The following is a 109,744-nucleotide window of genomic DNA, read 5'->3' as shown; positions in this document are numbered from 1 at the left end:
TTGCGATAATGCTGCATGGGACATTTTAGCAGGATACGATAGGATGGATTCAACAGCCCCTAAGCTTACAGCAAATACAGGTAGTTTTATTTTAGATAAAAATTGGCGCAATGCGTCTTCTGATTGTAATGAAAAGGATAAAACAGCTCCGCCAGATTTTGCTTGTGAACGTTGTATTTCATAACCGGAGTGAGATTCTAATCCCGGGTAATAGACATGTTGTATTTTGCTATGATTTTGGAAATAATGGGCGATTTTACTTGCGTTTATTGCTGAATGTTCAAGGCGTACATGCAATGTTTTCAGTCCGCGAAGTACAAGAGAGCAATCTTGAGGACTTAATATAGCCCCAAAAGCGTTTTGTAAAAAGCTAAGTTTTTGGGCGAGATTATTATCTTTTACAACAGCTAATCCAGCTGTTACATCACTATGCCCTGCGATAAATTTTGTTGCACTATGCAATACAACATCAGCTCCAAGATCCAGCGGTTTTTGAAATAGTGGTGTTAAAAATGTATTATCTATGAAAGTAAGTGCCCCAACAGATTTCGCTAACTTACAAACAGCGCGAATATCTGTTACTTTTAATAACGGATTAGATGGCGTTTCAATATAAAAAACTTTTGTATTTGCTTGTATATTTCGCTTTACGTCATCTACATTTGTCATATCGACAAATGTATGGGATATCCCATAACGTGATAGAACTTCTGTTACAATTCGGTAAGTGCCACCATATACATCTTCTGAGATGAGAACATGGTCTCCTTGTGAGAGAAGAAGAAAGGCAGTAGAAATGGCTGCAATGCCAGATGCAAAAGCAAATCCTTTTGTTCCCCCTTCAAGAAGAGCAATTATATCTTCAAGCGCTTCACGTGTAGGATTACCTGAGCGACTATAGTCGTATTTTCCAAAGGAATCTACATCAAACTGATGAAAAGTTGATGTATTGTAAATCGGAACGTTAACAGCACCGGTTTGTGCGTCATGTTTATACTTGTTATGCAGTAACAGTGTGTCTAAAGAGTAACTCATATTTTTACACCTTCTTTTGCATATTGAATTGCTTGCTGTAAGTCCTGAATTAAGTCGTCGCTATGTTCAATGCCAACGGAAAAACGAAGTAGACGATTGCATACACCTCGTGCAATTCGTATATCTGCTGGAATATCAGCATGTGTTTGTGTAGCTGGATATGTCATTAAACTTTCAACGCCACCTAAGCTTTCAGCAAATGTAATAATAGATAAAGATTGTAAGAAGGGATTTATCCATTTCTCATCGCGAAGACGAAAGGAAATCATGCCCCCTCTACCTGGATAAAATACGTCTGTTACACCGTCTTCTTCTTTTAAATAGGTCACAATTTTATTTGCATTTTCTTCATGTTGCTTCATCCGAAGTGCTAAAGTTTTCATTCCTCGTATTAATAACCATGAATCAAAAGGGCTAAGTACAGCGCCAGAAGCGTTATGGTAATGGGCAAGCTCCGCACAAAGTACATTTCCTTTTGCAACAACAAGACCGCTTAATACGTCGTTATGTCCGCCTAAATATTTTGTTGCGCTATGTAGAACGATATCAGCTCCATCAGTTAAAGGTTGCTGTATATACGGTGTATAGAAAGTATTGTCTACAATGAGCAGTAAATCATGACGCTTTGCAACAGTTGCAACAGCTTGAATATCAGTTACTTGCATTAAAGGATTGGTAGGTGTTTCGATGAAAATTGCTTTTGTTTTAGAAGTAATTGCGTGTTCAATTTGCTCAATCGATTGTGTATCTACGTATCTACATCGAATATTCCACTTTTTCTCATGTTCAGAAAATAAACGATACGTTCCTCCGTATAAGTCTTCAGATACAATAAGTTCATCATCGGAGCGAAATAGAGAAAGAACAAGCAGAACAGCCGCCATTCCAGAACTACAGGCATAGCCTTGATCGCCTTTTTCTAAATCAGCAATTGCGCGTTCTACAAGACCGCGTGTAGGGTTGCCAGTTCGAGAATAATCAAAGCCAGTTGATTTTCCGATTCCTTCATGGCGATAGGCTGTTGAAAAGTAAACGGGGGGATTTACCGTACCTGTACCCGCTTCACTGCGGTTTCCAATTTGAGCTAATGTTGTTTCGATTGTTGACATATCAACATTCCTCCTTTGTGAGATGAAAACTTAAGTCTATGGTAATAGGAAAATAAAAAAAGCCTTCAAAGAAGAAGGCTTTCATTCAAATAGAGTCTTCTTCTTATCTCTCAAATTACTCAATAATTTGCTGGAATTAGCACCTTATTAACAAATTTGTTAATGGTTGCTGAGGTGTCGTAGGGCCAGTCCCTCTACCTCTCTAGATAAGAATACTTTGTATGAAATTTTATTATGTGTTTAACTTTACAACAAAAGGTAAAAGAATTGCAACTTTATTTTGAATATTTTTTAATTTTTATTGACTTTCCTTTTTTTGCATGCTAATTTTATTAGAAAATCAGCAAATGTTATTAAAAGGAGAACGGATTTCCTTTTAATAACATAAATAAATAGTAAGGACAAACTCTTATTAAGAGCGGTGGAGGGAAAGGCCCTGTGAAACCCGGCAACCTTCAAACAATACGTTTGAAACGGTGCTAATACCTGCAAAACAAGTCGTTTTGCGTGATAAGAGGTGGATTGATGATGTCCCCCTCTTCAAGGTGAAGAGGGGGACTTTTTATATTGATAGAAAAGAGGGAGATAAGTGAAATTACTAGATTTGTTATCAAAAGGGATTGTAATTGGTGATGGAGCAATTGGTACATTACTGCATTCACACGGACTACAAAGTAGTTTTGAAGAGTTAAATATATCAGATCCAGATTTAATTGTATCGATTCATAAACAATACGTAGTTGCTGGAGCTGATGTGATCCAAACAAATACATATGGTGCAAATGAGGCAAAATTGCGTACATATGGCTTAGAAAATCAAGTTGTACAAATTAATAGAGCAGCAGTAAAGCTCGCGAAAGCAGCAGTTAAGGAGCAAAATGCGATTTTAGGAACGATTGGTGGAATGAAACATATTGGTGCTGTTACGACAACGAATATAGAGCGAGAATTTATGCTACTTGAACAGGCTGGAGCGTTAATAGAAGAAGAGGTAGATGGGCTACTGCTTGAAACATTTTATGATGAATTTGAGCTCATACATGCTATCAAAGTCCTAAGGAAACAAACAGATATTCCGATTGTTGCACAATTAGCACTTCATGAGGCTGGTACGACCCAAAATGGAAATGATGTGAATGAGATATTAGCACAACTCATACATGATGGTGCAAATGTGGTCGGCCTAAATTGTCAATTGGGACCGCTTCCTATGACGGAAGCTTTAAAAATGATCTCGATTCCGAAAGACGGTTATTTATCTGCTTATCCAAATGCTGGACTTCCAAATTATATAGAAGGACGCTATATATACGAAGGAAGTCCGGCTTACTTTGAGACGATGACACCAAAGTTTATTGAACAAGGGGTTCGTTTATTAGGAGGTTGTTGTGGTACAACACCGGCACATATTGAAAGAATGAAACGTGCAATTGCCAAACAAGTACCTGTTATAGAGAAGATGGTTGTTTCAAGGCCACAAGCCATTCATGTACATTCGGAGCGCTCCCGATCGCATAGTACTCTTGCCGAGAAAGCGAAAAAACAAACGACAGTTGTCGTTGAACTAGATCCACCTAAAACATTGGATACACAGCGTTTTTTTGAAGGAGCGAAAGCATTAAAGCGAGCAGGTGCTGATGCGATTACATTGGCTGATAATTCGTTAGCTTCACCGCGCATTTCAAATATGGCGATGGGAGCGTTATTAACGAAGCACGATATACCAGTACTTACTCATTTAACGTGCCGAGATCACAATGTAATTGGATTACAATCGCATCTACTTGGATTATCAGCGCTAGGAATGGAAGAAGTACTCGCTTTAACAGGTGATCCAGCTCGGGTTGGTGATTTTCCAGGGGCTACTTCTGTATATGATGTATCGTCTATTGAGCTTATTAAGATGATTCAGGAGATGAATGATGGTCGATCCATTTTAGGGAAATCGATTGGTCCGGCAACAAGGTTTTCTGTCGGAGGGGCATTTAATCCACATGTAAGACATTTAAAAGCTGCAGTAAAGCGGATGGAAAGAAAAATTGCAGCGGGTGCTGAATATTTCTTAACGCAGCCCATTTATGATAAGGCGTTGATTTATGAAGTATACGAAGAAACGAAACATTTAGAACAACCTATTTTTATTGGAGTTATGCCTCTAGTAAGCAAACGGAATGCAGATTTTCTTCATTTTGAAGTACCGGGGATTACGCTTCCAGATCAAGTGCGAGAAAGAATGGGAGAACATGAAATAGAAGCGGATGCGATTGAAGAAGGGATCGGTATTGCACAGGAGTTAATTGATGAAGCATTGAAATATTTTCATGGCATTTACCTTATTACGCCATTTTTAAAATATGAGATTACAGAACATCTTGTGAAATATGTAAAGGAAAAACAAGAAGTGAGAGAGGAAGTAAGAAATGAGACGAATTGAAGAAAGGTTGCAGCAAGAAATCTTAATATTAGATGGTGCAATGGGAACGATGATTCAACAAGCCGATTTAATAGCTGATGATTTCGGTGGTGAAGAATACGAAGGATGTAATGAATATTTAGTAAAGACAAGACCAAATCTTATTTTGAATATCCATAAGGCCTATATTGATGCCGGTGCGGATATCATTGAGACCAATACATTCGGTGCGACGAATATCGTGTTAAGTGATTATAAATTGTCTCATTTAGATGAAGAGTTAAACGAAAGAGCGGCACTTTTAGCAAGGCAAGCTGTGAAAGAAAGTCAGAAAGAAGTATATGTAGCTGGTGCAATGGGACCAACAACGAAGGCGATTAGTGTCACCGGGGGTGTAACTTTTGACGAGTTAATGGAAGCTTATACAAGGCAAGCAAGAGGATTGCTACGCGGAGGGGTCGATCTATTGCTTGTTGAGACAAGTCAAGATATGCGCAATGTAAAAGCAGCCTATTTAGGAATTCAAAATGCATTTGAACAGTTACATCAAACAGTGCCTCTTATGATTTCTGGGACGATTGAGCCGATGGGAACAACTTTAGCAGGACAAACAATTGAGGCGTTTTATTTATCGGTGGAACATATGAAGCCATTATCAGTTGGACTAAATTGTGCAACTGGACCAGAATTTATGCGCGAACATATTCGGTCTCTTTCTGAGTTGTCAGAATGTTATATTTCTTGTTATCCTAATGCAGGTCTTCCTGATGAAGATGGTCATTATCATGAGTCGCCTGCTTCACTTGCTGAAAAGGTGAAAAGTTTTGCTGAAGAAGGATGGATTAATATTATTGGAGGTTGTTGTGGCACAACACCAGAACATATAAGAGCAATAAAGGAGACGTTATTATCTTGTAAGCCTCGTCAGTACAATGAGCGAGTAGGACATGGAATTAGTGGACTAGAGGCATTGCAATATGATGATTCGATGAGACCATTATTTGTTGGAGAAAGAACGAATGTAATTGGCTCAAGAAAGTTTAAACGATTAGTAGCGGAAGGGAATTTTGAAGAGGCAGCAGAAATTGCACGAGCGCAAGTGAAGAAAAACGCACATATTATCGATATTTGTATGGCAGATCCCGATCGTGATGAAGTTGAAGATATGGAAAACTTCTTAGCGGAAGTTACGAAAGTCTTAAAAGTACCCATTATGATTGACTCTACAGATGAAAAAGTTATGGCAAAGGCTCTTACATATATACAAGGAAAAGGTGTTATTAATTCGATTAACTTAGAAAATGGAGAAGAACGATTTGAGCAGGTTACACCGCTTATTCGAAAATACGGTGCCGCCATTGTAGTCGGAACGATCGATGAAGAAGGAATGGCAGTTCGTGCAGAAAGAAAGTTAGAAATTGCAAAAAGAAGTTATGAATTATTAACGAAGAAATATGGGATACGTCCTTCCGATATTATTTTCGATGCGCTTGTTTTTCCAGTTGGAACTGGTGATGAAGAATATATTGGCTCGGCAGCCGCAACGATTGAAGGAATTCGTCTTATTAAGGAAGCATTACCAGAATGCTTAACGATTTTAGGAGTCAGTAATATATCATTTGGATTACCGCCAGCTGGGCGTGAAGTATTAAACTCCGTATTTTTATATCATGCGACAAAAGCTGGATTAGATTATGCGATTGTAAATACAGAAAAATTAGAGCGCTATGCTTCTATTCCAGAGGAAGAGAAAAAGCTCGCGGATGCGCTATTATTTGAAACAACGAAAGAAACATTAGAAGAATTTACGAACTTTTATAGAAGTGCAAAAAAGAAAGATGTGGTTGTTCAAGAAACATTAACGCTGGATGAACGACTAGCAAACTACATTGTAGAAGGGACGAAGCAAGGATTACAAGATGATGTAAGCCGCGCGCTTGCAGAAGGGAGAAAACCTCTTGATATTATTAACGGACCGCTCATGACAGGTATGGATGAAGTAGGTCGATTGTTTAATAATAATGAGCTAATCGTTGCGGAAGTATTGCAAAGTGCTGAAAGTATGAAAGCGGCAGTTGCCTATTTAGAACCACATATGGAATCTAGTGATAGCGCTAAAAAAGGGAAAGTGTTATTAGCGACTGTAAAAGGGGACGTGCATGACATTGGGAAAAACCTTGTTGATATTATTTTGTCAAATAATGGGTATGAAATTATTAATTTAGGAATCAATGTTCGTTCTGATCGTATCATTCAAGAAGTAAAGGAAAAGAAACCCGATATCATTGGGCTTTCTGGTTTGTTAGTCAAGTCAGCGCAACAAATGGTTACAACTGCAGAAGATTTAAAAGCAGCAAATATTCATATCCCGATTGTTGTAGGGGGTGCGGCATTAACAAGAAAATTTACAGATAATCGTATTTCTCCTTCTTATGATGGGCTTGTATTATATGCAAGTGATGCAATGACAGGTCTTGATATTATGAATCGGTTACAAAAAGAAGAAGAACGAGAGAAAATGAAGCAGAATAAAAAAGAGCGTCATCTTCATACTGTGAAACAAGAGGAGAAGAAAGTAGAAATTCCAGCAGTGATTGAGCCGTTGTCAAAAGCGAAAGTGATGGTACCAGATTCAACAAAGCGAATCGTTCTTCGTGATATTCCTGTTTCACATCTTTCCTCATTTTTAAATAGGCAAATGTTAATCGGGCATCACCTTGGCTTAAGAGGAAATGTAAAAAAACTACTCAAAGAAGGTGACAAACGAGCACATGAGTTAAATGATTTAATTGATGAGTTATTGCAGGAAGAACAATCTTGGTTACGTCCAAAAGCTATATATCAATTTTTCCCTGCTCAAAGTGATGGACAGACGATTATCATCTATGACCCAGAAAATCATACACGCGTATTAGAGCGTTTCTCATTCCCACGGCAAATGAAAGCGCCGTATCGTACGTTAGGGGATTATTTACGTCCTGTTGGTGAGGAGATGGATTATGTTGCCTTCTTGTCTGTTACAGTTGGAGAAGGAGTTCGCAACGTTGCGGAGGAATGGAAGAGAAAGGGAGACTATTTACGCAGTCATGCAATTCAATCGTTAGTATTAGAACTAGCCGAAGGGCTCGCTGAAAAAACACATATGTTAATTCGGGATCGCTGGGGGATTCCAGACGCTCCTGAGATGACGATGGAAGAGCGGTTCCGTACGAAATATAGAGGAATTCGTGTTTCCTTTGGTTACCCTGCATGTCCTGAACTTGCTGACCAGGAAAAGTTATTTCGCCTTATTCATCCCGAGGAAATAGGTATTTCATTAACAGAAGGATTTATGATGGAGCCAGAGGCATCTGTAACAGCTATGGTATTTTCTCATCCTGAAGCAAGGTATTTTAGTGTACTATAGTGTGAAAAGAATGGGTCTTTTGAAAGATAAGGATATGCATCGGTATGGTATGAGGAAGATTTAGCAGCAGACTCTCTTATAAAACATGTAGATAAATGATATTGTAATCATGAGGTGTATAAAAAAGAACGAAGAAACTATAATGGAAAAGAAGGAATCAAAACGAGTATAAAATTTATTTTAAAGGCATGATGAAAAGTCATGCTTTTTTATAGCGTGAAAGATTCGAAGAAAAACTATATTTATGTTAAAATAACAGAGATTTATAGGAAAATGCTCGTTCTTTAAGTGTGAAAATAAGAATGGATAAGGAGTGACTATGATGGAGCTGAGTCTCTATGAAAATACTGCTCTTATTATATGTTTTGTCCTTTACGTTGGTAGTGTTATTGTTTATATTTCGAGGAAATTTTCACAAGAAAGAAATTTAGAGAAATCAGAAATAACAGCTGAGTTAGATATGTTAGCGCATGAAAATCATAAAAAACAGAAAATAAAAGAAGACCATGAGACGCCCCATCACTTAAACGTAAAATAAGTTATAAAGATGGGGATTTCTTTTGACCAGACTCAATCTATTGAAGTCTTTCGTGATAAAAAGAGTTTCCTTTCATCTTCTGTAAATAAAGAGTTAATTTAGATGAATTTCTATATCGCTTCCAGTTTTCAAAATAAAGACCTCGTTCGGTTTGTAGCGAGTAAGTTAAAAGAAATAGATTGGAAACATACATATGATTGGACGCAAAATGAAAGAGCTGTACAGAAAGAACAATTACAAAAGATTGGTCAAGCAGAAAAACAAGCGATACAAGAAGCTGATGTTTTTCTACTTTGGTTAGATGGAGGATATGGTAGTCATATTGAGCTTGGGATGGCGATTGCCTTAGAGAAAAAAAATTTACCTGTATCATAAACATAATTCTCTTCAAACGATCTTTTACCACTTACCAGAGATTCATATTTTTCAAGGCGAGATTGAGGCGTTTGTCTCTTATATTACAAGTAAGGATGAGGTATAATGCAAATTCATGATACGGTGTACGGCACTTTTGAAATAGGCGGTATATTAGAAGAACTTATCGAAACGAAAGCAATGCAAAGGTTAAAAAAAGTTCATCAAGTTGGGGCTAGTTTTTTAGTAAACACAAATTGGAATGTTACCCGCTTTGAACATTCTGTCGGTGTTATGCTTCTTGTGAAAATGTTAGGGGGAAGTGAAGCTGAACAGGTTGCAGCTTTGTTACATGATGTATCTCATACAGCCTTTTCACATGTTGTTGATCGAGTGTTACATAAAAAAGATGAGGACTATCATGAACTTATTTTTGAAACAGTTATCGAAAATTCAGATATACCTCGTATTTTACAAAAGTATGGATATGATTCTAAAGTACTTCAAAATTGGGAACAATGGAAGCTATTAGAACAGCCATTACCAGCCTTATGTGCAGATCGAATAGATTATACGCTTCGCGATTTATATACATATGGAATGATTTCAAAACAAGAAGTTTCTACTTTTTTAAAGGAGTTAATTGTTCGAGAACAACAAATTTGTTTACGGTCTATAGAAGCTGCTGAGTGGTTTACAGAAGTATATTATAAAGAAACAATTGATTTCTTTTTACATCCATTAGGTTCGTATAGTGACTATCTATTGACGAAAGCATTACAGATTGCATTAAAAAGAAAGCGAATTGATATAGAAGATTTCTTATTGGAGGATGAGCAGTTACTTGAAAAATTAAAACGATGTCAAGATGATGAGATAACAAATTTGTTACATAAATTGCGTCCAGGGGTATTATTAGAAGAGAATAGACAAGACTATGATATTTGTTACAAAGGTGGAAAGGCTCGTTTCATTGATCCACCTGTGTATGTGAATCAGTCTATATGTCATGCTTCTGCTTTATCTGATCAGGTGAGACTTTGTAATGAAAGAGCGAAAGAGAAGTTTCAGCAAAGTATATATTTAAAAATAAAGGAGTTATTAAGATGAAACTACAAGAGGGATGGAACACAAGTTTTTTAGAAGTTGTACAAAAAAGTGCATTTAAAAAGGATGCAAGTCGTAGTCAATTACTTTGTGTAGATGGAGAGGAAATAGAAGAGCTTGTTGATGACTATGGGTATGATGAAATTGTGAATCATGAACATGATGAGGAAATCGCAGACGTTTTAGGTGAACAGCTATTTGGAGAAATGGAGCGTTATGTATTTTTAACTTCACAGCCTAAAGAGAAACTGATTACATTTATAAACGGATTAGGATTTCATGTTTTAGATTGGATTGTTCTTCTGGAAACGGAGTTTGGCATTGATAGTTCGTTATTTACATCAGATATTGTAAAGGGAATGGAAAAGCGATTTAAAGAATTTCCGTACATGGAAGACAAGGCTATTTTTGATATGACAATTGGGGAAGCGATGGATGTATTAGAGTCTGTGGCAGGTCTGCCATTGAAAGAAAAGATGGAAATGGAATAAATGATGATAAAAAAAGAACGTGATAATTATCACGTTCTTTTTTTACATCATCATAACTTTTTCATTTAGTTTTTTTTGTCCTGTAAGAAGAGCGTTTAAATATTCTACTTTACGTATGCAAGATTGAATGTGTTTTTCAACTTCTTGTAACTCTGCTTGATGATGTGTTTCAATCGGGTGAATTTGCACGTTAAATTTTTCAAATTGACTACTATATGTGATTTCTGCATAGCCGTTCATAATATCAGTTTGATTATGAAATAAAAATTGTTTTGTTTCTTCGCAGTATGTTGCATCTTGAAATCCATAAGATTTTAATGCTTCGATTACTTTTGTAATAATTTTTATATCCATTTGTCTCCCTCTTTACGAAGTTCTGCTTTTTTTATTATAACATGTAAACATAACAAGAAAACGTTTTCAAATGCAGAAATCTATATTTTTACGTATAATTTACCAAAATGAAATAAAGAAAAAATAATTGTAATAAAGGAAGGACTCTTTTTTTCGTTTTATCATATATATACAGAAATAACGTAATGAAAGGAAACTTTCTAATAGATTTGCAGTAAAAGAGGTGAGAGTCTTGAACTTTGATATTGTAGGACAAAAAGCATATATAAAAGATGGACCGTATCGAAACAAAATGGGAATTGTACAGAAAGTGGAAAAACAGTCAGGTCAAACCTTCATGATTGTCATTGATAATCATGCTATTGATATAGAGTTAAAGGATATTATTTTAGTGGGGATAGATGTAGGACAATTTCATGCATGGTGCGAGAAAAATGGCTATTTGTAAAAGAACGGACGATAGGCGATGAAAAAGTGTGCCATAGTGGAAGGGACGATTCTTTTTTTTAGTGATGGATGATGTTGGAAAGACAAAGAAAAGAATAAAAAAACTCTAACATGTTTTATCATGTTAGAGTCTTTTTATTATGAAGCAACTTCTTCTGTCTGTTCAGTTTGGTTATAAGTATGATGATCTAACTCACCAAGCCATTTACTAGAAATAAGACCTGCTGCCATAGATCCGCTTACGTTCAGAGCTGTACGGCCCATATCAATTAATGGTTCCACAGAGATAACAAGAGCGACAATACCGATTGGTAAGTTCATTGTAGACAGTACGATTAATGCTGCAAATGTTGCTCCGCCACCTACGCCAGCAACGCCGAATGAGCTAATTGCAACAACAGCGATTAACGTTAAAATAAATTGTGGCTGTAATGGATCGATTCCAACAGTTGGAGCGACCATCATAGCAAGCATTGCTGGGTAAATACCAGCACAACCGTTTTGACCGATTGATACCCCAAATGAAGCAGCAAAGTTTGCAATTCCTTCTGAAACACCAAGTTTTTCTTTTTGTGCTTCAATATTTAATGGCATTGCACCAGCACTAGAGCGAGAAGTGAATGCGAACGTTAATACTGGAAATACCTTTTTTACATATTGAATTGGATTTAAACCAGATAGTCCAATTAATAATAAATGAATGATAAACATAACAATAAGAGCTACATAAGATGCTAAAACAAAGTTACCAAGTTTTAAAATTGCATTTACATCGCTACCTGCTACTGTTTTTGTCATAAGAGCTAACACGCCGTATGGTGTAAGGCGTAAAATTAATGTTACGATGCGCATAACGATCGCATATACAGCATCAAGCATTTTTTTGAATACATCTGCTTGCTCTGGATATTTACGTTTTACGCCAAGATAAGCAATGCCGATGAAAGCAGCGAAAATGACAACAGAAATTGTTGAAGTTGGACGTGCGCCTGTTAAATCAAGAAACGGATTTGTAGGTAGTAGTTCCAACAATTTTTGTGGAACTGGTGTTTTTTCGATAGAAGTAAATTTCTCTTCTACCGCTTTTAAACGAGCAGTTTCTGCATCGCCCTGTTGTAAACCAGTTGCCTGTACGTCGAATCCCGCGCTTGCAGCGATACCGACAGCGGCTGCAATTCCCGTTGTAAGGATTAAAATACCGATAATCAGTCCACTAATTTTACCAAGATTATTTGTTAACTTTAATTTCGTAAATGCTGAAATAATAGAAACTAAAATAAGTGGCATAACAATCATTTGTAGCAGTTTCACATAACCGCTACCAATTAAACTAAACCAGTTGTTTGATTCAATGATAACTTTAGAAGTAGGATCGTAAATAAATTGTAAAATAAGACCAAATGTAATTCCGACTCCTAAAGCAGTAAATACACGTTTATTAAAAGATACATGCTTACGTTGCATATAGTATAATACGCTAACTAAGATGAGCATGACGGCAATATTAATTCCGATTAGCAGTGTATTCAAGTTGATTCCCCCTTCATTCCATCTGTTATATAAATATATTTCAAGAAATCCTATAAGTCAACTAGGTGATTGTGGAAAATAAAAAAAGATGGCAAGTTGCCATCTTTCTAATGTCCAGTTCCAGGAATAAATAAAAATGTTGTATAGTATGTAAATCCGATGAAGAAGACTGTTAAATATGCTCCGAATACGTATATATACATACGCTCTGTTAATTTTAAATAACTTAAAAGTACAAAAAATCCTGTTTGTCCTAAAAATAGTAGTGCTGTAGCGTACATATCCCCTAAGTAAAACATTACTGAGAAAATTCCAGTCCAAAAGCCAAGAACGCGAAACATGCGCTCCATGCAATCTCCCTCCTTTTCTAAAAAAAGTAATCCCCTTCTTATTATAGTTTATTTTTCTTACTATTGTAAATATTTGCGAAAAAAAGAAAAGAAGTCACATAAAATTGACTTCTTTTTGACACATTTTGTTTAACGTAATATTAAAGATTCACTGTGTAGTTACAAGATTTACAACCATCTAGTAAATTATCATGGCGCTGCAACTCCATATGAGGGAATAGAACTTCAAAAACCCCTTTCATCATATCTCCATGCATATTACAAACTTCATTTGGATGATGAACCGCAATTTCTTTAAACGGACAATTATACACATTATAGAAAACTTTTGTACCATCTGTACTTAATTCAAATGAAGGAGACAAGCCAGCGGTTGATAATGCTTCTTTTGCAATTTGTACTTTATGTTCTAATGTTAAAGAATCTTCATGAACATTCAAACGATGCAGATGTTGTTCCATAATTTCTTTACCTAACTGTTTACCGGTTTCGTATAGCGCTTTCTTTCCAGGTTCACCAAGGCTAAGGAGAGCATTCAAGGAAATGTTTGCTAATAATTGATAGTCTCGAAATGGGAACTGAAGTTGAATTACATCTTCAGATAATATATATAGTCGACTTGGTCTTCCGCCTTTTCCTGTTTTTTTTGTTTCCGATTTCAACATATTTACATCTTCTAATTTTGATAAGTGCAGACGTGCTACGTTCGGATGAATATTAAACTCCTCGGCAATTTCTTGTACCGTTACATAACTATGCTTTTGTGAAATATATTTATAAATGTAATAACGAGTTGGATCAGATAATACACCTGTAATTTTTAAAGCTTGTTCCATTAGGATCTCCACCTTTTTAACTTTATCCAAGATATTAACATTATAATACAGATAATATTGCCTATAGGTAAATTTAGTCAACAATTCAGAAATTGTTCATAATTTCACAAATGTGTTTTAGCTTTTTAGTATAGAGAAAATAAGAATTTTGTTATTTTTCTTTTTGGTGTATGCGTGATATATACATAGTGAGGAGGGAGTCTAATGAATGATATTGAACACTTTGCCAATAAGATTATGAGAGAAGCTTGTGCAGTACAGGCATCTGATTTACACATTGTACCCAATCAGGAGAATGTAATGATTCAATTGCGCATTGGACAGGACTTAATGACGAAACATTATATTGAAAAGCAGTTTGGAGAGAGACTCATTTCGCATTTCAAGTTTTTAGCTTCTATGGATATTGGAGAAAGGCGTAAACCACAAAATGGCTCACTTTATTTACAAATTGATGGTCAAGAAGTACATTTACGATTATCTACACTTCCTACAGTATATTTGGAAAGCCTCGTTATTCGTTTGCATTTGCAAGCGTCTATCCAACCATTATCACACCTCTCTTTATTCCCGAGCTCAGCGAAGAAACTTCTCTCTTTTCTACATCACTCACATGGATTGCTCGTATTTACAGGGCCAACTGGTCAAGTTCTACAAATACAACCGTTATTGATAGAACTCGACCTCAGTAATAATCACTTTTTGCTTCCCTTTTCCAGTCTTGCTTTTGTCTGGTCTGATCGGTTGTTGTTCTTTGATAGTGTAGCGAATAGTTCGTATGAACTTCGATATGAATTCTTTCTGTTTTTCTGATTCTAGATCATTAAAGGTTTGATGGAACATGTACACAATTTCTTTTAAATATGTTTCATCTATTTTTATAGGATCTTCGCAACTCTCTAATTTTTGTTTGCATTCATCATAAGTTTCACGAGTTTCAACCATTAATTTTTCAAATTCATCGTCACTCATTAAATCTGATGCCCAAGCTTTTTGATACTTTTCTCGTTTGCGTGCGATTTGTTGTAGTTGACTTTCCAACATTTCACGCTCGCTTTTTTTAGGAATAACTTCATCTTCTACAGTCTGAAATTCCACAGTTGACATATATTCATTTAGTGCTTTAAGAAATCTAGCTTCACCAATAGCAAGGTTATATTTGTTTTGCTTAATACAAGGTTGGCATCTATACAGAACCCCACAATACTCTGTTCCGTCTTTTCGTTTTTTGATAAATCGATTAACTGATAAGGTTTGATCGCATACAGGGCAACGCAATACACCTTGAAATATATAAGTGCCTTTTACATCCCTTCGATGGTGTATAGACCTATCCGCTAGTATCTGTTGTAATCGATTAAAACGTTCTTTGCTAATGATACCTTCATGTGTGTTTTCAGCGATTTTATCGTTCCATCTTGTCGCACCATATAGCGCCGGATTTCTTAATAATCGCAACACACCATTCGGGCTCCAATTTCTGTCATTGTTTGTTAAATTAAGATAGTTAACAATTCGATTTACAGACCACCCATTTTCTACTCTTTCAACCATGTCTAATAAAATGGCTGATTTTTCGTTTTTAACGAGTTTTTCATCATCTGACAAATCGAACCCATAAGGAATAGCACCAACACGTTCACCTTCAACCAATACTTTATGTTCTAAATTTAGTTTGATACGTTCCGACATATTCTCGGTTTCCCACTGCGCCAATAAAGATACAATACCCATCGACATACGACCGTTCGCTGTTGTTGTATCGTACGTTTCAGTCGCTGATTTAAAAGCGCATCCATGTTTTTGCAAGAAATTCAGCAATTTATGTAGATCGATAACAGAACGAGTCAATCTATCCAAACGATACACCAACAATATATTTATTTTGCCTTTTTCGATATGTTCCATTAACAACTTAAGTTTAGGGCGATTGGTATTCTTACCAGAAATACCTTCTTCTATATAAAAACGATAGTCATCCCACCCTTGTATTTCGCAATAAGAAGCGAGCTTTTTTTTCTGTGATTCAATAGAATGTCCTTCGGAAGCTTGTTCTTGTGTACTTACACGAATATAAATTCCTACAGCCATAGTTTATTCCTCCTTAAATAAAACGCTCCATTTGTTTAGGGATTCCATAATACTGTAATAATTCTTGCTTTGTTTGAATGTAGTAATCGTGATGACTTCCATCGATAAGAAATTTTGTTGCGAAATAATTCGCTTCAGCTTCTATACGAATTTCAGAGCAAAGAGATATCAAAGATAATTTAGGGGTATTTTCATCCGGATGAAAGATAGCGTGACCTAATTCATGAAAACAAGTGAAAACTTGATTCTGATAAGAAAGTCGTTCATTAATATGTACAAAAGGGATACGAGATACTTTATGATAGTACCCAAAAATATCCCCCAAGTCTTCGGTGATAACAACAATTCCTTTTTCTTCAGCAATGAGGAACGGATCTCTGGTATTGTATCGTCTAAGTAGTTCGTCTATTTTTGAATCGATTTGATGTTTTGAAACCAATTAGATCCTCTCCAATCAATCTTCGTTACGGTACTTTTTAGGTGTAAATTTCTTTTTAGCCATTTCTTTTCCTAATCTAAGCGAGTTTTCTAAAGATACGATAAGTAGGCGTTTTGTTTCCTCTGACATCGGCTCAGATCCTTTAGAGAACGCAAGAGCATCAGCATTGCTCATATCTTCTATTAATTCTTCTAATTTCTTTTGGATGTCCTTTTCATCTTTTTCGGTAAGTTCCCAGTATTTCTTTTTTGTTCTTCCTAATAAGTAATCAGTTGAAACATCGAAGTAGTCAGCTACTTTTTGTACACGTTCAACAGAAGGAGTTCTTTTTTTCCATTGATAGATAGTGTTTTGTCCAAAACCTAATTCTTCTTCTAATTTAGATACAGATATACCTTTGTTTTGACAAAGTTGCTTAATAATTTCTGTAATTCCCATATAAATCAACCTTCCAAGCCCGCACGAAAATATTTATTCAATAAGTTAGTTAAAAGGTGTTGACAACTAACGTATTGAATAATATACTTTGTACATAAGCTAGTTATTTAGCTTTCGAAACACTACAAATCAAAGCCGATATGCCACGTTCCCCAACGTTAAAAGGCTATTAATGTAGGTTTATTTAGCTATGCCTTTATTTTATTCAATAAGTTAGTTAAAGTCAATAGAAAGCTAAAAAATTAGCTAAAAAATAGAAGGAGTTATCAACATGGATAAAACATTCGGTAAAAAAGTGAAAATGTGGCTATTTGTAAATGGCATGAAACAAGCGGAATTAGCCAAAATGCTAAACATCTCAGGTCCGTATCTATCAGATATTCTGTTAGGTAAGCGAGACGGCAAGAAAGTGAAAGAAAAAATTAATCGAATTTTAGAAAGTGAGGAAATTGCACAATGACAGATCAATTAACAGTAGCGAATGAACTACATATTTTAGGTAAACAACATGTCGCAGGATATGAATTCACTGGAATCGAGGGTGGTTTTGGTGAAGGTAAAAAAGCAATGTTAGTGAAAGAAATTGCTGAAATTCACGAGAAAGAAGTCAAACATATCAATCTACGAATTAACGAAAACCGTTCACGATTTAAAGATGGTATCGATATTGTTGATTTAAAGGGAACGATATTTGAGGTCGGTTTAACGGACCACAATATTTTAAGCAAAATGATGGTTTCTAAATCGAATAACATATACCTCTTATCTGAACGAGGATACGCAAAACTATTAAAAATCCTCGAAGATGATACAGCGTGGGAGTTATACGATCAATTTGTAGACGGATATTTCAATATGAGAGAACAACAAATCCCTACTGACCCGTTCAAACAAATTGAGCTTATTGCAGCAGGAACAAGTAATTTAAATAAACGCGTGACAAACTTAGAGCAAGTTATCGAGGAACAATTAACCATCGATTACGGTCAACAACGAGTGCTTGAAAAGGCAAAAGGAAGACGTATCTATTTCTTATGGAACAACGGTCATATTGATAAAGAAGTTCATAACACTACACGTAAGTTATTTGGTTTGCTAGGTAAAAACTTAAAAGACGCATTCGATGTGAATAGTTATCGAGACATTTTAAAGAAAGATTTCGAGGAAGCTATGAAGTTTATCGAAGGCTGGAGACCGATGGTTTAGAAGGAGAAGAAAAATGGGAGGCAACAACATGCAAGAACAAAATTATCTAGTAATCAATAAAACTACATTCGCAACGTCTGTTTACGAATGCGAAACACAAGAAGAAGTGAAAGAAATCGTATCTCAACTAATCGAAAAAGGGGTACATCCAGCGTCTATTCGCGTTACGAAAGAAATACCAGTTGATATTACAGTCAAGGTGGATGTGGAATTTCAAGTATAAGCAACAAACGATTTGAAGGAGGAAGAATATGAAGGAGATCGTAGTCAAACCACCGCAAATTCCAGAAAGAACGAAGCGTGAAATGTCGCTTTGGTTCCAAAGAAACTGTCCAGAGTTCTTTGCTAGAAAATGCGAGGAGATACGGAAAAGAAAGGAGGTTGAGGAAAAGTGATGTACTTAAATATCAACTATCAGAATGCAACATTCGCTGATTATGCTAGATTACTTCGTATGCTTCATTTTGCAAACAATGAGGATAAATGCCGCATTAAGGTAAGAATGTATATCTTGGACAAGATCATCAAAAAGGGTGAGAAGGTTGGCTAAAACAGAAGAAATGTTGCTCGTTGAGAAAATGAATCAAGCTGTAAACAATCAGTGGAAAGCGATGCTAAACAACGATCGACAGGGTTTTAAATATTTTGCGAAAGAGCATTTATATCTAAGTAAGAAGTTAGAGGTACTCAAATTAGAGAAAGAATTAACGGAAGATTTAAATAACTATCTTAACGAAAAAAAGACCCCTGTTGCAGCAGGAGTCAAACGAAAATAAAAAAAGTCGAAGTCAGTATATCACATAACAGGAGGATTGGCTACATGAGTAAACCGTATGACGTAATTGCAAGAACAACTGATTTAACTCGTGAAGAGTGGTTAGAGATACGTCGTCAAGGCATTGGTGGTAGTGATTTAGCAGCGGTATTAAATCTCAGTGATTGGAATTCGCCGATGTCACTATATTTAGATAAAATCGGTGAATTAAAAGAAAAACCACAATCAGAGTATGCGTATTGGGGTAATGTCCTTGAGGATATTGTGGCCCGTGAATTTACGAAACGTACAGGTTTGAAGGTGCGACGCAAAAACGAAATGTTACGTAGCAAAAAGTATCCATTTATGATGGCCAATATTGATAGAGAATTAATCGGGCGAAAAGAGGGGCTAGAATGCAAGACTACTAGCGAATATAAACGGGGTGAATGGAAAGGTGATAATATTCCGACTCAATACATCCTACAATGTCAACATTATATGGCTGTTACAGGATATAAAAGATGGCATATCGCTGTATTAATCGGCGGTAATAAATTCGAATTCAAAACAATTGAACGTGATGAAGACATTATAAAAATGGCTATCAAAAAGTGCGATGTATTTTGGAATAACTTTGTAGCTAAACGTATCCCCCCAGCAGTCGATGGCTTAAAACCAACCACCGATAGTTTGAAAGAAATTTACGAAAAATCTATTGAAGGCGACCATATTATATTACCTTCACATTCTCTTACTTATGCTGAAGATTTCGAGACAGCAGGTGAACAACTTAAATATTGGAAAGAGCGGCAAGATAAAGCTAAAAACGATCTGATTAATATTTTGAAATGCAGTGAAAAAGGTGTACATGAACGTTTTGAGGTTACATACAAAACAAACGCTCGTGGATCAAGAACATTCAAATTAAAAATGAAAGAGGTAGCGAAATGAAATCACGTCGTAAAAAGCAGTTAGCACGTTTACAAAAGAAACAGGAAATCACATTACAGTAGGCTTGGGATAGAGTTTGTGAGGAGTTGGATAATCATTCTAAAGTATGTTGGTTTGTACAAAAACATGTAGATGGTAATTTTGATGCTGGTTGGAACTTAAATGACGCTTCTGAACATGTATTAGTAAAACAATTTGGAGGTAAAAACTAATGGCGACTAACGAAACTTTAAAACAACAAATGGCAGCACAACAAACAACAGGAGTATCAACTGAAACGAATCTTAATAAGCAATTGAAACTTATGTTTAAAGATAGCTTTAAAACTATCGAATCGGTATTACCGAAACATATGACACCAGAGCGATTAATTCGAGTTGGCCTTAATGCAACTACACGTAACCCAGCGTTATTAGAATGTGCACCAGAAACAATCGTTGGTGCAGTTGTGAACTGTGGTTCATTAGGATTGGAACCGAACTTATTAGGTCATGCATACATCGTTCCTTTCTATAACAACAAAACAAAACGTAAAGAAGCACAATTCCAATTAGGTTATAAAGGCATCATGGAACTTGTAAGACGCAGCGGCGAGGTCAAAGCAATCTATGCTCATGAAGTTTATGAAGGTGATGAATTCGAATATGAGTATGGATTAGAAAAGAATATCGTCCACAAGCCATGTGGCGAAGAAGACCAAAATAAAATCACTCATTTTTACGCAGTATATAAGCTGAAGGATGGTTCTTATGACTTCGTTGTCATGAGTCGTAAACAAGTAGAAGGCCATCGTGATAGATTCACGAAATCGCAAAAGAATGGCGCGGTGTTTGGCCCTTGGAAAGATCACTTTGTTGAAATGGCAAAGAAAACAGTCATTATTAAACTCCTAAAAACAGCACCATTATCTATTGAACGAGAAGAATCGCGACAAGTAATCGAAGCGGCTAATCAAGACAATGGGATTATGAAAGTGAAAGAAAATAACACAGGTGTAGAAGCTGATGCAGGATTCATTGATGTTGAATATGCTGAGGTGTCAGAGGAATGAAAACGATAATTCGTGATGGCTCTATACCATTAGCATTAAACAAGAGTTCGCGCACTCGGTATTTACGTGATAGAAGGTTATCAGAATTAATCAAGCGTTGCCGTCGTTTAGAGAAAGAGGGTTTTGATTACCTCTTTCCTATTCGAAAGGTACTGGAAACAGTGAGACATGAAAAGGACGAAAATCCACACTTGTTCAAAGGATGTTTCGTCTTAGATCGTGACCGTGGTTTTTATTATGAAGTGGTTATGAAGAAGGTGAGATGAATGGGTATATACAGGGTTGTTAAAGATAGAAATTATACCACTATTAATAATACAGGTTTAAAAGATGAACAGTTGTCTTGGAAGGCAAAAGGCATTCTAGCTTATATCCTCTCTCTTCCTGATGATTGGGTGTTTTATAGAGAAGAGTTAGCTACACATGCGAAAGATGGTTTAGATAGTTTGAGAGCTGGGATGAATGAGTTGAAAGAGCATGGATATCTTCATAGGTTCCCTGTTAGAGACGATAAAAACAAAATAATCAAATGGGAAACTGTTATATATGAGATACCACAAAAAGAGCCAGTGGTGGAAAAGCCATTGGTGGAAAAGCCACCAGTGGAAAACCCACCGGTGGAAAATCCCAAGCTACTAAATACTAAAGAACCAAATACTAAAGAACTAAATACTGATGTTAATAAATATATAGTCGAGATAGTAACCTATCTCAACGATGTTTGCTCTTCTTCTTATCGTTCAACTACTAAAAAGACGCAGTCTCTTATTAAAGCTAGATTGAGTGAAAAGTTTACTGTAGATGATTTTAAAAAAGTTATCGATGTAAAACATGCTGAATGGACTGGAACACCACAAGCTAAATATTTGAGACCAGAAACGTTGTTTGGGACTAAATTTGAAAGTTATTTACAGCAATGGGAGTTGTGGAAGAATGGAAAAACTCGGGGATATAATGTCGGGTCTTATGGAAAGAGCGCAGATCATGTACCAGAAGAAGTTGGAAGAGGAATCAAACCAGCCGATAACCGAGGATTCGCAAAAACAATCGGTTGAGTGTAAGAAGTGCGGTGATAGGGGCTACATATTCGAAAAGCAACCGTCTGAGTTTTTGAATGGAAAATATGTGGATGTTGCGATTGAATGTGAATGCTTAGAACGAAAGAGCCTTATAGCTAGATTTAAAAACGCTATGATTCCGTCTGAGTTCGAAAATGCACGGTTTGATAATTATGTAAGGGAAACAGCAGTTCAGCAAACCTTGTACAATGCGATGATTGAATATTTAAAAATCTTTAATGAGATACGTGACTCGAAGATAAATAGTATTGGCTTTGTCGCCGAGGTAGGTGAAACGAAATTAAAAGCTTTGCCTCCAGGTGAGCGTAACAAAATGAGACAAGCCAATAACTCATACGGTTTAGGTAAAACTCATTTACAGGTAGCGGCAGCGAAATACGCATTGAATCATTTTAAAGTCACAGACAAGCATACAGGGCGTCCTCGTGGAGTCCGAGTGTTATGTGTCCAAGATGTAAATATCATGGCTGAAATCCAAAGTGCGGCGTTTTTAAACGACAATAAAAAGCGTTTGAATGAAATACTTCATGATTTATGCACATGTGACATTCTCATTTGGGATGACATTGCGAAATCAAAGTACAGCGAATTTAAAGAAGATATGTACTACAAGATTATTAATGAACGATATTTGCACAATCTACCAATCTGGTACACCAGCAATGAGGATTTGGATACGCTGGAGGACAAAATCGGATTCGCGGCCGCTGATCGGTTGTTTGGAATGAGTAAGGATTATTTGTATCAAGTGAAAGGTGCAAGTTATAGAACGACATGAGGTGAATAAAATGTCTATCACTGTAATGCGTCCAGGCGTCCATATAACGAGCGTAAGTAGTTGGGGAATGGTATTTGTATCGTCTCCTTCTCAAAACGCTCATACACGAGAGGAATACGCTAAAACGACAGGGGAATGGATCGAGGAACAGTTAAAGAAACATGAACAACAAATTATCGATATAGATAAACAAAAGGAAGTGCTTCATGATGAAAAAACAATTACAAGCATTAGTTAGTAATCTACGAACAGAAGCGATGTTGAAACGTGGTACAGCCATAAAGCTATTAGATCAAGGCGATGAGTGTGAATACGAACGCTTAGATGTAGAGCAACAGGTTATGGACGGTATCGCGGATAAAATAGAACAAATTTTGGAGGGTGAATAAAATGAGTAAATTTCAAAAAGGCGACAGAGTTTATTTTATGAGTTACGGCAAGAAAAGAGTTGGTACATTCGACCATCAAGATGATTGGAAAGGTTGGTGCTTATTTGACGGGAACGATGTGTTAACTTTTGCACCGATTGGAGATTTGCGTTTACTAGAGGAGGAAACTATGAAAACATACACAGGTTTTGAAGCTATTGAACGGATGAAAACACATTGGATTACAACTCAAGAAAAGGGTTGTGCTTGGAAAATTAAAGAGAATGAGATTTGGATGAGAGCAGGCGATAACGAAGGGGTAGTTAATGAGTCGATTAATTTCTTTTTCAAAAATGAGTTTATTGACTATGCGGAACCTTTGAAGTTGGAAGAGGGTGAAATGTACGTATTTGAATCGCGTGATAATGAGAAATGGTATGCAGTGCATAAAGAAGTAGATGGCAATCAATATTGGCCGAGCTTGGCTGTTATAGTAGCGAAAAATTTCGTGTTCGATGGAGACGGATATTTTACTAAGCATGATGGTACATTCCGCAAGCCAACAGATGAAGAATTAGAAGAGTTTGAACGCTTCATGGTATTTCACAAGAAAGGTCGTGAAATGGACGAGTTCGAGTTAGGAGACATTGTTGAACGTGAGGACGCTTTATATATAGTGGTTGTTCAAACAGAAGATAATAAGTTCGAACACGTTATCGGTTGTGTGGAAATCAATGATGATGACGCCCCAGTCAAGTATTTTCCAGCTAGCGATGTAGAGTTACGCTTCTGTGTGGAGGATGCAGCAGGATGAGCGATACGAAGTGGATTGTGCTAGTTTGGGTGATTACTATTGCGGCATGGTGGTTCGAATGAAGAAAGAAGATTTCGCGGTCGTAGCGATAGCGTGGTTTCTTATCACGCTCGCTATGTATCTTTTGAAATTTGTATTAGGAGTGGATCTATGATGATTAAATTACACGAAATTACAGAAGTAGAGAAGAAACAAACTTTCGATATTACGGAACTATTCGAAATGCAGAAGGAACTAGACAAGCGCATTGGATATAAGGGGAACGATAAGGCAGATATGCTATTTCGAGCGTTATTAGTTGAAATCGGGGAAGCATGGAATGAAACAAGAGCATTCAAAATGTGGAGTGTAGAATTCGGAACACCAAAGCAAGGTCTTCTTGAAGAATTGATAGATGGGTTTCACTTCCTTATGAATATTGTTATTGAGTTAGACCGGTATACATTGAAACGTAGAATTGTGCCGCACTTTTGTTATCAACACATTATGAAAAATAATGTATCGAATGTCAATTTATTGTTCGAATGGTACATACAAGATACATTGGCTGCTAAAAAATCCTGGTGTTATTACAAAAATCTTAATGTAGCAATGACCCGTTTGAGCAGAGCGTTCGGCATTTTCTTCCGTCTTTGCTACTTATATGGATATAAATACGAAGATATTGTGCGTGCTTATAAAGAGAAAAACAAAGAAAACTTTGTGCGTCAAGCGAGTGGGTATTGAGATGTATCTATTTGTAGTTACATATGAGATCCCGCCAATGATAGGTGAGCTAAATGTAGATATCAATGCAAAAGATGAACATGAAGCATTATATCTTGTTAGAAACTTTTTGCCGCGTGCTGCAGTAGTACACGGTGCTCAACCAAAGAAAGTTTAACTGAGAGCAGAAAGTGGTGGATGTGACAATGAGTGATACGAAGTGGATTGCGCTAGTTTGGGTGATTACTATTGCAGTGTGGTGGTTTGAATGAAGAAAGCGGATTTTGCAGTCGTAGCGATAGCGTGGGCTCTTATCACGCTCGCTATGTATCTTTTGAAATTTGTATTCGAAGTGGATTTGTAAAGTAATACATTTTGAATTTTGTAGAGAAATGAGGGGATGAAATGAATGAAGTCAAAGCGCCAATAGATGAATGCCCTCATTGTGGTTCTAATGAAGGGTATTATACGAAAGTACAAATATCTGGTTCATCTATTTGGAGACACAATTTCGATGGGAGCGAACGTGAGAATGGAGATTTTCATGATTATCTAAATTATAAGGACAGTAAATTTGCGTATTGTATTGATTGTGATAAAAGGATTTTTAAAGTAGCTGATTTATAACCAAAGCGTTATTTGGTCGGAAAGGAGGGTTACAATGTATCCGTTTTATGTAGATGGTGAAAAGGTGTTTTCATTCTCTTACAAGCCAAGTAAAGGGGTTGTGAAAGATGATGATACTGGCAAGTGGTACGAAATAACCAAAGTTGAGCAAGGGCGTGGGCGCAAAGTTTACGGAAAAGAAACTATTAATTTGGACGGTATGAATTGGCAACCTTATAAAGATTAATCGAAAAGGGGAATGAGAAATGAGAGTTGATAAAACGTTATCGGAATTGTGGCATCTGAGAGGTAATACAGATGGATCGTTGACTCGTGAAGAATACGAAAAAGAAGCTCAAGACATTGCTTTTATGGCAATAAACACAATTAAAAAGTTACAAAGGAGAATAAGTGAACTTGAATTAGAAAACGTTAAATTGAAAAATGCAAATAAGTTTTCTTAATAAAATAGTTATTTTAGAGAAAAGGGTGGATCAATTGAATTATACAAATAACTTCGGAAAGTTAATTAGAAGAATTCAAGTTGAACTCATGGTAGGACTAACAACGAATGAGATTTATGATTCATTAGCAGACGAGGGACATTGGTCATCGGATAGTTTACATGAAGCAATGAAATTAGCTATGGAGGGATTACAATGAAAGTTTTTAAAATGAATGATTGCGATTGGGTTTGCGCTGAAAATGAAGAACAAGCAAAAGCGTATTACAAGAAAGAATGTGGCCTTGAAGATGAAGATATAAACGAAGGGTTCGTCGGGGAAGTTAGTTTGCAAGAAGTTACGTATGTAGACATAGATGAGTTGCCAGAAAGTGAAAAGGACAATTTCCAATGTGGAAGACCACTTGGAGATTCGATAGTAGTCCGCAAGACATTTGAATGGGTAATTAAAAATGACAACATTACAAGCCCATGCATTATAGCTTCAACAGAATACTAAACAAAATCCTTAATTGGAGGGAGAAATCAATATGGAAGAAAGAACACATCTATTTGAAGATGGTGAAAGGGTTCGGATTAAAGAAACTGGCGAAGTAGTTACGGTTGATCATTGGTGGTGTGCATTAAATAATCCTGCATTCGGATTTCAGTATAACATCATAGGACGACCGTCTACATGGTATGCCGAACATGAATTAGAAAAAATTTCTTAATAAAAACGCTATTTTAGTTGAAAGGAGAATAAATATGGGGAAACCGTGGTACAGACGAATTTACGCATTGTATAAAGGCGAGCGTTTCATTACAGAAGGGACAATAGCAGAAATTCATGCGGAAACTAATAAGTCAATAGATTTTTTGAGGTATATGACTTTCCCTATATATGAAAAACGCTGTGGAAATAGCACGAAACGACTTCGAATGGTCCTAATAGATGATTAATAAAAATTTCATTTTGGAGAAAAGGGGAATAGATATGGACAAGTGGCCAGAAGAAAGAGTTGCAGCTTATAAGCATTATGTAAAAACAGATATGCAAGCACTTGAAGAGTATGAGAATCAGATTAAATCACTACAAAAGGAACTGCAAGATCTTGAAAAGCAAAAAGAAAGGAAAATGTCTCAAGTAGAAAAACAAATATTCCAATTGTACAACCAAGGTTGGGAAATGAAACATGGAGTTTGGGTGGAAGTGAACAAGCAATAAAAGAGCAGCCAACAAGAGTTAACTGCTCCGATCAAAATGAAAACCTAGATGCATAGATAGTATATGACAAGTTATTGGTTATATTCAAGGAGGAATGGATATGAAATACTTTGAGTTTAATAAGCATGAATATTATGCGTTAATTGCGGTAAATGGCGATGTGGATAAAGCGATTGAAATATATGTAGAAAATGTCGCTGGTGATAGTGCGGAACAAGTTAAAGAAGAAGCTGTTCCAGTAGAGTTAACGCGTGAACAAGCGTTATCAACATATTTGGTTAGTCTTGCTAGACCTACCATAGACACTCCAATAAATAAATTACACGCGGAATTTTGTGATTGTGAGGATAGCGTTTTATTAATAGATGGATCACTAGTATGACTAAAGTTGAAGTAATAGGCAGAGCTAAGTTTGAAAACTTAACCAAATAATCCTTTTGTATAAGAAAATAGTAATAACGATAGAAAGAGGGAAAATCATGGGATATGCAAATAGAGGGATGGCATTTGAGCATCTATTAAACATTACAAATCGAATGTATAAATCAGCAATGGTGGCAATAATTAATAAACGTCCTACACCTGTAAAAGTATTAAAAACAAATAAGCTAGGACAAATAACGAAAAGCTGCTGGCAAGATAAATCTACAGTAGATTATGACGGTGTATACAAAGGTAGAGCAATCTACTTTGAAGCAAAGTCTACTAAGGAAACAAGTAGATTCCCATTAGATAATATTCATAGGCACCAAATTGATTTTTTAAGGGATACGCAAGAGAGAGGGGCTATTTGCTTCTTTTTAATAGAATTCAGAACAGACCAGGTTATTTATTTTACTCCTATCGAATTGGTAGCAGAATACTATGAAGCTATGCTATATGATAATGGCCGCAAATCTATCCCACGAGAAGAATTCGAAAAAAGAGCATATGTAGTGAAACGAACAGATCGAGCACTAGTTGATTATCTGCAACAAGTAGAAAAATTAGAATGGCCAATATGTGGTTAATGGGGGAAATCGGAAAATGGATAAGAAGGAAATCCGTATAAAGATTTTAAACCTACAGGACGAGCATTGCGCAAATTGTAAACAGCATGCAAATACAAAATATTGCTTAACAGTTTGTGAGATAGGGAAACGAATTAACAAGCTAGGAACTCATATAGGTGGTACATATGCAGCGGATGCTCCAAAGAGAAGAACAAAAGAAGATTGGGATAAATTATGTGTAGTGGCTTTATCGATGAGAGAAGAAGGATTAACATATGCAGAAATTGCAAGAAAAATAGGCGTTAACAGTGGTGGGTATGTAATTGAGCAACTACAGAAAAGAAATTTAAAATAAAAAATTTCACATACCATATTATAAGGATAAACATAAAAAATGAAGTTAATAGTCCGGATTCAGAGGGCGTTGATTGTATATAGGAATGTAATCTTTCCTATTTATAATTCAGCGTCCTCTTTTTTATTTAAAAGGAGGAAATAGACCATGAAAATGAAAGAATTAATGAAAGAATACAGAGAAACATTGAAACAATTAGAGAAAGCGAAAGAGGTTGCTGCGGAAGCAGATGTAAAAGTAATTAAAGAAATGATTAGTGATATAGAATATGCCTTGGAATGGATGCGTACAGCAAAGCAACCAGGGGCGAAGAGGGGCATTGAACGTAGAGCGGCATATGAGCGTGAAAAGGCGTGTGACCCGCTATTAATGCAAAGATATTTCCGTAGTACACCGACAAAATATGAATGGGATAAAGAAGAAAAAGAAAGTGTAATTTCTGAATGGGAGCGAATCATGTTAGATGATGCGTTATCTACATTATCGGAGTCAGAGAGGGAAATGTATATCATGTTTAAAGGATATTGTTTTTCGATGGGAGAAATTTCTATAATGATGAATAAATCGAAGTCTACTGTTCAAACGGTATTACGAAGAGCAGACGAAAAAATAGGGAAACAAATTAAAGAAAGTCTCTTCTGCATGGTTGGCTGAGGCTTTTTATCTTAAAAACGCTATTTTTTGTCATACGAATGCCCACTATATATGAAAGGCTTCCGAAACTTTATCTTGTTGGTTACTGATGGAGTAAACCCAGTTGCTTCGTGGATCGACAGTTGTTTTTTTAATACTAGAAGGAAATAAGATATAACAAATCTCGTTGTTCTCTTGATTTTCTAGTATATGTGTACACTCTTTAATTCTCATTAATTTAATGGTCTAAACGGGAGAGCTTCTGCTCTTCTTTGAGCTGATACTTGCCTACCTATAAAGTGTCGGTTCAAAGAGGTGCAGAATTTCAACCTCTTTTTGATTAAAAAAAAGGACGCTTCAAGCGTCCTTTTAGGGTGTGTGTGTATTATCATTGAAACCTAATGTTTCTTTTAAAGATTCAGTGAGTAATTTTGATTGGTTGATGTTTTTATTTACAGCTTCTTTGTCTAGCCATTCTGGGATAGTTAGTGTTTTCTTTTTTAATTTAACATTATCGGTCATTCTATATGGCGGCATTCTGACATCGACTAATAAAACATATTCATTATCGTTTAAATCTGTTAAATCTGTTATATGGGTTGGCGAAGGGATAGGGTCGTTATCTTCTTCCATTATTGTTAGAAAACCACCTAATACATCTCTAGCCATTTTTAAGGCTTCTTCTTGATTTTTGCCACTTGTCATACATCCAGGTAAATCAGGGAAAGTTACAAGTACGCTATCGCTATCAAATCTAAAGATAGCAGGATATACGTAATAGTCTTTTTCATTCTTTGACATAATATCGAATCCTTTCTTGTTTTTTGGTGTATAATGTTTGTTATAGTTCATTTGAAACAAGGAGGGCTATTTCAGCCCTGCTTGTTTCAAGATTTCTTGTGTAAGTCCAACGCCTAAATCTTTACGGGGATGTGGGACTGGAATCTTCTTCCCTGTTACTGGATGTTTGAAATGATGGTGACTGCCACGTACACTATGTAATTCATATCCAGCTTTTTTTAAGCGTTTGAACATTTCTTTTGAACTATAACTTGTCATTTGTTCACCTCCTTTTCTATAAATATTATAACACGTATCACGACACGTGTAAATAGGAGATGAACAGTTTCTTTGTATTTTTTTATAAAAATGCTAAGAAACTACACAAAAGGTACTCATTCTAATAGTTGGGATGAGTACCTTTTATTTTGCAAGAAAAGGGCGGTTATAAGAATGTTGAATCAAGTGTTTAATATGGATTGTTTAGAAGGAATGAAAATGATTGAGGATAAATCCATTGATTTAATCCTTTGCGATTTGCCTTACGGAACTACTGCGTGTAAATGGGACGAAATTATTCCGTTTGGTCCATTGTGGGAACAATATGAACGCATCATAAAAGACAACGGGGCTATTCTTTTAACAGCAAGTCAGCCATTTACAACGAAATTAATTGCATCTAATATGGAATTATTTCGATATGAATGGATTTGGAAGAAAGGAAACCATACGACTGGTTTTCCAAACGCCAACAGAATGCCTTTGAAAAATCATGAAAATGTATTAGTGTTTTATAAAAAGTTACCTAAATATTATCCGCAAGATTTAATAAAACTAGAAAAACCGATTTATCGTAAAAGTACATCTAGAAAGTTAAAGATTTTCGGAAAAAGAAATAACGAATCGTTGAACAAAGTACATGTGACTAAGTATACGAATTATCCTAAGTCAGTAATTGATTTTCCGAGGGATAGTAAAACATTTCATCCAACGCAAAAACCAGTTGCTCTTTTTGAATATCTTATTAAGACATACACAAAAGAAGGAGATATTGTACTAGATAATTGTATGGGTAGCTTTACAACTGCTATAGCATGTATTAACACTAGTCGTAATTACATTGGATTCGAACTTGATAAAGAGTATTGGGAAAAAGGTAATGAACGAGTAAAAGAACATATGCAGAAGTTAAAGCATCCATAATGGGTGTTTTTCTTTGTTATATAGAAATTACACATTAAACGCACAAGTAAACCTTATACAATCGTGCGCAGTCTTAGTCGCATTAACAGAAATGTCGTTGTATGAGTATTGTGTGTTGTCTTATATACCTATGGAATATAAGAATCTGAGTAACCGAACGTTACGCAGCATTATTAGACAAATTAGACACCTAAAAAAGAAGGTGGATATATGGAAGATAACTACTTAGATATTCTGAAAAGAAGCTATATTGAATCGTATAAGGAAGATAAGTATTATGCAGAATCACTTGCTGCTGATATAGAAATTACACATTAAACGTAATGCGGTGACGGAAAAGGTAGACGTTTACTAATCGGGCTACTACAGAAAGGCGGACCCGACCATGTTAGGTGCAAATCCTAACCCGCATATTAGAACAAAATGGACATTTGGTTAGGAGGATGAATATAAGATGAAGGGTATAACAGGATATACCTTATTTCCTACATCCTTTATGTTAGGGATTAGTAAAGATGAATACTCGCTTGAAATATTCCTTGGAATAGTGGCGATTAGCATAGAGTTAAAATGAGGTTGTGACATGCATATAGGAATAACTATCGTAGGCGCTGCCGTGATTTGGGTGGCGTCTTGTTTGTTGTCGATCGTTACGTGACTTTAAAATAAAATGGATATTTGGTTAGGAGGAGGATAATTACATGAAAGAAGCAGTAAATAAGTTAACTGGATACTTAAATAAATTAGTCGAAGAAAAGAAAGTTGTTATTGAAAAAGATGATGTGAATTCTGTTATAGAAAGTGTAGAGGCATTTTTGACTGCTAATGGATACGATTATAGATATAGTGAAAACATGGCAGAACAGGTGTTAATCATTGTTTTTTAAACCAATATCAATTATTGTGGGCGCTGCTGTAATCTGGGTGGCGTCTTGTTTGTTGTTAAGGGAAGATAAGGGCAAATGTGTTGCATTTAACAAAACAAACTCAACACAAACCAAATATTGTAAACGTAATAAATGTCTAAAAGTTGAAACTTCTAGACATTGACATTTGCAATCTATAATGATGGAAAAATAATGCTTGTTTTCGTCTAGAAGTTAGTCTAGAATTAAATGTACAAAAGATATAAGACTTTTAGATGAAAGGGAGTTTTTTTATAATGGCTTTGATTGGATATGCAAGAGTCAGCACTAAAGATCAAGATTTAGGATTGCAAATAGATAAGTTAAAAGAATATGGATGCGAAAAGATTTTTACAGAAAAGCAAAGTGGAGCAAAAAGGAATCGAGAAGAGTTAAATAACGCTTTAGAATATTTGCGCTCTGGTGATAAATTGGTTGTTTATAAAATAGATCGATTAGCACGTTCTACATTTGATTTACATAAAATTGTACGTGAGTTAGATGAGAGAAATATTTCTGTTGTATTTATAAAAGAAAAAATTGATTTTTCGACACCAGCAGGTAAATTGATGTTTACCATGTTAGGGGCAATTGCTGAATTTGAAAGAGACTTAATTAATGAAAGAACGTCTGAAGGCCGAGAAAGAGCTAAAGCGCAGGGGAAACATATGGGACGTAAAGGGCAAGATGAAAAACAAGTGAAAAAAGCTTTAAACCTTTACTTTAATAGAAATACAAATGGATTAAGTGTAAATGATATAGCTAAAATGACTGGTGTTCCAAGGTCTACAATTTACGTTAAAGTTAAAGAATATAAAGAGGAGAATTTATGATGGATACATATGAAGAACTGTGTCAATCGTTTCGTAATTTAAGTCAAGCCTATTGGAAAGAGACTGGTAGAAGTAAAATTTGTGAAAGATGCTGTTCCACTGTAGATGTTCACTTACATCATAAAAAGGCATTACAGTTGGGCGGGACAAACGCCTATGATAATTTAGTCCCATTATGCGGAGAATGTCATAGAGAGTATCATAGACATTTTGAAGGTGTAAAAACGTTTGAATATTTTATGAATACTCCTAAACATACAGAATTGATAGGTATATGGGAGATGCTAAATAGCCAAACGGTAGACTTTTTGTTAGGGAAAGAAGTTAAAGATTTAATCAATAAAGGATTATGGATAAAACGTGATTTACAAAAATCTTCATTCGAAGAGAAAACAGAAAGTAAATAAAAATATTTAAAGTAGCGAATCCGCTGCTTTTTTATTTTATAAAGCGATTAGCGTGAGGTGGTGTAAATGGAAGAAGAAAATATAAATGTTCCTACATGCTCTGTTTGTAATGAACCTTGCATGTGGACCTTAAAAATGCCATTAACAATTACTCATTTTGATAAAATTTATATCCGTGAAGCGAATACGGATAATTCTCATATATGCATTGAGTGTTTAGAGAAGGAAGTGCAAACAATTGGATAAGGAGGCAGGTGTTATGTAATATGGCAAGACAACGCAGTCCGAATCGCGATAAAGCGTACCAGATATTTAAAGAACATAATGGTGAGATTACTAATCGTAAAATTGCTGAATTATTATCTACATCCGAACGAACTGTTAATGAAAAAACGGTAGGAGGATGGAAAACGAAAGATAAATGGATGCAACAATTGAAAGGAGTACTCCATAAAAACGAACGGAGTACTCCAAAGAAAAATACGGAGTACTCCAAAAAGAAACCAGGAGCCCCAAAAGGTAATAAGAATGCTGTAAACAATCGTGGTGGAGCTAAAAAGGGCAATAAAAATGCCGTTGGTAATTCCGGAGGTGCTGCTCCATTGCGTAATGGTAATGCTGTTACCCATGGGCTATACAGAAAATATTTACCGCAAGAAATATATGATTTAAAAAAAGAATTAGAAGAAGCAGTAAGCAACGATCCATTATCAATCTTATGGGAAAGTATAATGCTGCACCATGCTCAAATCATTCATGCTCAACGTATTATGTTTGTTAGAGATAACGAAGATATGACAAAGGAACTGCGGAAAAAGAAACTTACCGAAAGTGGTTTTGAAGAAGAGTGGGAAATCCAGTTTGCTTGGGATAAGCAGGCTAGTTTCTTAAATGCTCAATCGAAAGCAATGACAACACTTGTTGGCCTTATAGAAAAATATGATAAGTTAGCCAATACAGAAGAACAAAAATTGCGTATTGAGAAACTTAAGAAAGAAATCGCTTCGATTAAAGTTGATAGCGATACGAGCCAACACACAGAAGATTGGAAAGAATCGCTTATGCAGATAGCTGAGCGCAGACGCAAGCTAAAGGAAGCTGAACAAAATGAGTAATACAGCTTTTAGCGAATTTATGGAGATTATCGATGTTTATTGGGATGATCCAGTGGCTTTCGCAGAGGATATGCTAGGTTTTTATCCTGATGAGTGGCAAAAGAACGTACTCATGGACTTAGCGAAACACCCTAAAGTTACAGTTCGCTCAGGTCAAGGTGTCGGTAAGACGGGCCTTGAATCTGTTGTAGTGCTTTGGTTTCTATGTTGTAGACCTAATCCGAAAGTTATTTGTACTGCTCCTACGAAAGAACAGTTATTCACCGTTTTGTGGGCTGAGATAGCTAAATGGTTAGAAAGAAGCAAGGTAAAGAACCTGCTTAAATGGACTAAAACAAGAGTTTATATGATTGGTAGCGAAGAACGTTGGTTCGCTACTGCTAGAACAGCTACTAAGCCGGAGAATATGCAAGGTTTTCACGAAGACTATATGTTATTTGTATGTGATGAAGCTTCTGGTATTGCTGACCCAATCATGGAAGCTATTCTCGGTACATTATCAGGTGAAGAAAATAAATTACTTTTATGCGGCAACCCAACTCGAACAAGTGGGGTTTTTTATGATTCTCATAATAAAGACCGCGATATGTATAAAGCGCATAAGGTTTCTAGTATGGATTCGCCACGTACAAGTAAAGATAACATCGAAATGCTGAAACGAAAATATAACGAAGATAGCGATGTATATCGGGTACGTGTATTAGGTGAGTTCCCTAAAGCTGAGGCAGATGCGTTTATCCCACTGGAATACGCAGAGCAAGCAGCTGCTACAAAGTTATCAGTAGACAGAAGAGAACGCATTTTACATCTTGGCGTGGACGTTGCTCGTTTTGGTGATGATGAGACAGTTATTGCTGTTCGTATTGGAACAGTGGTCACTGAATTAAAACGATATAGTAAGCAAGGGACAACGCAAACCGCAGGGCGCGTATTAGAAGCTGCAAGGAATTATATGAAGATGTATTCTTTTATTAAAGAAGTACACATAAAAGTCGATGCTGATGGTGTTGGTGGTGGTGTAGTTGATAGATTAGATGAGGTTGTTTATGAAGAAGGGTTAGATTATATCAAGGTAATGCCAATACACAACGGTTCTTCTGCTCAAGATATTAGTTATGAAAATATGAGTACAGAGTTATGGGCGGGTGTACGAGAAATATTAGAAGAAAACTTTTCTGCTTATATGAGGGGGGAGCCTTCTAAAGTAAGTATTCCAAATGACGAAAAGCTTGTTTCACAATTAACAACTCGTAAGTACCGTATTACATCAAAAGGAAAGATTGCCCTTGAAAAGAAAGATGATATGAAGAAACGCGGACTACAATCACCTGACCGCGCAGATGCAATAGTACTGGCGTTTGCGAATGTTGAAACTGCGATCGAATCATTTGAACGTGTATTCTAGGAGGTGCGTTATGTTTGAACGATTGAAGCAATGGTTCCGCACCCTTTTTAAAAGAAAAGGAGGTGTGATTGTGACGGAGCAGTACACTGCTGAATTAAAAAAAGATAAGTGGAAACAGCTAAGTGAAATCTTAAAAGAACACGATTCAATCCTTAAACAAGTAGAACACAAACAAAAGATATACGATGGTGAATTTGAAATAAAAACAAGACAGCCGAAAAGGGAAGATGATCCGAACCATCGCATTGTTGTGAACTATTCTAAACTAATCTGCAATATGCCATCTTCTTATATGTTAGGTAAGCCGGTAAGTATAGATATTCCTGATACGATAACAGATAAGGGAGTAAGTAAGGCGATATTGGAGGAATTTAGAGAACGATTAGAGCAAGTAACAGAAGATAATGAGGACCATGCGGTAGATTTCCTCAATACTAAACGTGGATTGATTGCTGGAGGAGCGACAGTCCTTTTTTATTTTGATGAGATGGGACAAATACGTTATAAATCTTATCCATTAAATGAATGTTTTCCTATTTTTAATCATAGAGGAGACATGTTAGCTGCTATTCATCGTTATACAGATACAGTGAATGATGAAAAAGTGGAGTACATTGAAATTTATGATAGTGCAGAAGTTACTTATTTAGTAAGAAAAGACGATTCATTTGCACTAGATGGGCGGTATAGAGAAAATCCTAAGCCGCACTATATTCCAATTGTACCTGCAGCTTACTTTCAAAACGGAGAATTCGCCCAACCAAAAGGCGGAAAGATTTATTATGGTCCAAGTAATCTATCAGACGATATAATTACACAATTAGAAGAGTTATCTAGGCTTGTATCGGATAATTCAAACCGACTTGATGTGTTTTGCGACCCGTATTTAGCATTTATTGGGGCGATGCCTGATAAAGATAAAATGTTAGATATGAGAAAGAGCAGAGGTATTGGGATAAAGGGAAAACCGGGCGATAAAGTAGATGTTAAGTATTTGATTGCTGATATGCCAAATGATCCTGTTGAATGGCAAGCAAAGCAGATTATTGATTCGCTTTTCGAAACTTCTCAGCTACCAAAAATATATAGTGAAAAAGCAATCAGCGATTTATCTGGAGTTGCTATAGATCAATTATATGCGCCTCTTGATTTGCAAGTAAATGAAAAGGAAATTTACCTATCTCGTTATATTCGTAGGAAATTGATGATTATCACAATGATGTTAAATGCACAAAAACTACTCGCGAGTAAAGTTGAGAATCCAGCAGAAGTATTAAAAGAGATGATGCTACCAGGAAACGAATGGCCAAAAGATTTATATAGCTATCGTTGGATCTGGTGGGAAGTTCATCGTAACAAACCTCAAAACGTAAAAGAGTTAATTGAAATCTTAACTAAGCAAGACGGAGAATTATCTAAATTCACTCGTCTGCAACACAATCCTTTTGTAGAAAACATACAAGAAGAACAAAAACGTTTAAAACAAGAGGAAGCAGAGAAAAAAGAAGTGGATCTAAATGATATCGATGGACATCTCGCAAAGCGTGATAAGCGTATGCAGCAGAGTGAAAAGACGGATGATGAGTTATGAATCAAGAACAAATAAAGAAACTTCAAGAAATGGCAATAACTCAGCAGAAGAGACTTATTAAATTCAAAGATCAGCGTATTCGTGTACTCCTCGAAGTGTATGCTGAGTTTCTGCAAGATATACACAAGGAGTTAGCTTATCTATATACAAAAACAAGTCTTGATTCTCCTGCCGATACGTGGGATTGGGATGAAATAAGACGTGGCAAGGATTTAGAAGCGATTCTACTGCAAATGGAAGATAGCATTAATCGTATTGGCCAAAAAGCAATTGCTACTACTTCTACATCCATTCAAACTGTAGCGAAAGTGGATTATGCGTTTACTTCATATATAATAGCAGGTCAAATTGAAGGATACATTGTAGTACCACCTGTCATTCCAGAAAGAGCAATTAAAAAGCTCTTGAATAAAGATTGGGGACATGGTCATTTTTCCAAAAATCTATGGGGAAAAACAAAGGATTTCCAATACAATTTGAGGACTACGCTTATTAATTCTATGCAGCGTGGCGAAGGATTTCGTAAAACTGCTGCTAAACTTCAAAAGAAGATTGGCCAAGAAGCATATAAGAGCGAAAGGCTTGTCAGAACTGAAATTATATCAGCTAGTAATGCAGCTAAAAAGGAATACATGTATGACTTTGAAGAACGCTGTAATGAATTGAATACGAGCTTGCTCAATGGTGTAAGGGTACTCGAGACATTAGATAATCGAACGTGCCCTATTTGTCGTGCCATCGATGGTAAAGAATTCACGGTGGAAGAATCGAAGGATATTGCAGAAGTAGCTCATCCTAATTGTCGTAGAATATTTGTACCAATTATACGAGGTTTCGACAATTCTAATCGCCAACGTGCAGCTAGAAATCTTGAAACAGGTAAAACATATCGTACTGATGCAAAGACATTTGAAGAATATGCGAAAGAGCAAAATGTAAGTTCTGCTGCTGATTATAGTAAGCAGTATAGAAAAGAGAAGAAACAGGAGAGTGAAGAGTGATGAAATCATTATATAAATTACGTTTAAACTTACAATACTTTTCGGACCCGAATCCACCAGCTGATCCACCACAAGACCCGCCGCCAAACGATCCACCTAATGATCCGCCGGTGACATATACGCAAGAACAATTAGATGCACAGCTTGCTGATGCTAAAAAAGCGGCAGAAACGCAAACGAAAGCGGATTTATATAAAAAAATAGGTGTTGAGTCATTAAAAGACTTGCAGGATAAATTAAGTGCTGCGAAAACGAAAGAAGAAGCAGATGCAACATTACGTTCTAATAACGAAACACTTACGGCTGAAAACAGCAATTTAAAAACACAACTGGCATTTGTAAAAGCTGCATTTAAGCACAATCCGCACGATGCGGACCTTCTTTTTACTGCGGTTGAGCCGTTGCTACAAAAAGACCCTGACACTGGCGAAATTACGAACATGAAGGAAGCTATTGAGCAAGTGAAAACAGAAAAACCTTTTTTATTTGTGAACGAAGAGTCAAATGGATCTGGTCAAGGAGGTGGTTCACAAAGACCAGGAAGTACTGCTCCAGGGGGCGGAAATCCACCAGCTTCTCAAACAGACTATGATAAAGGCGCAGAGTTAGCCAAAAAACGTAGTCAGTCATATCAAAAATAAGGAGTGAAATAAATTGAATCTATATACACGTAAAGAAACAGTGATTGCAGGAAAAGAAATCCTACGTGACATTGTTGGGTTAAAAACAATTACTCTAACACTGGATCATACAGCATTTACACCCGGTATCATTCCTGCTGGTACGTCATTAATTATGGATAGCGAAACGAAAAAAACACGTCCGTTTGATAAAGAGAAGGATGTGGACTCTACAGAACAAGTTTCGCTGTTATTCCGTGATATCCGTATTGATACAAATGATGTACAAGCAGTTGGACTTGTAGGTGGCTATGTAAACGAATCGAAATGCCCTGAAATCACATCAGAGTTTAAAGTAAAAGCAAAAATGCTGGATATTCGATAAGGAGAGTGAAACCGAATGACAATTTTACAATTAGAGGAATTTAAAAGAGAAACTTTAATTGGCTATGTTGAAAATTTAACAGTACCATTTGAGTCAAAAACATTACCATTCTTACCACGAGATAAGGATGTATATAGCCTTTCATTCGCATATGATATCTTTAAAAAACATAACAACGTGGCAGCGAATTTATTAGAATTTGGCGCACCTGCTCCACTTCGCGATAAACAAGGTTTAGAACGAGCAGTTGCAGAGGTTGCTAAGTTAGCTCACCGTTATCGCTTTGATCAAAAAGACCAACTCACTATCATGAATACAAAGTTTGATAAGGAGCGCCAACAAGTTATTGATCGTGTATTCAACTACATCGATAACTTAAAATTAGGTGTAGAAGAGACAGAAGAATATTTCCGTACTTCTGTACTATACAAGGGTCGAATCAAATACAACTTAGATGGATTTACATTAGATTTAGCATTTGATGTCCCAAAAGCATTTTCTGCAGCGATTAAGTGGAGTGATGTTGAAAAATCTAATCCAATCAAGGATTTAGTAGACTGGATTGAAAAGTTTAAAAAAGCAAATGCCGGTCGTCGTCCATTGGCGATTCATATGTCTAATGCTGCTTATCTTGATATCTTACAATCTAAATCTACTATTTCTAACATTAAAGGTGTAGCTGGCGGCATGGTAACACCTGATGAGTTAGCGACATATTTAAAACGTTGGAACATCCCGCCAATCACAACGAATGATTTAGAAATTACGTTTGAAGATGGTAAAACAGAACGGTATTTGCCAGAACGACGTGTAGTATTCCTTGGGATTGAGGGCAAGCAAACATTAGGATCTACTGTACAAGGTCCGACAGTAGAGAAAAATGGTCAACCTGGTATCTATACTCGTACTTGGAATGAAGAAAATACATTAAATGAATTTGTAGAAATCGGTAAAGCTGCATTCCCTGAGCTTTCATATCCATCCGGTGTAATGCAAATTGATGTATAAGGAGCAACTAATATGAAAGCTCTTATTACAGCTGAAGAAGCGGTTGCCCTTTTTAGCGAACTGAATAAAGTCGATAATCTGGAAGCTGCTTTACTAAGAGCTTCTATTTTTGTGCGCTCAAAAGTAAAGGAATTAAGCGAGCAAGTCCCTGATGATATCAAACTTGCTGTCTGCTACCTTGTAAAAGATGAACATGTGCCACAATTGAAGAGTATCGAGCGTTCTACTTATAAAGAAACATATGCCGATAAGAATAAATCGTATCGTGAACTTGCTATGGAAATATTAGAAGATTATATGCCGCAAGAAAGCGATTCGGGGGTGTTCTTCTTTTGAGTAGACTAGAAGAATTATTGTTTCATAGAATGAAAATATTTCGTTTTGTAGACGATGAAAAAGAGTTTGATAGCAAACAAGAAGAAAAAGAAATTGGAACAGATATCCCTTGTGCATTAGAAAAGAAGAATCTCAGTAAGATTAACGAGCTAATAGGCAGGGTAGAAGTGGAGGGGACGCACCTTCTGCTCACCCTTTATCCTGGTATTGTAGCAGGCGATGTAATTGAAGTGTATGAGCCTAAAAGCGGGTACAACATAGGCAAATTTATTGCGTCTAAACCGGAACCTATTCCAGATCGGCAAGGTGTTCATCATTTCGAAATTGATTTGAAGGATGTAACAAAAATATGAGTGGCAGCTTTGAAGGTGGCTTTGTATTAGAAGGATTCGACGAGTGGATGCTGCACATGAAAAATGTGATTAACAGACAATTACCTAGACTATTAGAGGTCTGGTGTGAGGCATTAGCGTTAGAACTAATGACCAGAGTTGCTGAAAAAACTCCTGTTGATACAGAAGCGCTACGTAATTCATTTCTTAGTGCTGGAGCGGGTATCGATGAAAATGGATCTGTTTACTTGAAAACAAAAATGGGTAACGGTGTAGAAATCATCGTCGGGTCTAATTTAGAGTATGCAGAATACGTTGAAGCAGGTCATAGAACACGGAATAGCGGAATGAGTCGCGAAGCCGCTAAAAAGGCAGGTAAATGGGTTGAAGGTGCTCATATGCTTGAAGATTCATGGCATGAATTTGAGCCTGAATCATTACGATGGCTTGAGGATAGAGTAGGAGAGATTATGAATGAAATTGGGTTCATCTGATCTTAAAAGTGTATTGCATTTCATTCAAACGACTACCGGTATAAAAGGATATACAACAAGAAGGAGGCAGGAAACGCGCCCTCCTTTTTTCTATCTCAAAACACCGGTTGGCAAACCGAATAAGGATTCGGCAGGTTTCTTTAAATATCGTCCGCTGATACATGGAACGTTATTTCTTGATAAGGATAGCCAGATGGAAACTGTTGCTTTAAAGTTCCAAACAAAAATACAAGAAGCGCTGCTTCATTGTTGTTTCGATATTCCTCTTGTAGATGACGATTATAATTTGACATCCGGAAGATTGGAAGATATTGAGTTTGAAATGCAACAAGCTGAGATTGATGTGTGGATATTCACTGTAAAAGGTGAAAGATTTGTGAGTTTGGATGAGGTAATTGAACCGATTCGCAAGATACACAACAGCATTAATGCGAGGTAGGTGATAGAGATGGTTAAAAGTGAGACTTCTCCTAAAAAAGAAACTGCAAAAGTGCCAGAACCGGTACTTTATCCAGTTTCAGAAATTATTGAACAATCAGAGCAATTATTTCATGTTCCTGATTATATCACAGCTGCTGCTTTACGTGATTTAAATGAAGTAGATGTAAAAACAGCTGAAAAGAAAGTGCGAGCATTATTAAAAAAAGAGGTGAAGTAAATTGGCAAAACCGTTTAAAGAAGGAAGAAATGAAATTGAATCTGGTTTTTATGCTTTTACAGAATTGGTTGTACAAGGTGCAATCAACAAAAATGCGCGCGGTGTGCTTATGATGCCGATTAAGGCAGATTGGGGACCAGAGAATATTGTTGTTGAATTGAATTCAAAGGAAGAAGCAAAAGCGACTTTTGTTGGACAAAATGCTGATTTACTCGAATTAGCGTTCGCAGCTCCCTTAAAACAATTGAAAGTGGTACGTCTTGCTACAGATGAAGCAAAGAGAGCGGCGTTGTCATTGGAAAGTATCAAAATTGAAGCTGTACACACTGGGGCAAGAGGAAATAATTTTAAAGTTACTATTCGCCCTAAGTTGGGTGATGATACTGCGAAGCATTTCATTCTAACAGAAAATAACATTGAGTTAGAGCGTATCACATTCATGACAGTTGATGAACTTATTGCTAAGTCAAAAGACAGTTTATATGTATCGATTAGTAAAGTTGATGGTGTGGATGGTGAGAAAGCTGTCGAAAATATCAATAGCATTCCTCTTACAGGCGGATCCAGCGGTGAAGCTGTAAAAGTAGAAGATTATGTTGAATTCTTCGGATTAGCGAAGGAAGAAGAATTCAATGCAGTTGTTCTTGACGGTATAAAAGATAAAGCTGTAAAGGCAATGCTATCACAATTCGTCCAAACAAGCCGCGCGAGTGGCAAACTTATCACTGGATACACAGGCGGTGAGGATGCGAGGGATATCGACTACTATGCGATTACAAATAATATTCAAAAAGCTGGTAACAATGATCGTGAATATTCAGCAGAAGAAGTAGCGGTATATGCAGCTGCTGCATTAATTTCATGCCCGCTGAATGAGAGTATGACTCAAAAGGAAACACCATTCACATGGGTTGAAAAACTTGGTGTGGAAGAAACAAAACGCCGTTTAGCAGAAGGAAACTTACTTTTCTTCCAAGAGGGCAAGACAGTACGTTTCAATACGGCAGTTAATACAATGACAACGATGAAAAATCTTGATGAAGCAGTAGGGATTTCTAGGGAAGCGGATGAAAAGGCTGCTATTCGTACACTTCAAAAAGTAAAAGTGGTTGCTGCGATTGATTACATCACAGTTGCAGAAGAAAAAATCTTTTCTAAGTATATGTCAAAAGCGAATACGCAAGCGCGTCGTTTAGCTTCTGCACAAGCAATTAAAGATGAGTTGCTAGAAAAACTTGCAGAATCCGAAGTTATTGAGACAGGAACATATAACTGCTATGAAGATCCGCGCCATACAGAAGATACTGGCAAAACAGTTTATAAAGATGAGGCGTATTTCGTCACTGAATATGTTGTCATCGATGCAATTGAAAAAGTATACAACAAAAACAAAGTAGCTTAATAAAGGAGGGTATTTATGTCATCGTTTGATAATAGTTTACCTACATTAAATACACGCAGCACTGTACGTGGTAAATACGGCGGTGTTATTGATCCGACAGGCAGACAAATTCTTGAAGTAACAGAATTTGAAGCGAAAATCAAGTTTGATAAAAAGAAAATTGAACGGGCGAATGCCTTCATGGAAGGTAACCGCATTATGGGTGCCAGCGGTTCAGGTAAGATGAAAGTTTATTTAACAGCAGAAACATGGCAGTTAACGAAGGATATTTTAAATGACCCTGATAAATTGCTTACGCTAATTGGTGAAATTCATGATCCAGATGAATACGTAGGAGCAGCTAACTCGAAAGTGGCCATCAAAAATGTTTCGTTCGACGAAGTTACTCTTGCTGGTTTCAAAACAAAAGATGTAATTGAACGAGACTTTCCATTTACGTTTGATAGTTTTGAATTTCTATAAAAACATCACTAGAGAGGGATATCCCCTCTCTTTTCTATTAAAACTATAATTTAAACCCGGAGGCTATATAAAATGACTAATTTAACAAAAGAAAACAACAAACCAAAATTTGCAAGTTTAGAAGATTTATTTGCGGTAAATGTTGACGACCGCGTTCGTGGAGAAGTACAAATTCAAGCTGTTAATGGACATATGTTATCTATTCCGTTCAAATCTATTACAGCAGATGAAGAGCAAAACATTCGAAAAGCTGCTACAAAACGGATTAAATTACCTAATAATCAATTCCAAGAGGTTCAAGATGAAAGTAAATACAACGCTTTATTGATTGCTACTGCAACAGATGAAACGCGTACAAATATTAAATGGGATAGTCCGGAATTAGCACAAAAAATTGGTGTGCCGGTACCAAGTCCATGGTTAATTATTCCTAAAATGCTATCTTTAGGCGGTATTGTCACTGCAACTCAGTTCATTATTGAATTATCTGGTCTTGGAAATAATTCGTTCGAAGAGGATATTGAAGCCGTAAAAAACTAATTTGCACCGACCCGTTAGCTTCTTGGGCCCATAGGCTGTTCCAACAACACCATATAGATCCTGAAGAGTTTTTTCTTATGCCTTATAGGAAGAAACTCTTTTTTATTGCTTCTTGTTTGGTTCAAGACGAACGAGATAAAGAAGCGGAAGAAAAAGCAGCCGCCGAGGCCCAAGATTGATGACGAAGGCGGTGGAATATGAGTAGTAAACAAGTAACAGGTAAAATCAGTTTAATGGATGCGATGTCTGCTCCATTACAGCGGATTACACAAACAATGGAGCGGACATCACAAGCTGCAAGAAGATTGGATTCTTCTTTAAGACTTAGAAATACAGGTTCTGCTGCGTTACAACAAACAGCACAAAGAACTACACAATTAACACAGAATTCACAACAATTAAATAACACTCTGCAACAAACAAGTCAGCGATTGAACCAAACAAGCCAAGCTATGCAGCATACTGGACAAAGTGCAAATACTGCTAGCAACGGAATGAACCAACTTCAACAGCGGTTTGGTGGTGTTAGTGAGCGGAATGCTCAAATGCTAAACGGTTTGGAACGAGCGCAAGGATCGTTGCTAACTACTGGAGCCGCTGCTACTGCTGCGGGCGGCGCTGTCATTGCTGGATTAGGGGCAAGCGTCAAAACTGCTGCTAATTTCGAAGAAGCAATGTCTAAAGTAGCAGCTGTATCCGGCGCTTCTAAAGGAGAATTAGGACAGCTATCCGAACAGGCGAAACAATTAGGTGCATCTACTAAATATTCTGCTTCCGAAGCAGCGGAAGGGATGCAGTATTTAGCGATGGCTGGTTTTAAAACCAAAGATATTATGTCGGCTATGCCTGGTATGTTGGACTTAGCTGCTGCAGGTGCACTAGATTTAGGCTCAGCTGCGGACATTTCATCAAATATTATGAGTGGCTTCGGCCTATCTGCTGATAAAGCTGGACATACAGCTGATGTGTTAGCATACGCTTCATCAAATGCAAATACAAACGTTAGTCAGATGGGCGAAGCAATGAAATATGCAGCAGGTACAGCTCATACGGTTGGTTTTAGTATGGAGGAAACTTCCGCCGCTATCATGGCGATGGGTAATAGTGGTTTACAAGGTTCTGTTGCAGGTCAAGCATTCGCCACTTCACTTGGTCGTCTGGCGAAACCTACAAAAGAAATGAAGAAAACGATGGATCAATTAAATCTATCTTTCTTCGATGCTCAAGGTAAGATCAAGCCTTTACCTTCTATCGTAAAAGAGTTAGAAGATAAAACAGGTAAAATGACTGCACAGCAAAAGTCGGCTACATTAACAACTTTATTTGGTGCAGAAGCATACAAAAACTGGGCTGCGCTATTATCTGAAGGTAGTGGAAAACTAGAGAAAAATACAAAAGCATTACAAGAAGCTGATGGTGCCGCTTCTAAAATGGCAAAAACCATGACAGAGAACCTAAATGGGCAACTTACTGCATTAAAGTCCGGTCTTGAAGGCGCAGCTATTGCTTTAGGTAATGCTCTTCTACCCGCTATTAAATGGGTTGTATCTGGTCTACAAGGGGCGGTTAGCTGGTTTAATAGTTTGAGTGACGGAACAAAAACAACAATTGCTGTAATCGCTGCAATCATCGGCACATTTGTAGCTTTAGGCGGAATTCTAGGGATTGTATTAGCTATTATTCCTAGCATGGTATCTGGATTTACTTTATTGGCTGGGGCTATGGGTTTAACAGCCGGTGCATTCGCGGGAATAATCGGAACAGCATTAGCTGTAATTGGTGTTGTAGCTGCAATCGGCGTAGCAATAGTAGTTCTTTACAACAAATGTACAACATTCCGGAATATTGCTAACAGCGCCATAAACGGAGTGAAATCGGCATTTGATTCTTTAATGTCAAAAATGAATCAAGTGAAAAATTTTATAGTTACCACATGGTCGGGAATTAAGGCAATCTTCAATGATGATGGTAAAGGTGTCTCAATCCTAAGTAGTCTAGGGTTTAGTCCTAATACTATAAAAACAATTACAAGTATATCGACAAATATTAAACTGGCCATCTCAAGTATTAAAGCACTTGTTTCTGGAAATGACACAGAAGCAGGCGGGTTCTTAAAAACGCTTGGATTCTCAGAGGGAGCAATTAGTGTCATCTTTGGTGTAAAGAGTGCGATTTCATCCGTTATCAATACAGCAAAAGGATTTACTGCTTTATTTAGTGGAAATGAAGGGAAAGCAACATCACTATTAAGTAGTGCCGGATTAGATCCATCAACAATTAGACAATCAATTGCGGTCATTAATAATGTGAAAAACGCAATCAAAGGTTTATTCATGATTATCAAGAATGGCGATAAAAAAGGCGCATCATTCTTAAAAATGGCTGGATTGTCTGATGATATGGTTGGACAAATTACAAGTACAGTATCAGCTGTTAAACAAGCTTTTTCAGGGTTAGTATCAATAGTTAAATCGGTTGCTAAACAAATAGCATCTGCTTTTAAAGGTAGCGGCCCTGGTATTATGTCGGCTGTTTCTACGATAGTAAAATCTGTTATAACGCTTTTTAAAACGATGCAACCCGTCCTTTCTGTAGTTTTTATGGTGATAAAAGTTATTGTAATCGGAACGCTCCAGAATATCGCTGGGTTTATACAGGGTATTGTCGGGGTGATCTTGGCAATTATAAAAATCTTTGCTTCATTGTTCACTGGAAACTGGAAAGGATTATGGGAAGGGGTAAAATCGTTATTTAAAAATGCCCTTATGGCGATTTGGAATGGCGTGCAATTGTTATTCATTGGACGTTTACTTGGTGTGTTCAAAGCAGGATTTACTGCTATTAAGGCTATTTTCACTGGTGGATGGTCTGCCATTAAAACTGGATTTATGACGGGACTTACTGCAATCTGGAATGGCGCCAAATCTATATTCACCAAATCTACTAGTGCAATCGGTAAAACCTTAACGTCTGGTTTTAAAGCTGCTTTTAATGGCGTTGTTAACATTGTAAAAGGATCCATTAATTTAATCCAAAATGTAATAAATTTCGGTTTTTCATTTATCCGTAATATTATTACGACCACGTTAAATCTTATTTTAAATATTTTTAAAATGAGTTGGAATGGAATTAAAAATGTAGTAACTTCTGCAATTAATGCGGTCAAAACTGCAATTCAAACAGGGTTAGAGGCAGCTGGAAATATAGTTAAAAATATTTGGACTACGGTCAAAGAATTCACGACCACTACATGGAATAATGTCCGTACAGGGGTAAGTGAAGCTGTAAGCGGAATGAGAACTAAGGTGCAAGAAATCTTAGGAAATATAAAAGATTTCTTCAAAAAAACGTGGGACGATATCTTGAATGCTGTAAAATCTTTACCTGCTAAATTTTTAGAAATAGGTAAAAATATGATGGAAGGTCTTTGGAATGGTATAAAGTCTGCGGCGACTGGATTAGGAGATAAAGTTTCGAATTTAATAGATAGCGTTGTTCCTGGTCCGGTTAGAAAATTACTTTCCATAAACTCACCATCTAAGCTTTTCCACCAATATGGTGTATGGACAATGCAAGGTTTAGAAGGTGGAATTGAAGCACGTAAAGATTATACTCGCGATAAAGCTGTAAGTATAGCAAAAGATGTAAGCATTCCGTTTGCTCCTGCTTCACCAAGTAAACCGGCTATTGGTTCTTCAAAAGGTGGAAGCACAGTACAAACAAATCATATTAAGAACGAATTTAACATCAATATTTCAGGTGGTTCGGCTAAAGAAATGCACGAAAATGAAGATACATTTAAAGAATTAGCTGATAAGCTTGTGAATTATCTGGCTGATAAATTAGATGATGCAGCGAATGGAAAAACAAAAATTAATTTAGGGGTGATGGAATCGTGATTTTCCTTTTAACAAAAACGGCCAAATTTACCTTTCCATTCACTCCGAAAGGTACTGGTCCAAAAGGCGGAGACACTAAAATAGAAGAACTGAACACATTAGGACAAGGTGTTATTCCTTTTTCTGATGGCAAAGAGCTGGAGGAGGTTTCATTTACCTCCTTCTTTTCTTTTAAAAAAGTTTCGGGAGAAGAAGCGCGACATGATCCTTTTTCAGCAGTCTCGTTTCTTTCTAGTCTGAGAGATTCACAAGAAGTAGTGCTGCTTAATCTACCAGATCTGAATTATAAGAGAGAAATGAAAGTGAAGAAATTCGAATACTGGCAAGATTCACCTGGTTACATCGAATTTAATATAACTTTTAAAGAACATAGAGAAATTAAGCTGGGGTACATGGATAAATCCGGTACTATCAGGCGACCTCCGTCTAATAATCTCAATAAGTATGCTTTGCAGACTGGAAGAGTAAATGGAACTCATATGCTCGCTGTTAGAGAAGGCCCATCTCCAAATAATCGAGTAATTGGAACGATAAAACAAGGGCAGGTCGTGACATTTTCTAAGAATACGAGAACTCAAGCTGGATGGCTTTATATTCAATATGGTAGTTTACATGGTTATGTTGCTGCTCAATTCATTTTATAGGAGGGGATTATTGTGTTAGAGGTCATTATAGGAAATATGGTAGTAACTGATGCAGTAGTTCCTCCTATCAAATTGGATGATGATTATCAAAATGGCCCGGTAAAAGTAGAACTGACGCTTATATATAAACCAGAATTCGATGAAATTGATGGAAAACCATTAAAAATTATAGTGAATGGCAATGTTTGGTTTGTCGGGGTAGTACGAGGGTATAAGAATCCGAAAGGTCGAAACGTTGATGTAACTGCGTATGACCATCTGTTTAATTTAGTTAAATCCGATGATGAATTCTTATTTCAAAATCGTACCGCTAGCCAAATGATACGATCTATTTTGAATAGATATAGCTATCCAATTAAGGAACTAGTAGAAATTAATACGATATTCCCCCTTATGTATTTAGATAAGAACAATGCTCAGAGTGTGTTCGAAATGTTAATCATAATCTTATACGAAAGTAAAAAAAGAACCGGCAAAAAATATTGGATACGGTTCGAACCTGAAGGGTTACGCATATTTGAGTGGAAGCCAGCAAGGTTCATCCCTGTTTTAGGATCCGGATTAACAAATAGCGAAAAGACTGTTTCCGTAGAAGAAGTAAAGAATAAAATTACTGTTGTAAATAGGGAGAAGAATATTATTGCAGTTAAATCTGATGGTAATTCTATAAAAAAATACGGTCCTCTATCTACAGTTGAAGAATTTAGTGGTGATACCGAAGCAGCAGCGATAAGTTATGCGGAAAGTATATTAGGAACAAGAACCTTACCGGATGTATCGCGACAAATCGAACATGTTCATAGTATAGAAGAACCGCGGATATGGTCTGGAGATTATATATATTTAGAAGATCCTACAAAAACAATACTTGGTGGATATTACGTAAAGAAGGCAGCGTATCAAATTTATCGAAATTATGTTGTGTTCAGTGCCGATGTGGCTCATACTGCTGCTTTACCGAGCAAAGAATATGTTCCACCGCAAGAAAATAACGAAGGGTAGGTGAAGAGATGGAAAAGAGAGGGATAGAACGGATTTTAAATCATATACAAAGCGCAGGAAACAGCGAGGACATGAACTTTTTTCTTGGAAAAATCATTACAAGTGAACCGAATGTAACGATACAAATACATGGTTCCACAAAGGCTTTACCTAGCACGTTCTTTATTATGCCTAATGTAAAATTTTCAAAAAATGAGACGGTGCTAATACAACGTATATCTAGTGCAGGCCCTACAGATCGGCAATTTGTCGTAAAACCATTACACGAATCTGTAACTCTATGTCGCTATACTGGTTCTGAATACGTAGCAATTGCAGATAAAACAGTGCGATATCCTGCTTCACAAACGTTTTGTCCCTGGAATATTGCTGTAGGAACGAATGTCATGTTACTCCCTAATCGATTCCCTTCAACGAACTCTTTGTGGGTGGTGATTAATACTTATGCGATATAATGTGTTGCCGAAAATCGAGTGGGAAATTCCTACTGAACAATCATTTGAAAATGAAGAGGTGCAAGGATACTTGACACCTCTTTTTGATTTCAAAAAAGGTGAATTTATCACTGACGCTAGCGGTTCAATTGTTGTGGATGATGGTCAAAAAGGGATGGCTAATCTAATCGAGAAAATCCATCACGCCCATAGAGGTGCCTACCGCGTTTATACAGATGAATATGGTTCTGATGTACGTAACGTATTGATAGATAGCGGAATAAACGAAGCAGGACGGATTTCGCTAGTCAAAGAAGCAATACGGGATTCTCTTATTTACGACGATAGGATTATAGATGTCAGTGAAATAGAAATCACAAAAGACGCAAAAGACGCTTATATAGCTTCCTATATAGTTTATACCATTTACGGAAATGTCAATGTAAGAAGGGAAGTGAAAGCATGACATTACCAACGAAGTATCCCGCATGGTGGAATGAGACCGAACAAGATGTTTTACAAAGCATGCTCAATCAAGTCGATAAAAAATGGGATAAGCGACAAGGTGGCTTTATCTATGATGTGTTGAAGCCGCAAGCGATTGCTAGGGCCGAGCAACGTGCAGCCTTTAAAAAATGGTACTACACTCGGTTTGCTAAATATGCAACTGATGAAGATTTAGATGAAGTTGTTGAAAATAATACACCGTTACAACGTTATGCTGCTAAAAAAGCAAAAGGAAAGGTTACCGTTTGGGGGAATGAGGGCACGAAGCTTCCTAAAGGATCTGTATACGTTTCGATTCGTTATGACTTAGATAATAAAATCGTTGAATACAAACAGCTAGAAGAAGCGGTCATTGGGCCGAGCGGAAATGTAACAGTAATGATCGAATCCGTTCTTTCCGGAAAAATTGGTAATACTGCAGAAAATACGATTCAACTCATTGAACCAGTTTTCGGTGTGGCCAATGTTACCAATCCAGAAAAAATCGCAGGTGGAGAAGAAAAGGAATCTGATGAAGATTTGCGATCTCGTTATTTCGCTTGGCGCCGAGAAACGTCGAATTCCGGGAATATAGGTGATTATATACGTTGGTCTTTAAGTGTGCCTAATGTCGGCGGTGTGCTTGTTTTTCCTGTTTCTAAAGGTAAAGGTACTGTACAACTATTAATATGCGATACAAGCTTTCTACCTGCTTCTAAAGAACTTGTTCAAAAAACAAAAGAATATATAGCACCTATCGATGAGATGGGAGACGGTCAAGCGCCTATTGGAGCGACTGTTTACGTGGAATCAGCTAAACCTGTGACTATTAATCTCGATGTGTATGTATCTTCTGTAAAAGAGGCAGAACAATTGAAACAGCAACTCATCTTAGGTGTGAATAGCTATTTAAAAGAAATGAACAGGCTGTATTGGCGCGAAAATGCTCGTAGACAATCCATTTTGAAAGAACCTTATCAAGTTAGTTATTTAAAAATTGGATCCGTTGCAGTGGACGTATTGAAGTTAATACGAGTCAATAAATTGTTGATGAATAATGAACAAAAAGACGTGATTTTACAGTCTGGACAAATAGCCGTTCTTGGAGATGTGAAGTTCTATGAAGGAACGTGATGTTTTAGTAGAAACGTTTCTCGCTGATTCAATGAAAGAATATCGTGACTCTGAGATATTTCGAAATCTTATGCAAATCAGTGCAGACGGTGTTGTCAATGAAGAAATAGAATTTGAGGATGTACGGGCACAATTTGATATCGAAACAGCTACGTGGTCCATTTTTGATTGGGAAGAGGAGTATGGGATTACATCTGATAGTAATAAACCTTTAGATCAGCGCAGAAGCGTCATAAAAAGTAAAATGCGTAGCACCGGAGCTACGCGATTGCGATTGATTAAAAAAGTAGCTGAGTCGTTCCAATATGGCGAAGTAGAGGTAAAACAGGACATTCCTAATTACACAATTATCATTACATTTGTAGGCAAGTTTGGAATTCCGCCGAACATTGACGATATAAAACTAGCTTTACGAGAAATTATTCCTGCTCATTTAGATGTTAAATATATCTTTACTTATCTAACGTGGGATGAATTAGACAGTTACAATCTAATCCAATATCAGTTAGATGAACTGAATCTAACGTGGGATGAATTAGAAACATATAGAAAGGTGTGAGTATATGCCTGAATTTACAGAACGATTAAAGTTACCATTGCCGCTCGGCAATGAATATGTAAAAAGAGAAATGTCTAATAATATTTTCAAAGAAATTGATAAAAAAGTAGCTACTTTAGAAGATATCAAAGAAACCTTAGAGTCAGCTATAAAACATGCCGATATAGGTGATGAAGCAGTTAATAAATCTCTAGAAGATGCTGTAACTTCTCTTATAAAAGAAATCGATAAAAAGGTCGATAAATCTGGAGACACAATGACTGATGATTTAGTGATTCAAAAATCATTACCCGCATTAATTTTGAAAACTCTCAATGGAAAAGGTGAAGTGAAACTCTTCTATAATGCTAATGATACAAACGATCATGGCTTACAACTTATTACTCCTACAGGCGATTTATTACTAAGAAAACAAGGTGAAGCAGGGATAAAAACTGTAGCAACTACTGATGTTGCTCAGATGAAAAAAATTACAAATGATAACGGTTCACAAACGATTTCTGTTAGTAATAGTTCTCAAAATATTCTTGATGAAATTTTAGCTAAGGGTGCGGGTTTAAATACAATCTATTGCAACGGTGGAGTACAAGGGCAAACTCCTAATAACAAATCATGGCGAGGTATCTCATTTTTAAACTCTACTGGATATGGATTTGTAATGGCAAAGGATTATCAAAATAAATTTTTTACAAATTATCTTGATAATGGAAGTTGGCTAGGTTGGACAGAACATCCTAATTCTGAACAAGTAACAGTTGAAATTAACAAACGAACAGAGGATGGAGTCCCTTCTAGAAGTGGTAAAGATGAGAATGGCATTTACACCGTGTATGAGGAAGCGCAGGAGGACGGTAAATTACGAAAAAAATCAGTCCTTTCTAATCCTGACGCAGATGGAAATTATCTCGTTCGTACCGTAACTTACTACAAAAATGGTATAGCATACAAAACAAAAGTATTTGATCTTAAATATGATGATGACGGGGATTTTGTAAAGGCGGTGCCAAGATGAGTTTTTTAGAAGAACACGGAATGGGTGGAACGTATCTTGGATTACGACGTGCGGTAAAGGTATATGTACAAGCTACAGAGCCGACAGTGAAAGAAAAAGGTACCGTATGGATTAAATCATCTGTTCCCGCCAAGAAAATTGTTTTTAGAGAATATGGACTGGAGCCTCCCAAAATAGAGGGTACTGTATGGATCAGCTTATACGATATTGACATTAGATTCATGCTTGAGCGTGCTTTAAAAGTATTTTCTAATAAAAAAGAGATTAATATAGAGTATTCACGAGAAAATCTTATTAATAGCATGGGTGCTAATAAGATAAACGTGTTGAAGAATAAATTTATGCAAGTATATTCCTTACTTGGTACATCTAGAATTTACAGAAGCGGCAAGTGGGAATGGCTTGTAGGTCAATATTGGAATGGTACGAAATGGGAAACATTCAGCAACTTGGAAATCAATTTATTCTTTGGAAACCGTGAAAAAGTGGTAAAAAAACTTGCTCCTGATACAAGCAAGGAAATTTGGGCTGTGAGCAATCACATTGGAACTGTCCATGACATTGCAGTAGATAAAGATGGGTATGTGTATAGCGCTTCAGGGGCGAAATATGCTGGAGAATTAAAAAAAATATCTCCAAGTGGTCAAGAAGTGTGGACATTTAAAGAAAACGCAGTGCTATACAGAGTGGTAGTAGACAAAGATGGCTATATATATACGAAATCTTCAACGGGTCGAATTATAAAAATATCACCAGACGGAAAAGAAGTGTGGCGTATTTCACAATCGCAAATTCTTGATTTAGCGTGCGATGGAAAAGGAAATATATATGTAAACTTCTATGCGACCGTAAAAAAAATATCACCAGACGGAAAAGAAGTGTGGGATTATCACTCAGAAGTCTTTTCAAACTCATATTTTGCAGTAGATAATGAAGGATATGTATATGTATTCATGAATGCGATGCATATAGGGAGCAGTGCTAAGTCTCAATTTAAAAAGATTTCACCAACTGGCAAAGAAGTCGCAACTGCTACTATGGATGTTTTTGAGCTGCGTCATACAACAATTGATCAATACAAGAACATATACGCTTATAAATATAACGGTTCTTCAGGTCCGAATGCTGTTGTTAAACTTTCACAAGACATGAAAGAAATTTGGAGGGTTCCTGAAGAAGTTAGTGATCTTACTGTAGATAAAGTCGGTAATATATATGCAGCATGTACAGACTCTATAAAAAAAATATCACCAGACGGAAAAATACTATGGTCATATCCTATTGCAAACAACTCAGTAACAGCAATCATTACAGAGCAAAGCCCGTATGGAGCGTTTCCGTTCTTGTGGGAGTAGAAAAGGAGAGTGAAGAATATGAAAGCATTTATTGTTGATTATAACGGGTTAGTAACGAGTAGACATAATATGCCGTTTGATGAAAATTTTGGATTTGCGAAAGATGCAGCAGACGCTATTTCGCAAGGATGGACACTGTATAGCGGTGAAATTCCAGAAGATAAAGTGAACGGAAATCAAATTGGCCGTGTACATTATGATAAACTTAAAAATCGTTTCTATTATGAGTGGGAAACACTCGAAGGCAATGAAACCACTAGTGATTCCGATACAGGAATTAAAGATTTAAAGAATCAATTAGAACTCATACAACAAGCGCTCGACGAATTGATTATTAGTAGTTCTAATGAAGAGAAAATAAAAGAGTTAAGTGAAAAACAAGATTTAATGCAAAAAGCATTAGATGAGCTTATTATCACTAATATTCCTGAAGAAACAATGAATGAAGGAGGTGCTCAATAATGGCTGAGTACATGGCACAAAGAGTGATTGATAAGGTTTTTACGTATACATTTATCGTTACCAAGATGAAGGCGTATAAAGAAAGAATCGATACGTATTTAATTGACAACGGAAGAGAAGATTTAATTACTAGCGTGCAATGAGCAGGCTTTTTTTATTTTGCGAAAAGGAGTCGAAAAATGACAATTGAAATTGGTGTATTAGTCGCGGTACTATCACTTGCGATTAGCTACTTAGCGTACTCATTAAACAAAAATAAATCTATAAAATCCGATGGGCAGCAAAGCGCGGAAATGAAGGCTGAATTAGGCTACATCAGGAAAGGAGTTGATGATATTCGAATCGATTTAAAAGCAAACGAGAAGCAAATGGCCGCTTTGGGAGAACGAGTAACAAGGGTTGAGGAAAGCGCCAAACAAGCACATCACAGACTTAATAATTTGGAAAAGGAGGTGAATTAACTATGAATCAATCAAAAGAAAATATCAAAAAACGATTCCGCAACTGGAAGACGTTAATAGCTATTGCATCTTTAATAGGATTTTTATTTGTAAAAGCAGGAGTTCCGGAAGCAAAAAGCTTTCTTGATGAGTTTATGCCCTATCTATTTGCGGTTGGTATTTCTCTAGGGATTTGGACTGATCACGAAGATATGAATGATAAGGAATTATAAATGCCACAGAATAAAATCTCCCTAACTATTGATATAAGTATATAATTTATATATATAACATCGGGATATAACAACATTTTTTTCATTAGTTAAAGGAGTGTTTGAGAATGGATGAGATTTGGAGAGATATCCTAGGATATGAAGATTTATATCAAATTTCTAACTTAGGAAATGTACGTAGTTTGGATAGAAAGAAGAGAAATGGAAAAGATGGCAAAGGTTTTTATATATTAAAGGGTAGAGTTTTAACATTAGTCAACAGTAAGAAAGGATATAAATGCGTAACCTTATACAAAGATGGAAAACAGAAAGTTAAAGAAGTTCACCGGTTAATTGCAGAAGCCTTTATCCCTAATGAAGAGAATAAACCGCAAGTGAACCATATTAATGGTGACAAAACTGATAATTCATTAAATAATTTGGAATGGGTGACCGTTTCAGAAAATATACAACATGCATTTGATAATGGTTTGGTAAATATAAAAAATATTAGTGGGGAAAAGAACAGTCAGTCTAAGTTAAAATGGGATGATGTGAAATATATTAGGAGAGTGTTTATAAAACGAGATAGGGTATACGGAGCGACAGCTCTTGCAAGAAAATACGGTGTTTCTCGCCAAAATATATTGAATATTGTAAACGGTAAAAAGTGGACTAGTCTTTCGGACGAAGAAAATACAAATTGAAAAATGATAAAAAACAGCCTCCCGTTGGCTGTTTTTTTGTTTTCAAAAAGGAGACGATAAATAATGGGACACATTATAGATATTTCAAAATGGAATGGTAATATTAATTGGCCTGTAGCAAAACAACACATTGATTTTATCATAGCTCGTGTACAAGACGGCTCAAATTATGTTGATCCTTTATACAAAGGATATGTAGAAGCAATGAAACAACATGGTATCCCTTTTGGTAACTATGCATTCTGTCGTTTTGTTTCTGAAAATGATGCGCGTATAGAAGCTCGTGATTTCTGGAATCGCGGTGACAAAAGTGCGACAGTCTGGGTGGCTGATGTAGAAGTGAAAACAATGAATGACATGCGAGCAGGCGCACAATCCTTTATTGATGAATTACGTCGATTAGGTGCAAAGAAAATAGGTCTGTATGTCGGTCATCATATGTACAAGCCGTTCGGCATGGATAGAGTAAAAGCAGATTTCGTATGGATCCCTCGTTATGGCGGAAACAAACCTGCGTATGAGTGCGATATATGGCAGTACACAGAGACAGGGCACGTGCCTGGTATTGGTAAATGCGATTTAAATAAATTAATCGGAAATAAATCGCTGGCTTGGTTTACAAATCAAACTGTTGAAAAACAAGAAGGAGTGGGGATTAAAGTGGATAAATTTAATAAAGTCGTATCGTATGAATTTGGTACAGCATTAGTGCCGGAAATGTTAGGGATGATGGATGCTCTTGGTTATGAATCTCGTATCATCTCTTATGGAGATAAACAAGGGTTAGTTAGATTTGAAACAGCATACCGCCAAGGGAATGAACTAGATCGAGCAACAGCGTGGTTAGATGCTAAAGGTATTGATTACGTCTATACACAAGAATAGTTTGATTAACAAAAATAAGAGCCGTCCTGTTGGGCGGCTTCTTTTTTATGGCTTTTTATTGTCCTAAGCCATTATTACCTCTTTTTTTTGAGATGTTTCGAATTGAAAACGATGTTTAATAGTTGAATTGATTTGTTTTGTTCTATCCAAAAATGACTTTTACTATAGTTAATTAGTTCTAATGGTCTTGTTGTTGGACGAATTTTCGCTGCGGGAGTGAGAGGTGTACCAAGATACTCTTTAAAAAACATGGAATCATCTAAGTATTTAATGGGACAGTTCCTATGGGATCCTATTTGACTTTGATTCGGTAGTCTAAATCTAGTTACAATATCATTTTTGTCTAGCCATTGTAATGTGTTACTAAGGATAGTTATAGCTACAGGCTCAATGTAATCTAAATTTGTAAAATCAAGAGTAATTTCTTGTTCTACTGGTTGTCCATCTGAGATTACTCGACCTAAAAAATTATACATGGTGTTTCGGGTAAAACGGAATGGTAATTCAATATTCAATTTTAAAAGCCCCCGTACTTGATTAATATTTGCTAAAAATACAAAAAAACCTGTAACTTTTTGTATTTTTTCTAAAGTAGTTCCAGTTTGTAATATTATAATACCAAAAGAAATAGGAGATTTTTGTCGAATATTGTCAGATGCACACAAAGTAATTAATTTATATTAAAAATAATCAGATTTAATTTGATTCAAACCGAAAATTAAATAATGGTATGAGATATCCTATACTTAAAAAGATATTTTGGGAAACAAAAGAATTAATAATAAAAAAAGCCCTCCGAAGAGAGCGTTAATAGTAAGTATCTTTATTATTCAACTTTTAATTTGATTTCTTTACCAGTCATTCCACCACGTGCTTTTAAAACCAAACCTTTTGCATCTTTAGGTACATCAAAAACTATTTTTCCTGTTTGTGTTAAACCAGGATTAAGTTGTTTCAAGAAGAAGTCAGATTTCCCGCCGTTAGCAACATCAAATGATGTTTGAGCTTGAGTTGAGTATTTGAACTCACGATCTTGATCATCTACTAATTTAAAACTATTAGCATCGATAGTGATAGCATCTTTTTGATTATTAGTGATAGATAGTTCTACAACTTTAAATATACCTTGTGCTTTTTCATTTACATATTGATTACCTACAGACTCTAGTGTTTCAACGGAACCAACTGAAATTTTAACGTTAGAAGATTCTCCTTCTTTGGACAGTTCTTTAGGTTTGTCATTTTTACTATTATTTTTCTTAACTTCTTGTTTAGATTCGTTAGAAGTAGCTTTTGATTCTTCTTTGTCCCCACTACCTCCAGCAGCGGCTGCTATTATAATCACAACGATTACCCAGAACCACCACTTCTTATAAAATGCTTTTTTCTTTTTTTCCATACTGTTATACCTCCATAATATTATTACGTCATCCAGTATAACAAATAAGCGAATATATTATAAGAAGAATTTGTGAATATATAGAAGGAGCCTACCAATACAGCAGACTCTATTCATTATCTATCAAGATCTGGTATATACGTATGCTTCTTTTGAATGAAGATTTCATGAACCAATTTAACGCACCACTCCACAATCTCTTCATCATCGTAAAGGTTGTAGCCAACCTTCGCATTTTGAAATTCTTTTATTTCTTTTATCATTTCTTCTTTGGTTTTCATTGTGTATCCCTCGCTATCCGTGGTTTGATTATCTTTTTATTCGGAGTTGTATTTATGTTACTAAAAAAACGGGATCAGGAAAAACAACAACAATGTATGCGTTATTAGAAGTTGCCAAAAAAGGTCAAACACGCCGGATTGTTACATTGGAAGATCCGGTGGAGAAAAGAAAGAATGGTTTATTACAAATTCAAATTAATGAAAAAGCAGGGATTACGTATGAGACAGGTTTAAAGGCAATTTTACGGCATGACCCAGATATTATTTTAGTGGGTGAAATTCGTGATGAAGAAACAGCAAAAGTAGCTGTACGTGCAAGTTTAACAGGTCATTTAGTAATGACAACGCTGCATACAAATGATGCGAAAGGTGCTGTATTACGCTTGATGGATTTTGGGATTACTAGACAGGAAATTGAACAGTCGTTATTAGCTGTAGCCGCTCAGCGCCTTGTAGAGTTGAAATGTCCATTTTGTAAAGGGAAGTGTTCGCCATTATGTAAATCGATGCGCCAAGTACGGCAAGCAAGTATTTATGAGTTGTTATATGGTCATGAATTGAAGAAAGCAATTCGCGAAGCGAATGGCGAACGTGTAGTATATCGTTATGAAACATTACAATCTTCACTAAAGAAAGGGTATGCTTTAGGGTTTTTAGAAGAGGATGTTTATGTTTGATAGAAAAAAATGGCGATTAGATGAACAAGTTATGCTTTTAAAAAGGTTAGGGGACTTATTGGAAAAAGGCTATTCGCTCTTACAAGCGTTAGAGTTTTTACAATTTCAACTATCTTCGCAGAAGCGCTTACAACTACAACATATTACGGAAGAATTGAAAAATGGGCAGAGTTTACACGATGCTTTTCATCAATTGATGTTCCATCCAGATATATTGAGTTATTTATTTTATGCACAGAAGCACGGTGATATTTCGTTTGCGTTGCGACAAGGAAGCTTACTGCTTCAGAGGAAAAATAAGCATCAAAAGGAGATGATAAAAGTACTTCGTTATCCTATTTTTTTATCCTTGTTCTTGATTGGAATCCTTGCCGTATTTAATTTTATACTTCTCCCACAATTTGAAATATTATACAGTTCTTTACGTACATCTACAACTTCTTTTACAGATTACATTATCTCCTTTATTCAAACCCTTCCGTATATAATAGCTGGCTTTTTTCTAACAGTACTAGTGGGATTTTGTGTATATGTATTTTATCTTCGAAAACTTCCTCCTGTCCAAAGAGTAAATATTTTACTTCGGATTCCTCTTAGTAAAACATTTTTAATTTCTACGCATTCTCATTATCTTTCTGTTCAACTGAGTGGATTATTGCAAGGGGGATTATCGGTACTTGAAGCTTTAACGCTCATGAGTAAGCAACGACATCATCCATTTTTTCAATATGAAGCAGCTCGAATTGGGGAGCGATTAATGGCTGGAGAGCCATTAGATTCTATCATTATGAAGAGCGGATATTATGAAGCAGATCTATCTTATGTTATTGCACATGGACAAATAAATGGAAATTTAGCAACAGAATTAGGAGACTATAGTGAATTGATGATTGAAAAAATGGAAGGGAAAATGCATCGTATTTTTGTTGTGATTCAGCCGCTGTTATTTGTCTGTATCGGTACTATTGTCGTACTTATGTATTTAGCGATGATTATGCCTATGTTTCAAATGATGAACTCTATTTAGGAGGTTATTTGTATGAAGGAGGAAAAAGGCTTTACTTTGTTAGAAATGTTATTAGTTATGGTTGTGATTGCTGTATTGTTACTTTTAATTATCCCAAACGTGATTCAGCAACGTTCTGCGGTACAAGGGAAGGGTTGCGATGCCTATGTGAAATCAGTGGAAGCCCAAGTACAAGCATACCAATTACAGAATAATAAAATACCTACTATAGATGAATTAGTGAAAGAAGAGTATATTACTTCAACTACTTGTCCAAAAGGGGAAGCAATCAGTATTTCAAGTGATGGAAAGGTAACTGTTAGTAAGTCGTGAAGCAAAATGGATTTACGCTTTTAGAAATGCTTCTCGTTTTATTTATGATTTCGATATTAAGTGTTGTCGCATATTTTAATGTTGCCCCGCTGTATGAAAAACAAAAGATAGAACAATTTTTAAAACAGTTTTCACAAGATATTTTGTATATGCAGCAATTAGCGATCGGTCATCACAGTCATTATACATTGCGTTGGTTTCAGGATAAACATGTATATGCAATTGGTAAATCAGGAGAAGATACATTTCTGTTTACTCGTGAGTATGATAAAAACTTAAAAATTAATTTGCATACTTTTCCAAATCCTATGACCTATAATGCAAGAGGAAATATTAATCGAGGTGGTACAATTTTGCTTTCTTATCGAGAGTATACTTATGAAATTGTATTCCAGCTAGGGAGAGGGAGATTTACGTATCGTGAAGTGCCAAAGAGGATCAATTATGCTCGAAATGCTCGTAGCATTAAGTTTGTTAATGATGGCAGTATCGTTATTGCTTCCACAAACATTACTTATAATGCAAGAGAGAAAAAACATACATCTCCATTACAAAGCGCAACTACTGTTAAAGAGGGAAGCGGCATTATATGTATATCAAAATCAAGAAATGCGCACAAAGGAAGAAAAGATAGGCGATACATGGTATAACGTGCATTGGAAAGGAGAAGAAGTATGTACGAGCTGGAGGGATGTGAAACAAAGAAGGATGGAGCAATGTCGTCATGCTCAAAAATAAAAAAGGGAGAAAGGGGCTTTACGTTATTAGAAATGCTTGTATGTTTATTCTTCCTATCTCTTTTTTTTCTATTAGTGCCTCGTTTTCATAGTCTATTTATTGAAAAAGCATATTCAAAAGAATTAAATGATTGGGAATGGGATGTATTTATGGGACAAGTACAATTGGAATTTCGTGAAGTGCATCGGGGAAAGGTTGTAGTATTGGAGGAAGCAGCGCGAGTTCTGCGGTTTCAGTTAGGAAATGGAGACGTCATCACGTACGAGAATCTCGATCATAACATTGTCCGAAAAGTAAACGGGAGAGGAAGAGAAATTATATTACAAAAGGTAGAATCTATTGCTTATGAATTAACTCCTCATCTGTTGTTGATACGGGTGCAAGATATAAGTGGAAAGGTATATCATGGCGTGGCAATACGTTATGATACAATTGAGATAGCGGGATGAGAAAGCAAGCCGGTTTTGCTATGCCTGGGACACTTATTCTTCTGTTCTTACTTATGTCATTTTTTATTTATGAAACGAATATGCTTTTATCTGATAAAAATTTTTATATAGAAGCAGAGCAAAATTTTGCATTGGAAGAAATGGTTGATCAAGTTATTTTAGATGTGAAGGCAGACTTACAGAATAAAGAGGTACATGATACTTTTTCGTTTGTTTATGAAAAAGGGGAAGCAAGCGGACGATATGTCTTTGAAAAAGACGTTGTTTTTGTGGAATTACAGTGTAGCGTTAAGCCAGGTCGCTTATACAAAGCGAGTTTTCAATATGATACTGTTACGAAAAAGATTATCAATTGGTTAGATGAGCGATGAAGTAGTGGACTGTAGAGAATAAAATCAAACTTTAGCAGAAACTTTTGATTTTTTAGAGGAAAGAAAGGGGCTGGCCATGTATAGAAGTGGCAGAAGAAAATGAGACCTAACTTTTTTCGCTCATAGTCAGCGCCTACCTTTCAGGAAAAATCGATATGTCTATATTACGTTTTGTTCTATTGCCATCATTATAGAACAAAACGTTTTTCATTTTGGAGTATCTACCGTAAAATTTGATGACTCAAATGGAAGAAGATAGGGTTAATATTGAGAAATTCATATTTGTATGGAATTACAATTTTTCGTTATTTTAGATCGGAATCTATATCATCAGCCTCATCTTTCGTTATAATACAAATAAAACTTGAGGAGCGATTGAATAGAAAAGAGGCTATGAATATGAGAGCTATTTACATAACGGGTTATATGGGAGCAGGTAAAACGACAATTGGCAAGGCATTAAGTAAAGAACTTAATGTTGACGTCATAGATACAGATCAGAAAATTGAAGAGAAGCAAGGGCGAGTGATTCGTGATATTTTTGCAAAAGAAGGAGAGCGTTCATTTCGGCAATATGAAAGTGAGATGCTTTGCTCATTACCAACGAAGGACGTAATTATTACAACAGGCGGTGGTATTGTGGAACGAGTAGAGAATCGCGAGTGGATGAAAGAGAATGGAACGGTTGTATATTTATATTGCGATCCTTATGTAATTGCAGATCGGCTTCGTGAAGATATAACACGTCCACTATTTCAAAAGGAGAATGTCGAAGCATTTGTAGCGAAGTTTGAAGGACGTCGTGCTTTTTATGAAGAGGCAGCTATACAGATTGATACGACAAATAAAAGTGTACAAGAGGTTACGGAAGAAATCCTTCGTCGGATTAATTCATAGAAAAAGTGGGTACACTATTCAAGTAGAGGTGATAAAAACATGTCTACTAATGATTATGTGCGTTTTGTAACGCAACAATTTGTATCTTATATGGATGCTCCAAAAGAGGACCGAAAACAGAAGAAAAAGCAGCGCCGTGCAGAAAAAGCACCGTTTTTAAACAGATGGTTTGGTATGATGCCGCTTAGTGCAGCTTTGTTTTATCAAAATGTTAAAAAGAAAAGAAAAAAGTTAAGTTAATCACAATTGGAATCATTTACCGCTAGTAATTGTGGTGAGTGATATAGTACAATCTTTTTCGACGAGTGTATACTTGTCATTAATTCGACAGATTTATACCTATAAAAATCCCCCATCATGACACATGCCGGGGGATTTTTATATCTTTACATGGAATTTTGTTCTTCAGTGACTGCGTGTATTTTATTGTTCACCCATACAAATCCGATACCGATACAGATAGAGATTCCCCAACCGACAGCAGTCATAATTGCTCTCATTTCACCATATCCATCTACGCCGAAAACAGAAATGAAGTAGATTTTTAAAAAGCTTTTCAAAATGAATTGGAGGCCAAAAAATAATGTTAAATATTGCAAGGCAGGGTAGATGCGCTTATTGCGATACAGAGCACGACTTTTGTCACGATCATGTCCTTGTAACGAAGCAATATCAGCTGCAAAATATAACATAAGTGGCTTCTTTATAAAAATTGTACAAATCACAATGCATCCAAGTACGATATGATAATAGGCGTCATTCCAAAGCATTTTCTCAGCGGAACCGGATAATAAATCTACAGTTGTATTCGCGATAAGGGTGATGAGAATAAAGAAGCCTGTAATATTGAATTGCCTTTCCTTTTTGAACGCGTACAGTGTATACAGAATACCTGGTACAGAAGAAATTAGCATTGCATAATAGGGATCAATGTGTGCTTTTGCGAATTTCCAAATAAGAAAAGGAAAGACGAGATAAAAAACAATGTCGTATATAGCTTTTTTATTTTGATTCATTTTGTCCTCCTTAATTTGTATCTATATTTTACAATAAAATGTTTGAATATTGTATAAGATTAACAAAAGAAATAGGAAGGCTTATTTGGAATTGATGAAAAGATTGCATCTAGCGTAGGGAATTTTTTTGTTGTATAATAATTAAAACGCTTTCATTTTTTTTAAGTTTGTTCACAAAATTGACGAAAACCTATGTGATTCTTATTGCTATGTTATCTTATAATGAAACTAATCATCTATACATGCATACAATATTGTGAAAAAAATAACATAAATAATTCATATAAATGTAAACGTTATCATAGGGAGGGTGAAGACAATGAGTAAATTTTTCTTTAATCATAATCCAGCAATATTAGAGGACGGAAGGCTTGTAGAATATGCTGAAATTATTTACGGAGAAGGTGGCCGTTCGGTATTAGAAAATTTAATGGTGAAAGCATCTATTAGGTTGCGTGATCGTTATCCAGACAAATCTGACGAGCAAATCTCTCACCTTGTCAATCAAGGATTACATGATATGTTTCAGAAATATGTGAAAGAATAAGAGAAGCGAAATGCTTCTCTTATTTTTGTATAAGGAGAGCGATACTAGCTGACAATAAAATGAAATAAAAAATATAAGAGGTGAAAGAGATGAGCAATGGAGTAGGACGTTCAAAAAAGAACCTTCCGACAGATGCAAACCATGTAAATGCAAAAGATCAAGCATACCAAAAGCGTATGATAGAGAAGCAGCAGCAAGAGCATAATGATGGTAGGAAATATAATGGGAAAATATAAGAAAAGCTCCTTCTTACATGAAGGGGCTTTTCTCTAGGAAAGAAAATGGCTCGCTGTGACATAAAAGAGACCGCCATTAATGATTTGCATTGTAATGCGAGGTTCGTATTGCTCCTTTAATGCTTGTTTTTCAATTTCGTAGCTTTCGGGTAGCTCCTCGCTTTCTTCGTAAAAGCGGTTCAGAAGTTCTAAATCATGATTCCAACGAATACGGGCTTCTTTTGCCCACGTATGATCATCGGTTTCAATCATATTTGTTAATGCATCTTCTATGCGTTGTAACCCGCTTTGTGGCTTAATAATTGGTGTAAGTGTAAAGCAAAAATCTGGTATTTTCGGTGTAAAAGAAATCTTTGTTAATGTCTCGTGAAAATTTTTCACCATCGCTCCTGAAATAAGGTGAATGCCGATGGAGTGCAGCATATCTTTTTTTCGATCACATTGGTAACAGACTTTTACGTTCACACCAAGCCATGGGTGGAGGGGAGTATGTGCTGTACCACTCCCTTTTGCATCTTCAAATAAGCGAATATACGATCCAAGTTCTTTTGTTGTTTGAAAAATTTGGTGTAGACGAGGTGAACCATAGTGAATGAGTTCACCTTCTTCTTCAGCATGATTTGGATCTGTAATGAGAGAGAGTTGCATCGGATTTGGTATGCCCCCTGTTTTCTCAAGATAATGCCAATAAAAAGGACGATTCATCAAGCGTTTATCCATTTCAATGGTTAACTGAACATCCAATCGATGTGGGGAACGCTGCAAAATTTCACAATCATTTGCTTTGAAAAAGTTCCATAAGTAATGATGAATTTCATGTTGCTGCATAGTCTTGCACCTCAGCTTCATTGCGCTTTGCAAAATCAATGATAGATGTTAAATTTTCCATTTTAATCCGAATCTCACCTTCGCTTTTTGATTCTGCAAAAATTTCTTCAATATGCGCATCGATATTTTTCATATTGATTTTTGTTAAAATTTCATCGAGCTCACCAATGACACGCTCAAATAAATTGATTTTTTCATATAATAGCTTCAAAATATGTTCTTCAACTGTATGTTTCGTAGCTAAATTGTAAATATGAACATCATTCTTTTGCCCAAGTCGATGAATACGTCCGATGCGCTGTTCCAGTCGCATTGGATTCCATGGTAAGTCGTAGTTAATCATATGATTGCAAAACTGTAAGTTGATCCCCTCGCCACCTGCTTCAGTAGCGATAAGCACTTGTGCGTGCTGCTGGAATAATTCTTTCATCCAATCTTTTTTGCCGCGTTTAAATCCGCCGCGAAATGGGACAGAAGAAATACCATGTTGTTTTAAGAACCATTGCAAGTACATTTGAGAGGCTCTATATTCTGTAAAGATAACGACTTTATCATTAATTTTTTTTATGAGTTCTAATGTTTGATTTGCTTTTGAGTTAAATGAAATATGATTAATTTTCTCCATTAGAACATCAATGTATGGATCTGGTATGTAATTTGCGTTCTCTTTTTTTCTTTTTTCTACATATTTTTTTAATGAATAGTAAACAGCTTCCCGGCTACTACATGCTTCTCGTTTTAAGGTTAAAGAGGAGAAAGCAGAAGAAAAAGCATCTTGTCCTTTCCAATTTTCAATCGCGTGATATAGAGCTTTCTCTTCCTCATTAAAGTTAATAAAAATAGTTTGGACATGTCTTTTCGGCCAATCAATTCCCGTGCTATTTCTTCGATTTCTTACCATTACTTTATTAATGAGTGCTTTTAAGTCTTTATCTGACTCAGGCGAGCGGTTTTTTGAAGCATAATATTCTTCAAAGTTGGACTGATTCCCTAAATGACCTGGTTTTAATAAGGAAACGAGATTAAAGATTTCCTCAATCTTATTTTGCACAGGTGTCGCGGTTAGTAATAAACAAAATTTCTTCTTTAAACGTTGTGCAAATTCATAGTTTTTTGTTTTATTGTTTTTGAGTTTATGTGCTTCATCAATAATGATGAGATCGTATTCTAAATTTAAAATAATATCACGATGCGGAGAGCGCTTCGCTGTATCAATGGATGACACAATAACATCTGCTTGTTCCCATGAGTAACTTTTTCTTTGCGCGACTGCAGGGATAAAAAATTTTGTATTGAGTTCATATGACCATTGAGAAACGAGGGAAGCTGGCACAAGAATAAGTACTTTTTTCACAAGGCCACGTACCATGTATTCTTTTAAAATAAGTCCGGCTTCAATTGTTTTTCCGAGTCCTACTTCATCTGCTAGTATCGCTTTCCCGTTCATTTGTTCAATCACTGTTTGCGCGACTTCTAATTGATGAGGAAGCGGAGTGAAATGCGGTAAATGTTTTGGCGCTTGTAAGCCATCAAATGTAGGAACAAGTAGCGATTGTTCTGTTTTATAGGCTAAATCATATAAATTCCAATTCGTCCATGGACCATCTTCATCGATTCTCTTTAAAAAGTCATTTTGCCATGTTCGATCTACGAAAATATTGACATTCATGAAAACTCTCCCACCTTCTATAAACTGAAACATTTTTTGTTGCACTTTTTACCTTTACATACTAAATTCTATTATTTTGAGGTAAAGATGCGCTTATAAATAATGTGAATGAAAAATTCTAAATTATTTTTTATGCTAGAATATTGATGAAATAGATCGAAAAATGTTAGGATAATGGTGTGAAATGTGTGGAATCTTTCGTATTTTATCCAAGAAAGTACTTTTTTATTTACACTTTCATAAAAAAATATATTGAGATTCCGTATATCCCGTCTTTTCAAAATAAAAAATGTTTAGATAAGGGAAGCCAACTTTTATTGATTTGTCATAGACAGCATAAGGGGGAAGGAACATGATTACATTACAACGTACACCGCTATTTGATGTATATGCGAAGTATGGTGGGAAAACAATCGACTTTGGTGGTTGGGAATTACCAGTTCAATTTTCAAGCATTAAAGAAGAGCATGAAGCTGTTCGTACAGCGGCAGGCCTTTTTGATGTATCCCACATGGGGGAAGTAGAAGTAACGGGTGCAGATAGTTTAGCATTTTTACAACGTGTTGTTACAAATGACGTTTCTACCTTAAAGGTAGGAGGCGCGCAATATACAGCAATGTGCTATGAAAATGGTGGTACTGTAGATGATTTATTAATCTACAAACGTGGTGAAGAAGACTACTTATTAGTAATCAATGCATCGAATATCGAGAAAGATTACGAATGGTTAGCAAGTCATGTCATTGGCGATACGAAAGTAGTCAATGTTTCTAGTGAAATTGCACAACTTGCAATTCAAGGACCAAAAGCAGAAGGCATTTTACAAAAAGTTGTGTCAGAAGATTTGAAAGAAATTAAGTTCTTTAAATTTAAAAATGATGTTCTTGTAGATGGCACTCCAGCACTTGTATCTCGTACAGGGTATACAGGAGAAGATGGATTTGAAATTTACTGTAAGAGTGAAGATGTTATAAAAATTTGGGAGAAACTTCTTGAAGTTGGAGAAGAAGACGGCTTAAAGCCATGTGGCTTAGGAGCTCGTGATACGCTTCGCTTTGAAGCAACGCTTCCGCTTTATGGTCAAGAATTATCAAAAGATATTACACCGATTGAAGCTGGAATTGGCTTTGCTGTCAAAACGAATAAAGAAGCAGATTTCTTTGGAAAAGAAGTATTAAAAGAATATAAAGAAAACGGTGCACCTCGTAAATTAGTCGGCATCGAAGTAATTGAACGTGGTATTCCTCGTACGCATTACCCTGTGTATGTAGGAGAAGAAAAGATTGGGGAAGTAACAAGTGGTACACAATCTCCAACGTTAAAAAAAAGCATCGGTTTGGCATTAATTGATGTGAAATATGCAGCAATTGATACAGAAGTAGAAATTGAAATTCGAAAAAAACGCGTGAAAGCAGTAGTTGTTCCAACACCATTTTATAAACGTTCAAAGTAACCTGGAGAGGGGTAGATTTCATGTTGCATCGTTATCTTCCAATGACAGAAGAAGACAAAAAAGAAATGTTAGAAACAATCGGTGTTCCAACAATTGATGAATTATTTTCTGATATTCCAGAAAGTGTTCGTTTTAAAGGGGATTTAAAAATTAAACAAGCAAAGTCAGAGCCAGAGCTTTTAAAAGAGCTATCTGGACTTGCTTGTAAAAATGCTAACTTAAAAGAATACGCTTCTTTCCTAGGAGCAGGTGTATATGACCATTATGCACCAGTAATTGTGGATCATGTTCTTTCCCGTTCAGAATTTTATACAGCGTATACACCATATCAACCAGAGATTTCACAAGGGGAATTACAGGCGATTTTTGAATTCCAAACAATGATTTGTGAATTGACGGGAATGGATGTAGCAAACTCCTCTATGTATGACGGAGGTACAGCGTTAGCAGAAGCTGCTATGTTAGCAGCTGGCCATACTCGTAAAAAGAAAATTCTTGTTTCTAAAGCAGTTCATCCAGAATCAAGAGCCGTACTAGAAACATATGCAAAAGGGCAACATCTTGAAGTGGTTGAAATTGACCATAAAGATGGTGTAACAAATTTAGAAGGATTACAAAGTGAAATGGATGATACTGTGGCTTGTGTCATCGTTCAATATCCAAACTTCTTCGGACAAATCGAAAAGTTAGCTAATATTGAAAAGATTGTCCATGAGCAAAAATCACTATTTATTGTATCTTCAAACCCACTATCATTAGGGGTATTAACACCGCCAGGAAAATTTGGAGCTGATATTGTAATTGGTGATGCACAGCCATTTGGTATTCCAACACAATTCGGTGGACCGCATTGCGGCTACTTTGCAACAACGAAAGCATTTATGCGTAAAATTCCAGGCCGTCTTGTCGGACAAACTGTAGATACAGAGGGCAAACGCGGTTTTGTATTAACATTGCAAGCTCGCGAACAGCATATCCGCCGTGATAAAGCGACATCTAATATTTGCTCTAACCAAGCGTTAAATGCATTAGCTGCATCAGTGGCAATGACTGCACTTGGAAAACAAGGGGTAAAGGAAATGGCACGTCAAAACATTTCTAAAGCACAATATGCTAAACGTCAATTTGAAGAAAAAGGTTTCACAGTAGTATTTACTGGGCCGTTCTTCAATGAATTTGTTGTGGATTGCAAACGCCCGGTAAAAGAAGTAAACGACGCTTTATTGCAAAAAGGTATAATTGGTGGTTATGATTTAGGCCGCGATGATGAAAAATTAGCAAATCATATGCTTGTAGCAGTAACAGAGCTTCGTACAAAAGCAGAAATTGACACACTTGTAAACGAAATGGGGGCTATCCAATGAAGAATCAAGACCAAGCACTTATTTTTGAAATGAGTAAAGAAGGGCGCGTAGGATATAGCTTACCCCAATTGGATGTAGAGGAAGTAAAATTAGAAGATGTGTTTGAGAGCGATTATATTCGTATAGAAGATGCAGAGCTTCCAGAAGTATCTGAACTGGATATTATGCGTCATTACACAGCGCTTTCAAACCGTAACCACGGCGTTGACTCTGGATTTTATCCGCTTGGATCTTGTACGATGAAATATAATCCAAAAATCAATGAAAACGTGGCACGTTTCCCAGGTTTTGCAAATATTCATCCGCTTCAAGATGAAAAGACCGTACAAGGTGCAATGGAATTAATGTACGATTTACAAGAGCATTTAGTTGAAATTACTGGTATGGATGCTGTAACACTTCAACCAGCAGCTGGTGCACATGGAGAGTGGACAGGATTAATGTTAATTCGCGCATACCATGAAGCAAATGGTGACCATAATCGTACAAAAGTTATTGTCCCAGACTCAGCGCATGGAACAAACCCAGCATCTGCGACAGTAGCGGGCTTTGAAACAATTACCGTAAAATCAAATGAACATGGCCTTGTTGATTTAGAAGATTTAAAACGCGTTGTGAATGAAGAAACAGCGGCACTTATGTTAACAAATCCAAATACACTTGGTTTATTTGAAGAAAACATTTTAGAAATGGCAGAGATTGTTCATAATGCAGGTGGTAAATTGTATTATGATGGAGCTAACTTAAATGCGGTATTAAGTCAAGCGCGTCCGGGAGATATGGGATTTGATGTTGTGCATTTAAACCTTCATAAAACATTTACAGGTCCTCACGGCGGGGGGGGACCAGGTTCTGGTCCAGTAGGTGTAAAAGAAGATTTAATTCCATTTCTACCAAAACCAATATTAGAGAAAACAGAGAATGGATATCACTTCAATTATGATTGTCCGCAAGCAATTGGCCGCGTGAAACCATTCTATGGAAACTTTGGTATTAACGTTCGTGCGTATACGTATATCCGTTCTATGGGGCCAGATGGATTGCGTGCAGTAACGGAAAATGCAGTATTAAATGCAAACTATATGATGAGAAGATTAGCGCCATACTACGATCTTCCATTTGACAGACATTGCAAACATGAATTTGTATTGTCAGGACGTCGTCAAAAGAAACTTGGTGTACGTACACTTGATATCGCAAAACGTTTGCTTGATTTTGGTTACCATCCACCAACAATTTACTTCCCGTTAAATGTGGAAGAGTGTATTATGATTGAGCCAACAGAAACAGAATCAAAAGAAACGTTAGATGGTTTCATTGATAAAATGATTCAAATTGCCAAAGAAGCAGAAGAAAATCCAGAGATTGTACAAGAGGCACCGCATACAACAGTGATTACGCGTTTGGACGAAACGATGGCTGCTCGTAAGCCGGTATTGCGTTATCAAAAACCAACTCCTGTACAAGTTTGATGATATGAAGAGAACTCGCTATATGCGAGTTCTTTTTTTAGAGTAATGATCTGGATTATATAAAAAGAATGTTGAAAATGTATCTTTTTTGTAGCGCGATGTAGTAAAAAGGGCGTTTTTTACATGTTTTTGGTGAAAAAGACAGTTTGATAAAATTGTTTATTTTTGTTAGAATTTTATTGAAATTCATTGAACTTAAACGTACAAATAACTCATTTTTATGTATATGTGAAAAAACGAACAAGGTGGGTGGAATGATGGGCTATAGGTGTTATCGAATGGTATATTATTTAGAAAATGGAGAGATGATTAAAGATATAAAAGAATTTTGTTATCGAGATGATGTGAAAATGCTAGAGCGTGTGGCACATCGTGTGATGGATCATAAGGAAGTAACGGCAATCGATCAACAAGGTACGATCATTTCAATTGCTTGTAATGATATTGTAAAGATTGAATTGGATTATATACAGTAAAGTTAACCTTGAGTCATATTGAATTATTCGTTAAAATATACTGTTGAATGGTGAAGCGAGAAGAGAGGAGTTTATCATGGGTAGTACAAGACACTTTTATATGTTTATTGTGGCGTTTGTGCTTGTTGTAGCGTTAACAATTTATTTAATTGTTGATAGTAGCTGGTATAATGCGGTGCATCCAGCATTTCTAATTTTTATGTATGTTGGAATTGCGGTTGTTAGTTTTGGGATGAGAGATGAAATGTTAGATCGCTTTGAAAAGTGATACATATACAAAAGACCAACAGGAAATTGTTGGTCTTTTTTTCTTGCTAAAAGATAACATTGTGTATATACTGTGTATATGAAGTATATACAGTATATACACAATGGAGGAAAGCATGAATATTATTATTTCAAATTCTTCCCCGGATCCGATTTATGAACAAATTAGTAAGCAATTGCGGCAGCTTATTTTAAATGGGAGACTAAAGGGAGGAGAACAATTACCATCAATTCGTAGTTTAGCAAAAGAATTGCAAATTAGTGTGATTACGACGAAACGTGCCTATGAAGAACTTGAAAAAGAAGGGTATATCGAAACAGTTGCAGGAAAAGGAACTTATGTATCAGAGAAAAATAGTGAGCTGATTCGTGAGCAACGTTTGCGTTTATTGGAGAGTAAAGTGGAGGAAGTTGTAAATGAGAGCAAGCTTCTTCAGCTTTCATTCGAAGAACTAGAGCAGATGATCGCTTGTTTATATAAGGGGGAATAAGAAGATGTTAGAGTTAAAAAATGTATGTAAAAATTATCAAGGCTTTGCAGTGAAAAATATAAGCTTTACATTGCCGCGCGGATATATTATGGGGTTTATCGGACCAAATGGTGCCGGGAAAAGCACAACCATTAAAATGATTATGAATTTAGTTAGAAGAGATGGTGGTGATATAAAAATCTTCGGAAAGGACAATAAAAAAGCTGAAAAAGAGATTAAGCAAAATATAGGTTTTGTATATGATGAAAATCATTATTATGAAGATATAACATGTGAACAAATGAAGCGAATTATCGCACCACTATATAAAAAATGGGATGAAGAAAAATATCAATCCTACATGGAGCGATTACAAGTTCCAAAAAATAAAAAGATTAAGCAGTTATCAAAAGGGATGAAAATGAAGTTTGCGATTGCAATGGCGATATCTCATCATGCAGAGCTGATCATTATGGATGAGCCGACATCTGGATTAGATCCAGTTGTTCGCAGTGAACTACTTGATATGCTCCAAGAAATTGTCATGGAAGAAGAAATATCTGTTCTATTCTCGACACATATTACAACCGATTTAGAGCGTATTGCAGATTACATTACATTTATCAATGACGGTGAAATTGTTTTTACAGGAGAAAAAGATGACATACTAGAAAATTATGTCATCGTAAAAGGAAGCAATGATCTATTAGATCCAGAAGGAAAAGAATATTTCATCGGGTTACGGAAAAATAAATTTGGTTTCGAAGGATTGGCGAAGGATAAACAAGCAGTGAGCGATTGGTTTGGTCAAGAAGTTGTACTCGAAAAGCCAACTTTAGATGATATTGTTGTGTATACGGCGAAGGGGAGCGGTGTTTATGCGTCAACTCATATATAAAGATTTATTCTTTTTTCGAGTAGCTTGGCTAGTTTATATTATTATGCCATTTATATTTTTTGGTTTGAATCCGGACGGGGAAAAAATGTTTCCAGCAAGTTGTTTACTTATAACAGTTACTTCTTCTATGGTATTAATAGGAATCGATGAAAGAAATAAAAGTGACGTAATGTTAAATAGTTTACCAGTGAGTCGGAAGGAAATTGTTATTGCTAGATATATTTCCAGTGCAATATTTGTTATTGGTGGAATGATTGCAACCATGTTAGCTGTTTTTTTTGTAAGAAGTATCGCTGGAATTGGAGATATTGGTATATATCATCCTAGTTTATATATTGAAATTCCATGGTATATAGTAGTAAGAGGCTTATTATTTTCAGTTATTTTTATTGTGACATTACTTCCTAGCTATTATGGAGTTGGGGCAAAAGTAGTACGTGGAATTTGTACAGGAATAACAACCGGGATCGGTATTTTCATCGGGATATTTATGAGTGACAGATGGAATCAAGTATCATCATTCAGTAATTGGATTACGGCTCCGACGCATATTGGAATGATTATTCTAGGAGGAATTGTATTAGCTAGTATATATATCACATCTATGTTTATAACCATTCGAATGTATGAAACGCGTGATATATAGGGAGGAATATGTATGCAACAGTTAATTTTGAAGGATATTTTTTTACAGAGAACGATTTTTCTAATCTGTTTTATTTTTCCTTTTTATGGAATGTTAAAGCAGTCTATTGAACCGCATCAGTTAGCGTCTATTTGTTTTGCTACTTGTCTGCTCATGATTTCATTTTCGATAGTAACTGAAGAGAAAAATAGTACAGAAAAAATATTAGTAAGTTTACCTTGTACGCGGAAGGAAATTGTCATTGCTAAATATATATCGACAGCATTTTTTATTGTGACCGCTTTCATAATTACATTTGTTTTGTTAATAGTACCTGTATTACTATTCAGAGATCATATCAATATTCCGTGGTATGCATTATTTGTAGCGGGTTTCTTTTCTATTCTTTATGCTGCTATGATCCTTCCTATGAAATATAGCGGGAATAAACAAATGGTCACTATTTTGGGGATCATGATCCTTTTTCCTATATTGGGTTTACAAGGATTCATGTGCAATGTATTTGCTGAGGAAAGGCTTATGTTAATGTTTTTTCAATCTTCCAATGTGATGCTAGTCATAAGTATTTTAAGTATAGTGGCATGGATGAGCTATTTCATTTCAATGTTTGTTTCGATTATTATATTTAAACAAAGGGAATTGTAGAGTGTAGTCTGTTTCAAGTGAAAAAGGTGTCTTACTTGCAGACACCTTTTTTCAATAATGACAATAGGAAAGCAGCAGTTTATAAACAAAAACGCTATTCGATGTTTCATTCGGAGTGTGTAATAGAAAGCTGAAAAAAATAATAAGAAAAAGAAATAGAAAAAATAAAAATAGAATATGTTTATGTACGGAATTTTGCATATAATCAGCTCCTTTTTGTGTAGTATGTCCAAAAGAAAAGGAGATATAATAGAGCGACAAAAGCTAACAAGGAAATGACGATATGAAATGGATATGAGTGGTGTCATTGTTGAAATAGTATGTTTGATCCCGCTACTTTAGCGCATTCGATTGTGATAGGAAATCGAATCATAACAATAAAAAAGGACAGTTACTTCTGTTTAGAAGAGCTGTCCTTTTTAAATAATGTGTTCCAAAGTTTAGCGATACTCCAAATGATTATGATAAGGATGGATGCAACAATCGACCACACGATGGATATCACTTCAAGGGCCATGTCTGGGAAAAATGTAAGAATTGCAATCGCTTTATGAAATAACCATTCAATGATATGAAAGCTAATTTGTAGTAAAATGGCGATACTAAGAATGAGTATTGTTCCAATTTGTTTTCCTTTTTCTTTCCACATAACTGTCACCTCACATTAGCCCAATAATTTTAAGCCAACTGCACCGCATATAATGCAGCTTAAAAAGGCAAGGCGGCGCCAATCGGCTGATTCTCGGAAAATGAGGATGCCTAAGAGTGCGCTTCCCGCTGTTCCTATTCCTGTCCAAATCGCATAAGCTGTTCCCATCGGTAAAACGTTCATAGCAAGCGATAAAAAGAAGAAGCTTACGCCAAAGTTGGCGATTAAAATAAGTTTTGGTATCCAGCCTTTCTTTTTCGTAGCTATTTTCATAAACAATACACCAGTAACTTCACAAATACCAGCAAGAATTAAAAATACCCAAGCCATTTTATGCTGCCTCCTTCTCTTTTTTTTCTTCACCTGTTACTTGTTTTAAGCCAATTACGCCAACGAAGATTAAAGCGATAAATAAAATTTTTACAATGGAAACAGGTTCACCGAAGATGAAAATCTCTGTGAGAACGATACCGCCAGCGCCAATTCCGGTAAACACAGCGTAGACGGTTCCAACAGGTAAATCTTTATAAGCTTTAAATAACAGGATAAAACTCATTACAATGATAAGAGCAACACCAATCCATTCTAGTGGTGCCTCCGCATGTTTTAGTCCGATTACCCAAAAAATTTCAATGATACCAGCTAAAATGACATAAATCCAAGCCACATATAATCCTCCTTCCTACCAGTCGTTAGGTAAAGGGCCGAAAAATGACGCATTGCGAAAAGCAATCCGTCATTTTGAAAGACCGCGCCAAAATACGATCCATGAGGCTTTTAAACGGGTCTCAAAGCGATTGAAACCAGCATATAATAGTTCGACCATAAGACCATCCAGTAAGCATAAATAAGCTTCTAAAGCGTCTTTTACTTCAATGTTATGCAATTCACCTTGTTCATTTGCCCGTTTGAACAGCGGGAATAAAATTTCTCTAATGTTTTCAATGTGAGCATTTGCTTTTTCGATAATTTGTTCGCGAAATGCATCAGGCGGAAAATAAGAAGTTCGCAGCCAAAACATGGATTCTTCACTTTCACCGAAACGTTTTGCGTAACCTTTTAGAAGATTTATAAGCAATGTTTCAGTGGGAGATTCTGAAAGTAATTCTATATCATCTGTAAAGCATTGTAAGTCTTTTTGCAAGGCTTCTTCTAAGCAGATGAAATATAGTTCTTCCTTCCCTTTAAAATGTGCATAAATTGATGGTTTTTTAATTCCGACCTCTTGTGCGATATTTGCCAATGAGGTTCCTTCATAGCCGTAGCGTGCGAAATGAGAAAGTGCTACAGCTTTAATACGGTTTGCTGTCATTTTTCATCCCCTACCTACCGTTCGTTAGTTTGATTGTATAAGAGAATCGTTTGAAAGTCAATGCGCTGAATGAGAAAAAGAGTACTCATTTCAGTACTCTTTATACCGTTTTTCGTTCGATTAAATGGAATGGAAGTTCTTCCGCGTATCCTGTAATTTGTTCAGCTTGTATTTGCTTATGAAATAAAGAAAAAGCACAGGCACCCATTGTGAGCCCAGGATGCTCAATTGTTGTGATTTCAAGTGCTTTTGAAATTTCATGATTATCGAAGCCAAGAACAGCTAAGTCCTCTGGAATATGCAATCCCTGTTTCTTTGCTTCTGTTACTAAACCGGCAGCGACTTGATCATTAGCAGCAAAAATAGCGGTAGGGCGCTCTTTCATATTTAAAATGCGATGTAAGACTTTCGCACCATCTTGCATCGTGTAACATTGATAAAACATCCAGTCAGGTTGCACTCTTCTTTGAGCAGTTTGAAGAACATCAGCAAAAGCTTTTTCGCGCTGTAAGGTACTTACACTTTTTCGTCTTGCTAGGCAGACACCGATCCGTGTATGTCCTTTATTTAGTAAATAGTTTGTACCGATGCGAAAGCCTTCATAATGATCCACATAGACAGAGGAAATAAGAGGATGTGTTAGTTTTTCACATGAGACGATAGGTGCAAATTTGGAATAAGGTTCGATTTGCTCCCAAGAATTTGTTCGGGAACATATAATCATGCCATCAAATTGTTTCATTTTCATCATTTCAAGGACGCGCATTTCTTCGATACTATCATAATTTGTTTGACATAAATTGATATGATATCCGGCAGATAAAGCTTCATTTCCAATTCCTTCAATAATGGTACTGAAGTAGGGGAGGTTAATAAAAGGAAGCATGACACCAACTGTAAATGTTTTTCCTTTTATTAGATGAATGGCGTTTATATTCTTTGCATAATTTAATTGTTCTACAGCATGCAATACACGTTCACGCTTTTCTTGACTCACATAAGGATGGTCATTTAATACACGAGAAACTGTTGTTATAGATACACCAGCAGTTTGGGCAATTTGTTTTATATTTACCATGAGTATCACCTCTATCTGTATTATAAAGGGAAATAGGTAAAAATGGAAAAATAGTGAAAAAGACTTGACCTGAAAAGCTTTTCACAAATTATGGTATAAGTAAGGATTTCTGTTATTCGCGTAACCTTTTGATTTGGGGCGTGAGAATAACAGGGAGCCTTTTTTTGTTTCAAAATTTGATGTCAAAATGTGTGAGAATAAAGAGGAAAGTTTTCAAAGGGTCCCTAGAACGAAAGACGAATATGAACAATAATGAACGTTGTATTCGTTAAGAAATCGATAGGAAAGGGCTGAAACAGGTTGAAAAAAGAACTCGTTTGCTTCATGATTTCTAGTGTATTCGTTAGTGCATGTGCATTTCAGCAAACGGTAAAGGAAGATAAACAATTTGTGGAGACGACAGGTGGGGTGGCAGACAGAGTGTTTGGTCCCATGTTAGTAAAGGATATTCCAAACTATTTTCCAGTATCATTTAAAGTTCCGACTTTTTTACCATACGACATAATGGATGATGCTAAAGGAGAAGTGAGGAAGATTGGAAAGGAAAAAGCGGTCTTAACGATTAAATATAAGCAACAAGAGCAGGGAAGAAAGGACTATATAGAGTTAACAGTCGCTAACTTTTCTTATAGCTTCCCGTATATTGTAGAACAAAATCGATTTCAAGAACAAATACGATTAAATAATGGAGTGACGGCTTATTTTAAAAATAAAGATGAAGGGGAAAGCGGAGAGGAATTTGCAACGCTTATTTGGAAAGAAAAAGAGCTTGAATATCAACTATTATATCGAAATGCATTCGTGCAGCAAGAAAGTGAAGTAATTAAGCGGAACTTACTATATGCTGCTAATAATATGAAAAAACTAGCTGAACATTTCAGCTAGTTTTTTTCATATTATTTCTTTTTAATTTTGCCTGTCCATGTTTTAAATCCACCTTGCAATTGGTAGAAATCTTTGTAGCCTTTCTTTTTCAAGAATTGAGCTGCACGGCCTGTACGGAATCCACTTTGGCAATACAAATAAATCGGTTGATCTTTACGAAGTTCTTTGTAGCGAAGACGAATTTGTGATAGTGGAATGTTACGTGCACCTAAAATATGTCCAGCGTTATATTCATCCGCTTCACGAATATCGATAAGCTGTGCTTTACGGTATCCAGTGCGAAATTCTTCTTCTGAAAGTGTTTGAATTAATTTTTTTTGATAGAAATACATCCATACAGAGTAGCCGACAAATGCTAGAATGATGGCTAATATAATCATTAAGTTTGTTGTCACGATTCTATCGCTCCCTTTTTTCTTATCCTACTTTCAATATTATAATGTCCATGTGTATTTATGCAACAGATACATTGGTTATAAGAAGAATTTTCGTATTCTTTCACAATTTTTGCCGAATTTGGTAGACTAGAAGATGTGAAAAATAATTGGTTATATGAGGTGCAGGATGGGAAAAGAAAAATGGTGTTATATTAACTCTGGTCAATGTTCACCGGCATTTAATATGGCGTTAGATGAATGTTTATTAAATTGGCAAAGTGAAAAGAAAATGCCGCCGACGATTCGTTTTTATGAGTGGGAAATTCCAACGTTAACGGTAGGATACTTCCAACGTGTGGAAAAGGATATTAATATGGATGTAGTAAAAGAAAAAAAATACGGCTTTGTGCGCCGTCAAACAGGCGGCAGAGGTGTATTGCATGATAAAGAATTAACGTATAGTGTCATTGTATCTGAAGATCATCCCGAGATGCCAAAAACAGTGACGGAAGCGTACCGAGTTATTTCACAAGGGCTATTAGAGGGATTTAAAGCACTTGGATTAGATGCATACTATGCGGTTCCAAAAACAGAAGCAGATCGTGAGAATTTAAAAAATCCACGCTCAGGAGTCTGTTTTGATGCGCCATCTTGGTATGAGATTGTTGTGGAAGGTAGAAAGATTGCGGGCAGTGCTCAAACACGTCAAAAAGGTGTGATTTTACAGCATGGGTCGATTCCGTTAGAAATTGATTTAGATGAGCTGTACGATCTATTTTTATTTCCAAACGAGCGCATTAAAGAGCGCATGAAGAGTATGTTTTCTTCTAAAGCGGTTGCAATTAATGAATTGACAGATCGAACATTTACAATTGAACAATTAATTGAAGCTTTTCACACTGGATTTGAAAAAGGTTTAAACATAGAATTGCTACCATATACATTAACAGCAGAACAGCTCCATGAAGTAGAAACATTAGCGAAAGAAAAGTATGAAAGTGATGAATGGAATTATAAAAAATAAGGATATGGCTATGGCCATATCCTTATTTTTTTATAATAAATTAAGTACTTTCTCTACTTTGATTCCTTTTTCTTGTAAAGAGCGAAGACGATTTACAACGTCCATAATTTCTTTGTCAAATGTAACACTAATACCTTGATTTGTAAGCTCTTCTTTCAAACTTTCAACAGAATCATCTATGTCAATACCAAGTTCATAATCTTGGCAAACTTCGACTGCCTTTTTTACAAGTTTCACATAATGTTCTTGTAGTTTAGAATTTGTTTCAGTTAAAACAGGTTGTTTCGGTTTTGTAGGTGTAACGGGAACTGTTTCTTGTTTTGTAACCGGAGTAAGCTCTTCTGTTTTTACCGGCTTTGGAGCAGCTGGTTTTGCAACTGTTTCTACATGTACTGGCTTCGGTGTTGGTACCGGAGTAGGTCTTTTTGTTTCGACAGGAGCTTCTACGCCTGCACTAGGCTTTGGAGTAACTGTAATTGCTTTTGGCATTGGAATCGCTACTTCCTCTTTTTGAGGCGTAGTTTCTTCAGCCGTTGCCTGTGCTGTTGCTTCTTTGTTCTCCTTCGCCCACATTACGCGTTCAATTTGCAAGGAAACATTATTTTTATTCATCGCTGTCAGTGTAACTTTACCAACTTCAGCGTTTCCTGAGAAATCAACAATTTTATAAATTACACTTTTGTTCCAATCTACTTTCCCGCTCAAGAATAATTCTTCGTTACATTTTGGCGTTAAGCCCTCGATTTTAATTTCTGCATTTACACCGTTTTCACTATATACCATAATTAGCGAAGCACTTACATCTTCGTCTGCTAACATTAATTCACGTACCATTTTGCCGGTGCGTACTTGCGTTTTCTTCTTAAGTGACATCAAATTTCTCCTCTCAAAAATGAAGTAATAATAAAAAAATCATATAACGAAAAATAATTGCTCACGAAGAAATATGATACCGATAATAAAAGCATCACGTCAACAATTTACGTTAATTATTTTGCATTTTTCTTGTTTCTTTATGAAATTTTTTAATTTGTAAAATTAGACAGAAGAAAAAACAGCCTGCTTATAAGATGGTTTTAAAAGTTTTCTTTTTTATATAGTTTGGCTTGTTTCATCTCTTGTCACGGCATTCTTTCTGGTGTATCATTTTATTGATTGCTTCGTACGGAATAAGCAAAATGAATGTGGATGGAGGAAACCGATGCCTACTCCTAGTATGGAAGATTATATTGAACAAATTTATTTGTTGATTGATGAAAAGGGTTATGCCCGTGTATCTGATATTGCTGAAGCGCTTAGTGTACATCCATCTTCTGTAACAAAAATGGTACAAAAATTAGACAAAGATGAATACCTAATTTATGAAAAATATAGAGGACTAGTATTAACAGCAAAAGGTAAAAAAATTGGAGAGCGTCTTGTATATCGCCATGAATTATTGGAGCAATTTATGCGTATTATCGGTGTGGATGAAAGCAAGATTTATAATGATGTGGAAGGAATTGAGCATCATTTAAGTTGGGAAGCGATTGACCGCATTGGGGATTTAGTACAATATTTTGAGGAAGATGATCTTCGAGTTGACACGCTTCGAGCTGTTCAAAAAGCAAATGGAGAACAAAGTAAGTAAAGGGAACGAATGCGTTTCCTTTTTTGTTTAGAAGAAATGAAGCAAAAAGAAAACCGTATTTCCTAGAAGGAAGCACGGTCTTTCTTTTTATTTTTTTTACCTTCAATGACTGTTAAATGAGATTGCTTTCGTTTTCGTTTTAATAAGGGAGAATTTCCTTTCTTTCCTTTATCGTCTGTGTTATTTCGTTTTAAAAAAGAATTGCTTAGGGGTGCTACATTTTGCTTTCCGTATTTGCGGTTCGATTGTTTCGCAGCACGCTTGTAAGAGTTATGCGAATGAGCGGAACCACTAGAATTTGTGAACATTTTGTACAGCAAGTAAAAGATACCAAGAACAAGCAACATAAGGCCGATGTTTTGCAGCATCCCCATTGGATTTGTAATTGCTGAGGAAACAAGACCGAATATTGCTAATCCAATAATAATGCCAACAAAAGCGAACATAAACGTACGACCGTTCATAAGGAACACCTCCTAAAAACATGTATTAAAATTAGTATATTAGCGATGAGGAAAGGAGTTGAACATCATTTTTTTATCATGATTGTTGTTTATTTTCTAACCGTAATAATTCGTGAAATGATGCGATTGCAACTTCAACTTGATCATCAGTAGGTTCCTTTGTTGTTAAAAGTTGAAGCCATAACCCGGGATATCCTAATACGCGTAAAATAGGAATATCACGTAATCGGTTGGTGAACTGTAAGACTTCAAAAGAAATTCCAAGAACGATTGGAATTAATAAAATACGATTTCCAACTCGGACCCAAAGAGGATCTGTTGGAACAAGAAAGTAGACAAACATTCCGATAATTACGGTAAAGATAATAAAGCTACTACCGCATCGATAATGAAGACGAGTTTGCTTTTGAACATTTTGTACAGTTAACGGAAGGTTATTCTCATATGCATGAATCACTTTATGTTCCGCACCATGATATTGAAATACTCTCTTAATAAGTGGAGTTAAGGAAACAAAGTAGATATAGCTTAGCAATAATACAAGCTTAATCATACTTTCAATGATAATTTGCCCAGTATGAGACGGGAAAATAGGTCGCGTTAATTCTGCTAATAGTGCAGGAAGTGCTGTGAAAATCACTTTTCCAAATATGAACGATAACACTCCGACAGCTGCTACTCCTAATATCATCGTTAATTTTGATTGTTCTTCTTTTTTATTTGCAAGTTGTTGATCATCCTCTGGATGAACATCGAATCGCTCTGAGGCAAAGTTTAAATGCTTTGCTCCGTTAGCACTTGCATCAATAATAGCGGCAATGCCTCGTAAAAATGGGATTTTTTTAAGCGCAGATGATATTTTATTACGAACGCGTGGCAATCGATAAAATTCGATTGTTTTGTCTTTACGACGAACCGCTGTAACAGTATATTCTCTACCACCAAACATAACTCCTTCTATGACCGCTTGCCCGCCATATATTTGTTTTGACTGTTCTGACATGTTTAACACCAACCTGTATCTGTTTCTCTCTTGTGTAGAAAAGAGGCAATTGTCATACTTGGTTCTGTCAAGGCATATTTGACAATTACCGAGTTTCCTTTATTTTATCGACAAATACAAGCAGATGACAAGGAAAAATGTTACGAAGGTAAGACATTTCTTATTCTTTTTATAGACAAATTTCGCATGATTTAAACATGCTTCAAACTACTTTCGGACATACTAGTAAGCGGAGGTGTTTAATGTGAAACAGGAACAAACTGGAATAAACAATTTTGTGCAAATTGGTTTATTTGGTGGTGTTTTTTGGGGGAGTATATGGTATTTTCTTCATATTTTCTCTTTTACAGAGGTTGGAACAAATTATTTACTTTTGCCATTTGCGCTTGGGGATTGGAAAGAAGGTGTTTGGGGAAATATAGCAGGCATTATCTGTATTGGACTTTTTTCTATTGTAGTAGCATTTCTTTATAAGACTTTTTTTAAAAGGTTTGAGGGGGTACTTCCCGGTCTCTTGTATGGTTTGTTTTGGTGGAGTCTTTTATTTTTAGGACTAGGTTCAATTGCACCAGTTATTAAAAATGCAATGCATTTACCGAAAGAAACCGTTACAACTACAATTTGCATTTTTATTTTGTATGGTGTATTCATCGCCTATTCTGTTTCATTTGAGGCGAATAATGTAAATCAAGGAGAAGGTGCAGAGAAGACAAACTATTCAAACAAGTGACTCCTATGTTAGAATATGAAATATATATTCTTTATATTAAGGAGTTTTAAAAAGATGAAGAAAGTACTCCTCATAAACGGTCCTAATTTAAATCGTCTCGGTGTTCGAGAGGTAAATGTGTATGGGAAAGGAACGTTAGAGACACTTGAAACAGATATGAAACAAGAAGCTGAAAAATTGGGAGTAGGATTAGAATGTTTTCAATCGAATCATGAAGGTGCTCTTATTGATATCATTCATGAAGCGGATGGCATATACGAAGGAATCATTCTAAATCCAGGAGCATTTACGCATTATAGCTATGCGATTCGAGATGCTATTGCAAGCATTTCAATTCCAGTTATTGAAGTACATATTTCTAACATTCATCAGCGTGAATCATTTCGTCATGAATCGGTGACAGCAGCAGTTTGCGCAGGTCAGATTGTTGGATTTGGTTTTTATGGCTATAAGCTAGCGTTATTTGCATTGTTGGAGAAACTGAGGGAGGCATAAATCAATGGAAAAGATCACGAAATTAAGAAGTGCGTTTGATGAAGCTGGTATTGATGGGATTTTATTAACGAATGAATATAGCCGTAGATATATGACTGGTTTTACAGGAACAGCAGGTGTCGCATTGATTTCGAAAGAGCGTGCTCTATTCATTACAGATTTCCGTTATGTAGAGCAAGCTAGTAAACAAGCTGTTGGCTATGAAATTATACAGCATACAGGTCCGATTCTTGATGAAGTGGCGAAGCAAGTGAACAACTTAGGAATTCAAAAACTTGGTTTTGAGCAAGATACTCTCACATATAGTTCTTATACAGCACATAAAGAAGCAGTTGCAGCAGAATTTATCCCGACTTCCGGGCTTGTAGAAAAGTTACGCTTGATTAAGACGGATTCAGAGATTAAGATATTAAAGGAAGCTGCACAGATTGCAGATGCTGCCTTTGAACATATTCTATCATTCATTCGCCCAGGAGTATCTGAAATTGAAGTGTCAAATGAACTTGAATTTTTCATGAGAAAACAAGGAGCAACATCTTCTTCGTTTGATATTATCGTTGCTTCGGGACTACGTTCAGCATTGCCGCACGGTGTGGCATCTGAAAAAGTGATAGAAACAGGAGATTTCGTAACGTTAGATTTCGGCGCCTATTATAAAGGATATTGCTCTGATATTACTCGTACGATTGCAGTCGGTGAACCGTCAGATAAATTAAAAGAAATTTATCATGTTGTTTTAGAAGCACAACTTCGTGGTGTAAATGGCATGAAAGCTGGTTTAACGGGTCGTGAAGCCGATGCATTAACACGTGACTACATAGCGGAAAAAGGATACGGTGAATATTTTGGCCATTCGACAGGTCATGGCCTTGGTCTTGAAGTTCATGAAGCACCAGGATTAGCATACCGCTCTGAAACAGTACTTGAGCCAGGGATGGTTGTGACAGTAGAACCGGGTATTTATATTCCAGGTGTTGGTGGTGTACGTATTGAAGATGATATCATTGTAACGAGTGAAGGTAATGAAGTAATTACAAAATCTCCAAAAGAACTTATTATTTTGTAACATACAGGAGGATTTTTTGCATGATTTCAGTAAACGATTTTCGTACAGGTTTAACAATTACGGTGGATAACGACCTTTGGCAGGTTATTGAATTCCAACACGTAAAACCAGGTAAAGGTGCGGCGTTTGTTCGTTCTAAATTACGTAACTTACGTACAGGAGCTATTCAAGAGAAAACATTCCGCGCAGGTGAGAAAGTAGAGAAAGCACATATCGAAAACCGTCGTATGCAATATTTATACGCGAGCGGTGAGGCTCACGTATTTATGGATAATGGAACGTATGAACAAATCGAACTTAGTGAAGCTCAAATCGAGCGCGAACTAAAATTCTTGAAAGAAAACATGGAAGTGTCAATTATGACATATCAAGGTGAAGTGCTTGGTGTGGAACTTCCAAACACTGTTGAGTTAAAAGTTGTTGAAACAGAGCCAGGTATTAAAGGTGATACAGCTTCTAACGTAACAAAACCAGCTACATTAGAAACTGGTCTTGTTGTACAAGTACCAATCTTCATTAATGAAGGTGAAATGCTTGTTATTAATACAGGTGAAGGCAAATACGTTTCTCGTGCATAGTAGAAAAGTACTCGTGATCATCACGAGTGCTTTTTTATAGGAAATAGGGCAGATAGTAAATAGCAGTTATAACAAAACTTATGAAGACAAGTAAAAGGGTGCCTATAATATACGGGGTCACAACAATTTGAAATGGTCGTATTTTACCGGTTTCAACGCCAGCTAATGTTTTATTTATTGCGTGATCTGTCATGTTATTTCTATGGTTACTCATAATAATGAGCCATGTAATTGCAAATATTGTTAAAGTACCAAGGAAAAAGGTATCCATAAATGACCAACCGATCCATTTTGAAAAAAGATAAATAAGGACTAATTCTACTACAATGGTTAAACTAATTTTTAATCCTCTCATATTTTTCCTCCTCATTTTGTAGGTCTAGCCAATTTAGAAATTTCTCACGTGATACGACGTGCAGTACACAAGAAGATTTTACTTCTTTCTCTAAAGCAGAGTGCTCATCGGGGAATCTATCTTCCACATGCAATGAAATGTAAGGTAATTTCTCTTGTGCTTTTAAAGAACGAGTATTCGTCTTTTTAGCACCAGCGAATACATATGTAAGTTGTAAGTCTAAAAAAGCGATTTTAAAGATTTCTTTTTTAGCAGCCTCATTATATCCTTTTCCCCAGTAAGGATAGCCAAACCAACTACCAATGTGAGATTGTTTCTTTTCATAATTAATATGCTTAAGCGTGGTGAGGCCGATTATTTCATTCTCTTCATTTACAATCATTCTCGATAAAGATTTCTTTTGGCGTTCTTCTTCTATTGCGAAAAGAAGGAACGCCTTCGTGTCTTCGATTTTCTCTACCTTTATTCCTAATGCATTTTTTACCTGTGCATCACTTGATAATGTGAAAATAATTTCTGCATATTGTAAATCCAGTGGTAATAATGTTACGTGTTTCATTGCCTGCCTCCTTTCTGATAGTAAGTATAACACGAAATGATTGAATATTATGAAAATCATGTTACGTTATGCAAAAAAATATGTTTTTACTTCTGAAATAGACAACCACTGCATATGGTTGTACAAATATATTCTTTTTAAGATTGGTGTTTTTAGCAAGCGAGAGAGTCGTTGTGAGGAGAGAAGGTGAAAGAATGAAACAATGGCTAGCGGCAATAGAAACTTCTGTGCTTGTTATGGGATTACTTCGGGTGTTTTCTGGAAGCGTGGAAATATTCGCCGCTTTGCTTATGCTTTATGTAAATGATGCGAAAAAAGCCTTATTTATAAATGGTATGTTGGCATTTGTTGGGCCTACTGTATTAATTTTAACAATGACAATTGGCATTGCAAGTGTCGCAAGTGAAATCTCTTTTTTGAAGCTTTTTTTTCTGACTCTTGGGGTTGCCTGCATTTTTATCGCAGTGTTGAAATAGAAAGTCAATTAGAGTGGGGAGAAGGCGATGAGAGAAATATTAGAGGTTTTACCAAAAACGATGAGGGAGTTAATTGAAGGATGTAAGGAATATAACGCGTTAGAAGAAATTCGCGTTCGAATTGGAAGGCCGCTTGAATGTATTGCATATGGAAAAGTATTCTTTCATGAATATATTGTTACGCCGGAAGATGCTATGTATCTCTTAAATAAACTGAGTCAATTTTCTCTTTACACGATGGAGGAAGAACTAAAGCGTGGCTATGTTACGCTGCGTGGTGGTCATAGAATTGGTCTCGCAGGGAAAGTGATTACGGAGAAAAGCGCGGTCAAGATGATTCGTGATGTGTCATCTTTTAATATTCGGATTGCTCGTCAAAAAATGGGAATAGCTGAACCTCTCTTATCCTATTTATACGAATCACGTTGGTTAAATACGATGGTAATTGGACCTCCGCAAACAGGGAAAACAACGCTTCTTAGAGATGTAGCACGCTGTATGAGTCAAGGAGTGCGTTCTGCGAACATCCCTTCTTGTAAAGTGGGCATTGTGGATGAGAGATCAGAAATTGCGGGTTGTGTAAAAGGGATCCCGCAATATGAATTTGGCCCACGTGTTGATGTGCTTGATGCGTGTCCGAAAGCAGAAGGAATGATGATGATGATTCGTTCTATGAGTCCGGATATATTAATTGTTGATGAAATCGGGCGCATGGAAGATAGCGAAGCCATTATGGAGGCTGTTCATGCAGGGGTACAACTGTTTATAAGTGCACATGGATTTTCTTTCGATGATATACGAAAGCGTCCATCTTTAAAAGCGGTAATGGAATTTGGCGTGTTTGAGCGTTTTATTGAACTCTCAAAAGCAAAAGGGCCTGGTACTGTAGTGCAAGTGAAGGATGGCGAGGGGAAACCGATTCAAAGGCGAAAGAAGGTTCAAAACGTATGATAAAAATATTTGGTGCGGTGTTAATTGTAGCAGTAACGACTTTTTTGGGGTTTTCACATGCGAAGAGATATAGTGAACGCCCGCGCCAATTACGGCTTTTAAAAGCAGCCCTTCAATCATTAGAGGCCGAAATTATGTATGGACATACCCCTTTATCAGAAGCGGCAGAGCGTTTAGTCAAACAAATGCCGAAACCATTAAATTGGATATTTCAAAGCTTTTCAAAGCGGCTTGACAACGGTGAACAAACTGTTAGAGAGGCCTGGCTTGATAGTTTAAAAGAAAATTGGGCACTCACATCTCTTAAACAAGCTGAATATGAGATTTTGCAACAATTTGGTGAAACGTTAGGACAACATGACCGAGAGTCGCAACAAAAACATATTCGGTTATGCATTACACATTTAGAAAGAGAGGAAGGAGAAGCGAAAGCATTGCAGCAGCAATATGAAAAAATGATGAAAAGCCTCGGGGTATTAGCAGGGCTGCTTATTGTGATTTTACTGCTATAAAGGGGGGAGAAAGGCGATGTCCATTGACGTAGGGTTAATATTTCAAATCGCCGGAATTGGCATTATATTAGCTTTCATTCATACGGTATTAAAAGAATTAAAGCGGGAAGATATTGCAAACTGGGTCATTCTTGTCGGTTTTGTAGTGATTTTATTTCACGTAGCATTCCTAATCAATACATTGTTCGACAAGATTAAAAGTGTCTTTCTCTTCCAGTAAAGGAGGCGATTCGAATCGAAATTATCCAAATTGTCGGATTAGGCCTCGTTGCAACTTTTTTAGCGGCTATATTAAATCAACATAAATCTAGCATTACATCACTATTTATTGTCTTTATTGGTAGTGTAATGTTTCTTCTATTAATCGATCAAATTCATTCTATCTTAAGAATGATTGAGCGAATTGCCAGTGAAGCAAAGGTGAGCAATGTCTATGTCGAAACACTATTAAAGATTATTGGCATTGCTTATATTGCTGAATTTGGGGCACAAATTACAAAAGATGCAGGGCAAGGAGCAATCGCTTCTAAAATCGAATTAGCTGGGAAAATATTAATACTTGTTATGGCCATTCCGATTTTAACAGTTGTAATTGAAACCATTCTTGGCTTTTTACCTACGGGATAAGGGGGAGTAGATGTTGCGGAAGTTTGGAGCTAAGCTGCTGTTTGCTTGCTTCCTTTTCTTTTCTTTACCAATTGTCGTACAAGCTTCTCCCATAGAACAAAACGTCGTTGATCAGCAATTGGACAAACTTGGAATTGAGGATGTGAAGCAGTTTTGGGATGGGCTGATTACTAAATATGACGGTTACTTACCAGAAAGTCAAAAGGGAAGTTTTATGGAATTTGTGAAAGGAGAAAAAGAATTTTCAATAAAGGAGTGGATGATAGGTTTATTCAAGTATTTGTTCCATGAGCTTGTTGCAAATGGGAAGTTACTTGGGACTCTTATTATGCTCACAATCTTTAGTGCGCTATTACAATCTTTGCAATCCGCTTTTGCCAAAAGTAGCATTAGTAAAATTGCAGATGCTGTTGTATACATGGTGCTCATTATTTTTGCATTAAATAGCTTTTATGTAGTTATGACTTATGCAAGAGAAACGATTCAAACGATGGTAGATTTCATATTGGCATTGCTTCCAATCTTGTTGGCTTTAATAGCGACCGGAGGCGGCGTTGTATCCGTATCATTCTTTCATCCTATTATCGTTTTCTTAATGAATACAAGCGGTTTACTTATGAATTATATCGTTCTTCCACTTTTGTTACTTGCAACAATTTTAAGTATCGTAAGTACGATGAGTGATCAATATAAAGTTACGAAGCTCTCTAAACTTTTTCAGAAAGTTAGCGTTGGGATTATCGGGATATTTTTAACCGTTTTTCTTGGAGTGTTATCCGTACAAGGAACAGCAACAGCAGTTGCTGACGGTATCGCTGTAAAAACAGCGAAGTTTGTCACAGGAAACTTTATACCAGTAGTAGGCAGAATGTTTACAGAAGCTGCAGATACTGTGATTAGTGCGTCTGGACTACTTAAGAATACAGTAGGGATGATTGGACTTGTTATTTTATGTTTAATCGTAGCATTTCCAGCTATTCAAATCTTTTGTATCGCCTTTATTTATAAATTTGCAGCCGCTGTTTTACAGCCAGTTGGCGGGGGAGCGATTATTCAATGTTTGGATATTATAGGACGAAGCATTATTTATGTGTTTGCTTGTCTAGCAATCGTATCTTTTATGTTCTTCCTTAGCATTACGATTATGATCGCCGCAGGGAATATTACCCTCATGATGCGCTAGGAGGTGAGGAATATGCAATTTGTTACGGAATGGATTCGAAACATTATTGTATTCTTGCTTTTAGCGACGATGCTTCATTTGTTACTTCCTAATTCTAATTTACAGAAATATGTAAAATTTGTTGTAAGTCTACTATTAATCGTGTTGATTTTGACTCCGTTATTCAAACTATTACAAACAGATGTAAATGAGGTAATCGCTAACTTTAATCAAGAAAAATATGTAACAGATCATTCTATAAAAAATTCTATTGATACAAAGAAAAAAGAAATACAAGCCCTTACACGTGCATATAGTTTAGAAGAGATGGCTGTCAAAATGAAAAAAGAAATCGGTAAAGAGTTTGAGAAAAAGTATGGTATGACAGTATCTAATATAGAGGTAGTTGCGCTAGAAACAAAGGAAGAAGTAAGAGCAGCAAAAGATATTGAGTCTGTTATTGTAACATTGAAAGAAAGGGAACCGAAGAAAAATGATGCAATTGAAACTGTAAAACCAATTGAAATCAATACGAAAGAACCGAAGCAAACAACGGAAGAAATGAATGTAGAAATGAAGGAGTTCTTTTCAAGCAAATGGCAGCTAGAGGATAAACAAATCCAAGTTCAAATGGAAGGAGGGACAGGTAGAGGGAATGGACAATAACGATAAGGGTTCAAAGTTCTCATTTTTTCGCAACTTATTTAAGGGAGAGGAGAAAGAAGATAGGGAGAAGGGAAAAAAGGTAACACCAAAATTTTTGCTTGTCCTACTTATACTTGGAATCTTGCTTATGTTCTCTAGTAATTTCTTTCAACCGAAGAAAGAAGAGGTGCCAGTTTTTAAAGAACAGACAAGTCAAAAGACGGAAAAAGATATACCTACTTTTGGGCAAAAGAATAACGATAGTATGTCTATGGTAGAAAAATATGAAAAAGCATATGAACAAGAATTAAAGTCTTCGTTAGAAGATATTACAGGTGTGAAAGAAGTATCAATTGAAGTGAATCTTGACTCCTCTGAACAAAAAATACTCGAAAAAAATATTGTAAAACGATCTCAAACAACGGGAGAAACAGATAAAACGGGAGGGAAAAGGGAGGTGGAGGACGAGTCAACGGACGAGAAAACAGTGATTATCCGTGAAGGGGATAAAGAAACTCCTATTGTTTTGCGCACGGAAAAGCCGAAAGTACGCGGTGTTCTTGTCGTGGCAAAGGGAGTGGATAATATACAAATCAAATCAATGGTAAAAGAAGCAGTAACGCGCATGTTAGATGTTCCAGCACACCGCGTTGCTGTGTTACCAAAAAAAGGTTAAGGGGGAAGTGAAGTGTTGAAAAAACAAACAGTTTGGTTATTGACGATGTTAAGTCTAGTTGTTGTCTTATCTGTTTATTATGTAACAACACCAGAGAAAATGAATAATGTAACACCAACAGCAAGTGAAAAAATTGGACAAGAAAAGCAAAATGTTAAAAAAGAAGGAACGAAAGAAACGACAAATCAAGAATCTGAGAAAAAAGAAACTGCGGGTAAAGAAACAGAGAAAAAAGATAGTGGTAATAAAGAAACGAGTAAACAGGAAGGAAATGTAACTGTTGAATCGAATGATGAGAATTTTACAGCTCTTCGTATGCAAATGGAGGATCAGCGTAGTGCTGAGAAAGAAAAATTACAAAATGTAATTAATTCATCGAAATCTTCCGCAGAGGAAAAGAGTAAAGCGAAAGATAGTTTTGATGCAATTACTACAATGGAGACAAAGGAAAGCTTACTGGAAACGGTTATTAAATCGCAAGGTGGCTATAAAGATGCCCTTGTAAGAGCAGATGGAACTGATATTAAAGTAACAGTGAAAGCAGCAAAGCATTCGCAAAAAGAAGCAAATAAAATTATTCAACTTGTACGAAGCGAAGCTGGAGCGAAGGATGTAGGTGTGAAGTTTGATCCTGTTAAGTAATCAAAGGTTGGTGGTAAGGCAGAGAGAAATGGAAAAAAGCTATCGCTTTCGATAGCTTTTTTCCATTTCATTCGCATGGTCTTCTTCAATCCGAAACGGAGGGATGCGTTGAGAGTGGAAAATAAAAGGTTCGTGGTAATGATGGTTGCTTTCTCCAGATTTTATATGAACAAAAGTAACAATGACCCAAACGGTTACAGCTGGTAGAAATAGAATGAGCCAAATCATATTTCGGCACCTCGCTACACGATATTTTCGTTCCCTTTGAACATACTATTTTTATATGAAGGAAAAATAAACGGTTTGTAAACAAAAAAATAATATTTAGTAAAATATATTTTTGTACATTTAGAAATACGATTCATATAGGAAACATCATGTTATTGCATTCTTTTATGAAAAAGAAAACAGCCTTTTTTTTGAAGTGGTCTTGCCAATTTCATGTGAAACTTGGTATTATTACTAGGTGATAAAATATGTAATGAAATTATATTTTTACAGGAGTTTCGATTTATAGTAAAGAAATATAAGTTGGAATGTTGAAAATATTTATCGTAAGATGGAATTAGTCAATCTTTCTATTGGTACATTTTGAAAGAGAATGTTTCCAGTGGAATGCATCGTATTTTTACAGCGAAACGGTTCTTTTTTATAGGGCGACTGTAAAAACGAGACAAACAAGAGTATGGGAGTGGGTTTTATATGTTTAAAATTCAGGAAGTTCGTGAATTAATTAAATTAATTGATAGCTCTAATATTGATGAATTTGAATACAAAAAAGATGGTACAACAATTAAAATGAAAAAACGCGGTCACGAAGTAGTGGTAGGACAAGCCCCAGCAGTTATGCAAGCAGCGGCTCCAACTGTAGAAGTGGAAACAACAGCGGCAGCAGCGCAGGCGGAAGCTCCGAAGCAGGAAGAGAAGAAAGCTGTGAAAGATGAGAATTTACATAAAATCACATCTCCGATGGTAGGAACATTCTATGCTTCTTCTTCACCTGATGCACCTCCATATGTAACGGTTGGAGATCGCGTATCAAAAGATTCTGTTGTATGTATTGTAGAGGCAATGAAGTTATTTAATGAGATTGAGGCAGATGTAGAAGGCGAAATTGTTGAAATTCTTGTTAATAACGGACAACTTGTTGAATATGGACAACCGCTATTTCTTGTAAAAGCGTAATAAGGGAGTCTTTGTGATGATAAAAAAAGTATTGATAGCCAATCGTGGGGAAATTGCAGTGCGCATTATTCGCGCATGTAAAGAGATGGATATTGAAACAGTTGCTATTTATTCAGAAGCAGATAAAGAATCACTTCATGTACAGATAGCTGATGAGGCGTATTGTGTTGGACCAACGATGTCAAAAGAAAGCTATTTGAATTTGACAAATATTATTAGTGTTGCTAAGTTAACGGGATGTGATGCAATTCATCCGGGTTATGGATTTTTAGCTGAAAATGCTGATTTTGCTGAACTATGCCGTGAGTGTAATTTAATCTTTATTGGGCCGAGCCCAGAAGCGATTTCAAAGATGGGTACAAAAGACGTTGCTCGTGATACAATGAAAGAAGCAGGGGTTCCGATTGTACCGGGTTCACAAGGTATTATTAAAAACATAGAAGAAGCGATCGAACTTGCAAATGAAATTGGATATCCTGTCATTATTAAAGCGACAGCTGGTGGTGGAGGAAAAGGAATTCGTGTTGCTCGCCATGAAGAGGAGCTTGTGAAAGGAATTCAAATTACACAGCAAGAAGCTAGTACCGCTTTTGGAAACCCTGGTGTATACTTAGAAAAGTACGTTGAAGATTTCCGCCATGTTGAGATTCAAATAATGGCAGATGCGCATGGCAATGCGATTCATTTAGGAGAACGTGATTGTACAATTCAGCGCCGTTTACAAAAGTTGTTAGAAGAAAGCCCTTCACCTGCTTTGGATGCTGAAATTCGTCAAAAAATGGGTGAAGCTGCAGTGAAAGCGGCAGTAGCAGTTGAGTATACAGGTGCTGGTACGGTTGAGTTTATTTATGAATATAAAACGAAAAGCTTTTATTTTATGGAAATGAACACACGAATTCAAGTTGAACATCCTGTGACTGAAATGGTGACAGGAATGGATTTAATTAAAGAACAAATCCGTGTTGCTTCTGGAGAAAAGCTATCGTTACAGCAAGAAGAAGTACAATTTAATGGCTGGGCAATGGAATGTCGGATTAACGCGGAAAACCCTGCCAAAAAATTTATGCCATCCCCAGGTAAAGTTGAAATGTACTTACCGCCAGGTGGGCTTGGTATTCGCGTCGATTCAGCTGTTTATCCAGGTTATTCAATTCCACCTTACTATGATTCGATGATTGCAAAGCTAATCGTTCACGGAAAAACTCGTGAAGAAGCAATTGCAAAGATGAAGCGAGCGCTTAGTGAATTTGTCATTGAAGGCGTACATACAACAATCCCGTTCCATTTACAATTGCTAGATCATCCGGATTTTGTAAAAGGTGAATTTAATACAAAGTTTTTGGAAGAACATGAACTTGTGACGCAGTAATAAAGTGAAACTTTTATTGGTGGAACGTTTTTCTCCACTCATGTAGCTTTCACTAATTGGGCATCTATAGGCAGAGAATCTTCTATTGATCTTCTTTCGTTCTAAGAACGTTGAAGAGGATTTCACTGCCTGTTGATGCGGGATATATTTAAAGGAGGTTTTTTTCATGGCTGAACATATGTTAGATATGGGTCAAGATACAACTCTTGGAAAAGTAGAGATTGCACCAGAAGTAATTGAAGTGATTGCAGGTATTGCAGCTGCTGAGGTAGATGGTGTGGCAGCAATGCGCGGGAATTTTGCGACAGATGTTGTGGAAAAATTAGGGAAGAAAAATCATGGTAAAGGTGTAAAGGTTGAATTAGTAAACGAAGATATCATTGTGGATGTTTATGTCATTATGTATTTCGGCGTTGCTATTCCGGTTGTCGCACAAAAGATTCAAGACAACATTCGTCAAGCGCTCTTTACAATGACTGGTCTTGAGCCAAAAGAAGTGAACGTTCACATCGTTGGCGTAACATTCGAAACACAACAAACAGAAATCGAGCCAGTGTAAGAATGAAAAGGTGCCTCATAAACTAGGCACCTTTTTTCTCGTTTCGTTTCTTCACCAATCAACTCCTCTAATTATTATATTATTTTTAAAAATATGAAATCTGAAAGAGAACAGCTATGTTTTTCCTAAAAACGTACATTATGATAAGATGTGGAACTTGAAGTTAATTTTTTTTATTATTTTTCAGCTGTGTAACCCGTGTATGAAACGATAAATTGTGTTATTATCATTGTATTATAAGGTTGAAAAATCAATGAAAACTACAAAAGTAAGTAAATTGAGAACTTATAAATTATAATAATATAACAAATCATAAAGAAAGACTTGAAGTATAAAGGAGAGTTACAATGAAACGTAGGACGGCTAGAGAAAGAGCCATGCAAGCATTATATCAAATGGATATTACTGGAGAATTAGACCCGAAAGTAGCGGTAGAGAATACGCTAGATGAAGGGGAAGAAACGAATGAATTTTTAGATTCACTTGTTGGTGGCTTTGTAGAGCATAAAGAATCAATTGATGAGTTAATTCGTCAAAATTTAAAAAAATGGAAATTAGAACGCATTAGTATTGTTGATCGCAGTATTTTGCGCTTAGCTGTTTATGAAATGAAATACATGGAAGAAATTCCGCATAATGTAACAATCAATGAAGCAATTGAAATTGCGAAAACATTTGGGGATGAGGAATCTCGTCGTTTTATTAACGGCGTTTTATCTAATATAAAAGATACACTGTAATTTCTTTAAGGGGGAATCTTAAAATGGTAGCAGTAATTATCAAAGGAAATGAAGTTGCGGAGAAAAAACGAGCACAATTAAAAGAAGAAGTTGTGAAGTTAAAAGAGCAAGGGATTGTACCAGGATTAGCAGTTATTTTAGTTGGAGAAGACCCTGCCTCTCGTTCTTATGTAAAGGGAAAAGAAAAGGGCTGTGAACAAGTGGGGATTTATTCAGAGCTTATCGAATTTCCAGATACGATTACGGAAGAGCGTTTACTTGCTGAAATTGATCGTTTAAATGAGGATGATCGTATCAATGGAATATTAGTACAATTACCTTTACCGAAACATATTGAAGAGAAAGCTATCATTGAAAGAATTTCACCTAAGAAGGATGTAGATGGATTCCATCCCATTAGTATTGGGCGTATGATGACAGGACAAGATACATTTCTTCCATGTACGCCACATGGCATTTTAGAATTAGTAAAAGAAACGAATATTGATATTTCTGGAAAACACGTTGTTGTAATTGGAAGAAGTAACATCGTTGGAAAACCAGTAGGACAACTATTTTTAAATGAAAATGCGACTGTTACGTATTGTCATTCTAAAACGAAAAATATAAAAGAATTGTCAAAGTTAGCTGATATTTTAGTTGTAGCTGTAGGAAGACCAAAAATGGTAACGGCTGATTATATAAAAGAAGGAGCAGTTGTCATTGATGTTGGTGTGAATCGCTTAGAGACAGGGAAACTATGCGGTGATGTCGACTTTGAAAATGTACTAAATATTGCCGGCTACATTACACCGGTACCAAGAGGTGTTGGTCCGATGACAATTACGATGCTTCTTCATAATACAGTTGAATCTGCTAAACGTGCAGGTTTTATCTGCAAATAATTTGAAGCGGCTATGAGGAGAGAGAAATGGAAAAGCAATATTTAACCGTTACAGCATTAACACGCTATATCAAAACAAAAATAGAGTATGATCCGCATTTGCAGTCTGTTTGGTTAAAAGGAGAAATTTCAAACTTTAAATATCATAGCCGTGGCCATATGTATTTTACATTGAAAGATGAAAATGCAAGGATCGCAGCGGTTATGTTTGCGGGGCATAATCGTAATATAAAATTCAGACCAGAAGATGGAATGAAGGTGCTTGTAAAAGGGAAAATCTCTGTCTATGAAGCAAGTGGTTCCTATCAAATTTATGTTCATGATATGCAACCTGATGGTGTGGGGAATCTTCACTTAGCTTATGAGCAATTAAAGGTTCGACTAGAGGAAGAAGGGTTATTTTCTCGAGTTTATAAGCAATCTATTCCTGCCTATGCAAAAACAATTGGTGTGATTACATCACCAACGGGGGCGGCTATTCGTGATATTATAACGACGATTAAACGTCGCTATCCAATTGGGAATGTGATTGTTTTTCCAGTACTTGTACAAGGGGAGTTTGCTGCTCCCTCTGTTGTACAAGCTATTCAAACAGCAAATGAGATGAATGATATAGATGTATTAATTGTTGGCCGCGGGGGCGGTTCTATTGAGGAGCTGTGGGCTTTTAATGAGGAAATAGTTGCGCGAGCAATTTTTGCAAGTAAGATTCCAATTATCTCTGCTGTTGGACATGAAACGGATTTTACAATCGCTGATTTTGTTGCAGATTTACGTGCACCGACGCCGACAGCAGCTGCTGAATTAGCTGTGCCCAATATTCTTGAAATGCAAGAGAAAGTATTGCAAAGAACACTTCGTTTACAAAGAGCGATGCGAGAAATATTACATAAAAGGCAAGAGCGATTACAAGCGCTGCAAAAGTCATATGCATTTCGTTATCCAAGACAAATATATGAACAAAAAGAAGAGCAGTTAGATCGAGCTCTTGAGCAACTTGTTTTAGCAAAAGAGCGCTATATGGAGAAAAAAGTGAATCAGTTAAAGCAGCTCTCATTTTACTTGGAGAAGCACCATCCTGCTCAAAGAATTTCACAAACAAAGATAGCGATTGAAACATTGCAAAAGCAATTACGACGAGAAATGCAAACGGTATTACAAACGAAAGAATTTGCATTTGTGAGAATAGCAAAGCAACTAGAAGCATTAAGTCCGCTTAAAGTCATGATGAGAGGATATGGACTTGTATATAGTGAGAAGAATCAAGTATTGAAAAGTGTAAAAGATGTTAGTGCTGGAGATGTAGTTTCCGTGCAATTACAAGATGGTATATTAGATTGTAATGTATCAAGCGTAAAGGAGCGTGAATCAAATGGAAAATAAGTTGAGCTTTGAAGAGGCGATTTCACAGCTTGAGCATCTCGTTTCCAAGCTTGAGCAAGGCGATGTTCCTTTAGAAGAAGCAATCTCATACTTTAAAGAAGGTATGGAATTGTCTAAGTTGTGTGATGAGAAATTAAAAGATGTACAAGAACAAATGGCAGTAATCCTTGGAGAAGATGGACAACTTGAGCCATTTACAGCTTTAGGAGATGAAGCATAGTGGCATATGGAGATTTCGATGCTTTTGTAATAGAAAGCAAAATGTTTATAGAAAAAGAACTTGCGCGTTATGCGAATGAATTGCAATGTCCAAACGTGCTTCGCGATGCGATGGCATATTCATTAGAAGCGGGTGGAAAACGTCTCCGCCCGTTACTTTTATTTGCAACTTTGCATGCGTTTGGGAAAGAACGAGAATTTGGAATAGGCGCAGCTTGTGCACTTGAAATGATTCATACATACTCTTTAATTCATGATGATTTACCATGTATGGATGATGATGACTTAAGACGCGGGAAGCCAACCAATCATAAAGTATTTGGAGAGGCGATGGCTGTTTTAGCAGGCGATGGCTTGCTCACCTATGCGTTTCAAGTAGTCTCAGCGTATAACCATGAAGGAATTTCTAGTGAAATAAAGTTAAGGCTAGCACTTGAGCTTGCTAAAGCCGCGGGGCCAGAAGGAATGGTGGCTGGACAAGTAGCGGATATGGAAGCAGAAGGAAAGCACCTTACACTGAATGAACTAGAGTATATCCATAAGCATAAAACAGGAAGATTATTAGAGTTTGCTGTACTTGCTGGTGCTATCATTGCCGGTGCAACCAAAGAAGAAGAGGAAAAGCTACTTGTCTTTGCAAAATATGTTGGCCTCGCCTTTCAAATTAGAGATGATATTTTAGATGTGGAAGGAACAGAAGAAGAAATTGGAAAGCCAATTGGTAGCGACGCTTCCAATGAAAAGAGTACATATACGACATTATTTGCGATAGACGAAGCAAAAAGCATATTAGAAGAAACGATTGCCAAAGCAAAAGATGCAATTATGTCCCTGCAATTACAAGATACATACTTGCTCTCTGTTTGTGATCTCATCGCAAAGCGTAACAACTAGTATAACAGCGTTTTCATTTGTTGAGTCATTCATCATTTTGTGGTATAAATGTAGAAAAAGGTTTTTCTTTTCTTTTTATTGGCAAAAATATACTTAGATTACATTGCCGTTGTCACGTTGTGTGAGCGGCTCTTTTTTTCATCATACAAAGAAGTGGGCGTATCCAAGTAAGAAAAGATAAGAACTTCTTGTATTATGTAAAGTTTTTTTATAATATTTGACATGTTGACAGATTATGAAATGAAAGTGAGTGATCCATGTGGATCTAACGCAAATTCAAAACCCTAGTTTTTTGAAAGATATGTCTATCAGTGAACTAGAGGAATTGAGTGAGGATATTCGCAAGTTTTTAATTGAAGAGCTCTCTCAAACAGGTGGACATATTGCTCCTAACTTAGGTGTAGTAGAACTCACAATTGCTCTGCATACATTATTTGATAGTCCGAAAGATAAATTTTTATGGGATGTCGGACATCAATCTTATGTTCATAAAATTTTAACAGGGCGTGCAAAAGAGTTTCGTACATTAAGGCAGTATAAAGGATTGTGTGGTTTTCCAAAACGTTGTGAAAGTGAACATGATGTGTGGGAAACTGGTCACAGCTCAACGTCATTATCTGCTGCGATGGGAATGGCTTTAGCGCGTGATTTAAAGAAAACAAATGAATATGTTATACCAATTATTGGAGATGGTGCTTTAACTGGAGGAATGGCTCTAGAAGCGCTGAATCATATCGGACACGAAAAGACAGATATGATTGTGATACTTAACGATAATGAAATGTCAATCGCACCGAATGTTGGAGCACTTCATAATGTACTTGGTCGCTTGCGTACAGCTGGCAAATATCAATGGGTAAAAGATGAACTAGAGTATATTCTTAAAAAGATTCCAGCAGTTGGTGGGAAAGTTGCAGCGACGGCGGAAAAAATTAAAGATAGCTTGAAATATTTATTAGTATCTGGTGTCTTTTTTGAGGAATTAGGTTTTACTTATTTAGGTCCAGTTGATGGACATGATTATGAAAAACTATTTGAAACGCTGCAATATGCGAAGAAAACAAAAGGCCCAGTACTTGTTCATGTGATTACAAAGAAAGGGAAAGGGTATAAACCTGCTGAAAGTGATGTAATCGGTACTTGGCATGGCACTGGCCCATATAAGATTGAATCGGGAGACTTTGTGAAACCGAAGGAAGTTGCTCCAGCATGGAGCAACGTTGTTAGTGAAACGGTTCGCAAACTGGCAAGAACGGATGAGCGTATCGTAGCGATTACGCCGGCGATGCCTGTTGGATCTAAACTTGAGAAGTTTCATCAAGAGTTTCCAAATCGTATGATTGATGTAGGAATTGCCGAGCAACATGCAACAACGATGGCAGCTGGAATGGCAACACAAGGAATGAAACCATTCTTAGCGATCTATTCGACGTTCTTACAAAGAGCATATGATCAAGTTGTTCATGATATATGCCGTCAAAATTTGAATGTTTTCATCGGTATTGATCGTTCTGGATTAGTTGGTGCAGATGGAGAAACGCATCAAGGAGTATTTGATATTGCGTTTTTACGCCACTTACCAAATATCGTCCTTATGATGCCGAAAGATGAGAATGAAGGACAACATTTAGTATATACAGCAATGCAATATGAAGATGGACCGATTGCACTTCGATATCCACGTGGAAATGGACTTGGTGTTCCAATGGATGATGAATTAAAGGTGATTCCAATTGGCACATGGGAAACATTAAGAGAAGGTACGCAAGCAGCCATTGTAACATTTGGGACAACAATTCCAATGGCTATGGAAGCAGCAGAGCGTCTTGAAAAAGCTGGTGTTTCTGTAAAGGTGGTAAATGCTCGTTTTATTAAGCCAATGGATGAAGCATATTTGCATGATCTTTTAGGAAAGAATATACCGATTTTAACAATTGAAGAAGCTTGTTTAATCGGCGGGTTTGGATCAGGAGTCATGGAGTTTGCTGCTGAACATGGATATCATAGTGCATTGATTGAACGAATGGGAATTCCAGATCATTTTATCGAGCATGGTAGCGTTACGAAATTATTAGAAGAAATTGGTTTAACAACAGATGCGGTTGTAGATCGCATTCATACAATGATTCCATCAAAACAAAAAAGGGCGTAACAAATGAGTGTAAAAAAAGAAAGAGTAGATGTATTAGTAGTAGAACGCGGGCTGATTGAAACGCGTGAAAAAGCAAAGCGCGCCATTATGGCTGGGCTTGTATATGCGAATGAGATGAGGATCGATAAGCCGGGGGAAAAAATTCCTGAGGACACACCCATTACAATAAAGGGACAAGTTATGCCTTATGTAAGCCGCGGTGGTTATAAATTAGAAAAGGCATTACAAGTATTTCAACTTGATTTGCAAGATAAAATTATGATTGATATTGGTTCATCAACTGGTGGTTTTACAGATTGTGCGCTACAAAATGGAGTAAAGTTATCTTATGCTTTGGATGTAGGATACAATCAATTGGCGTGGAAACTTCGTCAAGATGAACGTGTTGTTGTGATGGAACGAACGAACTTCCGTTATGTCACACCAGCTGACTTAGCGCGTGGATTACCTCAGTTTGCAAGCATCGACGTTTCGTTTATATCATTAAAGCTTATTTTGCCGGTTTTAAAAACAATGCTTATGCCAAATGGTGATGTAGCTGCATTAATTAAACCGCAATTTGAAGCTGGGCGAGAACAAGTTGGAAAAAAAGGTATCGTTCGTGACAAAAAAGTACATGAAGCTGTTGTTGAAATGATTGTCGACTTTGCGTTACAAGAAGGATACGATGTACAAGGCTTGACGTTCTCACCGATTACAGGTGGAGATGGAAATATCGAATTTTTAATCCATTTAAAATGGTATGGTGAGCGCGAGACTGGCGAAAACCATTCTCCAATTTCCATCGAGCAAGTTGTTACAGAAGCGCATGAAGTGTTAAAACAAAAGGGAAAAGGGGAATAACGTATGTTGTTCCTCTTTTTGTTGGAATTGTATAATGATTGTAAAAACAATTGTGTACAATAAAACGATTATACGTTAACATAAATAAGTGAAGTATATCAACGTTTAAACTATGGTAAGAGATAGTGTGAGGTGCAAATGTATGAATAAGGGTCAGCGCCATATTAAAATTAGAGAAATTATCGCGAACAAAGAAATTGAAACACAAGATGAACTAGTTGACATTTTACGTAACGAAGGCTTTAATGTAACGCAAGCAACTGTATCACGTGATATTAAAGAGCTGCACTTAGTAAAAGTGCCATTACATGATGGCCGCTATAAATATAGCTTACCAGCAGATCAACGCTTTAATCCGTTACAAAAATTAAAACGAAATCTAGTTGATTCGTTTGTGAAATTAGACACAGCAGGGCATATGCTTGTGTTAAAAACATTACCTGGTAATGCTCACGCGCTAGGAGCGCTTATTGATCATTTAGAGTGGGACGAGATTATCGGCACCATTTGTGGTGATGATACTTGCTTAATTATTTGTCGTACGCCTGAAGATACTGGTAATGTATCGGATCGTTTCTTAAATATGCTGTAACAAAAAAGAATCTTGTTTACTTTCTTACTAAAATGAGAAAGTAAACAAGATATTTTTTATTGTGAAAAATAGGATTTTTATAATGGTATACATAAAGAGGCGGATTGACCCATAAAACAAATGTTTGGTACAATGAAGCATGTTAGAGAATACATGATAGATGTGATATATAGAGGATAACGATTTAAATCATATGTAATGAAAGCTCTTAATAGGGCATTAGTTTATAACGAGGTGAATGAAGCATTGTTATCGGAATTATCGATTAGAAACTTTGCTATTATTGAGTCATTAAATATTTCTTTTCAAAAAGGCTTAACTGTATTAAGTGGTGAAACAGGAGCGGGAAAATCAATTATTATTGATGCAATTAGCTTACTTGTTGGTGGTCGTGGCTCAGCGGAATTTGTTCGATATGGAACAGAGAAAGCAGAAATTGAAGGATTGTTTTATATAGAGGACGATAAACACCCGTGCATTGCGAAGGCAGAAGAGCTAGATATTGAAATTGAAGATGGCATGATTATTTTAAAACGTGACATAGCTGCGAATGGAAAAAGTGTATGTCGCATCAATGGTAAGCTTGTTACATTAAGCATATTGAAAGAAATTGGGAAAACACTTGTTGATATTCACGGACAACATGAGACACAAGATTTAATGAATGAAGAACGGCATCTCTTCATGCTTGATCATTTTGATGGGGATCGAATTGTAAAACAATTAGAAAAATATCAAGAAGTATATGTAAAATATGAACAATTGAAGAAACAGTTAAAAGCTTTAACAGAAAATGAACAACAGATGGCTCACCGCTTGGATTTAATTCAATTTCAATGTGAAGAAATTCGTAAAGCCGATTTAAAGGTAGATGAAGAAGAGGAATTAACAGAGGAGCGCTTGAAAATCTCTAATTTTGAGAAGATTTATAAAGCGCTAGGTGATGCTTATCGTTCATTAAGTGCAGATGGACAAGGTCTTGATCATGTGCGAAATGCAATGGGGCAAATGGAGAGTATTGCACATTTAGATGAATCGTATCAAGAAAACCATGATTCGATAGCAAATAGTTATTATTTGCTGGAAGAAGTAGCCTATCAGCTAAGAGAAAAATTAGATATGATGGAATATGATCCAAATCGTTTAGATGAAATTGAAAATCGTTTAAATGAAATTCGTATGCTAAAGAGAAAGTATGGAAATACTGTAGAAGAGATTTTAGCGTATGCAGATAAAATAGAGCAAGAAATATTTACGATTGAAAATAAAGATGTGCATATTGAAAAGGCTAAAAAAGAGTTAAAAGAATTGGAAAGTGTAATCTTAAAAGAAGCGACAGTGTTAAGTGATATGCGCCATGAGCTTGCAGAGCGCTTAACAAGTGCCATTCACCAAGAATTGAAAGAACTATATATGGAAAAAACAAAATTTGAAGTGAGAATAACAAAAAAAGAAGGAAATGTAGAAGATCCACTCGTTGAAGGAATACCTGTCAAATTAACAGTGGATGGATATGACCAAGTCGAGTTCTATATTTCCACAAATCCAGGTGAACCGTTGAAACAGCTTTCAAAAGTTGCTTCTGGAGGAGAGCTATCTCGTATCATTTTAGCTTTAAAGAGTATTTTTTCGAAACATCATGGTGTCGCATCTGTCATTTTTGATGAAGTGGATACAGGTGTGAGTGGCCGGGTTGCACAAGCGATTGCTGAAAAAATTTACAGGGTATCAGTAAATTCACAAGTACTTTGCATTACTCATTTACCTCAAGTAGCTTCAATGGCGGACTCGCATTTATTTATCCGAAAACAAGTAGCGAATGATCGGACAATTACATCTGTCACAATACTAAGTCCAGAGGATAAAGTAACAGAAATTGCTCGCATGATTTCTGGTGTAGAAATTACGGATTTAACTACGGAACATGCGAAAGAGTTACTTACACAAGCAAATCATTTTAAGCAAGCAGCAGAGGCTATCCAATAATGGATAGCTTTTTTGCTCAAATCATGATTTCTTAATTCTTCCGGTTATAAACAGGGCGTTGCAAGGAGAGATTAAAAGATGAGGCCGAAGAGGCTGAATGTGGGGTAGGAGCGAGGAGAGTGAATAAATTGAAATTAGAACACTTCCGGAAAATAATAGGGATTTGTCTCCTTGTTTCGTTAGTTTTTATTGTCTGTTTTAAACCATTACGTACATTTATTTCATTTCCAAAACAACTTGTTATTTTTGAAGGGGAACAATCAGAAATAGAATCACTGCCTGTTTTTCAAGCTTCATCTACCAATCATAACGTGTTTACCGTAAGTCCCAAACAAAAAGCACCGGGGATTATGGTGAATTCTCATCGAAATGGTGAAGCGGATATGGTGTTTCAATTGGCTGGTCTCCCTGTGAAGAAAGTAAACGTAAAAGTGTTAAAAGATTTTAAAGTCATTCCAGGTGGACAATCTATCGGTGTGAAGTTGAATACGAAAGGCGTTCTTGTTGTTGGACATCATTTAATTCAAACGGAAAAAGGGAAAGTATCACCAGGTGAACTAGCAGGTGTACAAATTGGTGATATGATTACTGCAATTAATGGAAAAACAATCGAAAGAATGAGCGATGTAGCACCATTTATTCATAGTAGTGGTGAAACAGGTGAACCGCTCCATCTTGTGTTATTGAGAGATGGGAAGCATATTCGCACAAAGTTAACGCCACAAAAAGATAGTGGGGAATCATCTTATCGCATTGGTCTATATATTCGCGATTCGGCAGCTGGTATTGGCACGATGACATTTATCCATCCAAATTCCATGAAATATGGAGCGCTTGGTCATGTTATTTCTGACAATGATACAAAAAAACCGATTCAAGTGGAAGATGGACAAATTATGCGTTCGACAGTCACTTCGATTGAAAGAGGGAGCCATGGAAATCCCGGAGAAAAGTTAGCGAAATTCTCACCAGATCGTGAAGTGATTGGGAATATTACAATAAATAGTCCATTTGGGATTTTTGGTAAGTTAAATACGAATGTGAAAAATGGGATAATGGATAAGGCGATGCCAATCGCATTATCTCATCAAGTAAAAGAAGGTCCAGCAAAAATATTAACAGTAATTGATAACGATAAAGTAGAATCATTTGATGTGAACATAGTAAGTGCAGTACCGCAAAAATTTCCAGCTACAAAAGGAATGGTTATAAAGGTTACTGATAAGCGTTTATTAGAAAAAACGGGTGGTATTGTACAAGGAATGAGCGGAAGCCCAATTGTTCAAAATGGAAAAGTGATTGGTGCAGTTACACATGTATTTGTAAATGATCCCACTTCCGGATATGGTGTGCATATTGAGTGGATGTTACATGAAGCAGGAATAAATATTTATGAACAAGAGAAAAAAGCAAGCTGATGTGTATCGGCTTGCTTTTTTATTGAGAAATTCGTTGAAATTTTGGAAAAGCTCCGCAAGAGCTGTTTTTTGTTGTAAAATAAAAGAAAAGAGTGGACATTTTGTTGTAATTCTATGATGGAATGTGATGCAAAAAAAAAGAAATGAACGATAAACATATTTTTTTGTGATTTTATCGGAATTTAGAAACTTTAAAAGGGAAATTTCACACAATTGTCGAACAATTCATGTAGCCTAGAAGCTTACACATGTCGGAAAATTCGATTCGATTCGGTAAGGGAGGAAAAGCTGTGGAGAAAATCAAAGTATGTCTTGTGGATGATAATAAAGAATTGGTATCAATGCTAGAAAGTTATGTTGCTGCCCAAGATGATATGGAAGTAATCGGAACGGCTTATAATGGTCAAGAATGTTTAAATTTATTAAAAGAGAAACAACCTGATGTACTCGTTTTAGACATTATTATGCCACATTTAGATGGCCTAGCAGTACTGGAGAAAATGCGACATATTGAACGATTAAAACAACCGAATGTTATTATGTTAACAGCATTTGGGCAAGAAGATGTGACAAAAAAAGCAGTTGATCTAGGAGCTTCTTATTTCATATTAAAACCATTTGATATGGAGAATTTAACGAGCCATATTCGTCAAGTAAGTGGTAAAACAAACGCTGCGATAAAACGTCCACTACCATCTTTCCGATCGGCAACAACAGCAGATGGAAAACCGAAAAATTTAGATGCGAGTATTACGAGCATTATTCACGAAATTGGTGTGCCAGCTCATATTAAAGGATATATGTATTTACGCGAAGCAATTTCTATGGTATACAATGATATTGAGTTGTTAGGATCTATTACGAAAGTATTATATCCAGATATCGCTAAGAAATATAATACAACAGCAAGCCGTGTGGAACGTGCAATTCGACATGCGATTGAAGTAGCATGGAGCCGTGGGAATATTGATTCTATCTCATCTTTATTCGGTTATACCGTATCCATGTCAAAAGCAAAACCTACAAATTCCGAGTTTATCGCAATGGTTGCGGATAAGTTGAGACTTGAACATAAGGCGAGCTGAAATTATTAGTAACGACAATAATATTATTAGAGAACGTTGAGTGACACATGTTTTTTCGGACCGATCAATAACTCGGTCGTTTGGTGATGAACACTGTTCTTTTAGTAGTTATTCAAACTATTGAAAGAGCGGTGTTTTTTCTTGTTAATTACATTGCTTCACCATGGTTTTGGTATACGGGTGCAGGTGCATCACTGCAGTTTTCATCAATTCCAATACCGCCACCATCACCTATGTTTAACGCTAAATCAGGTCTTTGTGGTGCTGGATAATCTCCGTAAGCATACGATTGCGGAGAATCATTCCTTACTCTAAATGATAAAGTGAAACTTTAATCAGTGGGGGTTTTCTTCATCCCCCACTGATTATGAGCCCTCACCAATCGGGCTGTTACGGGCAGCCCTACTCCCACCTATCTTCCTTGCTTCTCTCTGAATCTTGAGGTGGGAGTCTTACTGCCCTAAAATAGCGGGATAAAATTCTGGCACAACTTAATCCTAATGCAATTCATCCAAGTTTCTTCATTATTTTAACACTTCTTTTTCAAATGATTGTTGTTTAGCTTGATGGTATAGATAGAAGTATTTCCATCTCAGTTCTCGTGATATAATTATGAAAGGTATTCGAAAGGGAGCGAAAGAAGGATAGTAAAAAGTCCTGCAAATACAGGACTATATTATTTTTCATCGTTATTTTGTTTTTCTAATTCAACTAGTTTTTGAATTAAAATATGCTGCGGCATATGCATAAGTTGTTCAAGGGGAACACCTAACGCTTTTGATAGACGAATT

General features: G+C 36.3%; 146 protein-coding genes, 4 pseudogenes and 2 riboswitches (2 of these 152 cut by a window edge). Of the genes and pseudogenes, 120 read left to right on the top strand and 30 right to left on the bottom strand.

What is annotated here, in order from left to right; genetic code table 11:
* Both metC and MR063_RS02590 read right to left on the bottom strand, forming a co-directional pair.
* Positions 1–1,035: the 5' portion of a cystathionine beta-lyase gene (metC, locus tag MR063_RS02595; protein ID WP_242193174.1), read on the bottom strand. It extends 129 nt beyond the left edge of the window; 1,035 of the gene's 1,164 nt are visible here — the first part of the coding sequence; its start codon is at positions 1,033–1,035; its stop codon lies off the left edge, out of view.
* On the bottom strand, positions 1,032–2,144 hold the full coding sequence (locus MR063_RS02590) for a methionine biosynthesis PLP-dependent protein (RefSeq protein WP_242193172.1): 1,113 nt from the start codon (positions 2,142–2,144) through the stop codon (positions 1,032–1,034). Before MR063_RS02590 ends, metC begins: the two co-directional genes overlap by 4 nt.
* A 100-nt stretch (positions 2,145–2,244) precedes the next feature.
* A riboswitch (SAM riboswitch) is annotated at positions 2,245–2,357 on the bottom strand.
* Between the two features lie 193 nt (positions 2,358–2,550).
* Positions 2,551–2,661, top strand: a riboswitch (SAM riboswitch).
* Positions 2,662–2,733: 72 nt separating this feature from the next.
* On the opposite strand from MR063_RS02590, the gene MR063_RS02585 reads away from it, so the two are divergent.
* From MR063_RS02585 to MR063_RS02560, 6 genes and pseudogenes are all read left to right on the top strand, one after another.
* A complete protein-coding gene (locus MR063_RS02585) occupies positions 2,734–4,578 on the top strand; it encodes a bifunctional homocysteine S-methyltransferase/methylenetetrahydrofolate reductase (RefSeq protein ID WP_242193170.1) in 1,845 nt (614 codons plus the stop codon).
* Positions 4,565–7,963, top strand: coding sequence for a methionine synthase (gene metH / locus MR063_RS02580; protein ID WP_242193167.1), 3,399 nt, complete (start codon positions 4,565–4,567; stop codon positions 7,961–7,963). Before MR063_RS02585 ends, metH begins: the two co-directional genes overlap by 14 nt.
* A 319-nt stretch (positions 7,964–8,282) precedes the next feature.
* On the top strand, positions 8,283–8,501 hold the full coding sequence (locus tag MR063_RS02575) for a DUF3966 domain-containing protein (RefSeq protein WP_242145291.1): 219 nt from the start codon (positions 8,283–8,285) through the stop codon (positions 8,499–8,501).
* A gap of 102 nt (positions 8,502–8,603) precedes the next feature.
* A pseudogene (locus MR063_RS02570) lies at positions 8,604–8,982 on the top strand (nucleoside 2-deoxyribosyltransferase).
* On the top strand, positions 8,982–9,965 hold the full coding sequence (locus tag MR063_RS02565; RefSeq protein ID WP_242193165.1) for an HD domain-containing protein: 984 nt from the start codon (positions 8,982–8,984) through the stop codon (positions 9,963–9,965). The pseudogene MR063_RS02570 and the gene MR063_RS02565 overlap by 1 nt, the downstream one beginning before the upstream one ends.
* On the top strand, positions 9,962–10,453 hold the full coding sequence (locus MR063_RS02560) for a hypothetical protein (protein WP_242193163.1): 492 nt from the start codon (positions 9,962–9,964) through the stop codon (positions 10,451–10,453). The genes MR063_RS02565 and MR063_RS02560 overlap by 4 nt, the downstream gene beginning before the upstream one ends.
* A 42-nt stretch (positions 10,454–10,495) precedes the next feature.
* Here the strand turns inward: MR063_RS02560 and MR063_RS02555 are convergent, their stop codons facing one another.
* Positions 10,496–10,807, bottom strand: coding sequence for a hypothetical protein (locus tag MR063_RS02555; protein WP_242145287.1), 312 nt, complete (start codon positions 10,805–10,807; stop codon positions 10,496–10,498).
* 232 nt (positions 10,808–11,039) lie between these two features.
* On the opposite strand from MR063_RS02555, the gene MR063_RS02550 reads away from it, so the two are divergent.
* Positions 11,040–11,255 carry a DUF3912 family protein gene (locus MR063_RS02550; RefSeq protein ID WP_242145286.1) on the top strand — a complete coding sequence of 72 codons (216 nt, stop codon included), beginning with the start codon at positions 11,040–11,042 and terminating at the stop codon, positions 11,253–11,255.
* A gap of 137 nt (positions 11,256–11,392) precedes the next feature.
* On the opposite strand, the gene MR063_RS02545 is transcribed toward MR063_RS02550, so the two are convergent.
* The 3 genes from MR063_RS02545 to MR063_RS02535 all read right to left on the bottom strand — a co-directional run bounded on the left by MR063_RS02545 (position 11,393) and on the right by MR063_RS02535 (position 13,970).
* Positions 11,393–12,748: an L-cystine transporter gene (locus tag MR063_RS02545; protein WP_277926628.1), complete on the bottom strand. Its 1,356-nt coding sequence runs from the start codon at positions 12,746–12,748 to the stop codon at positions 11,393–11,395.
* 143 nt (positions 12,749–12,891) lie between these two features.
* The gene (locus MR063_RS02540; protein WP_012095433.1) at positions 12,892–13,134 is read right to left on the bottom strand and encodes a DUF2626 domain-containing protein; all 243 of its coding nucleotides are present in this window, start codon (positions 13,132–13,134) and stop codon (positions 12,892–12,894) included.
* A gap of 140 nt (positions 13,135–13,274) precedes the next feature.
* Complete coding sequence (locus MR063_RS02535; protein WP_242145284.1) at positions 13,275–13,970, bottom strand: helix-turn-helix transcriptional regulator; 696 nt, start codon at positions 13,968–13,970, stop codon at positions 13,275–13,277.
* A 204-nt stretch (positions 13,971–14,174) separates the two neighbouring features.
* Between MR063_RS02535 and MR063_RS02530 the strand changes: the two are divergent.
* Positions 14,175–14,615 (top strand): annotated as a pseudogene (locus MR063_RS02530) (ATPase, T2SS/T4P/T4SS family); the annotation flags it as partial.
* A gap of 21 nt (positions 14,616–14,636) precedes the next feature.
* On the opposite strand, the gene MR063_RS02525 reads toward MR063_RS02530, so the two are convergent.
* Genes MR063_RS02525 through MR063_RS02515 form a run of 3 tightly spaced genes read right to left on the bottom strand, consistent with a single transcriptional unit; the run spans position 14,637 to position 16,938 of the window.
* The gene (locus MR063_RS02525) at positions 14,637–16,061 is read right to left on the bottom strand and encodes a recombinase family protein (protein WP_242193161.1); all 1,425 of its coding nucleotides are present in this window, start codon (positions 16,059–16,061) and stop codon (positions 14,637–14,639) included.
* 13 nt (positions 16,062–16,074) lie between these two features.
* Positions 16,075–16,500: an ImmA/IrrE family metallo-endopeptidase gene (locus MR063_RS02520; protein WP_242145283.1), complete on the bottom strand. Its 426-nt coding sequence runs from the start codon at positions 16,498–16,500 to the stop codon at positions 16,075–16,077.
* Positions 16,501–16,515: 15 nt separating this feature from the next.
* Positions 16,516–16,938 (bottom strand): helix-turn-helix domain-containing protein, encoded by a 423-nt coding sequence (locus MR063_RS02515; protein WP_242145282.1) that lies wholly within the window; start codon positions 16,936–16,938, stop codon positions 16,516–16,518.
* Between the two features lie 271 nt (positions 16,939–17,209).
* Here MR063_RS02515 and MR063_RS02510 point away from each other — a divergent pair, with 271 nt between their 5' ends.
* The 27 genes from MR063_RS02510 (at position 17,210) to MR063_RS02385 (ending at position 28,924) form a co-directional block, all read left to right on the top strand.
* Positions 17,210–17,398 (top strand): helix-turn-helix domain-containing protein, encoded by a 189-nt coding sequence (locus MR063_RS02510; protein WP_100064857.1) that lies wholly within the window; start codon positions 17,210–17,212, stop codon positions 17,396–17,398.
* The gene (locus MR063_RS02505) at positions 17,395–18,144 is read left to right on the top strand and encodes an ORF6N domain-containing protein (RefSeq protein WP_242136664.1); all 750 of its coding nucleotides are present in this window, start codon (positions 17,395–17,397) and stop codon (positions 18,142–18,144) included. The genes MR063_RS02510 and MR063_RS02505 overlap by 4 nt, the downstream gene beginning before the upstream one ends.
* A gap of 28 nt (positions 18,145–18,172) precedes the next feature.
* Entirely contained in the window at positions 18,173–18,367 is a 195-nt protein-coding gene (locus MR063_RS02500) for a hypothetical protein (protein ID WP_210351774.1), read from the top strand.
* A 28-nt stretch (positions 18,368–18,395) separates the two neighbouring features.
* Positions 18,396–18,539 (top strand): hypothetical protein, encoded by a 144-nt coding sequence (locus tag MR063_RS02495; protein WP_157671227.1) that lies wholly within the window; start codon positions 18,396–18,398, stop codon positions 18,537–18,539.
* A 147-nt stretch (positions 18,540–18,686) separates the two neighbouring features.
* Positions 18,687–18,920 (top strand): hypothetical protein, encoded by a 234-nt coding sequence (locus MR063_RS02490; protein WP_094396558.1) that lies wholly within the window; start codon positions 18,687–18,689, stop codon positions 18,918–18,920.
* Positions 18,921–18,964: 44 nt separating this feature from the next.
* Positions 18,965–19,852, top strand: a complete 888-nt coding sequence (locus tag MR063_RS02485; protein ID WP_094396557.1) for a YqaJ viral recombinase family nuclease — start codon at positions 18,965–18,967, stop codon at positions 19,850–19,852.
* An 86-nt stretch (positions 19,853–19,938) separates the two neighbouring features.
* On the top strand, positions 19,939–20,064 hold the full coding sequence (locus tag MR063_RS21740) for a hypothetical protein (RefSeq protein WP_269149240.1): 126 nt from the start codon (positions 19,939–19,941) through the stop codon (positions 20,062–20,064).
* Positions 20,064–20,903, top strand: coding sequence for a recombinase RecT (locus MR063_RS02480; protein ID WP_094396556.1), 840 nt, complete (start codon positions 20,064–20,066; stop codon positions 20,901–20,903). Before MR063_RS21740 ends, MR063_RS02480 begins: the two co-directional genes overlap by 1 nt.
* The gene (locus MR063_RS02475; RefSeq protein WP_210351773.1) at positions 20,900–21,169 is read left to right on the top strand and encodes a hypothetical protein; all 270 of its coding nucleotides are present in this window, start codon (positions 20,900–20,902) and stop codon (positions 21,167–21,169) included. Before MR063_RS02480 ends, MR063_RS02475 begins: the two co-directional genes overlap by 4 nt.
* Positions 21,170–21,958: a conserved phage C-terminal domain-containing protein gene (locus MR063_RS02470; protein ID WP_242145937.1), complete on the top strand. Its 789-nt coding sequence runs from the start codon at positions 21,170–21,172 to the stop codon at positions 21,956–21,958. It begins immediately after the preceding gene.
* Complete coding sequence (locus tag MR063_RS02465) at positions 21,858–22,760, top strand: ATP-binding protein (RefSeq protein ID WP_313928212.1); 903 nt, start codon at positions 21,858–21,860, stop codon at positions 22,758–22,760. Before MR063_RS02470 ends, MR063_RS02465 begins: the two co-directional genes overlap by 101 nt.
* Before the next feature lie 10 nt (positions 22,761–22,770).
* Positions 22,771–22,998, top strand: a complete 228-nt coding sequence (locus tag MR063_RS02460; RefSeq protein WP_048723903.1) for a hypothetical protein — start codon at positions 22,771–22,773, stop codon at positions 22,996–22,998.
* Positions 22,970–23,149 carry a hypothetical protein gene (locus MR063_RS02455; RefSeq protein WP_048723904.1) on the top strand — a complete coding sequence of 60 codons (180 nt, stop codon included), beginning with the start codon at positions 22,970–22,972 and terminating at the stop codon, positions 23,147–23,149. Before MR063_RS02460 ends, MR063_RS02455 begins: the two co-directional genes overlap by 29 nt.
* A 1-nt stretch (position 23,150) precedes the next feature.
* Positions 23,151–23,942 (top strand): hypothetical protein, encoded by a 792-nt coding sequence (locus MR063_RS02450; protein WP_094398390.1) that lies wholly within the window; start codon positions 23,151–23,153, stop codon positions 23,940–23,942.
* Between the two features lie 153 nt (positions 23,943–24,095).
* Positions 24,096–24,668: a dUTP diphosphatase gene (locus MR063_RS02445; RefSeq protein ID WP_242193160.1), complete on the top strand. Its 573-nt coding sequence runs from the start codon at positions 24,096–24,098 to the stop codon at positions 24,666–24,668.
* Between the two features lies 1 nt (position 24,669).
* Positions 24,670–24,825 (top strand): hypothetical protein, encoded by a 156-nt coding sequence (locus tag MR063_RS02440; protein ID WP_176371966.1) that lies wholly within the window; start codon positions 24,670–24,672, stop codon positions 24,823–24,825.
* Positions 24,826–25,052: 227 nt separating this feature from the next.
* Positions 25,053–25,274 (top strand): hypothetical protein, encoded by a 222-nt coding sequence (locus MR063_RS02435; protein ID WP_242161966.1) that lies wholly within the window; start codon positions 25,053–25,055, stop codon positions 25,272–25,274.
* Positions 25,275–25,308: 34 nt separating this feature from the next.
* Positions 25,309–25,500 (top strand): hypothetical protein, encoded by a 192-nt coding sequence (locus MR063_RS02430; protein ID WP_000283199.1) that lies wholly within the window; start codon positions 25,309–25,311, stop codon positions 25,498–25,500.
* A 19-nt stretch (positions 25,501–25,519) separates the two neighbouring features.
* A complete protein-coding gene (locus MR063_RS02425) occupies positions 25,520–25,717 on the top strand; it encodes a hypothetical protein (RefSeq protein WP_242161965.1) in 198 nt (65 codons plus the stop codon).
* Positions 25,718–25,751: 34 nt separating this feature from the next.
* Positions 25,752–25,916: a hypothetical protein gene (locus tag MR063_RS02420; protein WP_242161999.1), complete on the top strand. Its 165-nt coding sequence runs from the start codon at positions 25,752–25,754 to the stop codon at positions 25,914–25,916.
* Positions 25,913–26,215 carry a hypothetical protein gene (locus MR063_RS02415; RefSeq protein ID WP_242161964.1) on the top strand — a complete coding sequence of 101 codons (303 nt, stop codon included), beginning with the start codon at positions 25,913–25,915 and terminating at the stop codon, positions 26,213–26,215. The genes MR063_RS02420 and MR063_RS02415 overlap by 4 nt, the downstream gene beginning before the upstream one ends.
* Before the next feature lie 31 nt (positions 26,216–26,246).
* Positions 26,247–26,429 carry a hypothetical protein gene (locus MR063_RS02410; protein ID WP_242161963.1) on the top strand — a complete coding sequence of 61 codons (183 nt, stop codon included), beginning with the start codon at positions 26,247–26,249 and terminating at the stop codon, positions 26,427–26,429.
* 263 nt (positions 26,430–26,692) lie between these two features.
* Positions 26,693–26,923: a hypothetical protein gene (locus tag MR063_RS02405; RefSeq protein WP_242161962.1), complete on the top strand. Its 231-nt coding sequence runs from the start codon at positions 26,693–26,695 to the stop codon at positions 26,921–26,923.
* A gap of 100 nt (positions 26,924–27,023) precedes the next feature.
* Positions 27,024–27,305 (top strand): hypothetical protein, encoded by a 282-nt coding sequence (locus MR063_RS02400; protein WP_242145563.1) that lies wholly within the window; start codon positions 27,024–27,026, stop codon positions 27,303–27,305.
* Positions 27,306–27,402: 97 nt separating this feature from the next.
* Positions 27,403–27,933 (top strand): Holliday junction resolvase RecU, encoded by a 531-nt coding sequence (locus tag MR063_RS02395; protein ID WP_087099640.1) that lies wholly within the window; start codon positions 27,403–27,405, stop codon positions 27,931–27,933.
* Between the two features lie 16 nt (positions 27,934–27,949).
* The gene (locus tag MR063_RS02390) at positions 27,950–28,270 is read left to right on the top strand and encodes a zinc-finger domain-containing protein (RefSeq protein ID WP_087099638.1); all 321 of its coding nucleotides are present in this window, start codon (positions 27,950–27,952) and stop codon (positions 28,268–28,270) included.
* Between the two features lie 153 nt (positions 28,271–28,423).
* Positions 28,424–28,924, top strand: a complete 501-nt coding sequence (locus tag MR063_RS02385; RefSeq protein WP_087099703.1) for a sigma factor-like helix-turn-helix DNA-binding protein — start codon at positions 28,424–28,426, stop codon at positions 28,922–28,924.
* A gap of 348 nt (positions 28,925–29,272) precedes the next feature.
* Here the strand turns inward: MR063_RS02385 and MR063_RS02380 are convergent, their stop codons facing one another.
* Positions 29,273–29,704 carry a type II toxin-antitoxin system HicB family antitoxin gene (locus tag MR063_RS02380; RefSeq protein ID WP_087099636.1) on the bottom strand — a complete coding sequence of 144 codons (432 nt, stop codon included), beginning with the start codon at positions 29,702–29,704 and terminating at the stop codon, positions 29,273–29,275.
* A gap of 66 nt (positions 29,705–29,770) precedes the next feature.
* On the bottom strand, positions 29,771–29,962 hold the full coding sequence (locus MR063_RS02375; protein ID WP_087099634.1) for a type II toxin-antitoxin system HicA family toxin: 192 nt from the start codon (positions 29,960–29,962) through the stop codon (positions 29,771–29,773).
* Positions 29,963–30,136: 174 nt separating this feature from the next.
* Here MR063_RS02375 and MR063_RS02370 point away from each other — a divergent pair, with 174 nt between their 5' ends.
* The 35 genes from MR063_RS02370 (at position 30,137) to MR063_RS02200 (ending at position 57,611) form a co-directional block, all read left to right on the top strand.
* On the top strand, positions 30,137–30,886 hold the full coding sequence (locus MR063_RS02370) for a DNA-methyltransferase (RefSeq protein ID WP_242161961.1): 750 nt from the start codon (positions 30,137–30,139) through the stop codon (positions 30,884–30,886).
* 701 nt (positions 30,887–31,587) lie between these two features.
* Positions 31,588–31,773, top strand: coding sequence for a hypothetical protein (locus MR063_RS02365; protein ID WP_087099791.1), 186 nt, complete (start codon positions 31,588–31,590; stop codon positions 31,771–31,773).
* 275 nt (positions 31,774–32,048) lie between these two features.
* Positions 32,049–32,624 carry a recombinase family protein gene (locus tag MR063_RS02360; RefSeq protein ID WP_087099789.1) on the top strand — a complete coding sequence of 192 codons (576 nt, stop codon included), beginning with the start codon at positions 32,049–32,051 and terminating at the stop codon, positions 32,622–32,624.
* Complete coding sequence (locus MR063_RS02355) at positions 32,624–33,031, top strand: HNH endonuclease signature motif containing protein (protein ID WP_087099787.1); 408 nt, start codon at positions 32,624–32,626, stop codon at positions 33,029–33,031. The genes MR063_RS02360 and MR063_RS02355 overlap by 1 nt, the downstream gene beginning before the upstream one ends.
* 66 nt (positions 33,032–33,097) lie before the next feature.
* Positions 33,098–33,277: a hypothetical protein gene (locus MR063_RS02350; RefSeq protein ID WP_087099785.1), complete on the top strand. Its 180-nt coding sequence runs from the start codon at positions 33,098–33,100 to the stop codon at positions 33,275–33,277.
* 20 nt (positions 33,278–33,297) lie between these two features.
* Positions 33,298–34,146 carry a phage terminase small subunit gene (terS, locus tag MR063_RS02345; protein WP_242145568.1) on the top strand — a complete coding sequence of 283 codons (849 nt, stop codon included), beginning with the start codon at positions 33,298–33,300 and terminating at the stop codon, positions 34,144–34,146.
* On the top strand, positions 34,139–35,551 hold the full coding sequence (locus MR063_RS02340) for a DEAD/DEAH box helicase family protein (protein ID WP_242145569.1): 1,413 nt from the start codon (positions 34,139–34,141) through the stop codon (positions 35,549–35,551). The genes terS and MR063_RS02340 overlap by 8 nt, the downstream gene beginning before the upstream one ends.
* Before the next feature lie 10 nt (positions 35,552–35,561).
* On the top strand, positions 35,562–37,142 hold the full coding sequence (locus MR063_RS02335) for a phage portal protein (RefSeq protein ID WP_242145570.1): 1,581 nt from the start codon (positions 35,562–35,564) through the stop codon (positions 37,140–37,142).
* Positions 37,139–38,143, top strand: coding sequence for a minor capsid protein (locus MR063_RS02330; RefSeq protein ID WP_242145571.1), 1,005 nt, complete (start codon positions 37,139–37,141; stop codon positions 38,141–38,143). The genes MR063_RS02335 and MR063_RS02330 overlap by 4 nt, the downstream gene beginning before the upstream one ends.
* Positions 38,143–38,784 carry a phage scaffolding protein gene (locus tag MR063_RS02325; protein ID WP_472927016.1) on the top strand — a complete coding sequence of 214 codons (642 nt, stop codon included), beginning with the start codon at positions 38,143–38,145 and terminating at the stop codon, positions 38,782–38,784. Before MR063_RS02330 ends, MR063_RS02325 begins: the two co-directional genes overlap by 1 nt.
* Positions 38,785–38,797: 13 nt before the next feature.
* The gene (locus tag MR063_RS02320) at positions 38,798–39,148 is read left to right on the top strand and encodes a hypothetical protein (protein WP_242145573.1); all 351 of its coding nucleotides are present in this window, start codon (positions 38,798–38,800) and stop codon (positions 39,146–39,148) included.
* A gap of 15 nt (positions 39,149–39,163) precedes the next feature.
* On the top strand, positions 39,164–40,156 hold the full coding sequence (locus MR063_RS02315; RefSeq protein WP_242145574.1) for a major capsid protein: 993 nt from the start codon (positions 39,164–39,166) through the stop codon (positions 40,154–40,156).
* A gap of 12 nt (positions 40,157–40,168) precedes the next feature.
* Entirely contained in the window at positions 40,169–40,492 is a 324-nt protein-coding gene (locus MR063_RS02310; protein WP_242145575.1) for a hypothetical protein, read from the top strand.
* On the top strand, positions 40,489–40,845 hold the full coding sequence (locus MR063_RS02305; RefSeq protein ID WP_242145576.1) for a hypothetical protein: 357 nt from the start codon (positions 40,489–40,491) through the stop codon (positions 40,843–40,845). Before MR063_RS02310 ends, MR063_RS02305 begins: the two co-directional genes overlap by 4 nt.
* Positions 40,842–41,318, top strand: coding sequence for an HK97 gp10 family phage protein (locus MR063_RS02300; protein WP_242145577.1), 477 nt, complete (start codon positions 40,842–40,844; stop codon positions 41,316–41,318). Before MR063_RS02305 ends, MR063_RS02300 begins: the two co-directional genes overlap by 4 nt.
* Entirely contained in the window at positions 41,299–41,757 is a 459-nt protein-coding gene (locus tag MR063_RS02295) for a hypothetical protein (protein ID WP_242145578.1), read from the top strand. The genes MR063_RS02300 and MR063_RS02295 overlap by 20 nt, the downstream gene beginning before the upstream one ends.
* Before the next feature lie 9 nt (positions 41,758–41,766).
* Positions 41,767–41,976, top strand: coding sequence for a YqzN/YkzM domain-containing protein (locus tag MR063_RS02290; RefSeq protein ID WP_242145579.1), 210 nt, complete (start codon positions 41,767–41,769; stop codon positions 41,974–41,976).
* Position 41,977: 1 nt separating this feature from the next.
* Positions 41,978–43,378 carry a phage tail sheath N-terminal beta-sandwich domain-containing protein gene (locus tag MR063_RS02285; RefSeq protein WP_242145580.1) on the top strand — a complete coding sequence of 467 codons (1,401 nt, stop codon included), beginning with the start codon at positions 41,978–41,980 and terminating at the stop codon, positions 43,376–43,378.
* Between the two features lie 15 nt (positions 43,379–43,393).
* Complete coding sequence (locus tag MR063_RS02280) at positions 43,394–43,840, top strand: phage tail tube protein (RefSeq protein WP_242145581.1); 447 nt, start codon at positions 43,394–43,396, stop codon at positions 43,838–43,840.
* 72 nt (positions 43,841–43,912) lie between these two features.
* Entirely contained in the window at positions 43,913–44,380 is a 468-nt protein-coding gene (locus MR063_RS02275) for a phage tail assembly chaperone (RefSeq protein ID WP_242145582.1), read from the top strand.
* 197 nt (positions 44,381–44,577) lie between these two features.
* Positions 44,578–48,279: a phage tail tape measure protein gene (locus MR063_RS02270; protein ID WP_242145583.1), complete on the top strand. Its 3,702-nt coding sequence runs from the start codon at positions 44,578–44,580 to the stop codon at positions 48,277–48,279.
* The gene (locus MR063_RS21935) at positions 48,276–48,923 is read left to right on the top strand and encodes an SH3 domain-containing protein (protein WP_242145584.1); all 648 of its coding nucleotides are present in this window, start codon (positions 48,276–48,278) and stop codon (positions 48,921–48,923) included. Before MR063_RS02270 ends, MR063_RS21935 begins: the two co-directional genes overlap by 4 nt.
* Positions 48,924–48,935: 12 nt before the next feature.
* A complete protein-coding gene (locus MR063_RS02260) occupies positions 48,936–49,925 on the top strand; it encodes an XkdQ/YqbQ family protein (RefSeq protein ID WP_242145585.1) in 990 nt (329 codons plus the stop codon).
* Positions 49,926–49,933: 8 nt separating this feature from the next.
* Complete coding sequence (locus tag MR063_RS02255) at positions 49,934–50,380, top strand: hypothetical protein (RefSeq protein WP_242145586.1); 447 nt, start codon at positions 49,934–49,936, stop codon at positions 50,378–50,380.
* A complete protein-coding gene (locus tag MR063_RS02250) occupies positions 50,370–50,825 on the top strand; it encodes a DUF2634 domain-containing protein (RefSeq protein WP_242159586.1) in 456 nt (151 codons plus the stop codon). Before MR063_RS02255 ends, MR063_RS02250 begins: the two co-directional genes overlap by 11 nt.
* A complete protein-coding gene (locus MR063_RS02245) occupies positions 50,822–51,979 on the top strand; it encodes a baseplate J/gp47 family protein (protein WP_242145588.1) in 1,158 nt (385 codons plus the stop codon). The genes MR063_RS02250 and MR063_RS02245 overlap by 4 nt, the downstream gene beginning before the upstream one ends.
* On the top strand, positions 51,966–52,538 hold the full coding sequence (locus tag MR063_RS02240; protein ID WP_242145589.1) for a putative phage tail protein: 573 nt from the start codon (positions 51,966–51,968) through the stop codon (positions 52,536–52,538). The genes MR063_RS02245 and MR063_RS02240 overlap by 14 nt, the downstream gene beginning before the upstream one ends.
* A gap of 4 nt (positions 52,539–52,542) precedes the next feature.
* Positions 52,543–53,550 carry a hypothetical protein gene (locus MR063_RS02235; protein ID WP_242193159.1) on the top strand — a complete coding sequence of 336 codons (1,008 nt, stop codon included), beginning with the start codon at positions 52,543–52,545 and terminating at the stop codon, positions 53,548–53,550.
* Positions 53,547–54,905: an outer membrane protein assembly factor BamB family protein gene (locus MR063_RS02230; RefSeq protein ID WP_242145591.1), complete on the top strand. Its 1,359-nt coding sequence runs from the start codon at positions 53,547–53,549 to the stop codon at positions 54,903–54,905. Before MR063_RS02235 ends, MR063_RS02230 begins: the two co-directional genes overlap by 4 nt.
* 18 nt (positions 54,906–54,923) lie before the next feature.
* The gene (locus MR063_RS02225; protein WP_242145592.1) at positions 54,924–55,367 is read left to right on the top strand and encodes a hypothetical protein; all 444 of its coding nucleotides are present in this window, start codon (positions 54,924–54,926) and stop codon (positions 55,365–55,367) included.
* Complete coding sequence (locus MR063_RS02220) at positions 55,367–55,510, top strand: hypothetical protein (protein WP_242145593.1); 144 nt, start codon at positions 55,367–55,369, stop codon at positions 55,508–55,510. The genes MR063_RS02225 and MR063_RS02220 overlap by 1 nt, the downstream gene beginning before the upstream one ends.
* 36 nt (positions 55,511–55,546) lie before the next feature.
* Positions 55,547–55,828 carry a hypothetical protein gene (locus MR063_RS02215; protein ID WP_242145594.1) on the top strand — a complete coding sequence of 94 codons (282 nt, stop codon included), beginning with the start codon at positions 55,547–55,549 and terminating at the stop codon, positions 55,826–55,828.
* 2 nt (positions 55,829–55,830) lie between these two features.
* A complete protein-coding gene (locus MR063_RS02210; RefSeq protein WP_242145595.1) occupies positions 55,831–56,040 on the top strand; it encodes a hypothetical protein in 210 nt (69 codons plus the stop codon).
* A gap of 107 nt (positions 56,041–56,147) precedes the next feature.
* A complete protein-coding gene (locus tag MR063_RS02205; protein ID WP_074540313.1) occupies positions 56,148–56,726 on the top strand; it encodes an NUMOD4 motif-containing HNH endonuclease in 579 nt (192 codons plus the stop codon).
* A gap of 63 nt (positions 56,727–56,789) precedes the next feature.
* The gene (locus MR063_RS02200; protein WP_242193158.1) at positions 56,790–57,611 is read left to right on the top strand and encodes a GH25 family lysozyme; all 822 of its coding nucleotides are present in this window, start codon (positions 56,790–56,792) and stop codon (positions 57,609–57,611) included.
* Between the two features lie 74 nt (positions 57,612–57,685).
* Here MR063_RS02200 and MR063_RS02195 read toward each other — a convergent pair whose 3' ends face one another.
* The 3 genes from MR063_RS02195 to MR063_RS02185 all read right to left on the bottom strand — a co-directional run bounded on the left by MR063_RS02195 (position 57,686) and on the right by MR063_RS02185 (position 59,291).
* The gene (locus tag MR063_RS02195; protein WP_242143487.1) at positions 57,686–58,276 is read right to left on the bottom strand and encodes a hypothetical protein; all 591 of its coding nucleotides are present in this window, start codon (positions 58,274–58,276) and stop codon (positions 57,686–57,688) included.
* Positions 58,277–58,437: 161 nt separating this feature from the next.
* Positions 58,438–59,010 carry a DUF4352 domain-containing protein gene (locus tag MR063_RS02190; protein WP_012095388.1) on the bottom strand — a complete coding sequence of 191 codons (573 nt, stop codon included), beginning with the start codon at positions 59,008–59,010 and terminating at the stop codon, positions 58,438–58,440.
* 116 nt (positions 59,011–59,126) lie between these two features.
* Positions 59,127–59,291, bottom strand: a complete 165-nt coding sequence (locus tag MR063_RS02185; protein WP_164468640.1) for a hypothetical protein — start codon at positions 59,289–59,291, stop codon at positions 59,127–59,129.
* A gap of 59 nt (positions 59,292–59,350) precedes the next feature.
* Between MR063_RS02185 and MR063_RS02180 the strand changes: the two are divergent.
* The 9 genes and pseudogenes from MR063_RS02180 to MR063_RS02140 all read left to right on the top strand — a co-directional run.
* A pseudogene (locus tag MR063_RS02180) lies at positions 59,351–59,968 on the top strand (ATPase, T2SS/T4P/T4SS family); the annotation flags it as partial.
* Positions 59,955–60,995, top strand: coding sequence for a competence type IV pilus assembly protein ComGB (gene comGB, locus MR063_RS02175; RefSeq protein ID WP_277927745.1), 1,041 nt, complete (start codon positions 59,955–59,957; stop codon positions 60,993–60,995). The pseudogene MR063_RS02180 and the gene comGB, both read left to right, overlap by 14 nt.
* A gap of 12 nt (positions 60,996–61,007) precedes the next feature.
* Positions 61,008–61,307, top strand: a complete 300-nt coding sequence (gene comGC, locus MR063_RS02170) for a competence type IV pilus major pilin ComGC (RefSeq protein ID WP_242143777.1) — start codon at positions 61,008–61,010, stop codon at positions 61,305–61,307.
* Positions 61,304–61,750: pseudogene (gene comGD, locus MR063_RS02165) on the top strand (competence type IV pilus minor pilin ComGD); the annotation flags it as partial. The gene comGC and the pseudogene comGD, both read left to right, overlap by 4 nt.
* A complete protein-coding gene (locus MR063_RS02160) occupies positions 61,728–62,045 on the top strand; it encodes a type II secretion system protein (protein ID WP_242193156.1) in 318 nt (105 codons plus the stop codon). The pseudogene comGD and the gene MR063_RS02160, both read left to right, overlap by 23 nt.
* Positions 62,024–62,494: a competence type IV pilus minor pilin ComGF gene (comGF, locus tag MR063_RS02155; RefSeq protein ID WP_242193339.1), complete on the top strand. Its 471-nt coding sequence runs from the start codon at positions 62,024–62,026 to the stop codon at positions 62,492–62,494. The genes MR063_RS02160 and comGF overlap by 22 nt, the downstream gene beginning before the upstream one ends.
* Positions 62,491–62,865: a competence type IV pilus minor pilin ComGG gene (gene comGG / locus MR063_RS02150; RefSeq protein WP_242193155.1), complete on the top strand. Its 375-nt coding sequence runs from the start codon at positions 62,491–62,493 to the stop codon at positions 62,863–62,865. Before comGF ends, comGG begins: the two co-directional genes overlap by 4 nt.
* 399 nt (positions 62,866–63,264) lie before the next feature.
* Entirely contained in the window at positions 63,265–63,762 is a 498-nt protein-coding gene (locus MR063_RS02145) for a shikimate kinase (protein WP_242193154.1), read from the top strand.
* A gap of 39 nt (positions 63,763–63,801) precedes the next feature.
* A complete protein-coding gene (locus tag MR063_RS02140; protein ID WP_242143772.1) occupies positions 63,802–64,002 on the top strand; it encodes a YqzE family protein in 201 nt (66 codons plus the stop codon).
* A gap of 146 nt (positions 64,003–64,148) precedes the next feature.
* On the opposite strand, the gene MR063_RS02135 is transcribed toward MR063_RS02140, so the two are convergent.
* Complete coding sequence (locus MR063_RS02135) at positions 64,149–64,778, bottom strand: VC0807 family protein (RefSeq protein WP_242193152.1); 630 nt, start codon at positions 64,776–64,778, stop codon at positions 64,149–64,151.
* A 319-nt stretch (positions 64,779–65,097) separates the two neighbouring features.
* On the opposite strand from MR063_RS02135, the gene MR063_RS02130 reads away from it, so the two are divergent.
* Both MR063_RS02130 and MR063_RS02125 read left to right on the top strand, forming a co-directional pair.
* Positions 65,098–65,325: a hypothetical protein gene (locus tag MR063_RS02130; protein ID WP_242143770.1), complete on the top strand. Its 228-nt coding sequence runs from the start codon at positions 65,098–65,100 to the stop codon at positions 65,323–65,325.
* Positions 65,326–65,414: 89 nt separating this feature from the next.
* Positions 65,415–65,561 (top strand): hypothetical protein, encoded by a 147-nt coding sequence (locus MR063_RS02125; protein ID WP_242193150.1) that lies wholly within the window; start codon positions 65,415–65,417, stop codon positions 65,559–65,561.
* A 33-nt stretch (positions 65,562–65,594) separates the two neighbouring features.
* On the opposite strand, the gene MR063_RS02120 is transcribed toward MR063_RS02125, so the two are convergent.
* Positions 65,595–66,389: a YqhG family protein gene (locus MR063_RS02120; RefSeq protein ID WP_242193148.1), complete on the bottom strand. Its 795-nt coding sequence runs from the start codon at positions 66,387–66,389 to the stop codon at positions 65,595–65,597.
* Positions 66,376–68,058 (bottom strand): DEAD/DEAH box helicase, encoded by a 1,683-nt coding sequence (locus MR063_RS02115; RefSeq protein WP_242193147.1) that lies wholly within the window; start codon positions 68,056–68,058, stop codon positions 66,376–66,378. The genes MR063_RS02120 and MR063_RS02115 overlap by 14 nt, the downstream gene beginning before the upstream one ends.
* A 352-nt stretch (positions 68,059–68,410) precedes the next feature.
* Between MR063_RS02115 and gcvT the strand changes: the two genes are divergently transcribed.
* The 9 genes from gcvT to MR063_RS02070 all read left to right on the top strand — a co-directional run bounded on the left by gcvT (position 68,411) and on the right by MR063_RS02070 (position 75,749).
* Complete coding sequence (gcvT, locus tag MR063_RS02110) at positions 68,411–69,511, top strand: glycine cleavage system aminomethyltransferase GcvT (protein WP_242143767.1); 1,101 nt, start codon at positions 68,411–68,413, stop codon at positions 69,509–69,511.
* 20 nt (positions 69,512–69,531) lie between these two features.
* Complete coding sequence (gcvPA, locus tag MR063_RS02105) at positions 69,532–70,875, top strand: aminomethyl-transferring glycine dehydrogenase subunit GcvPA (protein WP_242193145.1); 1,344 nt, start codon at positions 69,532–69,534, stop codon at positions 70,873–70,875.
* Positions 70,872–72,347 carry an aminomethyl-transferring glycine dehydrogenase subunit 2 gene (gene gcvPB, locus MR063_RS02100; RefSeq protein ID WP_242193144.1) on the top strand — a complete coding sequence of 492 codons (1,476 nt, stop codon included), beginning with the start codon at positions 70,872–70,874 and terminating at the stop codon, positions 72,345–72,347. The genes gcvPA and gcvPB overlap by 4 nt, the downstream gene beginning before the upstream one ends.
* A 257-nt stretch (positions 72,348–72,604) precedes the next feature.
* Positions 72,605–72,823: a DUF3929 family protein gene (locus tag MR063_RS02095; protein WP_242143764.1), complete on the top strand. Its 219-nt coding sequence runs from the start codon at positions 72,605–72,607 to the stop codon at positions 72,821–72,823.
* A 76-nt stretch (positions 72,824–72,899) separates the two neighbouring features.
* Positions 72,900–73,091, top strand: coding sequence for a hypothetical protein (locus tag MR063_RS02090; protein WP_242143763.1), 192 nt, complete (start codon positions 72,900–72,902; stop codon positions 73,089–73,091).
* Between the two features lie 115 nt (positions 73,092–73,206).
* Positions 73,207–73,581, top strand: a complete 375-nt coding sequence (locus MR063_RS02085; protein ID WP_242193142.1) for a GntR family transcriptional regulator — start codon at positions 73,207–73,209, stop codon at positions 73,579–73,581.
* Positions 73,582–73,585: 4 nt separating this feature from the next.
* A complete protein-coding gene (locus MR063_RS02080) occupies positions 73,586–74,458 on the top strand; it encodes an ABC transporter ATP-binding protein (protein ID WP_242193141.1) in 873 nt (290 codons plus the stop codon).
* A complete protein-coding gene (locus MR063_RS02075; RefSeq protein ID WP_242193140.1) occupies positions 74,439–75,104 on the top strand; it encodes an ABC-2 transporter permease in 666 nt (221 codons plus the stop codon). The genes MR063_RS02080 and MR063_RS02075 overlap by 20 nt, the downstream gene beginning before the upstream one ends.
* Before the next feature lie 12 nt (positions 75,105–75,116).
* Positions 75,117–75,749 carry an ABC-2 transporter permease gene (locus MR063_RS02070; RefSeq protein ID WP_242193139.1) on the top strand — a complete coding sequence of 211 codons (633 nt, stop codon included), beginning with the start codon at positions 75,117–75,119 and terminating at the stop codon, positions 75,747–75,749.
* 391 nt (positions 75,750–76,140) lie between these two features.
* Here the strand turns inward: MR063_RS02070 and MR063_RS02065 are convergent, their stop codons facing one another.
* The 5 genes from MR063_RS02065 to MR063_RS02045 all read right to left on the bottom strand — a co-directional run bounded on the left by MR063_RS02065 (position 76,141) and on the right by MR063_RS02045 (position 78,788).
* A complete protein-coding gene (locus tag MR063_RS02065) occupies positions 76,141–76,398 on the bottom strand; it encodes a DUF3975 family protein (protein ID WP_242193138.1) in 258 nt (85 codons plus the stop codon).
* Between the two features lie 15 nt (positions 76,399–76,413).
* A complete protein-coding gene (locus tag MR063_RS02060; RefSeq protein ID WP_242193137.1) occupies positions 76,414–76,728 on the bottom strand; it encodes a DMT family transporter in 315 nt (104 codons plus the stop codon).
* 1 nt (position 76,729) lies between these two features.
* The gene (locus MR063_RS02055; protein WP_242193136.1) at positions 76,730–77,065 is read right to left on the bottom strand and encodes a DMT family transporter; all 336 of its coding nucleotides are present in this window, start codon (positions 77,063–77,065) and stop codon (positions 76,730–76,732) included.
* Positions 77,066–77,134: 69 nt separating this feature from the next.
* The gene (locus MR063_RS02050; RefSeq protein ID WP_242143755.1) at positions 77,135–77,710 is read right to left on the bottom strand and encodes a TetR/AcrR family transcriptional regulator; all 576 of its coding nucleotides are present in this window, start codon (positions 77,708–77,710) and stop codon (positions 77,135–77,137) included.
* A gap of 100 nt (positions 77,711–77,810) precedes the next feature.
* A complete protein-coding gene (locus MR063_RS02045) occupies positions 77,811–78,788 on the bottom strand; it encodes a LacI family DNA-binding transcriptional regulator (RefSeq protein ID WP_242193135.1) in 978 nt (325 codons plus the stop codon).
* A gap of 324 nt (positions 78,789–79,112) precedes the next feature.
* Here MR063_RS02045 and MR063_RS02040 point away from each other — a divergent pair, with 324 nt between their 5' ends.
* Complete coding sequence (locus MR063_RS02040) at positions 79,113–79,673, top strand: DNA polymerase III subunit delta (protein WP_242193337.1); 561 nt, start codon at positions 79,113–79,115, stop codon at positions 79,671–79,673.
* Between the two features lie 11 nt (positions 79,674–79,684).
* Here MR063_RS02040 and MR063_RS02035 read toward each other — a convergent pair whose 3' ends face one another.
* The gene (locus MR063_RS02035) at positions 79,685–80,068 is read right to left on the bottom strand and encodes a rhodanese-like domain-containing protein (protein WP_242143753.1); all 384 of its coding nucleotides are present in this window, start codon (positions 80,066–80,068) and stop codon (positions 79,685–79,687) included.
* 169 nt (positions 80,069–80,237) lie between these two features.
* Between MR063_RS02035 and MR063_RS02030 the strand changes: the two genes are divergently transcribed.
* Positions 80,238–81,074 (top strand): lipoate--protein ligase family protein, encoded by an 837-nt coding sequence (locus MR063_RS02030; RefSeq protein WP_242193133.1) that lies wholly within the window; start codon positions 80,238–80,240, stop codon positions 81,072–81,074.
* Between the two features lie 30 nt (positions 81,075–81,104).
* Here the strand turns inward: MR063_RS02030 and MR063_RS02025 are convergent, their stop codons facing one another.
* Positions 81,105–81,947 carry a hypothetical protein gene (locus tag MR063_RS02025; protein WP_242193131.1) on the bottom strand — a complete coding sequence of 281 codons (843 nt, stop codon included), beginning with the start codon at positions 81,945–81,947 and terminating at the stop codon, positions 81,105–81,107.
* Between the two features lie 328 nt (positions 81,948–82,275).
* Between MR063_RS02025 and mntR the strand changes: the two genes are divergently transcribed.
* Positions 82,276–82,704: a transcriptional regulator MntR gene (gene mntR, locus MR063_RS02020; RefSeq protein WP_242143750.1), complete on the top strand. Its 429-nt coding sequence runs from the start codon at positions 82,276–82,278 to the stop codon at positions 82,702–82,704.
* A gap of 62 nt (positions 82,705–82,766) precedes the next feature.
* On the opposite strand, the gene MR063_RS02015 is transcribed toward mntR, so the two are convergent.
* Together MR063_RS02015 and MR063_RS02010 are read right to left on the bottom strand one after the other, a co-directional pair.
* On the bottom strand, positions 82,767–83,168 hold the full coding sequence (locus tag MR063_RS02015) for an SA1362 family protein (protein WP_242193130.1): 402 nt from the start codon (positions 83,166–83,168) through the stop codon (positions 82,767–82,769).
* Positions 83,169–83,244: 76 nt separating this feature from the next.
* Positions 83,245–84,171: a DUF1385 domain-containing protein gene (locus MR063_RS02010; RefSeq protein ID WP_242193128.1), complete on the bottom strand. Its 927-nt coding sequence runs from the start codon at positions 84,169–84,171 to the stop codon at positions 83,245–83,247.
* Positions 84,172–84,415: 244 nt separating this feature from the next.
* Between MR063_RS02010 and MR063_RS02005 the strand changes: the two genes are divergently transcribed.
* Genes MR063_RS02005 through efp form a run of 4 tightly spaced genes read left to right on the top strand, consistent with a single transcriptional unit; the run spans position 84,416 to position 87,040 of the window.
* Positions 84,416–84,901 carry a YqhR family membrane protein gene (locus MR063_RS02005; RefSeq protein WP_242193126.1) on the top strand — a complete coding sequence of 162 codons (486 nt, stop codon included), beginning with the start codon at positions 84,416–84,418 and terminating at the stop codon, positions 84,899–84,901.
* A gap of 54 nt (positions 84,902–84,955) precedes the next feature.
* Positions 84,956–85,396, top strand: coding sequence for a type II 3-dehydroquinate dehydratase (gene aroQ / locus MR063_RS02000; protein ID WP_242193124.1), 441 nt, complete (start codon positions 84,956–84,958; stop codon positions 85,394–85,396).
* A gap of 4 nt (positions 85,397–85,400) precedes the next feature.
* Positions 85,401–86,462, top strand: coding sequence for a Xaa-Pro dipeptidase (gene pepQ / locus MR063_RS01995; protein WP_242193122.1), 1,062 nt, complete (start codon positions 85,401–85,403; stop codon positions 86,460–86,462).
* Between the two features lie 20 nt (positions 86,463–86,482).
* On the top strand, positions 86,483–87,040 hold the full coding sequence (efp, locus tag MR063_RS01990) for an elongation factor P (protein ID WP_242143744.1): 558 nt from the start codon (positions 86,483–86,485) through the stop codon (positions 87,038–87,040).
* 34 nt (positions 87,041–87,074) lie between these two features.
* Here the strand turns inward: efp and MR063_RS01985 are convergent, their stop codons facing one another.
* On the bottom strand, positions 87,075–87,395 hold the full coding sequence (locus MR063_RS01985) for a hypothetical protein (RefSeq protein ID WP_242193120.1): 321 nt from the start codon (positions 87,393–87,395) through the stop codon (positions 87,075–87,077).
* Positions 87,376–87,954: a GNAT family N-acetyltransferase gene (locus tag MR063_RS01980; RefSeq protein ID WP_242193119.1), complete on the bottom strand. Its 579-nt coding sequence runs from the start codon at positions 87,952–87,954 to the stop codon at positions 87,376–87,378. The genes MR063_RS01985 and MR063_RS01980 overlap by 20 nt, the downstream gene beginning before the upstream one ends.
* Positions 87,955–88,148: 194 nt before the next feature.
* On the opposite strand from MR063_RS01980, the gene MR063_RS01975 reads away from it, so the two are divergent.
* The 9 genes from MR063_RS01975 to MR063_RS01935 are packed head-to-tail and all read left to right on the top strand — an operon-like array spanning position 88,149 to position 93,645.
* On the top strand, positions 88,149–88,430 hold the full coding sequence (locus tag MR063_RS01975) for a YqhV family protein (RefSeq protein ID WP_242193117.1): 282 nt from the start codon (positions 88,149–88,151) through the stop codon (positions 88,428–88,430).
* Between the two features lie 27 nt (positions 88,431–88,457).
* Positions 88,458–89,381: a stage III sporulation protein AA gene (gene spoIIIAA, locus MR063_RS01970; protein ID WP_242193115.1), complete on the top strand. Its 924-nt coding sequence runs from the start codon at positions 88,458–88,460 to the stop codon at positions 89,379–89,381.
* The gene (gene spoIIIAB, locus MR063_RS01965) at positions 89,378–89,893 is read left to right on the top strand and encodes a stage III sporulation protein SpoIIIAB (RefSeq protein WP_242193113.1); all 516 of its coding nucleotides are present in this window, start codon (positions 89,378–89,380) and stop codon (positions 89,891–89,893) included. The genes spoIIIAA and spoIIIAB overlap by 4 nt, the downstream gene beginning before the upstream one ends.
* Before the next feature lie 16 nt (positions 89,894–89,909).
* Positions 89,910–90,113: a stage III sporulation protein AC gene (spoIIIAC, locus tag MR063_RS01960; protein WP_012095344.1), complete on the top strand. Its 204-nt coding sequence runs from the start codon at positions 89,910–89,912 to the stop codon at positions 90,111–90,113.
* An 8-nt stretch (positions 90,114–90,121) separates the two neighbouring features.
* Entirely contained in the window at positions 90,122–90,520 is a 399-nt protein-coding gene (spoIIIAD, locus tag MR063_RS01955; protein WP_313928208.1) for a stage III sporulation protein AD, read from the top strand.
* Positions 90,521–90,530: 10 nt separating this feature from the next.
* Positions 90,531–91,703 (top strand): stage III sporulation protein AE, encoded by a 1,173-nt coding sequence (gene spoIIIAE / locus MR063_RS01950; protein WP_242193111.1) that lies wholly within the window; start codon positions 90,531–90,533, stop codon positions 91,701–91,703.
* 12 nt (positions 91,704–91,715) lie between these two features.
* Positions 91,716–92,348 carry a stage III sporulation protein AF gene (gene spoIIIAF, locus MR063_RS01945; RefSeq protein ID WP_242193109.1) on the top strand — a complete coding sequence of 211 codons (633 nt, stop codon included), beginning with the start codon at positions 91,716–91,718 and terminating at the stop codon, positions 92,346–92,348.
* Positions 92,338–93,003, top strand: coding sequence for a stage III sporulation protein AG (gene spoIIIAG / locus MR063_RS01940; RefSeq protein ID WP_242143739.1), 666 nt, complete (start codon positions 92,338–92,340; stop codon positions 93,001–93,003). Before spoIIIAF ends, spoIIIAG begins: the two co-directional genes overlap by 11 nt.
* 12 nt (positions 93,004–93,015) lie before the next feature.
* Positions 93,016–93,645, top strand: coding sequence for a SpoIIIAH-like family protein (locus MR063_RS01935; RefSeq protein ID WP_242193107.1), 630 nt, complete (start codon positions 93,016–93,018; stop codon positions 93,643–93,645).
* 39 nt (positions 93,646–93,684) lie between these two features.
* On the opposite strand, the gene MR063_RS01930 is transcribed toward MR063_RS01935, so the two are convergent.
* Positions 93,685–93,873 (bottom strand): DNA recombination protein RecO, encoded by a 189-nt coding sequence (locus tag MR063_RS01930; protein ID WP_242143737.1) that lies wholly within the window; start codon positions 93,871–93,873, stop codon positions 93,685–93,687.
* Positions 93,874–94,347: 474 nt separating this feature from the next.
* Between MR063_RS01930 and accB the strand changes: the two genes are divergently transcribed.
* From accB to spo0A, 14 genes are all read left to right on the top strand, one after another.
* Complete coding sequence (gene accB / locus MR063_RS01925) at positions 94,348–94,830, top strand: acetyl-CoA carboxylase biotin carboxyl carrier protein (RefSeq protein WP_242193106.1); 483 nt, start codon at positions 94,348–94,350, stop codon at positions 94,828–94,830.
* Positions 94,831–94,846: 16 nt separating this feature from the next.
* Positions 94,847–96,199, top strand: a complete 1,353-nt coding sequence (gene accC, locus MR063_RS01920; RefSeq protein WP_242193103.1) for an acetyl-CoA carboxylase biotin carboxylase subunit — start codon at positions 94,847–94,849, stop codon at positions 96,197–96,199.
* Positions 96,200–96,365: 166 nt separating this feature from the next.
* The gene (locus tag MR063_RS01915; RefSeq protein ID WP_242143734.1) at positions 96,366–96,758 is read left to right on the top strand and encodes an Asp23/Gls24 family envelope stress response protein; all 393 of its coding nucleotides are present in this window, start codon (positions 96,366–96,368) and stop codon (positions 96,756–96,758) included.
* 347 nt (positions 96,759–97,105) lie between these two features.
* Positions 97,106–97,498 carry a N utilization substance protein NusB gene (nusB, locus tag MR063_RS01910; RefSeq protein ID WP_242193101.1) on the top strand — a complete coding sequence of 131 codons (393 nt, stop codon included), beginning with the start codon at positions 97,106–97,108 and terminating at the stop codon, positions 97,496–97,498.
* Between the two features lie 23 nt (positions 97,499–97,521).
* Complete coding sequence (gene folD / locus MR063_RS01905; protein WP_242193100.1) at positions 97,522–98,382, top strand: bifunctional methylenetetrahydrofolate dehydrogenase/methenyltetrahydrofolate cyclohydrolase FolD; 861 nt, start codon at positions 97,522–97,524, stop codon at positions 98,380–98,382.
* A 26-nt stretch (positions 98,383–98,408) separates the two neighbouring features.
* A complete protein-coding gene (gene xseA, locus MR063_RS01900) occupies positions 98,409–99,764 on the top strand; it encodes an exodeoxyribonuclease VII large subunit (RefSeq protein WP_242193099.1) in 1,356 nt (451 codons plus the stop codon).
* Positions 99,754–99,984: an exodeoxyribonuclease VII small subunit gene (gene xseB, locus MR063_RS01895; protein ID WP_012095332.1), complete on the top strand. Its 231-nt coding sequence runs from the start codon at positions 99,754–99,756 to the stop codon at positions 99,982–99,984. The genes xseA and xseB overlap by 11 nt, the downstream gene beginning before the upstream one ends.
* 41 nt (positions 99,985–100,025) lie before the next feature.
* Positions 100,026–100,877, top strand: a complete 852-nt coding sequence (locus MR063_RS01890) for a polyprenyl synthetase family protein (RefSeq protein ID WP_242193336.1) — start codon at positions 100,026–100,028, stop codon at positions 100,875–100,877.
* A 259-nt stretch (positions 100,878–101,136) separates the two neighbouring features.
* Positions 101,137–103,029, top strand: coding sequence for a 1-deoxy-D-xylulose-5-phosphate synthase (gene dxs / locus MR063_RS01885; protein WP_242143730.1), 1,893 nt, complete (start codon positions 101,137–101,139; stop codon positions 103,027–103,029).
* A 3-nt stretch (positions 103,030–103,032) separates the two neighbouring features.
* Positions 103,033–103,872, top strand: a complete 840-nt coding sequence (locus tag MR063_RS01880; RefSeq protein WP_242193095.1) for a TlyA family RNA methyltransferase — start codon at positions 103,033–103,035, stop codon at positions 103,870–103,872.
* A 142-nt stretch (positions 103,873–104,014) separates the two neighbouring features.
* On the top strand, positions 104,015–104,464 hold the full coding sequence (gene argR / locus MR063_RS01875) for an arginine repressor ArgR (protein WP_012095328.1): 450 nt from the start codon (positions 104,015–104,017) through the stop codon (positions 104,462–104,464).
* A 246-nt stretch (positions 104,465–104,710) separates the two neighbouring features.
* Positions 104,711–106,450, top strand: a complete 1,740-nt coding sequence (gene recN, locus MR063_RS01870) for a DNA repair protein RecN (RefSeq protein WP_242193335.1) — start codon at positions 104,711–104,713, stop codon at positions 106,448–106,450.
* A gap of 119 nt (positions 106,451–106,569) precedes the next feature.
* A complete protein-coding gene (gene spoIVB / locus MR063_RS01865; protein WP_242193094.1) occupies positions 106,570–107,868 on the top strand; it encodes a SpoIVB peptidase in 1,299 nt (432 codons plus the stop codon).
* Between the two features lie 290 nt (positions 107,869–108,158).
* Positions 108,159–108,953, top strand: a complete 795-nt coding sequence (gene spo0A / locus MR063_RS01860) for a sporulation transcription factor Spo0A (protein WP_242193093.1) — start codon at positions 108,159–108,161, stop codon at positions 108,951–108,953.
* 676 nt (positions 108,954–109,629) lie between these two features.
* Here the strand turns inward: spo0A and MR063_RS01855 are convergent.
* Positions 109,630–109,744 carry the 3' portion of a YycC family protein gene (locus MR063_RS01855; RefSeq protein WP_242143723.1) on the bottom strand. Its footprint extends 32 nt past the window's final position, so 115 of the gene's 147 nt are visible here — the last part of the coding sequence; its start codon lies beyond the right edge, outside the window; the stop codon is at positions 109,630–109,632.

It is taken from the genome of Bacillus cereus group sp. BfR-BA-01492 (genome assembly GCF_022662815.1).
Lineage (GTDB): Bacteria > Bacillota > Bacilli > Bacillales > Bacillaceae_G > Bacillus_A > Bacillus_A cereus_BD.
Note: the sequence above shows the minus strand (reverse complement) of the source record. Positions and strands in the feature narration are given on the sequence as shown.

Coding starts and splice junctions, on each gene's coding strand:
- spoIIIAC (WP_012095344.1), top strand. CDS start 89,910: ATGTCCATTGACGTAGGGTTAATATTTCAAATCGCCGGAATTGGCATT.
- gcvPA (WP_242193145.1), top strand. CDS start 69,532: ATGTTGCATCGTTATCTTCCAATGACAGAAGAAGACAAAAAAGAAATG.
- MR063_RS02240 (WP_242145589.1), top strand. CDS start 51,966: ATGAAGGAACGTGATGTTTTAGTAGAAACGTTTCTCGCTGATTCAATG.
- spoIIIAB (WP_242193113.1), top strand. CDS start 89,378: ATGATAAAAATATTTGGTGCGGTGTTAATTGTAGCAGTAACGACTTTT.
- MR063_RS02190 (WP_012095388.1), bottom strand. CDS start 59,010: ATGGAAAAAAAGAAAAAAGCATTTTATAAGAAGTGGTGGTTCTGGGTA.
- xseA (WP_242193099.1), top strand. CDS start 98,409: ATGGAAAAGCAATATTTAACCGTTACAGCATTAACACGCTATATCAAA.
- MR063_RS01930 (WP_242143737.1), bottom strand. CDS start 93,873: ATGATTTGGCTCATTCTATTTCTACCAGCTGTAACCGTTTGGGTCATT.
- MR063_RS02535 (WP_242145284.1), bottom strand. CDS start 13,970: ATGGAACAAGCTTTAAAAATTACAGGTGTATTATCTGATCCAACTCGT.
- MR063_RS02335 (WP_242145570.1), top strand. CDS start 35,562: ATGTTTGAACGATTGAAGCAATGGTTCCGCACCCTTTTTAAAAGAAAA.
- MR063_RS02340 (WP_242145569.1), top strand. CDS start 34,139: ATGAGTAATACAGCTTTTAGCGAATTTATGGAGATTATCGATGTTTAT.
- MR063_RS02380 (WP_087099636.1), bottom strand. CDS start 29,704: ATGTCAAAGAATGAAAAAGACTATTACGTATATCCTGCTATCTTTAGA.
- MR063_RS02415 (WP_242161964.1), top strand. CDS start 25,913: ATGAAAGTTTTTAAAATGAATGATTGCGATTGGGTTTGCGCTGAAAAT.
- MR063_RS02540 (WP_012095433.1), bottom strand. CDS start 13,134: ATGGAGCGCATGTTTCGCGTTCTTGGCTTTTGGACTGGAATTTTCTCA.
- MR063_RS02095 (WP_242143764.1), top strand. CDS start 72,605: ATGGGCTATAGGTGTTATCGAATGGTATATTATTTAGAAAATGGAGAG.
- MR063_RS02300 (WP_242145577.1), top strand. CDS start 40,842: ATGAGTGGCAGCTTTGAAGGTGGCTTTGTATTAGAAGGATTCGACGAG.
- MR063_RS02215 (WP_242145594.1), top strand. CDS start 55,547: ATGACAATTGAAATTGGTGTATTAGTCGCGGTACTATCACTTGCGATT.
- xseB (WP_012095332.1), top strand. CDS start 99,754: ATGGAAAATAAGTTGAGCTTTGAAGAGGCGATTTCACAGCTTGAGCAT.
- MR063_RS02400 (WP_242145563.1), top strand. CDS start 27,024: ATGAAATACTTTGAGTTTAATAAGCATGAATATTATGCGTTAATTGCG.
- MR063_RS02280 (WP_242145581.1), top strand. CDS start 43,394: ATGTCATCGTTTGATAATAGTTTACCTACATTAAATACACGCAGCACT.
- MR063_RS02565 (WP_242193165.1), top strand. CDS start 8,982: ATGCAAATTCATGATACGGTGTACGGCACTTTTGAAATAGGCGGTATA.
- MR063_RS02200 (WP_242193158.1), top strand. CDS start 56,790: ATGGGACACATTATAGATATTTCAAAATGGAATGGTAATATTAATTGG.
- folD (WP_242193100.1), top strand. CDS start 97,522: ATGGTAGCAGTAATTATCAAAGGAAATGAAGTTGCGGAGAAAAAACGA.
- MR063_RS02590 (WP_242193172.1), bottom strand. CDS start 2,144: ATGTCAACAATCGAAACAACATTAGCTCAAATTGGAAACCGCAGTGAA.
- MR063_RS02145 (WP_242193154.1), top strand. CDS start 63,265: ATGAGAGCTATTTACATAACGGGTTATATGGGAGCAGGTAAAACGACA.
- MR063_RS02045 (WP_242193135.1), bottom strand. CDS start 78,788: ATGGTAAATATAAAACAAATTGCCCAAACTGCTGGTGTATCTATAACA.
- pepQ (WP_242193122.1), top strand. CDS start 85,401: ATGGAAAAGATCACGAAATTAAGAAGTGCGTTTGATGAAGCTGGTATT.
- nusB (WP_242193101.1), top strand. CDS start 97,106: ATGAAACGTAGGACGGCTAGAGAAAGAGCCATGCAAGCATTATATCAA.
- MR063_RS02505 (WP_242136664.1), top strand. CDS start 17,395: ATGACAGATCAATTAACAGTAGCGAATGAACTACATATTTTAGGTAAA.
- MR063_RS01980 (WP_242193119.1), bottom strand. CDS start 87,954: ATGAAACACGTAACATTATTACCACTGGATTTACAATATGCAGAAATT.
- MR063_RS02375 (WP_087099634.1), bottom strand. CDS start 29,962: ATGACAAGTTATAGTTCAAAAGAAATGTTCAAACGCTTAAAAAAAGCT.
- spoIIIAG (WP_242143739.1), top strand. CDS start 92,338: ATGGACAATAACGATAAGGGTTCAAAGTTCTCATTTTTTCGCAACTTA.
- MR063_RS02370 (WP_242161961.1), top strand. CDS start 30,137: ATGTTGAATCAAGTGTTTAATATGGATTGTTTAGAAGGAATGAAAATG.
- comGG (WP_242193155.1), top strand. CDS start 62,491: ATGAGAAAGCAAGCCGGTTTTGCTATGCCTGGGACACTTATTCTTCTG.
- MR063_RS02270 (WP_242145583.1), top strand. CDS start 44,578: ATGAGTAGTAAACAAGTAACAGGTAAAATCAGTTTAATGGATGCGATG.
- comGC (WP_242143777.1), top strand. CDS start 61,008: ATGAAGGAGGAAAAAGGCTTTACTTTGTTAGAAATGTTATTAGTTATG.
- MR063_RS02470 (WP_242145937.1), top strand. CDS start 21,170: ATGGGTATATACAGGGTTGTTAAAGATAGAAATTATACCACTATTAAT.
- MR063_RS02485 (WP_094396557.1), top strand. CDS start 18,965: ATGAGTAAACCGTATGACGTAATTGCAAGAACAACTGATTTAACTCGT.
- MR063_RS02310 (WP_242145575.1), top strand. CDS start 40,169: ATGAAAGCTCTTATTACAGCTGAAGAAGCGGTTGCCCTTTTTAGCGAA.
- MR063_RS02430 (WP_000283199.1), top strand. CDS start 25,309: ATGTATCCGTTTTATGTAGATGGTGAAAAGGTGTTTTCATTCTCTTAC.
- MR063_RS02510 (WP_100064857.1), top strand. CDS start 17,210: ATGGATAAAACATTCGGTAAAAAAGTGAAAATGTGGCTATTTGTAAAT.
- MR063_RS02435 (WP_242161966.1), top strand. CDS start 25,053: ATGAATGAAGTCAAAGCGCCAATAGATGAATGCCCTCATTGTGGTTCT.
- MR063_RS02230 (WP_242145591.1), top strand. CDS start 53,547: ATGAGTTTTTTAGAAGAACACGGAATGGGTGGAACGTATCTTGGATTA.
- MR063_RS02130 (WP_242143770.1), top strand. CDS start 65,098: ATGAGTAAATTTTTCTTTAATCATAATCCAGCAATATTAGAGGACGGA.
- accC (WP_242193103.1), top strand. CDS start 94,847: ATGATAAAAAAAGTATTGATAGCCAATCGTGGGGAAATTGCAGTGCGC.
- MR063_RS02390 (WP_087099638.1), top strand. CDS start 27,950: ATGGATAAGAAGGAAATCCGTATAAAGATTTTAAACCTACAGGACGAG.
- MR063_RS02325 (WP_472927016.1), top strand. CDS start 38,143: ATGAAATCATTATATAAATTACGTTTAAACTTACAATACTTTTCGGAC.
- MR063_RS02290 (WP_242145579.1), top strand. CDS start 41,767: ATGGTTAAAAGTGAGACTTCTCCTAAAAAAGAAACTGCAAAAGTGCCA.
- MR063_RS02315 (WP_242145574.1), top strand. CDS start 39,164: ATGACAATTTTACAATTAGAGGAATTTAAAAGAGAAACTTTAATTGGC.
- MR063_RS02425 (WP_242161965.1), top strand. CDS start 25,520: ATGAGAGTTGATAAAACGTTATCGGAATTGTGGCATCTGAGAGGTAAT.
- accB (WP_242193106.1), top strand. CDS start 94,348: ATGTTTAAAATTCAGGAAGTTCGTGAATTAATTAAATTAATTGATAGC.
- MR063_RS02515 (WP_242145282.1), bottom strand. CDS start 16,938: ATGGGAATTACAGAAATTATTAAGCAACTTTGTCAAAACAAAGGTATA.
- MR063_RS02050 (WP_242143755.1), bottom strand. CDS start 77,710: ATGACAGCAAACCGTATTAAAGCTGTAGCACTTTCTCATTTCGCACGC.
- aroQ (WP_242193124.1), top strand. CDS start 84,956: ATGAAGAAAGTACTCCTCATAAACGGTCCTAATTTAAATCGTCTCGGT.
- MR063_RS02015 (WP_242193130.1), bottom strand. CDS start 83,168: ATGAACGGTCGTACGTTTATGTTCGCTTTTGTTGGCATTATTATTGGA.
- MR063_RS02070 (WP_242193139.1), top strand. CDS start 75,117: ATGCAACAGTTAATTTTGAAGGATATTTTTTTACAGAGAACGATTTTT.
- MR063_RS02065 (WP_242193138.1), bottom strand. CDS start 76,398: ATGTGGAAAGAAAAAGGAAAACAAATTGGAACAATACTCATTCTTAGT.
- MR063_RS01975 (WP_242193117.1), top strand. CDS start 88,149: ATGAAACAATGGCTAGCGGCAATAGAAACTTCTGTGCTTGTTATGGGA.
- mntR (WP_242143750.1), top strand. CDS start 82,276: ATGCCTACTCCTAGTATGGAAGATTATATTGAACAAATTTATTTGTTG.
- MR063_RS02440 (WP_176371966.1), top strand. CDS start 24,670: ATGTATCTATTTGTAGTTACATATGAGATCCCGCCAATGATAGGTGAG.
- MR063_RS02365 (WP_087099791.1), top strand. CDS start 31,588: ATGAAAGAAGCAGTAAATAAGTTAACTGGATACTTAAATAAATTAGTC.
- argR (WP_012095328.1), top strand. CDS start 104,015: ATGAATAAGGGTCAGCGCCATATTAAAATTAGAGAAATTATCGCGAAC.
- MR063_RS02080 (WP_242193141.1), top strand. CDS start 73,586: ATGTTAGAGTTAAAAAATGTATGTAAAAATTATCAAGGCTTTGCAGTG.
- metH (WP_242193167.1), top strand. CDS start 4,565: ATGAGACGAATTGAAGAAAGGTTGCAGCAAGAAATCTTAATATTAGAT.
- comGB (WP_277927745.1), top strand. CDS start 59,955: ATGTTTATGTTTGATAGAAAAAAATGGCGATTAGATGAACAAGTTATG.
- MR063_RS02225 (WP_242145592.1), top strand. CDS start 54,924: ATGAAAGCATTTATTGTTGATTATAACGGGTTAGTAACGAGTAGACAT.
- MR063_RS02455 (WP_048723904.1), top strand. CDS start 22,970: ATGAAAAAACAATTACAAGCATTAGTTAGTAATCTACGAACAGAAGCG.
- MR063_RS02560 (WP_242193163.1), top strand. CDS start 9,962: ATGAAACTACAAGAGGGATGGAACACAAGTTTTTTAGAAGTTGTACAA.
- MR063_RS02395 (WP_087099640.1), top strand. CDS start 27,403: ATGGGATATGCAAATAGAGGGATGGCATTTGAGCATCTATTAAACATT.
- MR063_RS02125 (WP_242193150.1), top strand. CDS start 65,415: ATGAGCAATGGAGTAGGACGTTCAAAAAAGAACCTTCCGACAGATGCA.
- MR063_RS02220 (WP_242145593.1), top strand. CDS start 55,367: ATGGCTGAGTACATGGCACAAAGAGTGATTGATAAGGTTTTTACGTAT.
- MR063_RS02355 (WP_087099787.1), top strand. CDS start 32,624: ATGGATACATATGAAGAACTGTGTCAATCGTTTCGTAATTTAAGTCAA.
- MR063_RS02090 (WP_242143763.1), top strand. CDS start 72,900: ATGGGTAGTACAAGACACTTTTATATGTTTATTGTGGCGTTTGTGCTT.
- MR063_RS02360 (WP_087099789.1), top strand. CDS start 32,049: ATGGCTTTGATTGGATATGCAAGAGTCAGCACTAAAGATCAAGATTTA.
- MR063_RS02500 (WP_210351774.1), top strand. CDS start 18,173: ATGCAAGAACAAAATTATCTAGTAATCAATAAAACTACATTCGCAACG.
- MR063_RS02575 (WP_242145291.1), top strand. CDS start 8,283: ATGATGGAGCTGAGTCTCTATGAAAATACTGCTCTTATTATATGTTTT.
- MR063_RS01985 (WP_242193120.1), bottom strand. CDS start 87,395: ATGAGAGGATTAAAAATTAGTTTAACCATTGTAGTAGAATTAGTCCTT.
- MR063_RS02465 (WP_313928212.1), top strand. CDS start 21,858: ATGTCGGGTCTTATGGAAAGAGCGCAGATCATGTACCAGAAGAAGTTG.
- MR063_RS02275 (WP_242145582.1), top strand. CDS start 43,913: ATGACTAATTTAACAAAAGAAAACAACAAACCAAAATTTGCAAGTTTA.
- MR063_RS02025 (WP_242193131.1), bottom strand. CDS start 81,947: ATGTCACTTAAGAAGAAAACGCAAGTACGCACCGGCAAAATGGTACGT.
- MR063_RS02410 (WP_242161963.1), top strand. CDS start 26,247: ATGGAAGAAAGAACACATCTATTTGAAGATGGTGAAAGGGTTCGGATT.
- MR063_RS02525 (WP_242193161.1), bottom strand. CDS start 16,061: ATGGCTGTAGGAATTTATATTCGTGTAAGTACACAAGAACAAGCTTCC.
- MR063_RS02330 (WP_242145571.1), top strand. CDS start 37,139: ATGAATCAAGAACAAATAAAGAAACTTCAAGAAATGGCAATAACTCAG.
- MR063_RS02060 (WP_242193137.1), bottom strand. CDS start 76,728: ATGGCTTGGGTATTTTTAATTCTTGCTGGTATTTGTGAAGTTACTGGT.
- comGF (WP_242193339.1), top strand. CDS start 62,024: ATGTCGTCATGCTCAAAAATAAAAAAGGGAGAAAGGGGCTTTACGTTA.
- MR063_RS02205 (WP_074540313.1), top strand. CDS start 56,148: ATGGATGAGATTTGGAGAGATATCCTAGGATATGAAGATTTATATCAA.
- MR063_RS02350 (WP_087099785.1), top strand. CDS start 33,098: ATGGAAGAAGAAAATATAAATGTTCCTACATGCTCTGTTTGTAATGAA.
- MR063_RS02405 (WP_242161962.1), top strand. CDS start 26,693: ATGGACAAGTGGCCAGAAGAAAGAGTTGCAGCTTATAAGCATTATGTA.
- MR063_RS02385 (WP_087099703.1), top strand. CDS start 28,424: ATGAAAGAATTAATGAAAGAATACAGAGAAACATTGAAACAATTAGAG.
- MR063_RS02115 (WP_242193147.1), bottom strand. CDS start 68,058: ATGAATGTCAATATTTTCGTAGATCGAACATGGCAAAATGACTTTTTA.
- MR063_RS01915 (WP_242143734.1), top strand. CDS start 96,366: ATGGCTGAACATATGTTAGATATGGGTCAAGATACAACTCTTGGAAAA.
- MR063_RS02495 (WP_157671227.1), top strand. CDS start 18,396: ATGAAGGAGATCGTAGTCAAACCACCGCAAATTCCAGAAAGAACGAAG.
- MR063_RS02185 (WP_164468640.1), bottom strand. CDS start 59,291: ATGAAAACCAAAGAAGAAATGATAAAAGAAATAAAAGAATTTCAAAAT.
- spoIIIAF (WP_242193109.1), top strand. CDS start 91,716: ATGCAATTTGTTACGGAATGGATTCGAAACATTATTGTATTCTTGCTT.
- MR063_RS02075 (WP_242193140.1), top strand. CDS start 74,439: ATGCGTCAACTCATATATAAAGATTTATTCTTTTTTCGAGTAGCTTGG.
- terS (WP_242145568.1), top strand. CDS start 33,298: ATGGCAAGACAACGCAGTCCGAATCGCGATAAAGCGTACCAGATATTT.
- spoIIIAE (WP_242193111.1), top strand. CDS start 90,531: ATGTTGCGGAAGTTTGGAGCTAAGCTGCTGTTTGCTTGCTTCCTTTTC.
- MR063_RS02120 (WP_242193148.1), bottom strand. CDS start 66,389: ATGCAGCAACATGAAATTCATCATTACTTATGGAACTTTTTCAAAGCA.
- MR063_RS02460 (WP_048723903.1), top strand. CDS start 22,771: ATGTCTATCACTGTAATGCGTCCAGGCGTCCATATAACGAGCGTAAGT.
- MR063_RS02030 (WP_242193133.1), top strand. CDS start 80,238: ATGGGAAAAGAAAAATGGTGTTATATTAACTCTGGTCAATGTTCACCG.
- MR063_RS02250 (WP_242159586.1), top strand. CDS start 50,370: ATGCGATATAATGTGTTGCCGAAAATCGAGTGGGAAATTCCTACTGAA.
- MR063_RS02245 (WP_242145588.1), top strand. CDS start 50,822: ATGACATTACCAACGAAGTATCCCGCATGGTGGAATGAGACCGAACAA.
- gcvPB (WP_242193144.1), top strand. CDS start 70,872: ATGAAGAATCAAGACCAAGCACTTATTTTTGAAATGAGTAAAGAAGGG.
- MR063_RS02140 (WP_242143772.1), top strand. CDS start 63,802: ATGTCTACTAATGATTATGTGCGTTTTGTAACGCAACAATTTGTATCT.
- MR063_RS02085 (WP_242193142.1), top strand. CDS start 73,207: ATGAATATTATTATTTCAAATTCTTCCCCGGATCCGATTTATGAACAA.
- MR063_RS02235 (WP_242193159.1), top strand. CDS start 52,543: ATGCCTGAATTTACAGAACGATTAAAGTTACCATTGCCGCTCGGCAAT.
- MR063_RS01880 (WP_242193095.1), top strand. CDS start 103,033: ATGAGTGTAAAAAAAGAAAGAGTAGATGTATTAGTAGTAGAACGCGGG.
- MR063_RS02135 (WP_242193152.1), bottom strand. CDS start 64,778: ATGAATCAAAATAAAAAAGCTATATACGACATTGTTTTTTATCTCGTC.
- MR063_RS02445 (WP_242193160.1), top strand. CDS start 24,096: ATGATTAAATTACACGAAATTACAGAAGTAGAGAAGAAACAAACTTTC.
- gcvT (WP_242143767.1), top strand. CDS start 68,411: ATGATTACATTACAACGTACACCGCTATTTGATGTATATGCGAAGTAT.
- MR063_RS02010 (WP_242193128.1), bottom strand. CDS start 84,171: ATGTCAGAACAGTCAAAACAAATATATGGCGGGCAAGCGGTCATAGAA.
- MR063_RS02040 (WP_242193337.1), top strand. CDS start 79,113: ATGATTTCTAGTGTATTCGTTAGTGCATGTGCATTTCAGCAAACGGTA.
- MR063_RS02475 (WP_210351773.1), top strand. CDS start 20,900: ATGAAAACGATAATTCGTGATGGCTCTATACCATTAGCATTAAACAAG.
- MR063_RS01890 (WP_242193336.1), top strand. CDS start 100,026: ATGTTTATAGAAAAAGAACTTGCGCGTTATGCGAATGAATTGCAATGT.
- MR063_RS02545 (WP_277926628.1), bottom strand. CDS start 12,748: ATGCTCATCTTAGTTAGCGTATTATACTATATGCAACGTAAGCATGTA.
- MR063_RS02210 (WP_242145595.1), top strand. CDS start 55,831: ATGAATCAATCAAAAGAAAATATCAAAAAACGATTCCGCAACTGGAAG.
- spoIIIAA (WP_242193115.1), top strand. CDS start 88,458: ATGAGAGAAATATTAGAGGTTTTACCAAAAACGATGAGGGAGTTAATT.
- MR063_RS02480 (WP_094396556.1), top strand. CDS start 20,064: ATGGCGACTAACGAAACTTTAAAACAACAAATGGCAGCACAACAAACA.
- MR063_RS02295 (WP_242145578.1), top strand. CDS start 41,299: ATGAAATTGGGTTCATCTGATCTTAAAAGTGTATTGCATTTCATTCAA.
- MR063_RS02255 (WP_242145586.1), top strand. CDS start 49,934: ATGGAAAAGAGAGGGATAGAACGGATTTTAAATCATATACAAAGCGCA.
- efp (WP_242143744.1), top strand. CDS start 86,483: ATGATTTCAGTAAACGATTTTCGTACAGGTTTAACAATTACGGTGGAT.
- MR063_RS02555 (WP_242145287.1), bottom strand. CDS start 10,807: ATGGATATAAAAATTATTACAAAAGTAATCGAAGCATTAAAATCTTAT.
- MR063_RS02450 (WP_094398390.1), top strand. CDS start 23,151: ATGAGTAAATTTCAAAAAGGCGACAGAGTTTATTTTATGAGTTACGGC.